The 115,343-nt window shown below is 59.0% G+C and carries 100 protein-coding genes, 1 tRNA gene and 3 pseudogenes (2 of these 104 cut by a window edge); 57 read left to right on the top strand and 47 right to left on the bottom strand.

Going from position 1 to position 115,343, the window contains the following annotated elements:
- The 9 genes from QSK43_RS14095 to QSK43_RS14055 all read left to right on the top strand — a co-directional run.
- Positions 1-255, top strand: partial view of an FAD-binding oxidoreductase gene (locus tag QSK43_RS14095; RefSeq protein WP_332303946.1) — the end only. 1,152 nt of this gene lie to the left of the window's left edge; the window shows 255 of its 1,407 coding nt (coding positions 1,153-1,407); its start codon lies off the left edge, out of view; its stop codon occupies positions 253-255.
- Between the two features lie 18 nt (positions 256-273).
- Entirely contained in the window at positions 274-2,583 is a 2,310-nt protein-coding gene (locus QSK43_RS14090; protein ID WP_332303945.1) for a molybdopterin-dependent oxidoreductase, read from the top strand.
- A 485-nt stretch (positions 2,584-3,068) separates the two neighbouring features.
- On the top strand, positions 3,069-4,718 hold the full coding sequence (locus QSK43_RS14085) for an ABC transporter substrate-binding protein (RefSeq protein WP_332303944.1): 1,650 nt from the start codon (positions 3,069-3,071) through the stop codon (positions 4,716-4,718).
- A gap of 29 nt (positions 4,719-4,747) precedes the next feature.
- Positions 4,748-5,752, top strand: a complete 1,005-nt coding sequence (locus QSK43_RS14080) for an ABC transporter permease (RefSeq protein WP_332304090.1) — start codon at positions 4,748-4,750, stop codon at positions 5,750-5,752.
- Entirely contained in the window at positions 5,749-6,597 is an 849-nt protein-coding gene (locus QSK43_RS14075; protein ID WP_332303943.1) for an ABC transporter permease, read from the top strand. Before QSK43_RS14080 ends, QSK43_RS14075 begins: the two co-directional genes overlap by 4 nt.
- Complete coding sequence (locus QSK43_RS14070; protein ID WP_332303942.1) at positions 6,576-8,306, top strand: ABC transporter ATP-binding protein; 1,731 nt, start codon at positions 6,576-6,578, stop codon at positions 8,304-8,306. Before QSK43_RS14075 ends, QSK43_RS14070 begins: the two co-directional genes overlap by 22 nt.
- Positions 8,303-9,382 (top strand): LLM class flavin-dependent oxidoreductase, encoded by a 1,080-nt coding sequence (locus QSK43_RS14065; protein WP_332303941.1) that lies wholly within the window; start codon positions 8,303-8,305, stop codon positions 9,380-9,382. The genes QSK43_RS14070 and QSK43_RS14065 overlap by 4 nt, the downstream gene beginning before the upstream one ends.
- Before the next feature lie 142 nt (positions 9,383-9,524).
- Entirely contained in the window at positions 9,525-10,628 is a 1,104-nt protein-coding gene (locus tag QSK43_RS14060) for an LLM class flavin-dependent oxidoreductase (RefSeq protein WP_332303940.1), read from the top strand.
- 113 nt (positions 10,629-10,741) lie between these two features.
- Entirely contained in the window at positions 10,742-11,923 is a 1,182-nt protein-coding gene (locus QSK43_RS14055) for an acyl-CoA dehydrogenase family protein (protein ID WP_332303939.1), read from the top strand.
- 28 nt (positions 11,924-11,951) lie between these two features.
- On the opposite strand, the gene QSK43_RS14050 is transcribed toward QSK43_RS14055, so the two are convergent.
- Positions 11,952-13,469: an MFS transporter gene (locus QSK43_RS14050; RefSeq protein WP_332303938.1), complete on the bottom strand. Its 1,518-nt coding sequence runs from the start codon at positions 13,467-13,469 to the stop codon at positions 11,952-11,954.
- Positions 13,470-13,636: 167 nt separating this feature from the next.
- Here QSK43_RS14050 and QSK43_RS14045 point away from each other — a divergent pair, with 167 nt between their 5' ends.
- Positions 13,637-14,491: a LysR family transcriptional regulator gene (locus QSK43_RS14045; protein ID WP_332303937.1), complete on the top strand. Its 855-nt coding sequence runs from the start codon at positions 13,637-13,639 to the stop codon at positions 14,489-14,491.
- A 115-nt stretch (positions 14,492-14,606) separates the two neighbouring features.
- Positions 14,607-15,389 (top strand): pyrroline-5-carboxylate reductase, encoded by a 783-nt coding sequence (locus QSK43_RS14040; protein ID WP_332303936.1) that lies wholly within the window; start codon positions 14,607-14,609, stop codon positions 15,387-15,389.
- A 46-nt stretch (positions 15,390-15,435) separates the two neighbouring features.
- On the opposite strand, the gene QSK43_RS14035 is transcribed toward QSK43_RS14040, so the two are convergent.
- On the bottom strand, positions 15,436-16,044 hold the full coding sequence (locus QSK43_RS14035; RefSeq protein ID WP_332303935.1) for a nucleotidyltransferase domain-containing protein: 609 nt from the start codon (positions 16,042-16,044) through the stop codon (positions 15,436-15,438).
- A 57-nt stretch (positions 16,045-16,101) separates the two neighbouring features.
- Positions 16,102-17,427 (bottom strand): aminotransferase-like domain-containing protein, encoded by a 1,326-nt coding sequence (locus QSK43_RS14030; RefSeq protein WP_332304089.1) that lies wholly within the window; start codon positions 17,425-17,427, stop codon positions 16,102-16,104.
- A gap of 152 nt (positions 17,428-17,579) precedes the next feature.
- Here QSK43_RS14030 and QSK43_RS14025 point away from each other — a divergent pair, with 152 nt between their 5' ends.
- From QSK43_RS14025 to QSK43_RS14015, 3 genes are read left to right on the top strand one after another with little or no spacing between them, the layout of a single operon-like run.
- Entirely contained in the window at positions 17,580-18,209 is a 630-nt protein-coding gene (locus QSK43_RS14025) for a LysE family translocator (protein ID WP_332303934.1), read from the top strand.
- Between the two features lie 49 nt (positions 18,210-18,258).
- The gene (locus QSK43_RS14020) at positions 18,259-19,104 is read left to right on the top strand and encodes a PhzF family phenazine biosynthesis protein (protein ID WP_332303933.1); all 846 of its coding nucleotides are present in this window, start codon (positions 18,259-18,261) and stop codon (positions 19,102-19,104) included.
- 27 nt (positions 19,105-19,131) lie between these two features.
- Positions 19,132-19,728 (top strand): NUDIX domain-containing protein, encoded by a 597-nt coding sequence (locus QSK43_RS14015; RefSeq protein WP_332303932.1) that lies wholly within the window; start codon positions 19,132-19,134, stop codon positions 19,726-19,728.
- A gap of 69 nt (positions 19,729-19,797) precedes the next feature.
- Here the strand turns inward: QSK43_RS14015 and QSK43_RS14010 are convergent, their stop codons facing one another.
- Both QSK43_RS14010 and QSK43_RS14005 read right to left on the bottom strand, forming a co-directional pair.
- The gene (locus tag QSK43_RS14010; protein WP_332303931.1) at positions 19,798-20,721 is read right to left on the bottom strand and encodes an SMP-30/gluconolactonase/LRE family protein; all 924 of its coding nucleotides are present in this window, start codon (positions 20,719-20,721) and stop codon (positions 19,798-19,800) included.
- A 37-nt stretch (positions 20,722-20,758) separates the two neighbouring features.
- Complete coding sequence (locus QSK43_RS14005) at positions 20,759-21,472, bottom strand: GntR family transcriptional regulator (protein ID WP_332303930.1); 714 nt, start codon at positions 21,470-21,472, stop codon at positions 20,759-20,761.
- Between the two features lie 106 nt (positions 21,473-21,578).
- Between QSK43_RS14005 and QSK43_RS14000 the strand changes: the two genes are divergently transcribed.
- From QSK43_RS14000 to QSK43_RS13945, 12 genes are all read left to right on the top strand, one after another.
- On the top strand, positions 21,579-22,631 hold the full coding sequence (locus QSK43_RS14000; protein WP_332303929.1) for a Gfo/Idh/MocA family protein: 1,053 nt from the start codon (positions 21,579-21,581) through the stop codon (positions 22,629-22,631).
- Positions 22,624-23,640, top strand: a complete 1,017-nt coding sequence (locus QSK43_RS13995; RefSeq protein WP_332303928.1) for a Gfo/Idh/MocA family protein — start codon at positions 22,624-22,626, stop codon at positions 23,638-23,640. Before QSK43_RS14000 ends, QSK43_RS13995 begins: the two co-directional genes overlap by 8 nt.
- A complete protein-coding gene (locus QSK43_RS13990) occupies positions 23,637-24,710 on the top strand; it encodes a Gfo/Idh/MocA family protein (RefSeq protein ID WP_332303927.1) in 1,074 nt (357 codons plus the stop codon). The genes QSK43_RS13995 and QSK43_RS13990 overlap by 4 nt, the downstream gene beginning before the upstream one ends.
- A gap of 22 nt (positions 24,711-24,732) precedes the next feature.
- Complete coding sequence (locus QSK43_RS13985) at positions 24,733-26,001, top strand: ABC transporter substrate-binding protein (RefSeq protein ID WP_332303926.1); 1,269 nt, start codon at positions 24,733-24,735, stop codon at positions 25,999-26,001.
- A 59-nt stretch (positions 26,002-26,060) separates the two neighbouring features.
- Entirely contained in the window at positions 26,061-27,029 is a 969-nt protein-coding gene (locus tag QSK43_RS13980; protein WP_332303925.1) for a carbohydrate ABC transporter permease, read from the top strand.
- On the top strand, positions 27,022-28,065 hold the full coding sequence (locus tag QSK43_RS13975; RefSeq protein WP_332303924.1) for a carbohydrate ABC transporter permease: 1,044 nt from the start codon (positions 27,022-27,024) through the stop codon (positions 28,063-28,065). The genes QSK43_RS13980 and QSK43_RS13975 overlap by 8 nt, the downstream gene beginning before the upstream one ends.
- A gap of 23 nt (positions 28,066-28,088) precedes the next feature.
- A complete protein-coding gene (locus tag QSK43_RS13970; RefSeq protein ID WP_332303923.1) occupies positions 28,089-29,168 on the top strand; it encodes an ABC transporter ATP-binding protein in 1,080 nt (359 codons plus the stop codon).
- A 39-nt stretch (positions 29,169-29,207) separates the two neighbouring features.
- Positions 29,208-30,932, top strand: a complete 1,725-nt coding sequence (araD, locus tag QSK43_RS13965) for an L-arabinonate dehydratase (protein WP_332303922.1) — start codon at positions 29,208-29,210, stop codon at positions 30,930-30,932.
- Between the two features lie 17 nt (positions 30,933-30,949).
- On the top strand, positions 30,950-31,747 hold the full coding sequence (locus QSK43_RS13960) for an NAD-dependent epimerase/dehydratase family protein (RefSeq protein ID WP_332303921.1): 798 nt from the start codon (positions 30,950-30,952) through the stop codon (positions 31,745-31,747).
- 34 nt (positions 31,748-31,781) lie between these two features.
- Entirely contained in the window at positions 31,782-32,510 is a 729-nt protein-coding gene (locus tag QSK43_RS13955) for a ribonuclease activity regulator RraA (RefSeq protein ID WP_332303920.1), read from the top strand.
- A 146-nt stretch (positions 32,511-32,656) separates the two neighbouring features.
- The gene (locus QSK43_RS13950) at positions 32,657-32,890 is read left to right on the top strand and encodes a hypothetical protein (RefSeq protein WP_332303919.1); all 234 of its coding nucleotides are present in this window, start codon (positions 32,657-32,659) and stop codon (positions 32,888-32,890) included.
- A gap of 5 nt (positions 32,891-32,895) precedes the next feature.
- Positions 32,896-34,209 carry an NAD(P)/FAD-dependent oxidoreductase gene (locus QSK43_RS13945; protein ID WP_332303918.1) on the top strand — a complete coding sequence of 438 codons (1,314 nt, stop codon included), beginning with the start codon at positions 32,896-32,898 and terminating at the stop codon, positions 34,207-34,209.
- Positions 34,210-34,289: 80 nt separating this feature from the next.
- On the opposite strand, the gene QSK43_RS13940 is transcribed toward QSK43_RS13945, so the two are convergent.
- The 3 genes from QSK43_RS13940 to QSK43_RS13930 form a co-directional block, all read right to left on the bottom strand.
- Positions 34,290-35,747 carry an aldehyde dehydrogenase family protein gene (locus QSK43_RS13940; RefSeq protein ID WP_332303917.1) on the bottom strand — a complete coding sequence of 486 codons (1,458 nt, stop codon included), beginning with the start codon at positions 35,745-35,747 and terminating at the stop codon, positions 34,290-34,292.
- Positions 35,748-35,833: 86 nt separating this feature from the next.
- On the bottom strand, positions 35,834-37,012 hold the full coding sequence (locus QSK43_RS13935) for an alanine racemase (RefSeq protein WP_332304088.1): 1,179 nt from the start codon (positions 37,010-37,012) through the stop codon (positions 35,834-35,836).
- Between the two features lie 12 nt (positions 37,013-37,024).
- Positions 37,025-37,894: a GNAT family N-acetyltransferase gene (locus tag QSK43_RS13930; RefSeq protein ID WP_332303916.1), complete on the bottom strand. Its 870-nt coding sequence runs from the start codon at positions 37,892-37,894 to the stop codon at positions 37,025-37,027.
- Positions 37,895-38,159: 265 nt separating this feature from the next.
- Here QSK43_RS13930 and QSK43_RS13925 point away from each other — a divergent pair, with 265 nt between their 5' ends.
- Complete coding sequence (locus QSK43_RS13925; RefSeq protein WP_332303915.1) at positions 38,160-39,095, top strand: ornithine cyclodeaminase family protein; 936 nt, start codon at positions 38,160-38,162, stop codon at positions 39,093-39,095.
- A gap of 124 nt (positions 39,096-39,219) precedes the next feature.
- Here the strand turns inward: QSK43_RS13925 and QSK43_RS13920 are convergent, their stop codons facing one another.
- Entirely contained in the window at positions 39,220-39,696 is a 477-nt protein-coding gene (locus QSK43_RS13920; protein WP_332303914.1) for an Lrp/AsnC family transcriptional regulator, read from the bottom strand.
- A gap of 461 nt (positions 39,697-40,157) precedes the next feature.
- On the opposite strand from QSK43_RS13920, the gene QSK43_RS13915 reads away from it, so the two are divergent.
- The gene (locus QSK43_RS13915; RefSeq protein ID WP_332303913.1) at positions 40,158-41,030 is read left to right on the top strand and encodes a GNAT family N-acetyltransferase; all 873 of its coding nucleotides are present in this window, start codon (positions 40,158-40,160) and stop codon (positions 41,028-41,030) included.
- Between the two features lie 454 nt (positions 41,031-41,484).
- On the opposite strand, the gene QSK43_RS13910 is transcribed toward QSK43_RS13915, so the two are convergent.
- On the bottom strand, positions 41,485-42,291 hold the full coding sequence (locus tag QSK43_RS13910) for an oxidoreductase (protein ID WP_332303912.1): 807 nt from the start codon (positions 42,289-42,291) through the stop codon (positions 41,485-41,487).
- Between the two features lie 109 nt (positions 42,292-42,400).
- Here QSK43_RS13910 and QSK43_RS13905 point away from each other — a divergent pair, with 109 nt between their 5' ends.
- Positions 42,401-42,988 carry a TetR/AcrR family transcriptional regulator gene (locus tag QSK43_RS13905; RefSeq protein WP_332303911.1) on the top strand — a complete coding sequence of 196 codons (588 nt, stop codon included), beginning with the start codon at positions 42,401-42,403 and terminating at the stop codon, positions 42,986-42,988.
- A gap of 141 nt (positions 42,989-43,129) precedes the next feature.
- On the top strand, positions 43,130-44,131 hold the full coding sequence (locus QSK43_RS13900) for an NADP-dependent oxidoreductase (protein ID WP_332303910.1): 1,002 nt from the start codon (positions 43,130-43,132) through the stop codon (positions 44,129-44,131).
- Between the two features lie 99 nt (positions 44,132-44,230).
- Here QSK43_RS13900 and QSK43_RS13895 read toward each other — a convergent pair whose 3' ends face one another.
- From QSK43_RS13895 to QSK43_RS13875, 5 genes are all read right to left on the bottom strand, one after another.
- On the bottom strand, positions 44,231-44,455 hold the full coding sequence (locus QSK43_RS13895) for a hypothetical protein (RefSeq protein WP_045016317.1): 225 nt from the start codon (positions 44,453-44,455) through the stop codon (positions 44,231-44,233).
- 131 nt (positions 44,456-44,586) lie between these two features.
- Positions 44,587-44,796, bottom strand: coding sequence for a cold-shock protein (locus QSK43_RS13890; protein WP_045016315.1), 210 nt, complete (start codon positions 44,794-44,796; stop codon positions 44,587-44,589).
- Between the two features lie 224 nt (positions 44,797-45,020).
- Positions 45,021-45,887, bottom strand: a complete 867-nt coding sequence (locus tag QSK43_RS13885) for an alpha/beta fold hydrolase (protein ID WP_332303909.1) — start codon at positions 45,885-45,887, stop codon at positions 45,021-45,023.
- 160 nt (positions 45,888-46,047) lie between these two features.
- Positions 46,048-47,382, bottom strand: a complete 1,335-nt coding sequence (locus QSK43_RS13880; RefSeq protein ID WP_332303908.1) for an MFS transporter — start codon at positions 47,380-47,382, stop codon at positions 46,048-46,050.
- Positions 47,383-47,419: 37 nt separating this feature from the next.
- A complete protein-coding gene (locus QSK43_RS13875; RefSeq protein ID WP_332303907.1) occupies positions 47,420-48,556 on the bottom strand; it encodes an iron-containing alcohol dehydrogenase in 1,137 nt (378 codons plus the stop codon).
- A gap of 155 nt (positions 48,557-48,711) precedes the next feature.
- Between QSK43_RS13875 and QSK43_RS13870 the strand changes: the two genes are divergently transcribed.
- Positions 48,712-49,674, top strand: a complete 963-nt coding sequence (locus QSK43_RS13870; protein ID WP_332303906.1) for a LysR family transcriptional regulator — start codon at positions 48,712-48,714, stop codon at positions 49,672-49,674.
- A gap of 89 nt (positions 49,675-49,763) precedes the next feature.
- Here QSK43_RS13870 and QSK43_RS13865 read toward each other — a convergent pair whose 3' ends face one another.
- Positions 49,764-50,126 carry a hypothetical protein gene (locus QSK43_RS13865; RefSeq protein WP_332304087.1) on the bottom strand — a complete coding sequence of 121 codons (363 nt, stop codon included), beginning with the start codon at positions 50,124-50,126 and terminating at the stop codon, positions 49,764-49,766.
- Positions 50,127-50,758: 632 nt separating this feature from the next.
- Positions 50,759-51,022: a hypothetical protein gene (locus QSK43_RS13860; RefSeq protein WP_332303905.1), complete on the bottom strand. Its 264-nt coding sequence runs from the start codon at positions 51,020-51,022 to the stop codon at positions 50,759-50,761.
- A 152-nt stretch (positions 51,023-51,174) separates the two neighbouring features.
- Between QSK43_RS13860 and QSK43_RS13855 the strand changes: the two genes are divergently transcribed.
- Positions 51,175-51,417, top strand: a complete 243-nt coding sequence (locus QSK43_RS13855) for a hypothetical protein (RefSeq protein WP_332303904.1) — start codon at positions 51,175-51,177, stop codon at positions 51,415-51,417.
- Between the two features lie 227 nt (positions 51,418-51,644).
- The gene (locus QSK43_RS13850; RefSeq protein ID WP_332303903.1) at positions 51,645-52,394 is read left to right on the top strand and encodes a DUF5131 family protein; all 750 of its coding nucleotides are present in this window, start codon (positions 51,645-51,647) and stop codon (positions 52,392-52,394) included.
- On the opposite strand, the gene tcmP is transcribed toward QSK43_RS13850, so the two are convergent.
- A complete protein-coding gene (gene tcmP / locus QSK43_RS13845) occupies positions 52,391-53,218 on the bottom strand; it encodes a three-Cys-motif partner protein TcmP (protein ID WP_332303902.1) in 828 nt (275 codons plus the stop codon). The two genes, QSK43_RS13850 and tcmP, sit on opposite strands and share 4 nt — an antisense overlap.
- A gap of 336 nt (positions 53,219-53,554) precedes the next feature.
- Positions 53,555-54,160: a DUF6693 family protein gene (locus tag QSK43_RS13840; protein ID WP_332303901.1), complete on the bottom strand. Its 606-nt coding sequence runs from the start codon at positions 54,158-54,160 to the stop codon at positions 53,555-53,557.
- A gap of 406 nt (positions 54,161-54,566) precedes the next feature.
- Here QSK43_RS13840 and QSK43_RS13835 point away from each other — a divergent pair, with 406 nt between their 5' ends.
- Positions 54,567-54,947 carry a hypothetical protein gene (locus QSK43_RS13835; protein ID WP_332303900.1) on the top strand — a complete coding sequence of 127 codons (381 nt, stop codon included), beginning with the start codon at positions 54,567-54,569 and terminating at the stop codon, positions 54,945-54,947.
- Between the two features lie 29 nt (positions 54,948-54,976).
- On the opposite strand, the gene QSK43_RS13830 is transcribed toward QSK43_RS13835, so the two are convergent.
- The gene (locus QSK43_RS13830) at positions 54,977-55,705 is read right to left on the bottom strand and encodes a hypothetical protein (protein ID WP_332303899.1); all 729 of its coding nucleotides are present in this window, start codon (positions 55,703-55,705) and stop codon (positions 54,977-54,979) included.
- Between the two features lie 134 nt (positions 55,706-55,839).
- Positions 55,840-56,133, bottom strand: a complete 294-nt coding sequence (locus tag QSK43_RS13825; RefSeq protein WP_332303898.1) for a hypothetical protein — start codon at positions 56,131-56,133, stop codon at positions 55,840-55,842.
- 247 nt (positions 56,134-56,380) lie between these two features.
- On the opposite strand from QSK43_RS13825, the pseudogene QSK43_RS13820 reads away from it, so the two are divergent.
- Positions 56,381-56,935: pseudogene (locus tag QSK43_RS13820) on the top strand (integrase core domain-containing protein); the annotation flags it as partial.
- A gap of 43 nt (positions 56,936-56,978) precedes the next feature.
- Here the strand turns inward: QSK43_RS13820 and QSK43_RS13815 are convergent.
- The 6 genes from QSK43_RS13815 to QSK43_RS13790 form a co-directional block, all read right to left on the bottom strand.
- Positions 56,979-57,068 (bottom strand) — tRNA-Ser (locus QSK43_RS13815).
- 206 nt (positions 57,069-57,274) lie between these two features.
- Positions 57,275-58,147, bottom strand: a complete 873-nt coding sequence (locus QSK43_RS13810; RefSeq protein WP_332303897.1) for a dihydrodipicolinate synthase family protein — start codon at positions 58,145-58,147, stop codon at positions 57,275-57,277.
- Positions 58,144-59,787 carry an ABC transporter ATP-binding protein gene (locus tag QSK43_RS13805; protein ID WP_332303896.1) on the bottom strand — a complete coding sequence of 548 codons (1,644 nt, stop codon included), beginning with the start codon at positions 59,785-59,787 and terminating at the stop codon, positions 58,144-58,146. The genes QSK43_RS13810 and QSK43_RS13805 overlap by 4 nt, the downstream gene beginning before the upstream one ends.
- Positions 59,780-60,703, bottom strand: coding sequence for an ABC transporter permease (locus QSK43_RS13800; RefSeq protein ID WP_332303895.1), 924 nt, complete (start codon positions 60,701-60,703; stop codon positions 59,780-59,782). Before QSK43_RS13800 ends, QSK43_RS13805 begins: the two co-directional genes overlap by 8 nt.
- A 15-nt stretch (positions 60,704-60,718) precedes the next feature.
- Positions 60,719-61,633, bottom strand: coding sequence for an ABC transporter permease (locus QSK43_RS13795; RefSeq protein ID WP_332303894.1), 915 nt, complete (start codon positions 61,631-61,633; stop codon positions 60,719-60,721).
- 77 nt (positions 61,634-61,710) lie between these two features.
- Entirely contained in the window at positions 61,711-63,219 is a 1,509-nt protein-coding gene (locus QSK43_RS13790; protein ID WP_332303893.1) for an ABC transporter substrate-binding protein, read from the bottom strand.
- A gap of 322 nt (positions 63,220-63,541) precedes the next feature.
- On the opposite strand from QSK43_RS13790, the gene QSK43_RS13785 reads away from it, so the two are divergent.
- Genes QSK43_RS13785 through QSK43_RS13775 form a run of 3 tightly spaced genes read left to right on the top strand, consistent with a single transcriptional unit; the run spans position 63,542 to position 66,815 of the window.
- Complete coding sequence (locus tag QSK43_RS13785) at positions 63,542-64,738, top strand: sialidase family protein (RefSeq protein WP_332303892.1); 1,197 nt, start codon at positions 63,542-63,544, stop codon at positions 64,736-64,738.
- A complete protein-coding gene (gene pdxA, locus QSK43_RS13780) occupies positions 64,735-65,691 on the top strand; it encodes a 4-hydroxythreonine-4-phosphate dehydrogenase PdxA (RefSeq protein ID WP_332303891.1) in 957 nt (318 codons plus the stop codon). The genes QSK43_RS13785 and pdxA overlap by 4 nt, the downstream gene beginning before the upstream one ends.
- Positions 65,688-66,815 carry an iron-containing alcohol dehydrogenase gene (locus tag QSK43_RS13775; RefSeq protein WP_332303890.1) on the top strand — a complete coding sequence of 376 codons (1,128 nt, stop codon included), beginning with the start codon at positions 65,688-65,690 and terminating at the stop codon, positions 66,813-66,815. The genes pdxA and QSK43_RS13775 overlap by 4 nt, the downstream gene beginning before the upstream one ends.
- A 47-nt stretch (positions 66,816-66,862) precedes the next feature.
- On the opposite strand, the gene QSK43_RS13770 is transcribed toward QSK43_RS13775, so the two are convergent.
- From QSK43_RS13770 to QSK43_RS13750, 5 genes are all read right to left on the bottom strand, one after another.
- Positions 66,863-67,570 carry a FadR/GntR family transcriptional regulator gene (locus QSK43_RS13770; RefSeq protein ID WP_332303889.1) on the bottom strand — a complete coding sequence of 236 codons (708 nt, stop codon included), beginning with the start codon at positions 67,568-67,570 and terminating at the stop codon, positions 66,863-66,865.
- 4 nt (positions 67,571-67,574) lie between these two features.
- Positions 67,575-68,615, bottom strand: coding sequence for a four-carbon acid sugar kinase family protein (locus tag QSK43_RS13765; RefSeq protein WP_332303888.1), 1,041 nt, complete (start codon positions 68,613-68,615; stop codon positions 67,575-67,577).
- A gap of 173 nt (positions 68,616-68,788) precedes the next feature.
- Positions 68,789-69,838: a polysaccharide deacetylase family protein gene (locus QSK43_RS13760; protein WP_332303887.1), complete on the bottom strand. Its 1,050-nt coding sequence runs from the start codon at positions 69,836-69,838 to the stop codon at positions 68,789-68,791.
- A 6-nt stretch (positions 69,839-69,844) separates the two neighbouring features.
- A complete protein-coding gene (locus tag QSK43_RS13755; RefSeq protein ID WP_332303886.1) occupies positions 69,845-71,032 on the bottom strand; it encodes a carboxylate--amine ligase in 1,188 nt (395 codons plus the stop codon).
- Positions 71,033-71,146: 114 nt separating this feature from the next.
- Entirely contained in the window at positions 71,147-71,536 is a 390-nt protein-coding gene (locus tag QSK43_RS13750) for an acyl-CoA thioesterase (protein ID WP_332303885.1), read from the bottom strand.
- Between the two features lie 172 nt (positions 71,537-71,708).
- Here QSK43_RS13750 and QSK43_RS13745 point away from each other — a divergent pair, with 172 nt between their 5' ends.
- Positions 71,709-71,903, top strand: a complete 195-nt coding sequence (locus tag QSK43_RS13745) for a hypothetical protein (RefSeq protein WP_332303884.1) — start codon at positions 71,709-71,711, stop codon at positions 71,901-71,903.
- Between the two features lie 42 nt (positions 71,904-71,945).
- On the opposite strand, the gene QSK43_RS13740 is transcribed toward QSK43_RS13745, so the two are convergent.
- A complete protein-coding gene (locus tag QSK43_RS13740; RefSeq protein WP_332303883.1) occupies positions 71,946-73,754 on the bottom strand; it encodes an ABC transporter ATP-binding protein/permease in 1,809 nt (602 codons plus the stop codon).
- A complete protein-coding gene (locus QSK43_RS13735; protein WP_332303882.1) occupies positions 73,739-73,975 on the bottom strand; it encodes a hypothetical protein in 237 nt (78 codons plus the stop codon). The genes QSK43_RS13740 and QSK43_RS13735 overlap by 16 nt, the downstream gene beginning before the upstream one ends.
- A 71-nt stretch (positions 73,976-74,046) precedes the next feature.
- On the opposite strand from QSK43_RS13735, the gene QSK43_RS13730 reads away from it, so the two are divergent.
- The 7 genes and pseudogenes from QSK43_RS13730 to QSK43_RS13700 all read left to right on the top strand — a co-directional run bounded on the left by QSK43_RS13730 (position 74,047) and on the right by QSK43_RS13700 (position 84,878).
- Positions 74,047-77,373, top strand: a complete 3,327-nt coding sequence (locus QSK43_RS13730; RefSeq protein WP_332303881.1) for a transglutaminase family protein — start codon at positions 74,047-74,049, stop codon at positions 77,371-77,373.
- A gap of 1 nt (position 77,374) precedes the next feature.
- On the top strand, positions 77,375-79,780 hold the full coding sequence (locus QSK43_RS13725; protein ID WP_442967834.1) for a circularly permuted type 2 ATP-grasp protein: 2,406 nt from the start codon (positions 77,375-77,377) through the stop codon (positions 79,778-79,780).
- Between the two features lie 4 nt (positions 79,781-79,784).
- On the top strand, positions 79,785-80,663 hold the full coding sequence (locus QSK43_RS13720) for a transglutaminase family protein (protein WP_332303880.1): 879 nt from the start codon (positions 79,785-79,787) through the stop codon (positions 80,661-80,663).
- Positions 80,664-80,831: 168 nt separating this feature from the next.
- Positions 80,832-82,070 carry a vWA domain-containing protein gene (locus QSK43_RS13715; RefSeq protein WP_332303879.1) on the top strand — a complete coding sequence of 413 codons (1,239 nt, stop codon included), beginning with the start codon at positions 80,832-80,834 and terminating at the stop codon, positions 82,068-82,070.
- Between the two features lie 163 nt (positions 82,071-82,233).
- Positions 82,234-83,856 carry an ABC-F family ATP-binding cassette domain-containing protein gene (locus QSK43_RS13710; protein WP_332303878.1) on the top strand — a complete coding sequence of 541 codons (1,623 nt, stop codon included), beginning with the start codon at positions 82,234-82,236 and terminating at the stop codon, positions 83,854-83,856.
- 6 nt (positions 83,857-83,862) lie between these two features.
- A pseudogene (locus tag QSK43_RS13705) lies at positions 83,863-83,997 on the top strand (LysR family transcriptional regulator); the annotation flags it as partial.
- A gap of 128 nt (positions 83,998-84,125) precedes the next feature.
- A complete protein-coding gene (locus QSK43_RS13700; RefSeq protein ID WP_332303877.1) occupies positions 84,126-84,878 on the top strand; it encodes a FadR/GntR family transcriptional regulator in 753 nt (250 codons plus the stop codon).
- A gap of 82 nt (positions 84,879-84,960) precedes the next feature.
- On the opposite strand, the gene QSK43_RS13695 is transcribed toward QSK43_RS13700, so the two are convergent.
- Positions 84,961-85,773 carry a carbohydrate-binding protein gene (locus QSK43_RS13695; RefSeq protein ID WP_332303876.1) on the bottom strand — a complete coding sequence of 271 codons (813 nt, stop codon included), beginning with the start codon at positions 85,771-85,773 and terminating at the stop codon, positions 84,961-84,963.
- Between the two features lie 10 nt (positions 85,774-85,783).
- Entirely contained in the window at positions 85,784-87,571 is a 1,788-nt protein-coding gene (locus QSK43_RS13690) for a heparinase II/III domain-containing protein (protein ID WP_332303875.1), read from the bottom strand.
- Positions 87,572-87,814: 243 nt separating this feature from the next.
- On the opposite strand from QSK43_RS13690, the gene QSK43_RS13685 reads away from it, so the two are divergent.
- From QSK43_RS13685 to QSK43_RS13645, 9 genes and pseudogenes are all read left to right on the top strand, one after another.
- Positions 87,815-88,744 (top strand): carbohydrate ABC transporter permease, encoded by a 930-nt coding sequence (locus QSK43_RS13685; RefSeq protein WP_442967838.1) that lies wholly within the window; start codon positions 87,815-87,817, stop codon positions 88,742-88,744.
- A gap of 3 nt (positions 88,745-88,747) precedes the next feature.
- The gene (locus QSK43_RS13680) at positions 88,748-89,584 is read left to right on the top strand and encodes a carbohydrate ABC transporter permease (protein WP_045016262.1); all 837 of its coding nucleotides are present in this window, start codon (positions 88,748-88,750) and stop codon (positions 89,582-89,584) included.
- A 4-nt stretch (positions 89,585-89,588) separates the two neighbouring features.
- Entirely contained in the window at positions 89,589-90,761 is a 1,173-nt protein-coding gene (locus QSK43_RS13675; RefSeq protein WP_332303873.1) for a glycoside hydrolase family 88 protein, read from the top strand.
- A gap of 13 nt (positions 90,762-90,774) precedes the next feature.
- Positions 90,775-91,884 (top strand): ABC transporter ATP-binding protein, encoded by a 1,110-nt coding sequence (locus QSK43_RS13670; protein WP_332303872.1) that lies wholly within the window; start codon positions 90,775-90,777, stop codon positions 91,882-91,884.
- A 19-nt stretch (positions 91,885-91,903) separates the two neighbouring features.
- Positions 91,904-92,608, top strand: a complete 705-nt coding sequence (locus tag QSK43_RS13665) for a DUF624 domain-containing protein (protein WP_332303871.1) — start codon at positions 91,904-91,906, stop codon at positions 92,606-92,608.
- A 48-nt stretch (positions 92,609-92,656) separates the two neighbouring features.
- The gene (locus QSK43_RS13660) at positions 92,657-93,937 is read left to right on the top strand and encodes an ABC transporter substrate-binding protein (protein WP_442967832.1); all 1,281 of its coding nucleotides are present in this window, start codon (positions 92,657-92,659) and stop codon (positions 93,935-93,937) included.
- A 69-nt stretch (positions 93,938-94,006) separates the two neighbouring features.
- On the top strand, positions 94,007-95,881 hold the full coding sequence (locus QSK43_RS13655) for a DUF2264 domain-containing protein (protein ID WP_332303870.1): 1,875 nt from the start codon (positions 94,007-94,009) through the stop codon (positions 95,879-95,881).
- A pseudogene (locus QSK43_RS13650) lies at positions 95,878-97,497 on the top strand (acyltransferase); the annotation flags it as partial. The gene QSK43_RS13655 and the pseudogene QSK43_RS13650, both read left to right, overlap by 4 nt.
- Positions 97,498-97,655: 158 nt before the next feature.
- The gene (locus QSK43_RS13645) at positions 97,656-98,804 is read left to right on the top strand and encodes an alpha-hydroxy acid oxidase (protein ID WP_332303868.1); all 1,149 of its coding nucleotides are present in this window, start codon (positions 97,656-97,658) and stop codon (positions 98,802-98,804) included.
- 42 nt (positions 98,805-98,846) lie between these two features.
- Here QSK43_RS13645 and QSK43_RS13640 read toward each other — a convergent pair whose 3' ends face one another.
- A complete protein-coding gene (locus QSK43_RS13640; protein WP_332303867.1) occupies positions 98,847-99,185 on the bottom strand; it encodes a hypothetical protein in 339 nt (112 codons plus the stop codon).
- Positions 99,186-99,417: 232 nt separating this feature from the next.
- On the opposite strand from QSK43_RS13640, the gene QSK43_RS13635 reads away from it, so the two are divergent.
- Positions 99,418-100,362, top strand: coding sequence for a bifunctional helix-turn-helix transcriptional regulator/GNAT family N-acetyltransferase (locus tag QSK43_RS13635; protein WP_332303866.1), 945 nt, complete (start codon positions 99,418-99,420; stop codon positions 100,360-100,362).
- A 37-nt stretch (positions 100,363-100,399) separates the two neighbouring features.
- Here QSK43_RS13635 and QSK43_RS13630 read toward each other — a convergent pair whose 3' ends face one another.
- The 10 genes from QSK43_RS13630 to QSK43_RS13585 form a co-directional block, all read right to left on the bottom strand.
- The gene (locus QSK43_RS13630; protein WP_332303865.1) at positions 100,400-102,604 is read right to left on the bottom strand and encodes a methyl-accepting chemotaxis protein; all 2,205 of its coding nucleotides are present in this window, start codon (positions 102,602-102,604) and stop codon (positions 100,400-100,402) included.
- Positions 102,605-102,892: 288 nt separating this feature from the next.
- Positions 102,893-104,389, bottom strand: coding sequence for an FGGY-family carbohydrate kinase (locus tag QSK43_RS13625; protein WP_332303864.1), 1,497 nt, complete (start codon positions 104,387-104,389; stop codon positions 102,893-102,895).
- Positions 104,382-105,230, bottom strand: a complete 849-nt coding sequence (locus tag QSK43_RS13620) for a class I fructose-bisphosphate aldolase (RefSeq protein ID WP_332303863.1) — start codon at positions 105,228-105,230, stop codon at positions 104,382-104,384. Before QSK43_RS13620 ends, QSK43_RS13625 begins: the two co-directional genes overlap by 8 nt.
- Entirely contained in the window at positions 105,227-106,951 is a 1,725-nt protein-coding gene (locus tag QSK43_RS13615) for a glycerol-3-phosphate dehydrogenase/oxidase (protein WP_332303862.1), read from the bottom strand. The genes QSK43_RS13620 and QSK43_RS13615 overlap by 4 nt, the downstream gene beginning before the upstream one ends.
- A gap of 122 nt (positions 106,952-107,073) precedes the next feature.
- On the bottom strand, positions 107,074-108,072 hold the full coding sequence (locus QSK43_RS13610; protein WP_332303861.1) for an aldo/keto reductase: 999 nt from the start codon (positions 108,070-108,072) through the stop codon (positions 107,074-107,076).
- Complete coding sequence (locus QSK43_RS13605; protein ID WP_332303860.1) at positions 108,069-109,043, bottom strand: sugar-binding transcriptional regulator; 975 nt, start codon at positions 109,041-109,043, stop codon at positions 108,069-108,071. Before QSK43_RS13605 ends, QSK43_RS13610 begins: the two co-directional genes overlap by 4 nt.
- 41 nt (positions 109,044-109,084) lie before the next feature.
- Positions 109,085-110,086 (bottom strand): ABC transporter permease, encoded by a 1,002-nt coding sequence (locus QSK43_RS13600; protein WP_045016236.1) that lies wholly within the window; start codon positions 110,084-110,086, stop codon positions 109,085-109,087.
- Positions 110,087-110,098: 12 nt separating this feature from the next.
- The gene (locus tag QSK43_RS13595; RefSeq protein WP_332303859.1) at positions 110,099-111,619 is read right to left on the bottom strand and encodes a sugar ABC transporter ATP-binding protein; all 1,521 of its coding nucleotides are present in this window, start codon (positions 111,617-111,619) and stop codon (positions 110,099-110,101) included.
- Between the two features lie 71 nt (positions 111,620-111,690).
- Positions 111,691-112,704: a substrate-binding domain-containing protein gene (locus QSK43_RS13590; protein ID WP_332303858.1), complete on the bottom strand. Its 1,014-nt coding sequence runs from the start codon at positions 112,702-112,704 to the stop codon at positions 111,691-111,693.
- 286 nt (positions 112,705-112,990) lie between these two features.
- Positions 112,991-113,881 (bottom strand): LysR family transcriptional regulator, encoded by an 891-nt coding sequence (locus QSK43_RS13585; RefSeq protein ID WP_332303857.1) that lies wholly within the window; start codon positions 113,879-113,881, stop codon positions 112,991-112,993.
- Between the two features lie 133 nt (positions 113,882-114,014).
- Here QSK43_RS13585 and QSK43_RS13580 point away from each other — a divergent pair, with 133 nt between their 5' ends.
- Positions 114,015-115,343, top strand: partial view of an MFS transporter gene (locus QSK43_RS13580; protein ID WP_332303856.1) — the 5' portion only. The gene runs 201 nt beyond the window's last position; the window shows 1,329 of its 1,530 coding nt (coding positions 1-1,329); its start codon is at positions 114,015-114,017; its stop codon lies off the right edge, out of view.

Below are 115,343 nucleotides of genomic sequence, written 5' to 3'. Positions count from 1 at the left end.
CCTTCGAACCAGACGGAACTCGATGAGGTGGCCGCGATCAACAAGAAGATGGTGCAGCACGCCATCTCGGTCGGCGGCACCTCCACCGGCGAGCATGGGGTCGGCACCGGCAAAATCGCTTATCTGCGACAGGAACACGGCGATGCCGTGGACCTCATGGCCGTCATTAAAAACGCCATCGATCCGGCCGGTATCATGAATCCGGGCAAAATCCTGCCGAGCCAGGACTTGCCCGGCCGCCGAGAAACACTCTGACCACACGGGATTTCGCAGATGGATGACTACAGGACCCACAGCTCCCACTGGGGTGCGTTTTCCGGCCGTTACAACAACGGTAAGCTCGATATCCGTCCGCATCCCGGCGATCCGCACCCTTCGCCCCTGCTCGGCAATCTGCCGGCGATCGCCGATAGCGCCGCCCGCATCCGCCGTCCGGCGATCCGGCGCGGCTGGCTGGAGGGAAGGCCCGGCAACGCGCAAATGCGGGGGGCGGATGAGTATGTGGAAGTCAGCTGGCCGCAGGCGGCGGATATCGTCGCGAAGGAGCTTCAGCGCGTTTATGCAAATCACGGCCCCCGGGCCGTATTCGGCGGGTCCTATGGCTGGTCGAGCGCCGGCCGTTTTCATCACGCGCAGAGCCAGGTTCACCGTTTTCTGAACGTGCTTGGCGGCTATGTGCGCTCCGTCAATACCTATAGTTCCGGCGCGGCGATGGTCATCATTCCGCACGTGCTCGGACCTTATGATCACTTCGACCGCAAGAGCGTCACCTGGGATGCGATCGAGCGCAGCAGCGAATTGATCGTCGCCTTCGGCGGCATGGCGATCAAGAACACGGACGTGCATGGCGGCGGCAACAGCGTGCATATCGTACCGCGGAAGCTGAATGGCGCGCGTGCACGCGGCGCGCGCTTCGTGTTAATCAGCCCGCTGAAAAACGACTTACCGAAGGAGCTGAATGCGGAATGGCTGCCGATCACACCCGGCACCGATGTTGCGCTGATGCTCGGCCTTGCGCATGTTCTCGTCACCGAGGGCCTGCATGATCGCGGGTTTCTCGACCGCTATACCGTTGGCTACCAGCGTTTCGAGGACTACCTGCTGGGCCGGACCGATGGCGTCGAGAAAAGCCCGGAATGGGCGTCCGGCATTTGCGGCATTGATACGGACGCGATCAAAAAACTCTCCCGCGCCATGGCGAGCGCAAGAACATTGATCACCGTCAGCCATTCGCTTCAGCGCGCCGATTATGGTGAGCAACCGGTTTGGCTGGGCATTGTGCTGGCCGCGATGCTCGGACAGATGGGCCTGGACGGTGGCGGATATTCCTATTCTCTCGGCGCTCTTGGCAATGTCGGCAAGCACCTGCTTGCCGTTCCCCTGCCGACACTTGGCCAGTTCAAAAATCCGGTCGCGGATTTCATTCCGGTCGCGCGCATCGCCGACATGCTGCTCAATCCGGGCGAGGAATATCACTACAACGGCCAGAGGATGCGCTATCCCGATATCCGGCTGGTTTACTGGGCGGGCGGCAACCCGTTTCACCACCATCAGGATATCAACAGGCTGCGGGCTGCCTTCAGAAGGCCGGAAACCATTATCGTCCATGAGACCGCCTGGACATCTTCGGCGCGGCATGCCGATATCGTGCTGCCGGCGACAACGACACTCGAGCGCGACGATATTGGCGCTGCTGACCGCGATCCCCTGATGATCGCGATGAAAAAGCTGATCGATCCGGTTGGCGAAGCGCGCGACGACTATGAAATCTTCTCCGAGATCACACGCAGCCTCGGCAAAGTCGAAGCCTTCACCGAAGGCCGCAGCAGCCGGGAATGGCTTGCCTTCCTTTATGAAACGACGCGTGGGCCGCTGGCAGCGGGCGGATATGAGGCTCCCGATTTCGAGACATTCTGGGAGCGTGGAGAAATAAGTCTGCCGCTCAAGCCGGATGATGGCGGGCCTGCGCGGGCCTTCCGGGACGACCCCTCGGCCTTCCCGCTGAAGACCCCATCCGGAAAAATCGAAATCTTCTCGCAGACGATCGAGGGTTTCGGCTATGACGATTGCGGTGGCCATCCGCAATGGTATCCCGGCAGGTCGAAATCGGAAGACGAAGCCCTCCATCCGCTGCATCTGGTGTGCAACCAGCCGCATCAGCGGCTGCACAGCCAGCTCGATTACGGCGCTTTCAGCCGCTCCACCAAAATCAGGAGCCGGGAACCGGTGCGCATCAACCCCGAAGACGCCGCCCGGCGTGGCATTGCCGATGGCGATATCGTCCGACTGTTCAACAGTCGCGGCAGCTGCCTTGCCGCAGCCGTTCTGAGCACGGATGTGCGCCACGGCGTGATGCAGCTGGCAACCGGCGCGTGGTTCGAACCGCATGACCCGCAAGCGGAACATGCCATGTGCATTCACGGCAATCCCAACATTTTGACGCGCGATATCGGCACCTCGAAACTGGCGCAGGGTTCGACCGGGCAGATCACCAGAGTCGAGGTCGAACGTTTTGCCGGGGAAGCACCGCCGGTGCGGATTTTCGAAAAGATGACATTTGCAAAAGAGACAACGGGGCGGTGATCGTCTCGCTGGGCCTACCTACGGCCACCGCGTTCCGACACCGGCCGAAAAGGCCCATCGCCGGGCGAAACGAGCGTCGGAAAAGCTGATCCTACCACCTTCGGAAACTGCGGCAAAATAATCCATTAATTCGATAGAAAAAGAACAACTGGTCTTTCTCCTTCCGGCTACCCTGCTACGCTATGCATCAAGATCCGAATTTCAAAAACAAAGGGACCGCGTCATGACCGCACGATGTATCAGCAAGCACGGCCTGCGATCGAATGAGCCGTCAAGGGCTGAACGGTAACGGCTACGCCGTAACATCGGTCTGAGCCTCCAAGAGGCAACGCAGGCACATTTATCCCGATTTCAGGACATTGGAACCACACCGACAGGACTGTCGTGTGAATGCCTTCCCGCGTGCGCAATTGGCGGGCGTGGAGCAGCGGCCGCCCCTGAAATCACAAAGACAAGACACAACGCGACCAATCAGGATTTTTTTAATGACTATAGGTTCTTCATTCTTTTCTTTCTCCCGACGGGGTCTGTTGACCACCACTCTTGCAGGCGCATTCGCGCTTCTGACGGCGGTGGGACCTGCTCCGGTTGAGGCCGCCGATAGCCCGCGCAACGGCGGTGACATCACCTTCCTTATCGATTCACTTGGCGATACCTGGATCCCGAACAATAGCGCCATTTCCAGCTTTCAGGGCCATATCTGGGGCCACGTGGCCGACAAGCTTCTTTATGTCGACGCCGACGGCAAGGTCAGCCCATGGCTTGCCGAGCGCTGGGAGCAGAACGACAAGGCCACCGAGTTCACACTTCACCTCAAAAGCGGCGTGACCTTCTCCGATGGCACGCCTCTCGATGCGTCGGCGGTCGTTGCCAATCTCGACATCTGGTATGCTGGCCGCAAGAGCGAGGGTATCAACCCGATCGGTCTTTTCCCCAAGACTTATGACCGCGCCGAGGCGGTGGACGCGACCACGGTGAAGGTCTTCTTCAAGAAGCCGACGCTCGGCTTTATCCCGACGCTTGGCTATCATGGCTCGATCCTGATTTCCCCGAAGACCATTGCACAGCCCGCAACCCAGCAGGCGGACCTCAGCAAGACCTCCGGCAGTGGCCCATATGTGGTCGAATCCTGGAAAGAAGGCGATTACGTCAAGCTGGTCAAACGCAAGGATTACAATTGGGGTCCGGCAGCCGTCGGACATACCGGCCCGGCCTTCCTGGATTCCATCACCTACAAGCTGGTGTCGGAACCCTCCCTGCGTGTCGCCTCCGTCCAGTCCGGCCAGGCCGATGTCGCCTACAATGCTTCGCCTCAGGAGCTGAAGTCGCTGCACGAGGAGGGCTTTACCGTCGCGACACCGCGTTATCTCGGCTTCGTGAATGGCTGGGCGGTCAACACCAAGCTTCCTCCCTATGATGACGTGAAGGTTCGTCAGGCGCTTCAGACCGGCATCAACCGGCAGGAAATCATCGACACCGTCTATACCCCGGACTGGAAACTCGCCACATCCTTCATCCAGAGCAACGTGCCGGGTGCGACCGATCACAGCGGTCTTCTCGCTTATGATCCCGCAAAGGCCGAAAAGCTGCTCGATGAGGCCGGCTGGGTGAAGGGCGCCGACGGCATCCGGACGAAGGACGGCAAACCACTGTCGCTGACGATCCACTCCAATCCCTATCTCGCAACCTCGAAGTCGGTCGATGAACTCATCGCCCAGCAACTCGGCAAGATCGGCTGGAAAGTCGCTATCCGCGCTTACGATGTCGTGACCTTCGGTGAGAAGGTCAAATTCGGCGGTGCGGCCGTGCCAACCTATGAGGTGACGCGCAGCTTCATCGATGCAGGCACCGTCGCCAGCATTCTCACCAACGCCAATAACGGCGAGAACTGGTTCGCCCTCGACGACCGCGACACGACGCTCAACGGACTGCGCGACAAGATCGCCGGTGCCGGTTCCGTCGATGAGCGTAGCCCGCTTCTCGACGAGTTGCAGAAATACGTCCTCGAGCAGGGCTATTTCATTCCCAGAACACAGATCGTGCAGCGGATCTACGTGCAGTCACCGAAGCTGAAGGGCGAAGTGTATAATGGCGTGGCTTATGCCAGCTACTACACCGCCTCCATCAGCGACTGACGGACACAAACGTGAAGGAGGTCACCGGCATGAGCAATGCCTACCTAACCTACGCCGCCAAGCGGCTTGGCCAGGCGGTCGTCGTCATACTGCTGGCTTATGTCTTCACCTTCGTGGTCGTCAGCATCCTGCCTGGCGACCCGATCACCAGCGTGCTGCGCAACCCTCAGAACGGGTTCACGGAGCAGGAGATCGCGGAAATCATCGCCGCGCAGGGGCTGGACAGACCGGTCATCGTGCAGCTGTGGTCGGCCCTGTCTGGTTTTCTGACAGGCGATCTGGGTCTCTCGATGCGATCCAATCGGCCCGTGGCGACCTTGATCGCCGAAGTGCTGCCCTCGACGCTCATTCTCGCATCGGCAGGCCTTGCGGTCGCGCTGATGCTGGCAATGGCGGTTGCCTATGGAACCCAGGTCGTACCCAAACGGTTCGCGCAGGGCTTGCTGAGAGGGTTTCCTTCCCTGTTCCTGTCCGTGCCCAATTTCGTGATCGGGCTGGTGCTCATCCACGTCTTCGGCTTCCAGATCGGCCTCTTCCGGGTGATCGATCCCAACAGTTTCTGGGCGACGCTCTTTGCGGCAGTCGCGCTGGGAATTCCAGTTTCAGCGCAGATTGCCGAAGTGCTCATCGCAAATCTCGATAAAGAAGCCGAGCAGGAATACGCCGCCGTCGCGCACGGTCGCGGCATCGGGCAGCTGCGCCTCTTCACGAAGCATCTGCTCAAGCCCGCCTCATTGCCCGTCGTAACGGTGGTGGCGCTGACCATAGGCGAGCTTCTCGGCGGCTCGCTGATCACCGAGACAGTGTTCGGGAGAACCGGTATCGGCAGTCTCGTGCAACGCTCGGTCAGCACGCAAGATCTGCCCGTGTTGCAGGCGATCGTCTCGCTGGGAGCGGTGGTTTTCGTGCTCATCAACCTGATTGCCGATCTGCTTTACCCCTTACTTGACCCGCGCGTGCAAATTCTCGGCGGGCAAAAGCGTCGTCCGACCACCGCCGACGAGGCTTCCACTACCAAGGCGGTGACACCATGACTTTTGCTTCAAACGCCTCTCTCCCGGGCGCCAACCATGCAAACCGGCTGGCAGCGCTGCGGATACCGCTCACCGTCGCGTTGTCCTTCACCATCATCGCGCTCGTCGTTGCCTGGTCGCTTGCACCCGGCCTGTTTACCAGCCACAGCCCCGTCGTCGGCGTGCCGGCGGACAAGTTGCTCGGTCCAAGCCTCGCACATTGGTTCGGCACCGACCACCTCGGTCGCGATGTCTATACACGCGTCGTTTATGGAACGTCCTCCTCCGTATCCAGCGCGCTCGTCGCGGTGGTCATCGGCGTTTTCGCCGGTGGTCTGATCGGGCTTCTGGCCGGCTTTCTCGGCGGCTGGGTCGACATCGTCCTTGCCCGGTTGGTCGACGTACTCCTGGCAATTCCAAAATTCCTGCTGGCGGTGATCGTCGTCACCGCCATCGGCTTCGAGACCATCAATGCTGCAATCGCCACCGGCGTCTCGGCCGTCGCCGTCTTCGCCCGCGTCACGCGTGCGGAGGTCATCAAGACCAGACAGGCGACATTCGTGGAAGCTTCGTTCCTGCTCGGCGGCTCGCGCTGGTACATTCTCCTGCGCCATGTCCTGCCGAACGCCTCACGCTCGGTGCTGCCTCTTGCCGTTCTGCAATTCGGCGAGTCGATCCTGGTGATCGCAAGCCTTGCCTTTCTCGGATACGGCGACCCGCCGCCCGCCTCCGACTGGGGCCTTCTGATCTCGATCGGCAAGGACTACCTCAAATGGCCGTGGCTGGTATACGCCCCCGCCTTCGTCACAATCGCGACCGTCCTCTCTGTAAACAGGATCAGCCGATGGCTACGCAAAACAGACTGACCAACACTATTACCCGCCCCCTGGCCATCGTGCCCAAGCCGTTGCAAGCGCGCCCGCTTCTTCAGGTCGATGATCTTTCGGTTGCATACGGGAGCCAGGAGGTCGTCAGTAACGTCTCCTTCGAACTCGGGCGCAGCAAGAGCCTTGCCCTCATCGGCGAGTCCGGCTCCGGCAAGTCGACGATCGCCCGCGCGGTCCTCCGACTTTTGCCCAGCGGAGGACATGCGACCGGCCGCGTCACCTTCGGTGATCAGGAGATACTGGGGTTACCGGAGCGCAATTTCCGGCCGTTGCGCGGACGGGCCATCGGCTTTGTCCCGCAGGATCCCGGCAATTCGCTCAACCCGGTCAGGACAATCGGCTCGCAGGCAATGGAAGCGGCGGCACTGCTTGATGAACCTGACAAGGCGATCCGCAAGGCGCTCATTCTCGAGACTTTCGCGCAGGTGGGACTCGACAATCCGAATGTCGTCTATGATTCCTACCCACACCAATTGTCGGGCGGCATGTTGCAGCGCGTGCTCATCGGCCTTGCGGTTCTGCCCCGTCCCTCGCTTCTGGTCGCGGACGAGCCGACCTCGGCGTTGGATGTGACGATCCAGAAACGTATCCTCGATCTGCTTTCGCGGTTGCAGCAGGAACTGGGTATCAGCCTGCTCCTCATCACCCACGATCTGGCGATCGCCGCCGAACGGGCGGATTCGCTGGTGGTCCTGAAGGGCGGCACCGTTCAGGAGGCCGGAAGCACCGCATCGGTCTTTTCCGCACCGGCCTCCGCCTATGCAAGGAAACTGCATGCCGACGTCCCGGCCCTCAATCCGGACCGCTACGCCCGGCTGCGCGACCCGGGTTTCCGTTTACTGAAGGCCGATGCCGCCACGAAGCCCAAGATCGCGATCAACGCCGTCACCAAGAATTTCAGGGTCGGCGACAGGGTACTGACGGCGGTCAACAACGTATCCTTCACCGTGCCTGCCGGCACCACCCATGCGCTGGTCGGCGAATCCGGTTCTGGCAAGACGACGACCATCCGGCTGCTGCTCGGCCTCGAGGAACCCGACACCGGCACGATATCGGTAGCCGGCGAAGAGTTGACCGGCCGCTCCCACGCATCGCTGCGCGCAACATGGCGTCATCTCCAGTTCGTCTACCAGAACCCGTTTACCTCGCTCGATCCGACCTGGAATGTCGAGCAGCTGGTGCGCGAGCCGCTTGACCGCTTCAAGATCGGAACCCGCACTGAACGGCTCGACACTGTCCGCGAGGCTCTGGCCAATGTAGGCTTGAGCGAACATCTGCTCACCCGCAAACCAGCGGCCCTTTCGGGCGGCCAGCGCCAGCGCGTGGCCATTGCCCGGGCGCTGGTTCTCAGGCCTGATGTGATCGTGCTCGATGAGCCGACCTCCGCGCTCGACGTCAGTGTGCAAGCCGATATCGTCGAAGTGCTGCTCTCATTGCAGGCGAAGCTCGGCCTGACCTATGTTTTCGTCTCCCATGATCTCGCGCTGGTACGCCAGCTCGCCCACACCGTCTCGGTGATGCAGCGCGGGTGTATCGTCGAACACGGAACAGTCGTCGATATCTTCGACAATCCACAGCATCCCTATACGGCGTCGCTGCTGGAATCGATTCCATCCGGCGCAGCTACCATCGCCCGTGTGCCACAGGCTTCGCCCCGGCGGGTTCTCGACAAGGAAAAGATCGCATGACCATCGCCGCGCCCGCCGATACCCAGCCTGCACCCTTCCGTCCCAAACAGCGGCTCGGCTTCAACACTCGGGTCTCCTTCAACGACGATGCCGGGCCGGCGCAGGGGCTGCGCGAAGGCATCGGACTGTTCAAGGCCGCCGAACAACTGGGCTATCAGTCCGGTTGGGCCTATCAGCGGCATTTCGACCACTATCTGTCCTCGCCGCTTCCGTTCTTCGCCGCCGCCGGCCAGCACACCCGCCATATCACGCTGGGTTCCGCAGTCATCCCGATGCGCTATCAGGATCCGATCCTGCTCGCCGAGGCGGCGGGCACGACCGACCTGCTGATCGACGGGCGGCTGGAACTTGCTATCTCGACCGGCACAAACGCCACCTTTGACGCCGTATTCGGCACGGTTGACACCGATGCCCGAACGGAGGCAAGACGCCGTCAGGCCCGCTTCCTCTCGGCAATCGCCGGCGATGTCCTGCACCGTACCGAAGGAGGAGAGGCCAATCCGGATGGCACCGAACTGCGCGTGACGCCGCACAGCCCGACCCTGCGCTCGCGTATTCGCCAAGGTGCTGCCAGCATTGGTTCGGCCGTGCAGGCGGCGGAACTCGGCATCGGCCTTATCTCGGGAACCGTGCAGCACGATCAGGCCGAAGGCGAGACTTTCGGACACTATCAGGCCCGCATCATCGAGGCTTTCCGCTCCACATGGCGCAAGACGTGGGAAACGGAACCGCCGCCAGTTGCTGTCGCCGCCTCCATTCTGGTTGGTACCACCACCGAGCTTCGGGAAAAATATGCGGCCTATGATCTGGAACGGCGCACCAAGGGTATTGCCGCGTCTCGCCCCAAAGGCGCTCTCGAACAGGCAGCCCAGCCCGCAGGTTATCAGATTTCGCCCGTCTTTCAGGGCACCCCCGATCAGGTACTGGAAGCGGTGTTCAACGATCCGGGCCTTGCAGCGGCCGATGAGGTCGTACTGTTTTTGCCGCCTGCCTTCGGCCTGGCCGAAAACATACGGCTGCTGACCGACCTTGCGGAAACGGTGGGCCCAAGCCTTGGCTGGTCGCCCGCCCGCTGACTACGCCGCAGCAGTTGCTGGTCCTATATCAGACGCCGTCGCAGGGAATATTTTCTACATATTCCATAGAAAAAGAAAGACCTGTCTTCCTCGTCAATCCGCCACGTCCTAACATGCCCGCATTGAACCTGAAGGAGCTCCCATGGCCGCGGAATTTATCAGCGTAAGCTTTCCAAATGCATCGAACGACCTCACCCCCCTGCCCGATGCGCCCGTGGATCCCGTCTTTCTGGAGCGTTATGCCCGTGTCCTCGATGATTACGGCTACAACTACACGCTGATCCCCTATTCCTCATCGTCCTTCGATCCTTTCACGCTGGGCGCCACGGTGCTGGCGCACACGAAACACATCAAGATCATCGTCGCCCTGCGGCCGAACACGGTTTATCCGACGGTTGCCGCCAAATCGCTCGCAACGCTCGACCAGTTGAGCGGAGGACGTGTCGTGGTGCACTTCATTGCCGGCGGCAGCGACGAAGAGCAGGCGCGCGAAGGTGATTTCCTCAACAAGGAGGAACGTTACGAGCGGCAAGAGGAATATATCCGTATCCTGCGTCTGGCGTGGACCTCCAAAGAGCCCTTCGACTTCGATGGAAAATATTACCAGTTCAAGCAATTCCGCAGCGCGGTGCGGCCCACCAACGGGCTTATTCCAATTTCGCTCGGTGGATCGTCTGATGCCGCCTATCGTATCGGCGGTTCGCTCTGCGATATCTTCGGGCTCTGGGGGGAACCGCTTGCCGAAACCAAGCAGCAGATCGAGCGGGTCTATGCGGAGGCCGCAAAAGCAGGCCGGACCGATCGCCCCCGCATCTGGGTCACCTTCCGGCCGATCGTCGCGGAGACGGACGAACTGGCCTGGGAAAAAGCCCACAGAACTCTGGATCGCCTGAACGAGAACCGCCAGAAAGGCATGACGCGCGCGCCGCTCAACGCGGCACGCCCGGCCAATGTCGGTTCGCAGCGGCTTCTGGAGATTGCCGCACGCGGCGACGTACATGACCGCGCCCTGTGGTACCCCACGGTCACCGCCACCAATGCCAGCGGCGCCACCACAGCACTGGTCGGCTCGCCACGCACGATTGCGGATTCCATTCTCGATTATATCGATCTTGGCGCCGACCTGATCTCGATCCGGGGCTATGACAATTACAACGATGCGGTCGATTATGGCCGGTATATCCTGCCGCTTGTTCGCGAGGGTATTCGCGAACGGGAAAATGCAAAGAAAAAGACCGCAGCCTGATGCCGCGATCCGGCCCGGTCGTCTGACCGGGCACTTTTTTGAAGTGCAGACGGAGCCGGCCACCCCTCGCCCGGGAGATGGCGTTCCACCACAGCCAGAGAGCCTCGACCCGCATGTCCCATGATACAATCGTCCTCGACGCAACCGTGCGCGTCCTTGCGCAGGCCGCACCGGATGCAGATCAGACCGGCCAGTTTCCCTGGAAGGGTATCCGAGCCGTTCACGAGAGCGGCCTTCTCGAAAGCACGGTTGCGACGCGCTATGGCGGCCAGGGCGCCACGCTTGCCGAGACCGCCCATATTCTGGCGGGACTTGGCCGGGGCGATCCTTCCGTGGCCCTCATCAGCGCCATGACGATCTTCACCCATCTCGCCCAGGCCGCAAAAAGCCACTGGCCCGAAGATCTCTACCGGCAACTTCTGGCAGATGCGAAACAACGCCCGCTGCTGCTCAATGCCGCGCGCGTCGAGCCGGAACTGGGTTCACCGGCGCGCGGCGGCCTGCCTGCAACGCTCGCCCGCCGGACAAAAAACGGCTGGTCGATCACCGGCCGCAAACGCTTCGTGACGGGCGCATATGGCCTCACGCATTTTCTTGTCTGGGCGCATACCGACGAAACGCCGGCGCGTGTCGGAACATTCGTAGTGCCGAACGGATTGCCGGGCATCAAGGTCATCGAGAACTGGCAGAGCCTCGGCATGCGCGCCACCGGATCGCATGACGTCGAATATGCCCATGTCGAAATCCCGGCGGAAAACGTCATTGATCTCGTCGATCCATCGGTGGCCCAGCAGGACAACCGGGCGCACGCCGCGATCACGCTGGCCTTGACCGCGCTTTATCTCGGCGTGGCCGAAGCCGCTCAGGCCAAATTCATCCGTTTTGCGCATGAGCGTGTGCCAGCCAATCTCGGCCATCCCATCGCCCGCACGGAACGTTTCATAACGCTTTCAGGCGAAATCGACCTTCTGGTTTCCGGTGCCCGCCAGATTATTTTCGGCACACTCGAAAACAGTAACGGCAACGCCGAAGACTTCATCAGGGCAAGGCTGCTTGCCGGCCGACAGCTGCACGAAGCCGTGCAGATCGCCGTGCGCGGCATCGGCAATCCAGGTCTTGGCACCGAGTTGGGGCTTGAACGGCATTTTCGCGACATCCAGACCGTGCTCGTCCATGCTCCGCAGGAAGATACGTCGATTGCGATTTTGGGTCGCGCCGCCTTTGGCCGCTGGAGCCGCGACGAAACTGCGGCCGCCCAGCCTCCGGCAGGGCTGCAAATCCTAAAAACCGCCTGAATAACAGTACCCGCACAAAGCCGTGTCCCTAACCATGGGCAAGCTTTCGCGCCGGGCCGAAGACCGTGAAGCTGAGGGCGGCGAGCAGCCAGACGCTGATGCCGGCATAGAGCATGACCAGACCGAAACCGTCTGCGAGTGCCTGATGGACGAGCGCATCCGAAATACCCCGTGTCGATCCGGCGGTTCCGGCGGCGATCTTCTCCGCGAGCGAACGCAGATCGAAGCTATCCGTGCCGGACGGCAGGTTCGTCCGAAGCGACGACCAGACGCCCTCAACCAGAATGAAGCCCATGATGGGGATATTGATGGCAAGCGAGATCATTCGTGCGCTCATGTCGATGCCGGAGGCCATTCCGGAACGCGCGGCCGGAACCGCACCCGTTGTGGTGTTGGTGACCGGCGTGTTGGTCAGCCCAAGCCCGATACCGGACAGGATGCAGCCGGGCAGCATGGTCAGCCAACTCGCATTTGCGGCACCGCTGCCAAGTTTCATCAGCATGAAGCCGAGACCAATGGTGAACAGCCCAGCCGGGATGACGAGACGGGGTTGATAACGCAATGACAGGCGCTCGGCCAGCGGCGGCACGACCAGCGCGGGCAGCGTGTAGGCGAGTAGGCCGAGGCCGGCGGTGACGCTGTCATAACCGAGGCCCGCCTGAAACCAGATCGGCAGATAGATCATGAACGGCCAGAAGCTGATGTTCATCGCCGCCGAGCCGACGATCGCCCCGGAAAAAGGCCGGATCTGGAATACGGAGAAGTCGAACATCGGTCTCGGAGTGAGCTTTTCCACGATGACGAAGGCGATGAAACTCGCAACCGAGATGCCGAGGATCAAAAGCGCTTTTGCACTGGCAAAGCCGAGTTCCGGCCCCTGCGTGATGAAAAAGGCGAGACAGAACACGGCAACCGAGAGCGTGGTGATACCGGCTAGATCAAGACGGGTTGCCTCCGGATCGCGTGATTCTCTGACGCCACCCACGGCAAGCAGCAATGTCACGATGCTGAGCGCCACGTGAACGAGAAACACCCATTCCCAGCTCCACAGCGCAACGATGGCGCCGCCGATGATCGGCCCGAAACCCAGCCCCACACCGGAGACTATACCCCACCAGCCGAACGCCATGCCGCGCTCACGGGCCGTGCGGAACTGGTGTGATAGGATGGCGATCTGGCACACCAGCATCGCTCCGCCGCTCAAGCCCTGAAGAAAGCGGGCGCCGATCAGCACGGCCACGCTTTCAGTCATTCCGCAGGCGAGAGAGGAAAGGGCAAAAGCGACGATGCTGGCGACGAAGACGCGTTTGCGGCCGAAACGATCAGCCAGGGCACCGGTTGCCATCAGCACCATGGTCACGCCGATCGTATAGGCGTTCATGATCCACTGAAGCTGCCGGAAATCCGCATGCAACACCTGTTCGAGCGTTGGCAGGATTGCGGGTACGCTGGAGATTTCCAGTCCGAACATCAGGGCGGAAAGACAGACGGCGGCGAGCGCGAAGGCGCTTCTGCTGCCGGGCGGGGCGGTAACGGCAAGGGTCATTCTTCAGCCTTTTTTTGGTTCGGACCCTCACGGCGACATTCGGTCATGGCGAAAGACGCGCTCGCTCCGGTCCGTGTGTTGGGAACTGAAGGCAAACTAGTGAAAGCTTGACCATAACTGAATTGGATGATTGGATATTTCAGAGATAACAAATCAGGATTATCGATATGACCACGCTGGATGTGGATGCCGTCCAGGCCTTCGTTACCATCGCCGATCTGCAGAGTTTCACCCGCGCCGCCGAAACGCTTGGAACCACACAGGGCGCCATTAGCGTCAAGCTCAAGCGGCTGGAAGACCGGCTCGGTCAACGGCTCCTCGAACGGACCCCCCGTTCGGTGCGGCTGTCTGCGCAGGGCGCCCTGTTTCTCGCCCCCGCGCGCGAATTCCTCGCCGCGCATGATCGCGCCATGACCGGCCTTTCTTCTACTCGCCGGCGCTTCGGCCTTGGCATTGCCGCCCATGTTGCAGGACCTGAAGTTCCGACCCTGCTGGCGCGGCTCAACGCACATGATCCGGGACTGACGATAGAAGTGCGGATGGACAATTCCCGTGTCTTGCTGGACGCCTTCGACCGCGGCGAAATAGACGCCGCGATCATCCGGCGCGAAGATGACAGGCGCGATGGCGAAGTGCTCGGACCGGAGCATTTCGGCTGGTTCGCAACTCCGCAATTCGAGCATCGTCAGGGCGAGCCCTTGCGGTTGGCAGCACTTTCGCCCGCCTGCGGCGTGCGCGATATCGCCACCCGCGCTCTGGATTCCGCCGCCATCGCGTGGACGGAAGTCTTTCTTGGTGGCACATCATCGATGGTAACCGCAGCCGTTTCGGCAGGACTCGCCATTTCGGCCTTCTCCTGCCGGCTGGCACCGCCCGGCACGGTCGAGGTGAGCCAGCGTTTCGGCCTGCCGCCATTACCCCCCACGGAGATCATCATGTTCTCCACCCTTACCGACGGCAGATCCCGCGAGGCGTTGCGCACGCTCGCCGCCGCGTTCCGGGAGCATCGCCCGGGATCGTGAGGGACAACCGAAAGACCTGATCAGGCCGTTCCCGGCAGCTTCAGGATTATTTTTATTGCCTTCCTGCGCAAGCACGACCCATGTATCCTTCGCTCCCCACCGCCACGGAGTCTCCATGTCCCTTCCCCAAAAAATTGGTTTTATCGGAACTGGAGCGATCACCGACGCTATGGTGCGGGGGCTGCTCAGCAAGCCTGTCGCCGTGCCGCATGTGATGGTATCCCAACGCAGTGCGGATATCTCCGCAAAGCTTGCCGCCGATTTTCCGCAGGTGATCGTTTCCGGTGACAATCAGGCGATCGTCGATGGCTGCGACACCGTGGTTCTGGCGATCCGCCCTCAGATCGCCGAGGAAGTCATCCGGCCCCTGCGGTTCCGCGACGGACAAAAGGTCATAAGCGTCGTTGCCGCAACCGACCGGCAGGCCCTTCTCGACTGGATCGGCAAGGATGTGCGTCTCACCCAGGCGATCCCGCTGCCTTTCGTCGCCCGGCGCAAGGGCGTCACCGCTGTCTACCCGTCCGATACGGATACGGCGGCGATTTTCAACGTGCTCGGCAACGCGGTGGAATGCGAGACGAAGGTGGAATATGACCTTCTCGCCGCCGCAAGCGCCCTGATGGCCACCTATTTCGGCATCATGCAGCAGACGACGGTGTGGCTTTCCGAAAACGGCCTTCCGGAAGAAAAGGGCCGCGCCTATCTCGCTCCCCTCTTCGCCGGACTCTCGGAGGTAGCGCTCCTTGCCGACAAGAATACCGACTTCACCGATCTCAGCCGCGAATTCGCCACCAAGGGCGGCCTGAACGAGCAGGTCCTGCAGGACTTCGATGGCAACGGCGGTTCGGGCGCACTTAAGCAGGCATTAAGCCGCGTATTGCAACGGATCACGCAATAGACGGCCATTTGAGGTGGCGTTTCTAGACCTATAAAGGTGTCTGCGTTTACAGCACCTTTGCCCATTCGTGGCCCGGGTGCAAGCGATCAAGACAATCCCGCAGCCATCGACGTTCAGGCGCTGGCAATTTCGGTGCTGCATTTGCGAAGTCTTCCTCGTCCTTGGGCCGACGGTGCTTTGCCTTGAACAGAAGTACGGCGGCGGGATTGAGGTAAGGGATGCCGTCGGCGGTCAATGCGACCATTTCGATCCGGGGCCGTGTAACTTGCGAATCCCTCTTATACACCCAACTGCCATTCGTTCCCGGCTCGATCATCATATCGACCCGCCAACGGCCGGCGGCGCGGTCGAAACACCAGATCTGGAAGATTTCCGTCGCCGGTTCCCGATCGGCGCTCAACAGATCGAGCACGCCGTCATTGACCGTGTAGAATTCCATACCGTTCAATTCGCGCCGGAAAATGCCCAGATCTTCACGCAGGACCGTGAATTCGAGATCGTCATGCTCGCGTGTCTTGCCTCCATGCCAGAGATCGAGAGCCCAGCCGCCAACGACGCACCACGGTCTTGCTACACCGTCCAGTCGCCGGGATAGCTCGGCAGGGCTCCAAGCTTCCCATGCATCCTCGTCGGGTACGATCGGGCGATTACTCATGGTTATAATGTCTCTTTTCCTCTGGGTGCCGTGGTGGCGATTTTAGCTCCGGTGATGTCAGGCCGCCCGCCTCAACAACCCTGCCAGAAGCGTCAGCGCGCCGGTCAAGTCGTCGAATGACGGACCGCCGAGGCAAAGACGAATACCGCTTTTCTGATCTTCCGGCTCCACCATCATGGACCCTGGAGGGGTCAACCTTATACCGCTCGCCGCGGCGATGGATACGAAGCGATTGGCGGCTTCGCGTTCCATCGGTAGCCAGACGTTGTATGCATCGGGATGCGAGACAATATCCCCGGTGCCGAAAAGGGAAACGGCAAGACCGGAGCGCCGCCGTGCCTCATGACGCAGATCCCGCTGGATCGACGAGATGACGCCGGTGGTCAGCCAGTCCTCGACCACTGCGCAGGAGAGCGCCGAAGGGGCCATCGGCACATCCTGCAAAAGCTGTTCCGCTGCATCCTTCAGTCCAGCCGGCAGCGCAAGCACGCCGATTTGCAGACCGGGACCGAGCGACTTGGACAACCCGTTCACATGCAGCGAGATATCAGGAGCCAATGCCGCCAACGGGCGCGAACCGGCGTCGGACGCCGCATAAACACCATCCTCGACGATCCAGACACCTGCCCGGCGGCAAATATCTACGATCGCCTGCCGCCGCACAGCGCCCATGGTAGCGGTTGTCGGATTGTGCAGCGTCGGCGTCAGATAAACCGCTCTGCCGCCGTGCGGTTTCGTGCCACCGAGCGCTTCAGCAAGCGCCTCCGGCACCATCCCCTCGGCATCGATCTCCACACCCTGCATCCGGCACCCTTTGCGCCGGAGAAGTGCGAGCGCGCCGGGATAGGTGATCCGTTCGGTCAGCAGCAGACCGTGCGGGCCGCAAGCGAGATCGAAGGCCAATGACAGCGCCTGACGGGCGCCGCTCGTCAACACCAGATGCGAGGGATCGGCGGGCAGCCCCAGCGTCTCGAGCCAGCGGGCCACAACGCGGCGGTGTTCCACATGTCCGGCGGGCGGCGCGTAGAGATTGAAATGATCCGCATCGATCTTGCGCGCGATGCCGGTCAGCGTCTTCGCCAGAATGCGGGGGTTGAGTGTGGCCGGCGGCGCGTTGGACGAAAGATCGATCTGCCGATCGTTGTGCGCTTCCCGCAGCGCCACGAATGTTCCCCGGCCCTTGACGCTGCGCGTCAGGCCACGCCGTTCAAGAACGGCATAGGCTTTCGTCACCGTGCCGAGCCCCACGCCCAGTTTCCACGCGAGATCGCGATGGGCGGGCAGGCGGGCACCGGCCGTCAACCGCCCCTCGATAATGTCGTCGGCAAGCGCAAACACCAGCCGTTCGGCGGCATTCGCCTCGATGTTTGCAAGGCGAGGCATCCAGGGGGATTGCAGCAGCACGAGAGCAACCTCAACAAAAGTGTCACGGTACACTATTTCAATAAACAGAAAGTGCAACATAGGTTATGACGACGCTCTTGGCGCTCCAGCAACAGCGCAGAGAAGCCCTTCGATTTCCGGAGAAAACCCGAATGATCGCCAGCCAGCTCGCCCTCGTCTACGGCACCTATCTCATCGCCACCGCCAGTCCGGGGCCCAGCAACATGGCAATCATGGCAACGGCGATGCGTGACGGCCGCCTGCCGGCCCTTGTTTTGGCGGCTGGCGTCATGACCGGCTCGCTCTTCTGGGCCATCCTGACGGCGACCGGTCTGTCCGCCGTGCTCACCACCTATGCCGAGGCGCTTTTCGTCATCAAGATCGTCGGCGGCGTCTACCTGCTTTATCTCGCCTTTCGCGCCGGCAGATCGGCCCTGAAACCGGTCTCCGATTTTGCGGGTACCAATGCCCGGCGCGCGACGCCACGCTATCGGACGCTCTATCGGCAGGGCCTTATCATGCATATCGGAAACCCGAAGGCCATCATGTCGTGGATAGCGATCATGTCGCTGGGGTTTCGCGCGGACGCGTCCGCCGTCATGCTGCCGGCAATCATCGGCGGCTGCGCCCTCCTCGGCGTCATTGTTTTCGGCAGTTATGCCCTGCTCTTTTCCACCGCCTCGATGATAATGCTCTATACGAGATTGCGACGCTGGATCGAATCCGTGCTTTCTGCGGTATTTGCCGTTGCAGGACTTAAACTGCTTGTCTGGCAGAACTGACGGCCGACCTTCCGCACTACCAACCGATCCGAACTGAAAGAGCGATGTCATGACCTTTGCTATCCATATGATCGACGTCTTCGGTTCCGGGCCGCTTTCCGGCAATCCGCTGGCGGTCATCACCGGTGCCGACAATCTGACGACGGATGAAATGCAGCGATTGACGCGGTGGTTCAACCTTTCCGAAACCACATTTTTGCTGCCCCCCACGCGTCCCCAGGCCGATTACCGGGTCAGGATATTCTCGCTCGACAGGGAGATGCCCTTCGCCGGACATCCCACACTGGGCAGTTGCCATGCCTGGCTCTCCGCCGGCGGCACACCCAAGAACGAAACGGGTATCGTTCAGGAATGCGGCGCGGGGTTGGTCACGATCCGGCGCGCGCATGGGCGGCTTTCCTTTGCCGCGCCGCCGCTTATCCGTTCCGGCGCACCGACGCCGGAAGAGCTGGACGAGGCTCGGCGGCTATTGGGGATCGAGTCCCGCGACATCGTCGATGCGGCCTGGATCGACAACGGTCCGGGTTGGCTGGGGATCAGGCTTGCATCGGCAGAGAAAGTGCTTGCCCTCGAACCGGTCCGCAGCTGGCCCGGCCGTATCGATGTCGGTGTGATTGGCCCCCATGCAAAAGGCGGCGAGGCCGCCTTCGAGGTGCGCGCCTTCTTCAGCGATCATCTGGGCGCCATCGCCGAGGACCCCGTCACCGGAAGCCTGAACGCCTCGCTGGCGCAGTGGTTGTTTGCCACCGGTGTGGTCGCCGAAGACTATGTGGCCGCTCAAGGGACGCGCCTTGGCCGTGACGGCCGCATTTACCTGACCCGCGACGATGGCGGCCAGATATGGGTTGGCGGCGAAACGCACACGCATGTCGAAGGCCGGTTACACGGCCTTTAAAAGACGAAAAGAAAACGAGGTGACTTGATGGATAACAGTGTTTACCGGCCCATTTCCCAACGCGTATTGGCAGATGATTGGGGACGGCTGACCAAATATGAATATGAACTCCAGCTGAGGGACGGAAGCTGGCAACGGCAGACCCGGGAGGCATATGACCGTGGCAACGGAGCGACATGCCTGTTGTATAATCCGGCAAACAATCATGTTTTGCTGACCCGCCAGTTCCGGTTGCCGGTCCTTTTGAACGGCGGCCTGGAATCACTGATTGAGACCCCCGCTGGACTGCTGGAGGGCGCAGACCCGGCGACGCGCATGCGTGCGGAACTGATGGAGGAAACCGGTTATGAGGTTTCCGAACTCACGCATCTGTTCGATATCTATATGAGCCCCGGATCGGTCACGGAATATCTGGCATTCTTCTATGGCGAATTTGCCGAGAACCATAAAGTGGGCGCTGGTGGCGGCTCCGCTGCCGAGGGGGAAGACATAGCTGTGCTCGAAATCGCCCTGCCTGAAGCAATGCAGATGATCGGCCGCGGCGATATTCGCGACGCCAAGACGATTATTCTGCTTCAGCACCTCACCATCCGGCTTTTGCAGGAAAAGCACGGGACACGCTGATCCCGACCTGCGGATTATTACGGATGCCGGTTGCAGCCGGGCTGCGGCATAAGCAGGACGATCTGGGTTTCAAGTGCCATCGTCAAAGCGGAATGCGGGAAAACCCTTGATATCCGACGGCATGACCCACACACCGCCCGAAAGAGGCACCCGGCCCAGCTGCTCTTCCGTCATATTGTGACGGTGCGACGTCACGAAAAGCGAGCCGAAATCAGGTCCGCCAAAACAGGGCATCGTTGGATGCGGAACCGGCATCTCTATTGTCCCGATCTGTCGGCTACCGTCCTCTGAGAAAATGTTCAAGACGCCGGCAGAGACGCCGGCGCTCCAATATCGGCCGCTTGAATCCAGACAGCCGCCATCAGGCCTTCCGGTCTCTTCCTCCATTTGTGCAACCAGCACGCCTTCATCGAATACGCCGTTGGTTTTGTCGAATTTCCGCTTGCGTATCCATTTCTGCACGGAGTCGCTTTGCCACATGACGGAACCGTCCTGCGAAAAGGCGAGACCGTTCGGACATGTCAGTCCGGTCTGGACGCGTTCGGCCGCGTTCTTCGTCACGCGCCAAAGCTCTCCATGGGGCTGCATCTGCGGGAGGGGCACATTGTGCATGGTACCAACCCAGAAAGCTCCATCCGGGCCGACTCGTCCGTCATTCAGCCGACAGGCAATGCCATCTGGCGCGGAAATGGAATGAAGGATGCCTACCTCACCGCTTTCCGGGTTGAGGATGAGTACACTCATTCCGCATGCGACAATCAGGTCACCGCTCCGACAGAGCCCGAGGCTGGAGACCGTTTCCGGGAACGCCCATTCACGATACTGGACACCGCCCAGACCGGAGGAACGCACCTTCCTGCCGAGAATGTCGCACCAGAACAGGATTTGGCGTCTTTCGTCCCAGACCGGGCTTTCCGCGAGAGTGCTGATTTCATCGCACAATAGTCTCGCCTGATCGATCGCAGGCGCGTTGTCGAAGTTTGCTGTTTTCATGTCTCTCGTCTGAACCATTGAATTGCGCAGCGTGGCGTTATTCGAAATATTCCTGATGTACCTCGAAGATTTGCGAAAGAATGCCGAGGACACGCCGGAGATGCTGGCGCAAATACTCCACCGCACTCTCCTCCTCACGCGCCTTGATTGCACTATAGACGGCCTCATGTTCCATCAGCAGTCTGGCCATGTGCGCTTCGTCGGTAATGGCAAGCGCCCGCAGACGGTCAAGTCCCGCCTTTTCCCGGATCAGCAAGGTCTCCAGCCTTTCGAGGCCGGTCGCGGCGGCAAGGGCGCTGTGAAACTGGTCGTCATGCACGCGGAAAGCCTTTTTGTCGCGAAGCTCTATCGCCGCGCGCTGGCCGGCCAGGGCATGCAGGATTTCCTGGTCCGCCTCGGCCGAAATGCCGGTCTGGCAGAGCCTGCGTGCTGCTGCGACCTCTAGCGCCTCACGAATGAACTGGGCGCTGCGGATATGTTTTTCCGAGAGTTTGGAAACATAAGTCCCACGGCTCGGCAGGGTAACGATCAGCCCATCGTCACGCAGCCGGCTCAAAGCCTCCCGCACCGGGGTGCGGCTGGAATTGAACGACTGACCGATCTCGTTTTCCGACACGGCCTGGCCCGGGAAAAGCTCCCGCGAAAGGATAGCCGATTTCAGCGCGGAATAAATCTGGTCCACGACCGGCCGGTTGAAGTCCAGTCTTTCCATCGTCGGCACTGTACCACCTGTCGTCGGGATTTTTGGCATGCGCTCTCCAAACGGCTCTTGTTACAACCGGTATACCGGAACACTGGTGTGTTGACAACCGGCATACCGGTATGCAAATGAATGGCCGTGGGAAGGAGGCTCCCGAATGCAAAATATCAAGACCTGCGTCATCGTTGGTGCCGGAATGGTAGCGAAGACGCATGTGCTCGCCTGTGCGGCAAGCCCTGAAAAAATTCGTTTGAAAGGTATCGTCGACGGTGGTTCCGGCCGCGCGAAAGCGCTGGCCGCCGAAGCTTCCAGACATACCGGTCATGATGTCGTCGTTTATTCGACGGTGGAAGAAGCTGCGGCTGACACCGATGTCGATTTCGCCATCATCGCGACGCCGCCCAATGCGCGTGCGGATATCGTCGGGCCGCTTGCAAGAGCCGGCAAACATATTCTTCTGGAGAAGCCAGTCGCCCGCAACACGCGGGAAGCGAGTGATCTCGTTGCGCTGTGTCGGAACGCGGGCGTCACGCTCGGCATCATTTTCCAGCACCGCATGCGGGCTGCATCGCAGAAAGCACGCGAGCTGGTCTCATCCGGCAGCCTCGGCGAACTTGGTCTTTGCGAGATTTCCGTGCCGTGGTGGCGTACCCAGGCCTATTATGACGAGCCAGGACGCGGAACGCTGGCGCGCGATGGCGGCGGTGTCCTGATATCGCAGGCCATCCATACGATAGACCTCGCACTCAGCCTTGCAGGCGGCGTTGCCCGCGTCCAGGCGATGGCAGCGACCACGCGGTTCCACAGGATGGAAACGGAAGATTATGTTTCCGCCGGCCTGCGTTTCAGGAACGGCGCGGTCGGTTCGCTGGTCGCCAGCACCGCAAGTTTTCCCGGTGCGCCCGAATCCATTCTTCTGCATTTTGATAATGCCACCCTGCGGCTCGCATCCGGCCTGCTGCACGTCGACTGGCGCGATGGCCGCCAGGAAACGTTCGGCGGCGCGGCATCCGGCACCGGCGGCGGTGCGGATCCCATGGCCTTTACGCATGAGTGGCATCAGGGCGTCTTCGAGGATTTCGTGGACGCCATCTCCTCAGGTCGCCCGCCGGTCGTCACCGGTGAGGCAGCCCTTTTGTCTCACAGACTGATCGACGCGATCATAAACTCGGCCGAAACCGGCAAAGAAGTGGAACTGCAGGATGAGTAAACCAATCAAGTTCGTGGCTCTCGGCATAGAGCACAGGCACATTTTCGGCATGGCGCAGAACCTGCTCGATGCCGGCGCACAATTTGCGGGCTGGTGGACGGAAGGCGAACCGGACGTGGTCGAAGGCTTTGTAAAGCGCTTCCCGGATGTGCCGCGCGCCGCTTCCAAAGAGGATTTGCTGGCTGATCAAAGCATAGATCTCGTCGTCATTGCCGATATTCCCTCCAAGCGCGCCGATCTTGCCATCGCCGCCATGGAAGCCGGCAAGGACGTGATGTCTGACAAGCCGGGCTGCACCACTTTCGACCAACTGGATCGCCTTCGCCAGACTGTCGCCAAGACCGGAAGAATCTGGACTGTTGATTTCTCGGAGCGCTTCGAAGTTCCCAGCGTCACCAAGGCAGCCGAACTGGTTGCGCAGGGCGCTATCGGCCGCGTCATTCAGACGGTCGGCGTGGGGCCGCACCGCCTTAACAGGCAGATCCGCCCGAAATGGTTCTTCGAACGCGAGGCTTACGGCGGCATTCTGACCGATATTGCCAGCCACCAGATCGACCAGTTCATGTTCTTCACGGGTTCGACCGAAGTTGAAATCGTTTCGGCCACCGTTGCAAATTACGCCAATCCCAAGGATCCAGGTCTTCAGGATTTCGGCGAAGTCTTGCTGCGCGGCGACCGCGGCCACGGCTACATTCGCGTTGACTGGTACACGCCGGATGCGCTGCCGACATGGGGTGACGGCCGCCTGACGATCCTCGGCACCGAAGGTTATATCGAACTGCGCAAATACGTCGATGTCGGCAATACCGAAGGCACCGACCGGCTGATCCTCGTGAACGGCGACCGTTGCGAATATATCGACGCATCCGACGCCGGCCTGCCTTACTTTGCCCGTGTGTGCGACGATATCCGCAACCGCACGGAAACGGCCATGACGCAGGAACATGTCTTCAAGGTATGCGACCTCTCGCTTCAGGCGCAGGCCAAAGCCGAAGGAACCACAGCATGATCGGCGTCGCCATTATCGGCGCCGGCATCGGCGCGCAGCATCTGAGCGGTTATCTGGCGCTGCCGGAACGTTTTACCGTCAAGGCCATCTGCGATCTGGATCTGGAACGCGCCCGCTCGGTTACGGGCGAAGGATCGTCCATTCATCTGACAACGGATCTCGACGAAGTTCTGGCCGATGACAGCATTTCACTCATCGATATCTGCCTGCCGCCGCACCTGCATTTCCCCGTCGCGCTGAAAGCGCACGCGGCCGGCAAGGACGTCGTCTGCGAAAAGCCGCTGGTGCGCTCGCTGGAAGAGGCAAGCGCACTGCTGGAATCCGTTAAGCAGACCGGAAGACAGGTTTTCCCGGTTTTCCAGTATCGTTTTGGCCACGCCTTGCGGCAGCTGCGCGCGCTTATCGACGCCGGACTTGCCGGCAAGGCCTATGTGGCAAGCTCGGAAGTGCACTGGAACCGTGGCGCGAGCTACTATGATATTCCATGGCGCGGCACCTGGAAGGGTGAATGCGGCGGCGCGATCCTCGGTCACGCCATTCATGCCCACGATCTTCTCTGCCATGTCCTAGGCCCGGTGGAACAGGTCTTCGCCATGGCTGATACACGGGTGAACAAGATCGAAACTGAAGACTGCGCCGCCATCAGCTTCCGCATGAAGAGCGGCGCGCTCGCCACCTCCTCGGTCACGCTTGGTGCTGCCGACGACACGTCCCGTCTGCGGTTCTGCTTCGAAGGCTTCACGGCCGAAAGCGGAACGCTGCCTTATCGTCCGGCGGAAGACAAATGGCACTTCACAGCGCGGGCACCGACCACGCAGGATCAGATCGACGCCGTTCTCGCAACGGTGGAAGATGGCGAAAACGGCTTTACCGGTTTCGTCGAGGCGATTGCCAATGCGATGGAGGGTCGCGAGGGCAAGGAAGTGACGATTACGGACGGCTTGCAGTCCATCGAACTCGTAACCGCCATCTACACATCGGTACAGGAGGGCACGGTCGTTCGCCTGCCGCTTACCGCTGAAAATGAACGGTTCAAGGGTTGGGCTCCGCGCGCGTCCGCCACGGCATAATCATCTAAAGGGAGGAAACCAGATGAGCAGAAAATACAGCCTGGCGTTTGCCTTGGCCTTGGGGACGGCTTCCTTTGCCGGCGCTGCCCAGGCACAGGAAGTTCGTTTCACCTGTGCCTATGACGGCAACGGCTGCGAGGTCCTGAAGGACATTCTTGCGCGTTACGAAAAACAGCATCCTGACGTCAAGATCGTCACGGATGTGGTGCCTTACAAGGCGCTTCTCGAAGGCCTGCCGGTGCAGCTGGCCGGCGGCAGCGGCCCGGATTTCGCAACCGTCACCGATCTTGGCGGCCTCAACCGCTATTATCTCGATCTGACGCCCTATGTGGATGCGAAATACTGGCAGGATAATTTCGGCGATGTGCTGAAATGGTATCGCAGCGGCCCCGACGACAAGGGCATCTATGGTATGCAGACGCAGCTTACCATCACCGGCGCCTTCATCAACCGCACCCTGTTCGATCAGGCGAAAGTCGCCGTTCCCGGCAAGGATGCGACCTTTGACGACTGGGCCAAGGCCGCAAACGAAGTGGCGAAGGCCACCGGTTCGCCGTATCCCATGGCGATCGATCGCTCCGGCCACCGTATCGCCGGTCCGGCTATTTCCTACGGTGCGAAACTTTTCGGCGCCGACGGCAAGCCGATCCTCGTCGACGAGGGTTTCACCACCTTCGTGAAGAAATTCGTCGAGTGGAACAAGGACGGCACCATGGCGCGTGACGTCTGGGCCGGCCAGGGCGGCAACACCTACCGCGACGCGGCGCAGGAATTCATCAACGGTCAGCTTGTCTATTACTATTCCGGCAGCTGGCAGACAGCGCGCTTCGACAGCCAGGTCGGCGATGCTTTCGACTGGGAAGTCGTGTCGCAGCCATGCGGACCGGCCGCCTGCACAGGCATGCCGGGCGGAACGGGAATCGTGGGCTTCAAACAGACCAAGAACCCGAAGATCGTCGCGGATATTCTGAACTTCCTCGCACAGGACGAAAATTACCTCGATTTCACCGTCCGTACCCGCAACGTCCCGGCTCAGAAGGCCGTTGGCGCCAAGGCTATCACCTACACCGGCGCGACACCGGCGACACAGAAGGCCATGAATGCATGGCTGGATCAGGTCCCCGGCATCAGCCCCATCGCCTACGCCTATCAGGGCTACAAGAACAACCGTGCGATGTTCAACATCTCCGTCCAGCGCGTCACGCAGGCGATTGTTGGCGAAAGTTCGGTTGACGACGCCATGGCGCGTGCGAAGACCGATCTTGAGGAAGCGTTGAAACAGGCGAAGTGATCCATCGCCTTCCGGCGCGGCCCTTGCCGCGCCGCGCCGGATCGAAGGAGGACCCATCAATGTACAGACTTCTCGCGCCCGTCATGGGCATCATCGAGCTGCCTTTCGCCTTCTTGCAGAAAATGCTTGGGCATCGGCGCATCGCCTGGGTGTTCCTGACACCCAATCTCCTGTTGTTTGCGGTCTTCGCTTTTTTGCCGATCATTCTCAACATGGCTTATTCAGTGACCGGCAGCGAACATATCCTGCTGTCAGAGCGTCCATCCGTGGGCGGCGAAAACTTCTCGGTCCTTCTGTCGTGCCAGAACTATTTCGATCCCAATTCCTGTCAGCGCGATCTTTTCTGGCGCGCCGTCTGGAACACGCTTTTCTTCGTCGTGTTGCAGGTCGGGTTCATGGTGGGCTTCTCGCTGATTACGGCGGTCGTTCTCAACCGTGACATCAGGGCACGCGGTTTCTTCCGCGCCGTCTTCTTCTTCCCTGTGCTGCTTTCACCGGTGGTCGTGGCGCTGATATGGAAGTGGATACTTCAGCGTTTCGGCGTCCTAAACGCTGCGCTCGATTCCCTCGGCATCGGTTCGGTGGACTGGCTGCTGGAGGCCAACCTCGCCTTCGGCTGGTCGGTATTCCTGTCCGTCTGGGCGCATATGGGCTTTTATACGCTCATTCTTCTCGCCGGCCTTCAGGCCATTCCGCGCGATGTCTATGAGGCAGCGCAGCTGGACAAGGCAAGCCCGTGGCGGATTTTCCGCCGGATCACGATGCCGCTTCTCGCCCCGACAATGCTCGTGGTTCTCGTCCTGTCGCTCATCAAGGGCGTGCAGACCTTCGACGAGGTCTTCGCGTTTACTGGCGGTGGTCCGGGTTCGGCGACCACCTTCATCATTCAATTCATCTATCAGACTGGTTTTGCCGGAACGCCGCGCAATTTCGGACTGGCCGCAGCCGCTTCGCTGCTGCTCGCCGTCGTTCTCGTGGTGTTGACCGCCCTGCAATTCCGGGCCAACAGGAGCAAAGTCGATGGCTAGGATTGGCGCATTTCTAACCCGCACACGCGGCAGAAACGGCAAACTGCACTGGACCGACTGGCTGTCCTACGCCTATCTCGGCGTTGCCGTCCTGATGATGTTCGGCCCCGTCGTCTGGCTCGTCCTGTCGTCCTTCAAGACGGAAGCCGACCTTCAGCGCTTTCCGCCACGCCTGCTTCCCTATGCGCAGGAAACGGTCGTCATCGACGGTCAAGCAGCACCTTTGCCGGCCTTCGTCGACAGGGAAGGCCGCAAGCTCGGCATGATCAGGCGCGTCGGGCTCATCGCCCAGGTGGTGGATCCGGCAAAACCCGGCGAAGTCATGAAGACGCCGTTCAATGAACTACGCCCGGCCGAGAAGGTGGCACTGGCGACGGAGAACTACACCGAACTCTTCCAGCGCTTCAACTTTCCGCTCTATTTCTGGAACTCTACCTTCATCACCGTGACGTCGACCGTCATCATGCTGATCGTCAACTCCATGGCAGCCTTCGCGCTGTCGAAATACAGCTTCAAAGGCAGAGGCGTGGTCCTGGCGCTTGTCGTCGGAACGTTGATGATCCCGCAGACCGTCGTGCTTGTGCCGCTTTTTCTCATCACCAGCCAGCTCGGCATGATCAACAGCCTGTGGGGCGTGATCATTCCAGGAGCGGCCACACCAACAGGGGTATTCCTGCTGCGCCAGTACATGCTGACCATTCCGGATGAAATCCTCGATGCGGCGCGCATGGACAAGGCCAGCGAATGGAAAATCTACTGGCGCATCATCCTGCCGCTTTCGGCACCGGCGCTGGCGGTGCTGGCCATTCTCGCCGTCATGTGGCGCTGGAACGACTTCCTGTGGCCGTTAATCGTGCTGACGCGCAACGACAATTTCACGCTGCAACTGGCGCTCAACTCCTTCCAGGGAGAAATGGCGACGGAATGGAGCAACCTGCTGGCCATGACGGTGCTGACGCTTTTGCCCATCGCACTGGTCTTCATGTTCCTGCAAAAATACATCGCCACCGGCATCGCATCGACCGGCGGTAAATAATCCTCAAGGGAGGGAATGAGACAATGGCAAGTATAGAGCTTCGTCAGGTCAAAAAAACATATGGCGCCCTCGACGTCATCAAGGGTATCGACCTCGACATCAAGCACGGCGAGTTCTGTGTTTTCGTCGGCCCTTCCGGTTGCGGAAAATCGACGCTGCTGCGCATGATCTCCGGTCTTGAGGAGCTGACCGGCGGCGATATCGTCATCGGCGGCGACGTGGTCAACGCGGTTCCCGCCGCAGATCGCGGGCTTGCGATGGTGTTCCAGTCCTATGCGCTCTACCCGCATATGACGGTTCGGGAAAACCTGTCCTTCGGCCTCGAAAACGTCGGAACGCCGAAAAAAGACATCGTCGAGAAGGTTTCACAGGTGGCCAAGATGCTGCAGATCGACCAGCTGCTTGAACGGCGGCCGAAGGATCTGTCGGGCGGCCAGCGCCAGCGCGTCGCGATCGGTCGCGCCGTCGTGCGCGAACCGCGGGTTTTCCTGTTCGACGAGCCGCTGTCGAACCTCGATGCGGAACTGCGTGTGGACATGCGTGGCGAGATTTCCAGCCTGCATCGCCGCCTCGGCAACACCATGATCTACGTGACCCACGATCAGGTCGAGGCCATGACGATGGCCGACAAGATCGCCGTGCTGCGTGCCGGAAAGCTCGAGCAGTTTGGCGTTCCTCTCGATCTCTATAATCGCCCGGCAAACCTCTTCGTTGCAGGCTTCATCGGTTCGCCGAAAATGAACTTCTTCGCGGGCGAAGTAGTAACGGACGGTCAGCCGTCCCTTAAAATCGCCACCGGCGAATTGATCCCGCTGCCGCAGAGCGGTTTTTCCTACGCGTCCGGCCAGAAGGTCACACTCGGCATCCGTCCCAACCATGTGCAACCCACACCTGATGGCGCGTTGACCATGTCCGTGCGCACGGCAGAGCAGCTTGGCGGGGAATCCTATCTCTATGGAAGCCTTGGTGACGGCAGCCATGTGACGCTGCATCTTTCGGGGCAGACCTCGACATCGGCCGGCGAAGTCATCCATATGTCGGCGCCGCTGCAACACATCCATCTCTTCGATACGAAAAGCGGGCTGACGCTGAAGCAGGACTAAGCCTCCGTCGCCACGCGCCCCGAAAGCAGGACCTTTGACATGACCGACAAAAAACTCCGTTCCGCCCGCTGGTTCGCGCCCGACGATCTGCGCAGTTTCGGCCACCGCTCGCGCATGATGCAGCTGGGCTATTCGGAGGAGGATTTTGGCGGCAAGCCCGTCATCGGCATTCTCAACACCTGGTCGGAGTTGAATACGTGTCACTCGCATTTTCCCGAACGCGTGAAGGATGTGAAACGTGGCGTCCTTCAGGCGGGCGGCTTCCCGGTCGAGATGCCGTCGCTTTCAGTCGATGAGAGTTTCACCAAGCCGACCTCGATGCTTTACCGCAACATGCTGGCGATGGAGGCGGAAGAAATGATCCGTTCGCATCCGCTTGACGGCGTGGTGTTGATGGGCGGTTGCGACAAGACGACGCCCGGCCTCGTCATGGGAGCGATCTCGGCCGGCGTGCCGATGATCTACCTGCCGGCCGGCCCGATGCTGCGCGGCAACTATGCCGGCAAGGTGCTGGGCTCCGGCTCGGACGCCTGGAAATACTGGGACGAGCGACGCGCCGGCAATGTCAGCGATGAGGAATGGCGCGGCGTGCAGGGCGGCATTGCCCGCTCCGCCGGTGTTTGCATGACCATGGGCACGGCATCGACCATGACGGCGATAACCGATGCGCTCGGCCTCACTTTGCCGGGCGCTTCCTCCATCCCCGCCGTGGATGCCGAACACCAGCGCATGTCGGCCGCCTGCGGCCGGCGCATCGTGGAAATGGTGGCGGAAGACCTGACGCCGGATCGCATTCTCACCGCCCCCGCGGTGCGCAATGCCGCCATCGTCGCCATGGCGACCGGCTGCTCCACCAATGCCGTCGTGCATCTGATCGCCATGGCGCGCCGCGCCGGCGTGCCGTTGACGCTCGACGAACTGGACGAACTCGGCCGCGTCACGCCGCTCATCGCCAATGTCCGCCCCTCCGGCAAAGATTATCTGATGGAGGATTTTTATTATGCGGGCGGCCTGCGGGCCCTGATGAAGCAGATCGAAAGCCGGCTGGACTGTTCCGTGCTCACCGTCACCGGCCGCAGTATGGGCGAAAACCTCGAAGGCGCGCGGGTCTATAATGACGACGTCATCCGTTCGCTGGATAATCCCGTTTACGCGGAAGGATCGCTTGCCGTCCTGCGCGGCAATCTCTGCCCGGATGGCGCGGTCATCAAACCCGCCGCCTGCGACCCGAAACTCCATGTCCATGAAGGCCCGGCACTGGTCTTCGACAGCTATCCCGAGATGAAGGCGGCAATCGACGATGAAAATCTGGATGTGACGCCCGATCACGTTCTGGTTCTGCGCAATGCCGGTCCGCTGGGTGGCCCTGGCTTTCCCGAATGGGGCATGCTGCCCATCCCCAAGGCGCTCATCAAGAAGGGCCATCGCGACATGGTCCGCATCTCCGATGCCCGCATGTCCGGCACCTCCTACGGCGCCTGCGTTCTTCATGTTGCGCCGGAAAGCTTTGTCGGCGGCCCGCTTGCGCTCCTAAAGACTGGCGATATCGTGCGGCTCGATCTGCCGCAACGTCGTCTCGACATGCTGGTCAGCGAAGAGGAAATCGCACGCCGCCGAGCCGCATGGCAGGCGCCGCCGCCGCGTTACGAGCGCGGTTATGGCTACATCTTCTCGAAACACGTTACCCAGGCGGATGCCGGATGCGATTTCGATTTCCTGCAGACCGATTTCGGCCGCACCGCCGGCGAACCAGACATATTCTGATACGAGAGCGCACAAAAATGATGAAACGTTTGCTGATAACGGGCGCCGGCGGCAAGCTGGGCAACATGTTGCGCGGCAGGCTCGGCCACCTTGCCGAAGTCATCCGTCTTTCGGATGTCGTTGATATGGGCGCGGCGGCCGCGAATGAAGAGATCGTTCGCTGCTCTCTGGAAGACGAGGCCGCTGTCCATGCGCTGGTGAAGGATTGCGACGGCATCGTCCATCTCGGCGGCATCTCCGTCGAAAAGGCTTACGACCCCATCGAGGCCGCCAATCTGCGCGGTGTCTATAATCTTTACGAGGCAGCAAGGCTCAACGGCTTGCCGCGCATCCTGTTCGCCTCCAGCAACCACACGATCGGATATTATCCGCAGGGTGAGCAGCTGTCGCCGCAAACGCCGTTTCTGCCGGATGGCCTCTACGGCGTTTCAAAGATTTTCGGCGAGGCGATGGCGAGCCTCTACCATTCCAAGTTCGGACAGGAGACGGCCATCGTGCGCATCGGCTCCTGCGAGGAGAAGCCCAGCAACTGGCGCATGTTGTCCACCTGGCTAAGCCACGACGATCTGGTGTCCCTGGTCGAGGCGGTGTTCCGCGCGCCAAAACTCGGTTGCCCGGTCATCTGGGGCGTCTCCGCCAATGACGACAGCTGGTGGGATAACTCCCATGTCGATTTTCTCGGCTGGCAGCCGCGCGACAACGCCGCAAGCTTCCGGGGCGATATCGAACGCGACGTTCCACGCCCCGGCCCCGATGCCGCAATCGCGAAATACCAGGGCGGCGTTTTCATAGACGAGCCGATCCACAAAAACTGATGTGCAGACACTTACGTCATTCGAGGAGATTATGATGAATACAGAAACCCGGGAAAAACTGATGACGGTTTCCGTCGCCACGCTCGCGACCGCACTATACAAGCGCGGCCTGCGAAACCAGGTCATTCAGGGTGTCCATCCGCTTGGCCACAAGGGCGCGAACATGGTTGGGCCTGCTTTTACCCTGCGTTACATGCCCGCCCGCGAGGACCGCAACCAACTGGTGGAATTCCGCAACCCCGCGCATCCCCAGCGCGTCGCCATCGAAACCTGCCCGCCCGGCCATGTACTGGTCATGGATAGCCGCAAAGACCCGAGTGCTGCATCTGCTGGCGATATTCTCATCACGCGCCTGATGGTGCGTGGTGCGGCCGGCGTGGTCACGGATGGCGGTTTCCGCGATGCGGCAACGATTGCGGAACTGGATATACCTGCCTATCACAACCGCCCGTCCAGCCCCACCAATCTCACGAAACACGAAGCGATTGAAATCAACGGCCCGATAGGCTGCGGGGACGCCCCGATTTTCCCCGGCGATATCATCGTCGGCGATGCGGATTGCGTCATCGTCATCCCCGCCGGAATTGCCGATGAAGTAGCGGCGGAAGCGGTGGAAATGACCGCTTACGAAGATTTCGTCGTCGAACAGGTCAAGGGCGGCGCAACCATCATCGGCCTTTACCCCTGCACAAAGGACGAGCACCAGAAGGCATTCGCCATATGGCGCGAACAGAGAGACGGTTCGGGAAAATCGAACGGTTGAGATAAGCATCCTTTGCCATCGATGATCTGATGGAGAACTCCGCATGGGTGGTATCCGCCCATGCGGGCGAGTTCGTGGGCGTCCTCCGAACTGCGCCACCCACTGCGTATTCCACGCATGCGCCGCGGCTCTTCGGATGGCCCGCCATGCAACCAGCTACATCTCTCAGATTTGATGTCCATTTGACCCGTTCAGCAACTGATGCGCTGCAACGGGCACGCAACGTCATTTTGTTCTGTGCCATGGCGATATCCAACATCAAATATTGCGATATCCGTCGTCTTCTTAAAGCATCTTGCCAGCGGTCGGTCGACGAGGTCCGGTTTGCGGCGAAATTTCGGATGCAGCGCTTTCTGCGCCACACCCCGCTTTGTGAGTGACGACGATGTCCAGTTTGAAAGCCCCCTTCTTCACCGACGATGCCGTCGCCAGTCCTTTTTGGTGGGATGAGGCCCGTCCGGATAAATCCAGCGCCGACGACATTTCCTCCTTCACTGAAGTCGCAATCATCGGCGGTGGTTTCACGGGTCTTAATGCGGCCCTTGTTCTGGCCAGGGCGGGCAAGCAGGTCACTGTTTACGACGCTGATGCGCCGGGCTGGGGCGCTTCGTCGCGAAACGGTGGCTTCCTCGGGCCGGGATGGGCATTCTTCGACCCGGCATTGACCTACGGCACAGACATGGCCCGGCGGGTCGTTGAGGAGAGTTTTGAATCGCTGCAATATGTTAAGGACGTCGTCGCAAAGGAACAGATCGCGTGCGACCTCAAAGTAGTCGGATATTTCAAGGGAGCAATGACCCCACGTATCTACGACAGCCTGGGCAGCAACATAGAGCGTATTCGCAAAGTGCTGCCGTGCGACGCCTACATGGTTCCACGTTCAGAACAGCATAGGGAAGTCGGTTCCGATCTCTATCATGGCGGGGTGGCCATGCCTGGTTATGCCGGGCTTCATCCAGCAAAATATGTCAAAGGCCTGGCGGAAGCCGCCCAACGCCTCGGCGTACGCGTCTTCAGCAATGCCCGCGTAACCGATCTTCAGCAGCAAGGCGGTGCCTTTGCATTCAAGGTCCTCGGTCGGGATGTCACGGCACGCCAAGTTCTGATAGCGACCAACGGTTATAGCGGCGGGCTGCTGCCGTATCTCAAGCGGCGCATCATCCCGGTAGGTAGCGGCTTGGTCGCGACGGAACGGCTGCCACCGAAGCTCATGAGCAAGCTGATGCCAAAACGGCAAATGCTTGCCGGCAGCCAGCGCGTCGTGACTTATTATCGCCCTTCACCAGATGGGACGCGCATCATACTGGGCGGACGCGTTCTCGACATGAGCGGGACGGTAAAAAGCAACTCGGCAAACGCAACCTATCTTCGCAGCCTCCTTGTCAGGATCTTTCCGGAATTGGAGGCGCACAAAATCAGCCACTACTGGCACGGCCAATTGGGGTTCACCTTCGATCACTTTCCGCACGTCGACACCATTGACGGAATGTTTTTCGCCGGCGGTTACAATGGCACAGGCGTGGCGCGCTCCAGCTGGCTCGGTGGAAAAATCGCCAACAAAATGCTCGGTAATGACCAGGGCAAGACGGTGTACAGCGAACTCAGCTTCGAGACCCGCCCTTACTTCAACGGTAAGCCCTGGTTTCTTCCATTAGCCGTTTGGTATTATGGAATGCGGGACCGGTGGGACCAGAGGTGATCGCCCGGGCATCCCGTCTACGAAGACACAGCTGTTGAATTGGCACGGCGGAGGAATGGGCGCAGCCAGCCTGCCGCCCATCAATCGAAGTAACCGAGCATCGATTTTACCTCCAGATATTCCGTCATCCCTTCAACGCCGTATTCGCGGCCATTGCCGGACTGCTTGAAACCACCGAAGGGTGCATGCGGATCCCAAGCAGGATAATTGAGATGAACCTGCCCCGAGCGGATGCGGGAAGCGACATGCTTGACGGCCGCGATGTCGTTGCCCTGCACGTGGGCGCCGAGACCGTAGACAGTGTTGTTGGCGATCGCGATGGCCTCATCGACACTGTCATACGGGAGGATGCAAAGGACCGGTCCGAATATTTCTTCCTCGGCGATCTTCATATCCGATCGAACGTCGGAAAAAATCGTCGGCTTCACGAAAAATCCTGATTCAAAGCCGTGGGGCCGGCCCGCTCCCCCGGCGATCAGCTTTGCACCTTCTTCGATACCTGTGCCAATCATCGTCTGAACCCGGTCGAACTGCGTCCGGTTGGCCATGGCGCCGTGGGTCGTGTCTGAAGCCAACGGATCTCCGACGACGATTTCCGCCGCAGCTCTTGCAGCGATCGCCTCGACTTTCGGCAACAGGGCGCGCGGCACGATCATGCGGGTCGGCGCACTACAGGATTGCCCCAGATTGCGAAAGGCGGCAGCGACGCCGAGTGGGACGGCTCGGTCGAGGTCAGCATCGGGTAATATGACGTTAGGAGACTTGCCACCGAGCTCTTGCGCCACACGCTTGACCGTTGGGGCCGCAGCCTGCGCGACCAAAATACCGGCCCGGGTCGAGCCGGTGATCGAAACCATATCGACGTCCGGATGGGCCGACATGCGCTGGCCAACAACGGCACCATCGCCGTTCACCAGATTAAAAACACCAGCGGGAAAACCGGCTTCCTCGACAGCTTCGGCAAAAAGCAGCGCATCCAGCGGAGCGAGTTCGCTGGGCTTCAGAACGACGGTGCAGCCCGCAGCCAGTGCCGGAGCCACCTTTGCGGTGATCTGGTAAAGCGGCCAGTTCCATGGAGTGATCAGGACGCAGACACCGATCGCCTCATGGGCGATGGCCGTATGTCCACGCTGCTTTACGAAGGGAAAGGAAAGGAGGACCTCACGGGCCGTCGCCACATGCGCGATTGCAAGCGGCACCTGCGCGCTGCGCGCATAGCCGATCGCCGCCCCCATTTCCAGTGTCAGACATTGCGCGAACATCTCGCTTCGTTTCTCGATGACCTTGCAGAGTTTCTCAAGCAAGTCAGCGCGATGTTGCGGAGTGGTAAGCGACCAGGAGGAAAATGCGCCACGGGCAGCGGCCACGGCAGCGTCGACATCCTGCGCACTCCCGAGGGCAATCTCAGCAATAACCTCCTCAGTCGCCGGGTTTGTGACGCGGCCTTTGCCGGTTCCCAAGGCAGGTTTCCATTTGCCGTCGATGAAGAAGTGGTCAAGTCTGTTGTTTCGGATCAGGTGTTGGAGAGGTGCGGTCATCGCAATAGATCCTTTATGTGGCAAATGCCGTCGAGAAGCGGCCGGAATCATGGGCGGATAGCCCCGATGGTGTTTTCGAAAACGCGCTACCAGCCGCGCAGCCGGCTCCAGCGCGCCTGGATCCACGGGCTCTCGCCTTTGACGACATTATAGAAATCATGCTGCGCAGCCGTCGCGCAGGCATGGTTGGGCAGGATACGAACCTTCGTGCCGATCGGTAATTCCGGCATGGCCTGCGCCGAACCCTGCCGCATCGCCAGAATGCCGTGTTCCTGGCTCGCCTGAACAACGATTAGATCCTCATAGACCTGACCACGCACATCGCACACGACGCCATATCCCTGATCAGCCTTCTGACCGGACGTGCCGCGGTCACGCGAAAGCGCCATCCAGCCAGCATCGATCAGAACCCAACCCTTTTCGGGCTTGGCGCCTATGACAGTAGCCAGCACAGAGATCGCCAGGTCATCAAGCGCGCACACGCCAACGCCGTGCTGGACGAGATCGAAGAACATATAGACCCCGGCCCGCACCTCTGTGACGCCATCGAGGTTCTGCGCAAAATGCGCCGTCGGCGTTGAACCGACACTGACGATCGGACAGGCATGGCCCCGAGCACGCAATATTCCGGCCGCACGCACAGTCACAGCCCTTTCGTTTTCGGCTGCGGCGATCAAGGCGTGTCGTGAATCAAGTGCGTAGGATTCGCCTGCATGGGACAGAACGCCAACCAGATCGGCGCCTGCGGCCGCAAGACGATCCGCGACCTCGATCAGCATCGGATCATCCGGCTTCAAGCCGCCACGATGGTCATCGACATCAAGCTCGATGAAAGCGGAAGGGACGATACCGGCTGCTTTTCCAGCTGCTCCGAGCGCGTCCGCCTGTTCTACCGTATCGAGCAGGAACTTTAGGTTTGCGCCGGTACGGCGGCATAATTCAAGCCCCCTTTTGGCAGCGGCTGGGGAAACGCCAATGGCGTACGTAATGTCGAGAAACCCGTGATCGGCAAAATACTCCGCCTCGGCAAGGGTCGAGACCGTAATTGCCCCAGGTTGAGCGGGATAAATCCGACGAGCGACATCGATGCTCTTGGCGGTTTTCATATGAGGGCGTAAGGAAGCGCCGAGCCCCTTCACATGTTCGGCGAGCCGCTGAGTGTTTCGCGCGAGCTTGACTTCGTCGAGCAACAGCGACGGAGTAGGCACCGCATCGATTGGCATCGTGCCATCGACCAGCGCAGCATCAGTCCAAGTCCTATCCATCATCTTTCTCTCCTAGCTGAGCGACTGGTTTGCGACCGCATACATATGAGCGGGGGAAACAGGTGCGGGTAAGCTTCCCCGAACCATGGACACGGCCTCGCCAACAGGCTGTAGACCGAAGCTGCACAGCCAGTCGCCCAGGCCATCCTCGGCATAAACGTCGATTCGAACGAACTGGCCGCCGAGCTTGGCAAGATGTGCGCGGATCAGGCGCTTTGCGTCATCTGCATTGTTGGCGGCGACCGGTCCGATGACATAACCGCGCCCGAATTTTCGCGCGATGGCATAACCGAGCAAATCGTCACCTTGAACGATTGCGAGTGTGTTTCCGACATCGGCAAGCGCTGTTACCAGCTGTTGCCTGGGCATTCCGATTGCGCGCTCGTCGAAAGCTTGAATGGCTTTCAAATCGTCGCCGGTGGCAGGACGAATGTCCTCGTGAAACTCAGTATCCGGTGCAACCGTCAAAACAGCTTGATGCTGCAGGATCTTGCCCCAAGGCGAAAACCCACGTCGTTGATAAAGCGGCAACCCCTCTTCCGTCGCATTGAGCAGGATGTCTCGATCCTGCGTCGCTTCCAGCAATGCATTAAAAAGGCGGGAGCCTTGACCGCCGCCCTGGACCCTGGCGGTCACGATGATCATTCCAGCGGTGGCATGATGTGCGCCGTAGCACCACCATAGTGCCGTACCGACAACTTCGCCGGCCTGTTCAAGTACGACCCCATCCCCCAAACTGGCGGCAAACTCCCAGTCTTCGAAACGGTACGGCCAGGAAAATTCTTGGGAGAGTTTCAATGCGCCTGCGAGATGACGAGGCTCAAGCCTGGAGAGGCTGATATCGCCGTTACGGAGGATTTTGTCATTGTCGCTGATGGGCATTTTTCAGGCGTCTCTGTTTTTCGAGAGGACTTCCAAGTCTTCGCCAGTATCTTCGAAAAAATCGAGTTTTCCTGCCGTATTGCGTGCCTAATTCAGCGATTTCATGCGTTCTGAGCCGCCAATCGGCACCTCCTGTGACAAAATCACTGCGATGAACGACACTTGTGCTTCGATCTTCGTCGAGGAGGAGCGGCAACGCCCTGCCGCTTGTCGAAAGTGTTTGCGAACGCACAAGAGCCACAGTCCGAAAGCAGGAGACAATTGCATGATCTATATCAGCGAGGAGGAGTCTGCGGCCCTTGTTACACACGAACTCGCCTATGCGGCGGTCCGGTCCGCGCTCGTGGCGGTCATCGGCGAAGAGGCCCGGATTTTTCCCGCCGTGCTTGGACGCGCCGCCACAGCGACCAATACGTTTTCGATAAAATCCGGCTCCGCGCCACATTTGACGGGTGTGAAAGTGGGATCCTTCTGGGCGAAAAATCCCGAGCGTGGCCTTCCACGTCATAATTCGACGATCTTGTTGCTGGACCAGGATATCGGCCGCCTGAGGGCCGTCGTCGAAGCCGGAACGGTCAACGCCTACAGAACGGCTGCCGCCGACGCGGTGGCGGCGGATCTTCTTGCCCGCACCGATGCTGGCACGCTTGCTATATTCGGCGCAGGAAATCAGGCTTTCTTTGAGGTAGCCGCGCTGTCACGCATCCGCCCGATCGAAAAAGTCTATATTGCTGCACGCCCTTCGGCGCGCCAGGAAGCATTCGCAGAGAAGATCGAAGCCACAGGTCTTCGCGTTGCGATTGTTTCGGCCGAGGAAGCGGTTTCGTCAGCGGATATTATCGTCACCGCGACCCCTGCACGCGAGCCACTGTTCAATGCGGACTGGGTACGCCGCGGAACCCATATTGCAAGCATGGGATCAGACGCTCCCGGCAAGCGGGAACTTCCGGCAGAGCTGTTTTTCAAAGCCGATCTCTTCTGTGATTTACCAGCGCAATCGGTGACGATAGGCGACTTCCAGCATATCCGCGAGCAGGTGTCAGCCGGTGATCTTGTCATTACGCCAATTGGCGCGGTTATCGAAAATCAGGTGGCCGGCCGCAGATCGGCCGACGCCATCACGGTGTTCGACAGTTCCGGCATAGCTCTTCAGGATCTTTTTATCGCCGATGCGCTTATCAAAGCTCGAGAACTTTTTTGACGTCCGGCTGGTGCGAGAAACGCAGACGGTTAAAAGCACCTCGGGGATAATGCGGATTGGCATAGTCTGTCGGCGGGATAAAGACCACGTATTCCGAGATCCTCTGTGGCGGACATCCGCCGGTTCAACCTCCAAACAAGTCGTTGAGAGGAAGATGATGTTTGACGAACGACGATTTCATCACGACGAAGCTGAAGTACTTGTCGATGCCGATATCTGCACCGAGCAGCCCTTCCATCAACTCCTGGTAGTCACCGATGGTAGCGGTAACGAATTTGATCAGGTAATCATAGCCGCCTGACATCAGATGGCACTCAATTGCTTCCTCGATTTTCTCAATCGCCTGCTGGAACCGGGAGAAGTCGTTTTGACGGTGGTTACTGAGCGTGACTTCGGTGAAGATCGTCACGGTCGGGCCTAGCTTTGCCAGATCTATTTGCGCCGAATAACCGGAAATATAGCCTAACTGCTGTAGCCTTTTGACGCGTACGAGGCACGGACTGGGCGACAGATGTACGAGATCCGATAGCTCTGCATTCGTGAGCCTGCCATTGTGTTGCAACTCATGCAGAATCCGGATGTCGATCCGATCAAGCTTCACGTCCGTCTTCCTTTCGCCGCCTGCATTCGGCCGGTTTCGTCAAGGGCATGCCGCTCGCACAACCTCAGCATTCCCCGTACCTTTTCGGTCAGTCAAGTGCGAAAGAACAGACCGCAGTCGCTGCCTTGAACAGTTCACAGAAGCCAGCACCGGGAAACTGCCAGGCAAAAGTTTCGCGAGATCAGCGTGCAGAAACCTATCATTACTTCTCAGCTCGTGTTTCCAGACTTGCGGATCGATTGCCCGCCTGATCGCAGAGTATGCCGTCACGGGAAAGAGTTCTCTGCCGCATAGCTTTCACTTTTGGCAAAAGATATCGAACAAGGGGTCAAATGCGGTTGATCCTGCTTGAAAATAGGCCCTACCTTTTGAAACGGCGCTATCGCATTGCATTTGTGTAGCCGGCCGGAGTTGCCCTCACAGGTTCGCCGGTCCATGTGATTGTAAAGGGGGGATGGCCAGTGGCAAAATCGGTTCGCGTGAAATCCTTTGACTTGGTGGCGCAGGACATCAGCGAGGTTGATCTGCAGTCGCTGCACGCGCTCTCCATTGGCGTCGGTTGGCCTCATCGGCCTGATGATTGGGAATTCCTGCGACGTGTAGGGCAAGGTATCGCCGCCGTTGACGGGATCGGCCGGGTCTTCGGCAGCGCCATGTGGTTTCCACATGGAGAGAATTTTGCCACTGTCGGACTGGTCATTACAACTCCCCGCGCCCAAGCTCATGGTGCCGGCCGCTGGCTGATGGAGCAGGTAATGGCGCGTTGCCATGGCCGAGATCTGAGCCTGAACTCCACCAGAGCCGCCTACCCGCTGTATATCTCGCTCGGTTTCGAAAAGGAGGCGACGGTATTCCTGCACCAAGGCATCGCATCTGTGCTTCCGACGCTGCCTGCGGGGAGCAGGACGTTGAGTGAACTCGCCGCCGACAGCATCGACGAGCTGACCGACTTCGACACTCTGGCGTTCGGGACCGAGCGCGCGCAGTTGCTCGCGGCGCTGTCCGAAGCGGCCGTGACTTGTGTTCTAAGACGAAACGGCGTTATCGCCGGCTATGCAATGCGCCGCAAATTCGGGCCGGGTCAGGTGATCGGCCCGGTTGTCGCCCTGAACGATGAGGATGCGATCCATATCACAGCCTGGCATCTGAAGTCGCTTGAAGGACAGCATGTGCGTATCGACACGCGGGAGGAAGGGCTTTTCGCGGAATTCGTGACGCGGTGCGGCCTCATTATGTCCGAAACCACGACCACCATGTCCAAGGGGCGAAGGTTCCTGAACCGGACCAAGAACGCACCATGGGTCTATGGGTTGGCTGGTCACGCTTTGAGTTGATGGAAACGAAGGCAACCCCCTCGCGTCGTTGTTGGAGAACACTTGAGTGCTGGCCACTGGGCTTGACAGCGAAATTGATCACAGCCGCAACGGCTCAATTAGTATATCCCATAAACTTTATTGACAACAACATCGATACACCCGATTAGTGTTCGCGTTTAAGGGGACCGAGCAACGTATTTCTAACTCAAACTATAGTCCTGAGTATTTTCAATCAGTATTCTATTTATTTCATCAAGCATGCCGCTTCCAGTCAGCTGGAGCGGCTTTTGATAACGTGAAGAAACGTTTTCACGGGTAGATATCTAAACTCCTACACGAAAGTATCAGTGACAGTTTAGATTATTGATGCATGCAGCCTCCGCAGACCCGTATGCCTGCCATTCTTGCAAAGGCGTGAACCCCGCCGCGAGATTGATCGCCGCAGGGCAGAGGAAAGCCTGTTGGCGTTTGATTATGTGATGCGGAACTGTTTGCGCAAAACCTTGTCGAACAACCCGGCTGTTGCGAACCGGCGCAACAGGCTCACCATGCGCGCCGCGCTGCCCGCAGTGTAGCGTCGGCGCGGAACAGGATCGTTGGCTGCCTTTATCACAACCTTCACGATGACATCCGGCAGGTCAGCCTTGGGCATGACGTCCCGCAGTAGGGCCGCGACCGCTGCGCGCGCGCCATCATATTCGGCTTTCTGCTGGTCGGGTTCCATGCCGTTCTGATCGAAAACAGTGCGCACATATGCCGGCTCGATGACGGAAACACGGACATTGAAGGCCCGGACCTCGTGATCGAGAGATTCAGAATAACCCTCGATCGCATGCTTGGCGGCGGAGTAGTGCGCCGAATACGGCGCCGGGATGACACCGAGGATAGAGCCTATGTTGAGGATGCGGCCGCCGCCCTGGCTCTTCATCACGGGCAGGACGGCGTTCGTCATCCGCATGGTGCCGAAAACATTGACGTCAAATAGGGCCTGAGACTGCGCGACCGAGGATTCCTCTGCGCCACCGAACATGCCGATGCCGGCATTGTTGACGAGAAGATCGATCTTCCCCGCCCGCGAGACCACCTCTGCGACCAGCGCCGACACGGACGCCTCATCGGTCACGTCGCATACCAGCATCGTTACCCCCTTGGGTCCGTCACTGGCGAGTTTCCGGCTTGTTCCGAAAACCCTGAACCCCGCGCCGGCGAGACCTTCGGCGGTGGCGTAGCCTATGCCGGAGGATGCCCCGGTTACAATTGCAGTTCTGACGGCGTCCATGTTTTTTCCCTTGGGTGAACGTCTCGGATTTAAGCTCCAGAGACCAGTTGCATTATGCTCACTTAATGATATTATGATCATAATTCAATAGAAAAACGGAAGCATCGTCATGCGATACGAAAAAGGCCGGAAAGACACCTCACGCCGCAAGATCATGGACGTCGCTGTCGAGCGGTTCCGGAAGGATGGAATTGCGGGCTCTGGCCTCGCGACGATCATGAAGGATGCCGGCCTGACGAACGGCGCCTTCTATCCCCACTTTCCCTCAAAGGCCGATCTCGTTCGGGAAACTATTTCGGACGCCCTGAGCACGCAGGCTGTATGGTTGCGCCAGGTGCTGGACGAAGGCGGGCTTACTCACCTGACCGACCTCTATCTTTCGCCCGGGCACCGGGACGACCCGGGACAGGGCTGCGCCTCCGCAGCACTGCTGCCTGAGCTCGCCCGGCAGCCGGTAGAGACACGCGGCATGTATGCCGAACAGTCCCGCGCGCTCGTGCTCCTGCTCGCCGATGCGCTTCCGGCAGATATGGAGGCAAAGGAAGATGTGGCATGCGCGATTTTTGCGACCCTGATCGGGACGCTCCAACTGGCGCGCGCGGTCGATAAGGACATGTCGGAACGCATTCTTCAGGCTGGGAAAGACGCGATCGACGTCCTCGCGGCTGGTGCGCGTACCGGGGCCTCTCAAGCCTGATCGATCACCTGGGCGCTTTGTCCACTTTTGGACGGCGCTAACATGGGCCCATTGCCCTCAACCATATCTGATCCTGCGCGAACCACATGGCGAAAACAATGCCTAGCCAGGCAAGGAATAACACAGACCGGAGATTTCCAAATGAAAGCCTACGTCGTTGACAAGTACAAGAAGAGGGGCGAGCTGCGCCTCGCCGAAATGCCGGATCCGCAGGTTCAGAACGACGACATCCTCGTTCGCGTTCATGCCACGGCAATAAACCTGCTAGACTCGAAAATCAGGGACGGCGAGTTCAAACTCTTCCTGCCCTACCGTCCGCCCTTCGTGCTTGGCCATGACGTTGCGGGGACTGTCGTCAAGGTCGGCCCCGGCGTCAGCCGCTTCAAAGTTGGCGACGAGATCTATGCCCGGCCGAGGGATCACCGCATCGGTACGTTTGCGGAATTCATCGCCATCCATGAAGACGACGCCGCGCTGAAGCCCCATACGCTGACGATGGAGGACTCATCGTCCATCCCGCTGGTCGCACTGACGGCGTGGCAGGCCCTCGTCGATGTGGCTAAGGTGAAGCCCGGTCAGAAGGTTTTCATTCAGGCCGGTTCGGGCGGCGTTGGAACAATCGCGATCCAGCTCGCCAAGCATCTGGGCGCAACGGTCGCAACGACCACCAGTGCGAAGAATGCGGCTCTCGTCAAAAGTCTCGGCGCGGATGTGGTGATCGACTATACAAGCCAGGATTTCGAAAAGCTTCTCTCCGGCTACGACGTTGTGCTGAACAGTCAGGATCCGAAGACACTTGCGAAATCTCTGAACATCCTCAAGTCGGGCGGCCACCTCGTCTCCATTTCAGGCCCGCCGGACCCGTCATTCGCCAGGGATATCGGGCTGAATGCGCTCCTGAAGCTCGTCGTGCGGTTGTTGAGCCGTAGCGTGCGCAGGAAGGCAAAAAGCCGTGGCGTTCATTATTCTTTCCTGTTCATGCGCGCCGACGGCCGGCAGCTGGAGCAGATCGCCGGGCTGATCGATAGCGGCGCGCTGCGCCCGGTCGTGGACAAGATATTCCCCTTCAACCAGACACCCGATGCGTTGGCCTACGTCGAAACGGGGCGTGCGAAGGGCAAGGTCGTGGTCAAGGTGCAGTAGCGGCCTTTACAATGGACAGGCGGAAATACTGCGCAGCGCATTTTCTGCGTGTAAGTCAGGGGCAAATCTTCGCTGGACGCGTTCAGGCGTCGCGATCGGTCATCGCGCGCGGGCGCGTTTGGCAAGGAGAGCGGAGGTGGCTGAGGTACGATCCGAGAGCTCCTTTGCAAGGCGCGCTTCCCGAAGCCGCAAGGTCTTGGCTTCGCGGGATTGCTCAATGGAAGAGAGCTCTTCGAGCGCGTTTTCCTTACCAAAAAATGGCGTCTGGATGTGGCTGAAGGCGATCTCCGCCTTTTGGCGAGAAATACTGTATTTTTCTGTCATGGGTGTTCCGGTGATAAGGCTCGGCAAGCGAGCGAAAAACAAAAGGCCAGGCAAATTGCCTGGCCTTGATTGGGTTGGCGTGCTTCCGGCAATGCCAGTACATCCGTGGTCAAAGGGAAGCGCAGACCCATTCAGGCAGCTTGCAGATTGCAGGCCGACATTTTACCAGACTTGTTGTCGCGCTCCAGATCAAAGCCGATTTTCTGACCTTCCACGAGTTCGCGCATGCCTGCACGCTCGACGGCTGAAATATGAACGAACGCATCGGCGCCGCCATTGTCAGGCTGAATGAAGCCGAAGCCCTTGGTGGAATTGAACCATTTAACTGTGCCAGTGGTCATGATGAACCCTTTCATAGCGATAGAGGAACCACAGCACTTGTGGCGCTGCGGAGATAAGAGCGATTTTGAAAGGAAAGGTTCGTTCAGAACGCGTTGCCAGTCGCGCGATAAGCAAAGCTAAGCAAGCAAATTCGACTGCCCCTTATATCCTGCCTATGCGGTGGCGTCAACTATTAGTTATGAGTTACGGCTGCCCTCATCAAAAGGTTGTGCTACGCAGGCAGCTACACGCCAAGACTCGCCAAGAAGGCCCTTACACGCGGGACGACTTCTTCGAGGTTCATCTCCAATAGCCAGTGCCCGCCGTCCAGTAGATGAAGTTCGGCATCGGGCAGATCTCGGAGATAGGCCCGGGCCGACTCTTCCGGCATGTAATGATCTTGGGGTCCCCAAAGAATGAGGGTCGGCGGCTGATATGTTTGCAGATAGCGCCGGTGGATCGGAAACCAGGCCCGGTTCCTCTTCAAATCGGAAAGAAGCTCCGCAGCGATATCCTTCCTCCGTTCTGTCATCAGGCGCCAATGCAGCTGCCAAAGGTCCGGTGGAATGAGCGCGACTAGTTCCGGGCGAACATTGTTCAGAAACTCGTCCCGGAAGTTTTCCTCGGTCACGGCGTCGCGAAGTTCCGCGCGCATGCTGTCCTCAGACAAGGACCAGGTTTTTTCAATGTCGGCGTATTTCGGCCCCAACGCGTCCTCGTAAGGAATGTCGCCGTTCTGGATGATTTGCCCAACAATCCGCTCAGGCTTCATGATGGCCAGCCTCGCTCCGATGGGAGAGCCGAAATCATGCAGGTAGAGAACAAATCGATCGAGATCCAGTTTCTCGACAAACGCATTGAGCCACTCGGCGTAGCCGTCGAACGTGTAGGAAAAGCCCTCGGGAGTGTCGCTATACCCGAAGCCGGGATAATCCGGTGCGATCAACCGCCATCTGTCCGCCAGTTCCGGCATCAGGTTTCGAAATTCGAAGGATGAGCAGGGATAGCCGTGCGGCAATAAGATGACCGGCGCATCCGGCGGACCGGCCTCTCGATAGAAGGTTTCAATCCCGGCTACAGGGGTTAAGCGATGCCTGATACGCCTGTCCATTGCGTTGCTCCTTTCGAGATAGGAGCGTAACGCGTGGCAATAGCTCGGGTTGCACAACACATATACGAACGCCATTCGCTGCTATCCGCGAACTGGTTTCCGCCAAAACGGCCTGCACCGGGCGGCATTGGAGCCGCCCGGTGGTAGCGGACACAATCAACTATGCGTCGAGGTCGGCTCCGGTCCGATCCTCGGTATATGCCATGGCAACCAGCGATACGACCGCGCAACCGATGATAAAGAGCGCAACGGGAATGTAGCTGCCGCTATAGGCAGTGAGCAGAGCAGTGGCGATGAGTGGCATCGGTCCTCCCACCAGAGCAGCCCCTACCTGATAACCGAGTGACATGCCGGTGTAGCGGATATCGGCGGGGAAAGCCTCGGCCAGCACGGTTCCGATCATCGCGCCATAAGTGGGCCAGATGATGCCGAGCCCGACGAAGATTGCAACACCGACAAGCACCAGCGAACCCTGATTGAGCATCCAGAAGTAGGGGAACGCCCAGAGCATCAAGGCGATAGTACCTCCGACAAAAACCTTCTTTCTTCCAATCCTGTCGGACAGGCGGCCAAATACCAGCATCATCGGAAATGCGAACAGCGATGCCAGCAGGACAAGGTTCAGGATCGTGACCTTATTGTAGCCAAGACCGACCAGATAGGAGATCGTGAACGTCGCGTAGAGGAAGAAAGTGGAGGTCTCCACGAACTTTGCCCCGATAGCGACGAACACTTCCCGCTTGTGCGTCCGGAAGGTTTCGAACAGGGGAACCTTTTGAGCTTTCTGAGTGTGCAGGACCTTGCGGAACGACGGCGTTTCGTCGACGCGGTTTCGAATATACATGCCGACGAATACGAGGACGATCGACAGAACGAACGGGATGCGCCAGCCCCATGAGAGGAACGCCTCATCGCCGAGTTGGTAGCCAAAGAGCGACGTTACCGCGTTGCCGAGCGCAAGGCCCAGAACCGCGCCGGTCTGGGGAACGGCTCCGAAGAACCCCCGCTTCTTGCGCGGAGAATATTCGACGGCCAGCAGGACCGCGCCTCCCCACTCACCGCCAAGCGCCACGCCCTGCAGCAAGCGAAGGATCGTCAGGAGGATCGGAGCGGCGATTCCGATTGTCTCGTATGTCGGAAGCAGCCCCATCGCCACGGTCGAAAAGCCCATCAGACTCAACGTGACGGCAAGCGTTTTCTTGCGCCCGATCCTGTCGCCGATATGCGAGAAGATGATGCCGCCCAGCGGCCGCACCAGAAAGGCCAGAGCAAAGGTCGTGAGGGCGAGCAGCTGACTGACCACGGGATCGGCCGACGGGAAAAACAGTTTTCCAAACACGAACGCCGACATCGTTCCGTAGAGGAAGTAGTCGTACCACTCAATCGTCGATCCGACCGCTGATCCCATCAGGGCGCGTTGACGGTCGGCATCCGTCACCTGATCTTCTTTCCTTGTACCTGCATATGCCGTTTCATCTGCCACGGTTATCGTCATCCATTCCTCCCTTTAGTCGTGTTTAAGTCGTCGAGCCTCAGAACGAGGCTTCCAGCATTGTTGTGTAGTCATCGGATGTAGCGTCGCGCGGATTGGTTTTATGGCTGTGATCCGCCAGCGCTCCGATAATGATCCGCTCGAACAGGTCTCTGGTCACGCCGATCTCGGAGAGGCTCGTCGGCAAGCCGATGATCTTCGTCATGGCCTTGATCGCGCTTCCGATTTCGTCGCCCGAATTCAATCCCATTGCCTGAGCGATGTGCCGGTACTTGTCTTCGCTGACCGATGTCGGCGCCGAGCGGTTGAAGTCGATCACGGCCGGCATGAAGATCGCGTTCAGCGTTCCGTGATGCAGTGTGGGGTTGATGCCCCCCAGCGAGTGGCTCAGACTGTGGACGCAACCGAGCCCCTTTTGGAAAGCCATCGCGCCCATGGTTGCTGCTATCGCCATGTTCGACCTGGCGTCCCGGTCATCCGGCTGCTGGGTGGCGCGAAGTATGTTTGCCCATCCGCGCCGGAGTCCTTCGAGTGCGATCCCATCCGCGGGCGGGTTGAACGAGGGGGCTAGGTAGGTTTCGATGCAATGGGAGATGGCGTCCATGCCTGTCGCCGCCGTCAGTTTCGCTGGCAGGGTCAACGTCAGCTCTGGGTCCACGATTGCGGCCTTCGGAACGAGGTAAGCCGACAGAAGGCCCACCTTGCGGCCGTCATCGAGAATGATGATCGCACCGCGGCCGACTTCGCTGCCCGTTCCCGCCGTCGTCGGGATAGCGATCGTGGGGAAGGTTTTCGCGGTGATCCGCTCGACGCCGCCTTCGATCGCCGCGTAGGCTTTCAACGAGCCACCATGCGCGGCAAGGATCGCCACCGCCTTCGCCAGATCAAGCGCAGAACCGCCACCGATAGCAATAATGCCATCTGCTCTTGCCGCCTGGAACAGCTCAGTGGCCGCCCTGACCGCCGCCTCGTTTGGATTGCCAGGGGTGTCGTCAAACACTCCAGCCGGGCTTTCCCCCAGGATTGCCTCAATCTTCGCCAGGACGCCAAGCTGGCGGACGCCCTTGTCGGTTACCACGAACGGACGCGAGATGCCGGCGACGGAGAGTTCGGATTTGAGAGATGACAGCTCGCCATAGCCGAACTGTACGCGAGTGACGTAGTTGATTAGGCCCATATGCCTCTCCCTTCGGTATTTTAAATTGGAAACTCGAATTTCCGCACCGCAATGCGCAGCGATCAAATTCCGGTCAATAGAGCTAAATATTAGGCTGTACGGCACTGTAAATGTACTATATTCGGATACTGATATAACCAAAGGAGAATTTGGTAGTGCGGACATCACGTAGCTCGCCGCTTTCGCGGCTTGCCCTCCGACAGATTTCACTGATCGCCGCGATCGATGACAACGGGTCTCTGAAGCGGGCAGCCGAGATGATCGGAATGAGTCAGCCTCGAGCGACGAAGTCCCTTCAGGAGGCCGAGGAACTTGTGGAACGAAAGCTCTTTCATCGCACCAACAGGGGGCTGCTGCCGACTGCAGCGGGCGAGTGCGTGATCCGGAACGCGAAAACCATGCTTGCCCAGCTTGGCAAGATGGAGCAGGAACTGGATGGAATGGCGGGAGGCAACTGGAGCCGGCTTCGCGTCGGAACGATCATGGGCGCCGTTCCATTCGTGACCGAAGTCATCCAGCGGCACCTTCAGCGTTTTCCCCAAACGTCCTTCGAGATCATCGAGGATACGAGTGCGGAACTTCTCAGGCAGTTGGATCGTGGGCTGCTGGACCTCGCGATCGGCCGAAGTTCGGTAAGCTCAACGCCGCAGCTCTACAACGTCACGACCTTCCATGACGAACTCCTGACGGTTGTCGCAAACCCGGCCCATCCTCTTGTCGGGCGCAAGCGGGTTCAGCTCGAAGAGCTCTCGGATTCGCGCTGGATCGTCTACACGGCGTCGATGCCGATGCGCATCTCCCTTGAGCATGAATATCGCAATGCCGGGCTACCCTTCCCGTCAGCGCTGCTGGAAACCCGCTCCGCGCTGGCAACGATGTCTCTCATCCAGGGCAATCCGAACACGGTAGCCCTGCTGTCGAGCGATGTGGCGGCATTCTTCGTAAATTTCGGAATGGCCTGCACGCTGCCCATGCATCTCCGGTCGAAAAGCGATCCGTACGAAGTGATCACCCGCCGCTCATACGATCTCCCTGAGGATGCAGCACTTTTCATCGAAGAGCTGGTGGCTGGAGTGGCGCGCTCGAGCCTAAGCCAGTCGGCGGCGAAGTTAGTGTAGGAGACAACCCCGAAGGAGCCCCTGCAAACGAGGTCAATCTCCTTCGAGGCCACTCAACCAATCGCTGGCAAAACCCGACTTTGCGGGCTTCAGGCTTCGACAGGTTCGCGAACATCATCAACGAGAAAGTGCACGATCACATAGCGCGTCGTGTATTTCTGCCCGCTATCGGACACGCTCTCGACGCTGCCACCGTCGGAGGGATGCCATTTCTGGTAATGAGGGTTGTTGGCGATCAGCGTAATAGCCTTGCCCGAAAACCTCCCGTTCAGCCGATAGCGAGACTCTGCCAGAGGCCAGATCTTCTCAAAATCCTGCTGACTGATGCGGGCTTTCAAGGCCTTCTTGGATATCGCTTCTCCGGGCGAACTATCGTCGTGCGCCACCGCTGGAATATGCAGGTCAACCTCTTCCGCACCATCAAGCAGAAAGGCAAATTCGTCTGGCCACATCCGTCTCACGTATCGCTCCTCCCAAAGCTCCTACAACACAATTATGATAGCGCCTCTGCCGCGAGAGGCAATGGGGGATATGAACCTGCACTTCCCGACATCCCAATTTTCGGGATCGTCGCCATCCTGATCTCCGATGAATATCGGTTCCGCTACAAGCTCAGAGCTGGGCGAAGCCACAGCGAAAGCAACTGTGGGCGTCGGCGCTATTTATGTAGCGTGGACCGCAAAAGTCGTAGTGACGTAAATCAAGTTGCAAATCGCTCTTCTTCATACGTCCATCTCAGTTTGGTGGCGTATGGAATAATTTATCGGCAAGGAAGCCCGATTTTTAGGTTCGACACTACGGCTGCGCCGCGAGATGAATCCGGTTGAACGCCGTCAGAATTGCTTGGCAACCAGGGTAAACTATGGCGGAGAGGGTGGAGGAAAGCACGATGAGCATTCCCGAGATTGCATGCAGCCTGTCCATCATATTCCTGTCGGCGTTCGTGCTATTTGCGTGAGTGACCGGCGCAAGCCAGCCGATTTCGCTCAGAAAAAGCCCGCCAGCACGTTCGACGGCCTTTTCCCCTCCTGACGCTGATTATTAATGTCGCCGTGTGCTGGGTCGATTTTGCGTCTTGCTTAACTCACATTTTGGTAAGCGCGGCAAACTTTTCACATTCGCTGACCTGCATCGGCTGAATATAGTTTGCGTTGCTTTTCCGCGAAGATTCGACCTCTTGGACCTTTGCACACGCGACGCGGAGGAAGTCGTAAGTTTCGACCTTCGGACCATTTGCCATCGCCGTTGAAATGCCACCGAGCATCTTGACGTATTCGTCCTGTGGCATGTCATTTGCGACCGCGACCATAGGAACAAGAGCGAGAAGAATTGTGAAAAAATTACGCATTGAGATACCCCCTGTAACGCGGAGGGTGGTAGACTAGACAGGCAAATAATTCCTTACATGGATAGTTAAAATGTTCGGCTGCACGGGTCATCAAAACCAACAGGCATTTCCGATGCCGGATCGGGGCCAGCCTCACAGGAGACGAACTGAAAATGACTGAAGTGGCACTAGGGCCTAACGAGTTGGCCATGCTGCTGGAGAAGGCTCTTGTTGGCGGCTTCGATACGACCAAGCTGTCACGCGTAGCTTACGGGATTTATCAGCAGTATGGCTTGGATTTCACGCCAGAGATGGACCGGATAATCCTCATGTTGATGGCCATGGAAGAGGGCGCGGAGTTTGAGCTAAACGAGAGCGAGATTCGAGGCCTTATTGCGGATCTTGCGTCCATGTAGTGGAGCCTGAACAATTGACTGGATGCTTCACCCAAAAAAGTTGAAATACCCGAGCTGCCGAGCAAAAAGAAACCCGCCGGAGCGGGTGCGCAGATATGCCAGAGCAATGCTCAAAGCGCATAGCTAAGAGGTTGAAATAGAAAAGTATTTCGATTTTTGATGGCGATTTTTATCGAAAAATTAACGATGTTTGGTACAATGGCGGGTATCTTCAAGAGGGTTTGCCAATGGCCGAAACTTCAATCGAATGGACTGACGCGACATGGAATCCGGTTGCGGGATGCACCATAATGAGCGCCGGCTGCACCAATTGTTACGCAATGAGAATGGCTGCGCGTCTCGAAGCTATGGGTGTCGAAAAATACAAGGGCCTCACACGCAAGAGCGGTGGTCGAGCAAAATGGACAGGTGCTATTTCGCTTGATGAAAAGGCGCTGTCGATACCGTCGACGTGGTCGAAACCTCGTAACGTTTTTGTCAACTCAATGTCTGACCTATTTCATCCTGATGTGCCTGTTGATTTCGTTCGCAAAGTTTGGCGCGCGATGAAGGACACACGTCGGCACACCTATCAAATTTTGACCAAGCGGCCTGACCGCATGGCAGAAATCCTGGGCGATGGCTTCGATATACTGCCAAACGTCTGGCTCGGGACCAGCGTGGAAGACGGACGCGTTCTTAATCGTCTTGACGATTTGCGTAATGTACCGGCGGCGGTTCGCTTTGTATCCTACGAACCGCTCATCGGTTCAGTGAAGGGCGGAAAGCTCAACGGGATTCATTGGGCCATCGTTGGTGGTGAGTCAGGCCCAAATGCTCGTCCAATGAACCCAGTATGGATCGATGAAATATTCGATGAATGCATGGATGCTGGCGCGGCCTTCTTCTTCAAGCAGTGGGGCGGAAAAAACAAGAAGGCAACGGGTCGATCTTATCGGGGCAAGACTTGGGATGAAATGCCGCGGCTCGCGGCTTAAAAATCCAGAGTGCCTTGGGCGCTCTTACTGGATGTTTTCCAAAACGCATGGGCCAGTTCGTGCTTTGCCGCAAGCAAGAGCCAATAGAGGTGCTGGCCGCGCGTTCCGGTAATTAACTTCGTGTCCTTGGAGGTATCTATCCCGGTTTTTGCAACCTCTCCCTTCCAATACTCAAAGACCTCTCGCCTGACACGGGGATGCGGCTGGTTGAGATTAACGGCTTCACGCCAGCCGGGCGCAAAATTCTCGAACTCATCTTGTTCTTCGGAAATGTTGCCTGGCAAATTGCGTTGAAAATCCATTTTGCTGATATGAGCAAGGATATCTATTCGAGTTAGTCGCGACAGAGTTCGAAACATTTCGAAGTCTAGCGCACCGATACTGTAAGGATCTAGAAAAGCGAAGTTCAGCCCATAAACAGCAGCGGATTGGAGTGCCCGGAACGCTGTGTCCTTCGCCGCACCGTGTATCTTAACAACCGGTGCGCCTAGTTTAGTAAGGCGATCTGCCGCCGCGTCGAGGCGAACGGTATCGATATCTGCAATGATGACTTTTGAGAATGGGGCACCGCCCTCAACGCTTTTCTTCCAGGCGGCAACAGGGCTACCATCTATCCACTCCCCGGTGTCTCTTATTCGGGACCGTCCCGGACCGCAGAATAGGTCTATATACGTTGCACCACCTGGTCCTAATGGCGGCAAATACTTCTTTCGGGCTCCGCGTGATATATCCACGTAACGACAGAGGTATTCTTGTTTCTCCTTCGCCCATGGGCCAACCTCTTCGGCCGGCAAGCCATCATCGCCCGCAATTAATTCACCCATTCAAGCCCCCCAGCTCGCTCGCTGCTTCTTCACGTCATCACGTTTAATCATCCGTTAAAGCTTCTAGCGCTTTTTTACGTTCAGATGCCGAGCCTGAACGTCTTCCCAGAACTTGTTAAACTTATGCATCTGGCGCTGGTAACATGCCGAATAAAGCGCTGTGTCTTTCTTGTCGCGACAGGCTCGTTCGGAACTGTGTTCGAACGATTTTCGCAGTTTCCATTCCATCGGCGTTTCCGTCTGGCAGGCGGTCAGCGCAAACGCTGAAATAAAGATAAATAAGTACTTCATGAAATTCCTCTGTGGCGTTTGCCACCATTTTCGGCATGACGGTTGTCAGTAATATTCGATCCTCGTCTCGTTCAGTACGACGCGCAGCACCCGATAGACGTACAGGAAACTTGCGAGGCCGAGGGTGATGATGATCAAGACGCCCCAGACGATAACATGGCCGATCGAATGACCGATGTTAAAGGTGCAGTTCAGCCGCCCGATTGTCTTGCCGGAGGCGTCGAGAATTTCCGTTTTGTTGAGCACGGCTTTGTTGAGGTAGTAAGGAAACACCAAGAGTGCCAACCCCAGCGTGACGACGGTAAGGATAACCCAAAGCACCACCGTTCCGATCGCTTCGATCGTGCTGAAGGAGCACTTCAGCCGTGCGATCCGGGTGTGCGTGATTGACGTCATATCGTTCATTCGAATGTTCCTTTTTATCCAGTGCTGCCATTTGCCCGGTAGCGTAATTGAAGAGTTACCAGCCACCTGGCCGAGACATCGCGCTTCGAGCGCCACATAGACTGCCATCTGCCGCCCGGTCGTAGTAGGAGTAGCAATTCCCCGGATAGCTTCTTGTCGGGTAGCCGCCCCCGCAATTGTTGTTGGCGCAAACAGCGACTGCCGCGCCGACCAACGCGACAGCAACCAAGGCCGCTGCCGCAGCATCCTGATTCCTCACCATTTCCGGACATTGATAGAACTGCACGCCCCGCCGGCTGAGTTCTTTGGCGAGGTCTTGCTGGAATGCTGGATCTTGGCTCTGCAAGTACGTTCGACAGAGCGTCGGTTTATCAATCGACTTTGGATTAGCGTTGAATGCTTCGCGCGAAGTTGTGCATGCGCTCAAGGCGCACGAGATGAGCAGGGCGCCGAGCACCCTCAAATAAACAATTGTCAAAAAAAAAGCCCCCAGTAACGTCCCCGTGATTACAAAAACACGCAGAGAGATTGGAGTCGAGTCAACTCAACTAGAATTTTCATTAGGGAGGCCAAAAAGAAGTTTGGGCGCTTGCGGTTTGAAGTGACTTCTGAAGATATCCTGATTTTGGGGAAACGCAGGGGCAATTAACAGATGATCCAGAATCTTTGGCAGCTTATCACATACCACCGTCATCGATGTGAACTGTGGGCGCTGCGTTTCAGTCGGAGCCTATCAGCTATCATTCGGCCTCCACCGATCATGCTGATGATAATGGTTCTGTATATTTCGGCTTGTTTGCCGGTCGGCCTGACATACGCACTGTTGTTAGCCCTGGGGGTGAGCGAGACAGTCGCCTACCTGATTATGGTCATCCCTGCCGTGGCGTTTCTGTTCATGGTCGCACCTTGGGTTTTTCGATGGTTTTGGATTGCACTGAGCATGCAGTTCGGAAACTTCAAAAGCGCCGATGCAAAAGAAAAGCAGCTAGCGGCGTGGACAGAAGCATTCGAAGCCCGTCGTCCGGATACCTAACCGATGCAGCGCGGCTCGGATCGGCAAAGTCAGTCTCCTACTTCCTTACGGACACAGACCTCGAAACCGGCAGTTTCAACGGAAAGTCGGCACTTCTCTCTAATCTGAAATGCTTTCAGTTGCGCTTCATCTATCGGCTTGCCTGTAATCGCTTTGTCATAAAGGGGGTTCGCGTCAAGGAAGAGTGCAAGAGAAAAATGAAAGCCGAAAAGCCTTACGAAAGATTCTAGGAGGCATTCGCGTGTATCACCACCCATGCTTGGGTCGATCAAAATTGATGCTTCACGGTAAATGTCCTCAGAATTATTTTCATTTATTGCGCCGACATAACAGTAGTCGTTACTAGTATTTACAACATTGAAACTGGATCCAAAACCTGTGATTTTACCAGATTTCGCCTCTTTCAAAACGTCTTTTCCAATGAGTATTGCAATATTGCTTCTGCTTTCTTCCTGCGTAAAAGAAAAGAATTCAGCATAAAACTTGTACCACTCAGTTATATATTCAAACAGTGGTTCACTGCCAGTTCCCGCTCTTACGTTGATAAAAGTTGGCGACCTGTAGTCAAAAGAACCTTTTTTGGCCGCACGCAGGATGTACGACTCGAGGACCGCGTTGATTGAGGCATCCTTGTCGGAGTCAGATGCATATGTGCGGGTGGTTACGAGGCAGCAGAAAACCACGCTGACAAACCAAGTTAGAAATATCCTGGCCGCAACGGAGAGGTCGCAAAAGCATAACCGCTTGTACCAACGCATACGCGCCTCCGATGAATTTTGTCCCTGCGCCCGTCTCTACCAGCCGAAGCCACCCCATTTACGACCGCCCGGATGCTCACACCAGTGATTCTCGTGAATGCCGTCGTCGGTCTTGTTGGCCTAGTTGCACATGCTTACCTCGGCATCTTGGCTATGGTGATTTTCACATCGCTCTTCACGCTGCATCGTTTGCATTTCAGTCGCTTGGCAATCTCGTTCACGGTCGTGTCGATCTTCGCCACGCGGTTCAGTTGCCAGTGCGGGATATTCGAAACGTGACCGCAGTAGTTGCACTTGGCAACGACAATCTCCCAGTTTCGAATTTCCTTCACTCTAACGGCCAGCGGCTTCGCTTGTTTCAATGCTTCGATCTGGCTGCCGGAGCGTGCGTGGTAATGAAGCATACAGCGCCCCGAAAAGCCTTCCATTGGCTTTGCGCATTTGATTACTTCCTGCGAAATGTGCCGCAGCATCGGTGGCGTCGATAGGTCGATAGGTCGCCAAACTCAATCATGAGCTCGCCTGAGCTTATGAATTTCAGCAGCTCGCATTCTTCGCATATGACACCGACTGGCTCGCCGCCGTAGTCCGAAAGCAGATACGCTCCTTCACCCGGCATTTCGGTCAGCGTCCGGCTTCCATCCCCTCGTAAAACCGGTTCCCATGGCGGCAGTCGGGCTGCCTTTTGCCTCACCCAACGGGCTTTACAATCTGTCGAAGCTGTCGGTCTTCTGGTTGAGGCTCGGCATCGCGATCGAACGTATCAAGCCAGGCCACCCTCAACAGAACGGCCGGCATGAGCGTATGCATCTGACATTGAAGAAGGAGGCAACCCGACCGCCTGGACGAAACCTTCTCCAGCAACAGGCGCGCTTCGATGCATTCGTCAGCGAATTCAATGGTGAGAGACCGCATGAAGCGATCGGTATGAAAGTGCCTGCCGATCTCTACAGCGCCTCTTTGCGCCCCTGCATCGGCTTGCCAGAGATCGATTATCCCTTCCACGATCGCGACATCATCGTCACCAATTGTGGGCGTGCCTGCCTCTATCGAAAGAAGATCAACATATCGACCGTTCTGGCCGGACAAAAACTGGGACTAAAAGAGGTGGAAGACGGCATTTGGCTCGTCAGCTTCATGCAGTATGATCTAGGCTATATCGATCTGGAACAGCGAACGCTGCAAACCATCGACAATCCGTTCGGCACGAGATTGTCACCTATGTCTTAGGGACAAACTGTTACCTATGTCTTCGGTCCGGACAAGAAACTGATGGCGGAGAGGGTGGGATTCGAACCCACGATACCCTTGCAGGTATGCCGCATTTCGAGTGCGGTGCATTCGACCACTCTGCCACCTCTCCGCATGCGCGAACGCTTGCGTTGCGCGCTCCTCATAAACATCAATAGCGGGGCTGACAAGGGGAATTTCGTGTTTGTGTCACAAATTGTTCGTCGTAACCGGGGCTGGAGAGGAGCTTCGCCTTTTGGCCATTTTTTCGAATATTTTTCAGGTGGCGGACAGGCGCGGTCACCCGCGCGCGCCACATCGGCCATGGTGTGCCGGACGTTAATAACGCCGTAAGATTTCCAGGATCTGTTTATCCTGTTCCTGATCCGGCAGCAGGGCGGGTTGCCGGCTGGCGCCAACGGACGGGTCCTGAAGGTAGAGCGAACGCTTGACCATGGCAGGTGCAAAACCGAGTGCGTAGAGATCGGTGCGAAACGCGGTGTAAATCGCCTGCTGGCGTTCCGCCTCAGCGATATCGCCCGTGTTGAAGGCACTGAGAATGCCCGCGAGCACATCCGGTAGCGCATTGCCCAGGCCGGAAATGCAGCCTGCGGCACCGTTCTGCAACGACCAGAGAACGAGATGATCCGGACCGGAATAGACCTCGAAACCTGGCATTTCCTTTGCCACCTGAAGATAGGCCTCCAGCGTCTGCTGTGCGCCGCCGGAATCCTTGATGCCGGCGATATTGCCATGGGCCGCGAGTTTGCGCGCGGTCTCCGGCTCTATGTGGTTCTGGGTTCTGGCCGGAATATCGTAGAGATAGACCGGTGTTTCGACGGCGTCGGCCACCGTTGAGAAATGGCGGATCAGCCCGTCCTGCGTGCAGGCGATGAAGAAAGGCGTGATGACGGCAATACCGTCGACACCGATACGGTCGAAGGCCTTGGCGAGTTGCAGGGTTTCGAAAGTGGCGGGCATGCCGGCATTGACGATGACCCTGGCGCGGCCCGCCACCTCATCCACCACCTCTTCGGTCAGCCGGACCTTCTCCTCATGCGTCAGCGCGGTGAAATCGCCATTGGTACCGGCGCACATGATATTGTTGCCGGCCGCCACCTGGCGGCGCACCTGCGCGCGGGTTGCTTCGTAATTGATTGTTTCGTCCTCGTTGAAACAGGTGACGAGCGCGACGAAGGCTTGTTTGTTCATGAAAGAACTCCGCTTGGATTTCCAATAGTGTGGCCGACGTCGGCCAGACGATGCGTGGACTGCATATTGGGGTCCGGATCGAGGCTGGCCGAAAGAAGCGCACGGGTATAGGCCTCGCGTGGCGCCTCGAAAACCTGCCGGACCGTACCGAATTCCACCACTTCGCCCCGCTGCATCACCATGACGCGATCGGCAAAATCCCGAACCACCGGCAGGTCATGCGCGATGAAGATGAAAGAAAGACCCATTTCGCGACGCAGCTTGTCCAGAAGCGCTATGACCTGCGCCTGAACCGAGACATCGAGCGCCGAGACCGCCTCGTCGCAGATGATGAGCTTCGGCTCCAGCGCCAAAGCGCGGGCGATGGCGATCCGCTGCCGCTGGCCGCCGGAGAACTGATGCGGATAACGGCGCATATGTTCAGGCGAAAGGCCGACCTGATGCAGCAATTCCGTAACCCGCTCGCGCCATCTTGCCTTGGGCAATATGTCCGGATGGATGACCCAGGCTTCGGAGATCAGCTGAAACACGCTCATGCGGGGATTGAGCGACTGGGTTGGATCCTGAAACACCATCTGCAGATCGCGCCTGAGCGCAAAGAGTTCCGCAGGTGAAAGCTTGAAAAGGTCACGCCCCTTCCATTCGGCGCTGCCCGCATCCGGCTCGTCAAGCCGCAGCAGAATGCGCGCGAGCGTCGATTTGCCGGAACCGCTTTCGCCGACGACGGCGATGGTTTCGCCGGCCATGAGATCGAAAGAAACACCCTTCAGCGCCTCGAACGCGCCGTAGCGTTTACGCACATCACGCACGCGAAGAAGCGGTTCGCCGGCAGCCTGCGGCTCATGCATTTCGCCCCTGCCGGGCGCGGCACTGATGAGCTTGCGGGTATAGGGATGCTGCGGATTGCGGTAAACCTCGCGAACCGTGCCGGTCTCCACCAGCACACCCTTTTCCATCACCACGACCCGGTCGGCGATTTCGGCGACGACGCCGAGATCGTGGGTAATGATGAGCACAGCCATGCCGGTTTCGCGCTGCAATTCCTTGAGCAACGACAGCACCTCGGCCTGCACCGTCACGTCAAGCGCTGTGGTGGGCTCGTCGGCGATCAACAGATCGGGTCTGAGCGCCAGAGCCATGGCAATCATCACACGCTGGCGCTGGCCACCGGAAAATTCGTGCGGATATTTCTTCAAGGCCCCGTCCGGATCGGGAATACCAACGCGCGCGACGAGCCGTCTCGCCTCCGTTTCAGCCTTTGCCTTGTCCATTCCATGGGTGGTCATCGCCTCGCGGATTTGCCAACCAACAGTATAGACGGGGTTGAGGTGGCTGAGCGGATCCTGAAAAATCATGGCGACGCGCCGGCCGTTGATCTCGCGGCGCGCCTCGGCTGGCATTGTCAGAAGGTCTTTGCCCTCAAGCAATATCTGGCCGCCGCTGATACGCCCGGGCGGCATGTCGATGAGGTTCATGATGGCCGAGGCCGACACCGATTTGCCCGAGCCGCTTTCGCCGAGGATCGCCAGCGTTTCACCGCGATCAATGTGGTAGGAAACCTCCTTCACCGCATGAACGACACCGCTTGCGGTGTGAAACTCCACGGAAAGGTTGCGCACGTCGAGAAGATGGTCAGCCATTCTTGCGGCCTTTCATTTCCAGCCGCCAGCGCTGCACGGGGTCGAGCGCGATGCGCAGCCAGTTGGAAAGCAGGTTGAGCGACAGGGTGGTGAGGATGATGGCAAGACCCGGCCAGAAGGACAGCCACCAGGCATTGGTGAGGTATTGCCGCCCCTGCGAGATCATCAGGCCCCAGGTGATTTCCGGCGGCTGAATGCCGATGCCGAGGAAAGACAGCGCACTTTCCGCCAGCATCACATAGGCGAAATCAAGCGTTGCAAGCGTCGTCAGCGTCGGCAGCACGACGGGCAGGATGTGCCGGAACAGGATGCGTTTTCCCGATGCGCCCATCACACGTGCCGCCTGCACGAACATGCGTTCCCGCACCTCCAGCACCTCCGCCCTTGTGGTGCGGATGTAAACCGGGATGCGGGTGATCGCCAGCACCAGCATCAGGTTGAGGATGGAGGAACCAAGCAGATAAAGCACGATGACCGCGATCAACAACGACGGAAACGACATGATCACATCCGCGAGCCGCATGATGATCTGTCCGGTGCGGGCGGAGGAAAAACCCGCGATCAGGCCGAGCACGGTGCCGGTTACGGCGGAGAGAAGAACGGCACCGGCGGCGATCATCATCGTGTTTTGCGTGGCGGCGATGATACGCGCGAAGAGCGAGCGGCCGAGCGCATCCGCCCCCAGCCAGAAATACCACTCGCGCTGCCAGTCGAACGGAGCAAGGTTGCGCCCGCGCAGGTTCTGTTTCGTCGCCAGATCGCCGAGCCATGCCGGCCCGACAAAGGCAAGGATGACGATGACGAGAAGGAAGATCGCGGCGCAGAGCGCAAATTTATCGGCCCACAACATGCGCAGCATGCGTGTTGCAAAGGGCGGTTCGTCCACGATTTCGGTGTCGGCGTTCAAAAGGCTCATGGCTGAACGGTCTCCTCAGTGCCGGATACGCGGATCGAGGAGCGCATAGGCGATATCGATCAGAAGGTTCATCAGGAAGATCGCAAGCGCCGTGATAAGAATGGCGGCCAGCACGACGTTGAAATCACGCTGAAGAATGGAGTCGATCATCAACTTGCCGACACCGGGAAATCCGAAAATGGTTTCGACGATAACTGCACCGTTAAGGAGGCTTGCCGCCTGATCGCCGATGACGGTGATGACCGGCAGCATGGCGTTGCGCAAGGCATGCACGAAGATGACCGGGCCCGATTTCACCCCCTTGGCGCGCGCCGTTTTGACATAGGCCGACGACAGCGCGCCGATCATCGAGCCGCGCACCACCTGCACGATGATGCCGAAGGGGCGCACGAACAGGACCGAGATCGGCAAGATCCAGTGCAGCACCGAGCCGGTGCCTGATGTGGGCAGCCAGGCGAGATTGACGGAAAATACCACGATCGCCACGATCGCCAGCCAGAAATCCGGTACAGAGGCGCCGATGAGCGAGACGGTTGAGGCCATGCGGTCGAAAAAGCCACCGGACCGGAAAGCCGCAAGCGAACCGACGACGATGGCCGCGCTGGTGACCAGCGACATGGTGATCACCGCAAGCCACAATGTCCAGACGAAAGCCTCAAGCACCACATCCAGCGCCGGGCGGGCTTTTCGAAGCGATTCGCCCAGATCCCCAGTCATCACATCGCCTGCATAGCGCAGAAACTGCACCATCAGCGGATCGTTCAGCCCATGCAGCGCGCGAAACTGCTGCTTCAACTCCTCCGAAGCCTCCACCGGCAAAAACAGTGCGGCCGGGTCTCCCGTCAGGCGGGACAGGAAAAAAACCATCACGATAAGGCCGATCAGGGAGATCAGGCTCGCAACGGAACGTTTTCGGATGAAGCTCAGCATGGGTTGCCTCCGGTTTTTCAACGAGGGCGGCGAAGCTCAAGCTCCGCCGCCGCTCTTTGGCTGATAGGACAAAGGCTTTACTTGATGCCGATTTCCGAAAGCTGCAGCATCGAGTTGGTGGCGATGGTGGGCTTGAAGTCCAGCCGCTCGGAGACACGCGAGAAGCCGACCATGTGGAACAGCAGCACATCCGCCACCACGTCGTCGTGCAGGTAGGCGATGAGTTCGGACCAGAGCTTGGCGCGCTCGTCACCGACGGCTGCGGATGCACGTTCGATCAGGTCGTCCACCTTGGGGTCCGAAAAGCCGGACTGCGTGCCCTTGGTGGCATATTTGAAGAACATGGTGAAGGACGGGTCACCCTTGGAATTATCGTGCATGGCGGCGACGATCTGCGGTCCCCGGCCTTCCTTGAATGGCTTGGAATAGTAGCTTTCGTGTTCGGCCACTTCCACGAATTTCAGATCGATCTTGAAGCCGACTTCCTGCAATTGTTGTTGGATCGCTTCCATGATCTCGGTGACGTTCGGAAAGTTCGCCGTGCGTGCGATGACCGTGATCGGCGTATCCACCTTCACGCCGGCAGCCTTGGCTTCCTCAAGCAGCTTCTTTGCGCCCTCTGGATCATAGGGGAACACCTTGACGTCGGGGTTCCAGCCAAGCGTAGTCGGCGGAACGAGCGCTGTCGCCAGCACAGCACCTTCGGGAACCAGCGTACCGAGGAAGGCTTGCCGATCGATGGCGAGATTGAGAGCGCGGCGCACCCGAACATCGTTCAGCGGCGCGATGTTGTGATCGAGGCGCATATAGACCGTCTCGCTGTCGAGATAGGAAAAGTCGGTCTTTGCATTTGTGGCGTCAAGCTGGGAAATGGAAGGTGAAAGATCGGCCTCGCCGGTCTGCACCATGGCGGCGCGCACCGAAGGATCGGCGCGGAAAAGATAGGTCGCTTCCGTCACCTGCGGCTTGGTGCCCCAATAATCGTCGCGCGCGGTCAGAACGATCTGCTGGCCTGGCGTCCAGTTGGTCAGCTTGTAAGGTCCGGTGCCGACAGGCTCGCGGATGAATTCCATCTTGGTTTCTTCGGGAACGATGGTGACGAGCGACATCAACAGCGGAAGAATCGGCTGGGCCGGTTCGGTTTTGAAGTCGATCGTGTGGTCGTCGACGATCGTCGGGGTAACGCTCATACCGCCGAAATAACGGCGGGATTCGCAGGCGTTCTTGTCGCTCATGATGCGCTCGAAGCTATGCTTGACATCCTTGGCGTCGAAGGCTGTGCCGTCGGAAAACTTCACACCCTCACGCAGATGGAAACGCCAGCTTCCGTCCGCATTCTGTTCCCATTTTTCAGCGAGGCGCGGCTGCACGCCGTTCTTGCCGCGCACATCAAGCTCCGTCAGCGTCTCGCTGACGTTCTCCATGATGATACGGCCGATGTTGGAGCGGGTCGCCATACAAGGCTCGAGCAGGTCCGCCTCTTCCGCCAGCACGATCTTGATCGGCCCCGACGCCGAAAACGCCGGCGATACGACGGCGCTGAGGCAACCCATGGCCAGGGCGCCCGCAATCAATGACTTCTTCATTCCGTTCTCCTCCCAGATCAGAAATTCAGCAACATGGCGGCGCGCCGCAAGGGGTATCTAAAAAATAACCCGTCCCCTTCATTCAGGAGCATGGCGTGCGGATGATTGTCTCCTCCACCCGTAAGCAGAGCATTGACGTTCAAACGTTTTTTGTCAATTTATTTTTCATCCTCATTTTTTATCTGAAAAGATATTCCTTGTTTTATCAATAAAAAACAATTTGGTAGACGCATAAACTGAAAAATTTCCACGCAAATTTTTCATCAAATAAACTTGACAACTTTTCGAATATGTCATTTCCATCAGGCAAGAGGAGACCACGATGACCCCTGATGACATCGCTCACGCCATGACCGGAGCCATCCATGCCGTTTCAGAAAACCGGCACGAAGCGTTCCTGCCGTCACCGATGATCCAGAACCACGCGAGCTTCCTGCACCTGCTGGATGACGGCACCCTATTGTGTGCATGGTTCGGCGGCACGCTGGAGGGAAAATCAGATATCTCGATCTTCGCGTCGGTGTTGACATCAGGTGCAACCCGCTGGGGCACACCGCAACGCCTGAGCCAAGACCCTGCCCATTCCGAGCAAAACCCGGTTCTTTTCAACGCTCCGGACGGCGTTCTCTGGCTGTTTCATACCTCCCAGCCCTCCGGCAATCAGGACGAATGCCGCATCCGCATGGCGCGGGTCGTCCGCGACCCGGCTGCACCGGAAAAACTGTCCTCCGATGAAGGCCGTTTTCTCGACCTTCCGAAAGGCTGTTTCGTGCGCGCACCGCTCCGCATCCGCGATGACGGCGCCTGGTTGCTGCCGATCTTCCGCTGCGTCCAGCGCCCCGGCCAGAAATGGAACGGCAGCCACGATACGGCAGCGCTCGGCATATCCAAGGACAATGGCGCGACATGGCAATTGCAGGAGCTGGCGGGCTCGACCGGCTGCGTGCATATGAGCCCGGTTGCGGGCGCGGATACGCAATACTCCGCTTTTTTCCGCCGCCGCCAGGCCGATTTCGTTTACCGCACGGAAAGCGCCGATGGTGGCCGCTCCTGGTCACAGCCGCAGCCGACCGATGTGCCTAACAATAATTCCTCCATCGCCGCTATCAGGCTCGGTGACGGCAGGCTGGCAATGATCTGCAACCCCGTTAACGCCGCGCAATCGAGTGACAGGCGCGCCTCGCTTTATGACGAACTGGGGGAAGAAGACGACAGGCCGGATGCCGATCCGAGCGGCGGATGTGTGCCCGTCTGGGGAGTGCCGCGCGCGCCGGTCTCCATCTGCCTGTCTGATGACGACGGCCGCAGCTTTCCCGCCCGAATCCTGATCGAGGACGGGCCGGGCACCTGCCTGTCGAACGATTCGACGGACGGCCGCAATCTGGAAATGTCCTATCCATGGCTTCTGGAGGCACCGGACGGTACGCTGCACGCAAGCTACACCTATCATCGCCGCGCAATCAAATATGTCCGGCTGGCGCCCGGCTGGGCAGACGCCGAGGACAGGAGAGAAAGATGAGCAACATCATTGGCATCACCATGGGTGACCCCTGCGGCGTCGGCCCGGAAATCACCGTCCGCGCACTCGCCGAAATGTCCGCCACAGATCGCGCAGCGACGCGGATTTACGGCAACCTCGCCACACTGGAAGCGGCGCGGCAGGCACTTGGCGTCGACATCGATCTCACCGGCCATGTTGTCAACCTGCCTGTGGAAGGCGCGCCGCTGCCCTGGGGCACGCTATCACCCGTGGCCGGTAACGCCGCCTTCCGTTTCATTGAGAAGGCCGTTCGCGATGCCGAAGCAGGTGCAATCGGCTGCATCGTCACCGCGCCGATCAACAAGGAAGCCTTAAACCTCGCAGGCCACCATTATGACGGGCACACCGGCATGCTGCGCAGCCTGACCGGCTCTTCGGCGGCCTATATGCTGCTTGCCTCCGAACGACTGAAGGTCATTCACGTCTCGACCCATGTTTCCCTGCAGGAAGCCATTCGCCGCGCCACCACGGAACGGGTGCTGGCGACGATCCGCGCCGGCGATGCCCATCTGAAGCGCATCGGTTACGAGCGTCCGCGTATCGCAGTTGCCGGCATCAATCCGCATTGCGGCGAAAACGGCCTGTTCGGCACCGAGGACGACGACCAGATTGCGCCGGCTGTTGCAGCTGCGCGCGCCGAAGGCATCGAGGTGCAGGGGCCGATTTCTGCCGATACCGTGTTCCACCGGGCCTACTCGGGCGCTTTCGATCTCGTCGTTGCGCAATATCACGATCAGGGCCACATCCCCATCAAGCTCGTGGCCTTCGATACCGCCGTCAACGTTTCTGTCGATCTGCCGATAGATCGTACCTCCGTCGATCACGGCACCGCCTTCGACATTGCCGGCAAAGGCATCGCCAATCACGGCAACATGAAAGAGGCCATCGCCTATGCGCGCAAGCTCGTGGCGGGCAAGAGCGCGAAAGGATGAGCACCATGTCCACAGCTTCCATTCTCATCCACCAGCCGCGCAGGCTCGCAATTGGCGCTGGCACCATTTCACAGGTCGGCGTCTGGGCCGGCGAAACCGCATCGACCCTGGTGATCGCCACGCCGCTGACTGCGAAATTCGCTGAGCGGCTGCAATTGCAGGGCGCTTTCACCGTTTTCGACGCCATTCCCGGCGAGCCGGACACGGCAACGCTTGATGCCGCACTGGCGGCGGCGCGCGCTGCCAAACCCGATCTCATCATCGGCCTCGGCGGCGGTTCGGTGATGGATGTGGCAAAGCTGGTCGCCGCACTCTGGAGTTCCACTCAGACGCTGGAGGATGTGGCTGGACCCAACCGGGTTGCCGGGCGCAACACAAGGCTCGTGCAGATCGCCACCACCGCCGGAACCGGGTCGGAAGCCGGCATCCGATCGCTCATCACCGATCCCATCAAGGGCAGTAAGATCGCGGTCGAAAGCCCTTATCTGATCGCGGATTTCGCCATTCTCGATCCGGAACTCACCTATTCCGTGCCACCAGCCGTTACGGCGGCAACGGGGGTGGACGCTATGGCCCATTGTGTGGAGGCTTTTACCAACCGCAAGGCCCATCCGATGATCGACGGTTTCGCTCGCATGGGTTTTGCGCTGGTGGGCAAATATCTGGCGCGCGCCGTTCGTGATGGCGGCGATACCGAAGCGCGGGAAGGAATGATGCTGGCCTCCTATTATGGCGGCATCTGCCTTGGCCCGGTCAATACGGCGGCCGGTCACGCCATCGCTTATCCGCTGGGCACGCTTCTCAACCTGCCGCACGGATTGGCGAACGCCATCGTCTTCCCGCATGTTCTGGCCTTCAATCAGCCTGCGGTTTCGGCAAAGACAGCGGAAGTGGCCGGAGCGCTCGGGCTTCGCGAGCATCTTTCACCTGATGACCTTCGCAAGGCGGCGACGGATTTCTGCGCCGGCCTCGGCATTGAAATGTCACTCGCCAGGCACGGAGCAAGCGAAAGCGATCTTTCCCGTTATGCCGAAGACGCGCACGCAATCCGCCGACTGATGGACAACAATCCCATCGATATGAGCCTCGAGGACGTGCTCGGCATTTACCGCCGCGCCTTCTGAGGGAAAATCCGATGCGCAGTCGCGCGCATCGGTTTGCCGTCACTTTATCAATCCGTATGCGAGGATTCGAACAGGCGATCGCGCGATCCCGTCAGATGCTCCAGCATCAACCGCCGCGCGCCCTCCGCATCGCCATCAGCAATCGCATTCGCAATCGCCTCATGCTCGGCAAACACGCGCGTGAGGCCGGATGCCTCGCGCTTCACCGACATGCCGTGAAACTTCATTCCAACCGCGATGTGGTCTTTCAGAGCCTCCATGGCGGTCGAGAAATAACTGTTCCTTGCCGCCCGCGCGATGGCGAGGTGGAACTGGTAGTCGGCATCTTCGCGGTGAGACTGGCGATTGGTGGCGTCCCGCATCAACTCCAGCGCCTTTTTGATCGCCGACAGCCTTTCACCATCATGCCGCAGGGCGGCCGCAGCCGCCGCTGCCGGCTCCAGCGTCAGCCGGAATTCATAACAGTTCAGAAGATCGGCGACATTTTCCAGCTGACCGAAGCCCAGCGGTTCGCGCAGGCCGAATGCCCGCACATAGCTGCCCGAGCCTCTTCGGGAATAGATGAACCCCTGCTCGCGCAACCGCCGCAGGGCCTCGCGGACAACCGGCCTCGACACTTCGAACTCCATGGCCAGTTCATGTTCGGTCGGCAGCCGCTCATCTGGCTTATAGGCGCCGGATTTGATCGCCCGGTGCATTCGCTCGAAAATAATGTCCGGAAGTGCCTTGCGCGCCGTTTCTTTCATCAGCCCCATCTGGTCAGCTCTCTCCGGCGTCATTTTCGCCAAGCATCATTTTCGCAATTCGTTTCAACGTGTCAGCTTGCCCAAAACCGCCGGACTTCGCAATAAAGCATTGGCCGCCGGACCAGCCGACACCGAGACCGGGCAGGCATTCGCCGGCAAGGCGAAGACGCGAGATATTCATGCCGCGCAGTACGGCTTCGGCCGTGGCCCCGCCGGACAACAACAACGTGGTCGCCCTGTCCGTGAAGTGAGGCACGACTCCTTGCGCCAGCCGGTCGGCAACCTCGAGCGGCGAAACATCTTCAGTCCCTTGTGTCGCCTGAACGAGTGTCAGGCCAGAGCCATCACCTGCCTTAGAAGGCACGACACCATTGGATGCATCGATGACAGACGCAAAGCCGGTACCCTTGAGGACTTCAATTTGTTCCACGGTGATCGGGTCACGCGAACCGATGACGAAAAGCCCCTTGCCCACGGGAATGGTCGCCGGTTCAGGCGCAGTCCGTGCCGCCATCATTTCGGCCAGCGCCTCGGCAAGGCCCCGCGCACCCACCAGGAGATCGACCCCGTTTGCCCGTCCGGCGACGAGAGCCTCGCTGATGTCCGCCTGGGATCGGGTATCGGGTATCGTGCAGCGGCTGGTGTGCCCGCCCAGTCTTTCATCAACCGGAATGGCGTCATCGACGCCAAAACCGGACACGGCCCCGCCAACGACGATACGCCCGAAATCCGGAATAGCGGGGACGACAAGCGCATGGCGATAGGAAATCGCGTCCATTTCCGCAGCGATATGCCCTTTCAGGCGGGAATCGATCTTCTTGAACAGAACTGTGCCGGTCGGAACCAGCGCCAGAAGTTCCTCCGTCCGACGGCGGGCTTCATCCGCCTCGCCATCCCGGCACCCCAGATTGACGCTGAGAACGGCCGGCGCATCCGCCAGTGCCGCACCGACGCCGTCAATACCGATCGCAACCTCGGTCGAAAGCCCACGCCCCGCAAAGGGGGCGGCCGCATCAAGCGCGCCGGTCAGGTCGTCGGCAAAAATCAACAGCACGGGCGAAAACCTTAGAAAAAAGTTGTCATGTTTTCCTTCGATAAATTGATTTATAATCAATACATAAATGGAAGTGAATAACAAAAATAATTGGGCCACTGGATTAGCCAAGCCGGCCGTCATCCGTCAAACGGCAAGATCAGGAACGAAAGACGACGAACGGCTTTTCGTCGCTAGATGAAGCGGAAAGGCAAGCCTGAGATAAGCGCTTTGACAAAGCGCTTTTTCTGAAAACGCCCGTTCAGCGACACGCGCGGCAGAAGCATCGGCGTTTCGAGGCTGTGGGGTCCGAGAACACCCGCCTGCGTGGTGACCGCCACGGGAAATCCCGCTGAGAATATCGCATTCGCTTCGCGTTCTCCCACCGCCTTTGTCGAGCCATAGGGATAGGAAAAGGATTGTGGCCGATGCGCGACATAGGCCTCTATCCGGCGCGTCGATTCCTCGATCTCGTAGGCCAGACGCGCCGCATCGATCTTGCGCATGTTCACATGCGTCATGGTATGCGCGCCGAGATGAACCAGGGGATCATCCGACAACGCCTTGAGTTCGGCCGCATCCATGACGAGTTCGTCTACGATGGCGATCGGATCGATACCATATTGCCTCGCCGTACGGTCGATCCTCTCCACCGCCTCATCCTCCGCGAAGCCCTGGACGAAGTTTTCCAGACGCGCGAATGCGTCAGCTTTTTGCCAAGGGCTGGAGGATTTCACCTGTTCCGGCCCTGCCCCGAAATCAAAGTCGAAGGACGCCGCCTTTTGCATCAGCGCGGCGGCGGTTTCCCACCACATGCTGCGCGTCCGCTCGACAAAACCCGGCGTGATGAAAATCGTGTAGGGAACGGCGTATTTGCGGAAGACCGGAGCGGCATATTCGGAATTGTTGCGATAACCGTCGTCCAGCGTGAAGGCGCAAAACGCCCGCCCCTCGGAGTTATCGGCGAGCAAACCCGGCAGATCATGCAGATGAACGGGCACAAGACCGCATTCGAGCGCGGCCACTATCGCCTCTTCAAGAAACTGCGGCGTGATCGACAAGTGCACATTCGGCGCAAAAGCCGAAACATCCGCATCCGGGCGAACATGATGGAGCGTGAAGATCATGCCGCGCCCGGCAAAGAATGGGATAGCCGCGCGAACCGCCGGCAGGGAAGCAACCTCCAGCCCCGTCCTTATGGCCCCATATTTCAGCGAGCGTTTTACCGACTGCAAGAACACCATCGCCGACTACCGTGACTTCAGACCGGGCAGAACCCGTTTTTTGATAACTCTCCAGACCGTGAGCGGCAGGTCGATCAGGCCCGGCAAGGGATCGTTCGGTGCAAAAGCGGCCCAGCTGCGGATTTTGCGCAGAGAGGCGAAATAATTGCCGATGTCCCCCTGCCCCCGCCGGTTCAATGTGAACGCAGCAATGGCATCGCGGACAAGATAGGACCAGGAAACGCCTTGCCGTGCATCGAAGGTCTGACCGGTCGGCATGTCATTGGCAACCTGCCACAGCAGCGCACCGAGATCGATGCCGGCGGCCGAACACAGGCCGAACCATGACCATGGGCGTGGATTGACATCGAGAAGTTTCAGCGATCCATCCCTGCCATCGCGCTTGAATTCCACCTCGACAAGCCCGCTGTGGCCAACGGATTTCAATATTTTCCGGGCCGCATCGATCGCTTGCCGGTTGTCGACCACCTCGACACAGGTGCTGGTATAACCGAAATCGACAGGATATTGGCGTGCACGCCGGGCGGTGAATTCGGCAACCGGTTCGCCGTTCCGCCAGAGCGCCGCATAGGAAAACTGGCTTTCTCCTCCGCCGGGAATGAGTTCCTGTACCACGACATTGCCCGCACCGATCTCGCCGCTCGCCTCGGCAAAGGCCGCTTTCAGCGTCTGCCTGTCATCGGCGCGGATAACCTTCGCCCGGGAGATCACGGTGTCGCCGCCACCCATATTCGGCTTGAGGATAACGGGAAACCTCACCTCCAGCCCATCGATGTCAGCGGTCGATGTCAGCGCATATGTCCGGGGAAAACTGACGCCAAGCTCCGCGGCGCGTTTGTAAAGCAGCGGTTTCTCGCAGATCCATTGCAGAGAGGCCCAATCCGGCAGGACGATCTCGTAAAGGGCGGAAAGCTCATCGCGATGTTGCGAAACAAGTTGAACCTCACCATCCCCCGATGGCACCAGAAGGCAACCTTTCAGATGATGTTTCCCCGCCATCTCGCGCAAAAACGCCAAAGCCCCGGCATCATGCGGCCCCGGCCAGCGGATCGTTTCCCGAACGAAACGCGACCAGCCCGGCAAGGGTGAATCATGGGTGAGATAGCGCACAGGCACATCAAGGGCGCCAAGGCTGCGGGCAAGGGCAAGCGTGCCGTGAGCGCCACCAACAATAACAACACCTGGAATGGTCACAGCCTGATCCCCGCCCTATTCCATACCTTGATCGCAAAAATTGATAAATAAATTGGATATTTCTCAATTATTGGGCGTCTGGCGATCAATGAACGGAACGGCGGGAGTGTTGCTTCACACTTCTTTGCGAACAGGACGCGGCTCACCCTTGTCGTCCACAGCGACCATGATGAAGACGGCCTCCGTGACCTTTTCCCGGGAATCCTGATAATGCCTGCGGGTCCAGGCCTCAATCTTGAGCGTGACGGAGGTGCGGCCGACCTTTTCGATCCTGGTGTAGACGCACAATGTATCGCCGATCTTGACCGGTTTCTTGAAGACGATCTCATGAACCGCCACGGTAACGGTACGCCCGCCCGCCACATCATTGGCGCGGACGAAGGCCGCAAGGTCCATCTGCGACATGACCCAACCGCCGAAAATATCACCGGCCGGATTGGCGTCCGCCGGCATGGCAAGCGTTCTGAGCGTGAGTTCCATATTGGTGGGCGGTTGCTGATCCATGTCTCAAATTCCTTTCAAGAACCTCCCGCCGCCGGATTTAAACAACCACGTCCCATCAGCCAATAGCTGATTTTTCGCGGCAGCCTTTCCAAAACAGCAAGGAATCACGACGTCACCGTAAGCTTCGGTTAACCATGATGGGGCACGATTCCAAAAAACGCGGGGCGCGCAAATGGCTTATGACTGGAGTGGAAACAACACGATACAGCAGCGCTATGACCGTATCGTTGTCGCGGTCGCCAGCGTCGTCGCCATCAGTCTGGCAACAGGCACCCTTGCCCTTCGTTCGCAGGAAGGACCGGGCGGCACCGTAAGCCTTGCCAAACAGCAGCGGCTCAACTCGGAACAATGGCATTTGCGGCTTTGATCCGCACGATAGGGCCAACGGGCCGCACAGCCCGGCGGCCGCTTATTGCCGAGCGATATCCGGCTTCGCTGCATTTTCCTTCGTAAAGGCGAGATCCAGATGGGCCACAGCCGGGGAAAGAACCGACAGAAATGTCTCTGACCTGCCTATATAGATGATGGCCACGTCTTCGATCCCCCGCAGAACCTCGGCCAGCGTATCCTGCGTCTGTTTTTCCAGCCCTTCCAGCAAATCGTCGATGACGATGAATTTCGGCTTCAGCAACAATGCATTGGCGATCCTGAGGCTGGCCTGCTCATCCGAATCCAGCTTCTTGTCCCAGCGGATGTTTTCATCAAGCCGGGATGCCATCTCACCGAGCCCGCATGCGGTAAGCGCCGCAACGTAGTCCTCCTCCGCGAACCGCTGGGGTGCGCGCGGATAGGCCAGAACTTCGCGTAGCGTCCCCGTCGGCAGATAGCCGTGCTGGGCGATGAAAAGCGTATCGGACTGTTCGGGCATTTCTATTCGGCCCTGCCCCCAGGGCCACAGGCCCGCCATGGCAGCAAAGAGCAGCCGCCGGTTCACGCCCTGCTCACCATTGACCATGAGACGATCGCCGGGTCCGATTTCAACATCGGTCTCGCGCAACCGGAAACCCCGTTCCAGATCCTGCCCACCGGCATCACGGCAGATCGTCACCGACTGGAGGCGGATTTTATCATTCTGCGTGCTTCGTTGAAGATCGATCGCCAGACCATGCTGTTCGACACTGTCCATCTGGATCAGGGCGTTGCGGAACACCGAAACACGCTGCAACGTCGCCTTCCAGCTGGCGATCGGCCCGAAATTGTCGATATACCAGCGCAGCGCCGTATTGACCTGGTTGAAAGCCCCGACAGCCATCATCAGCCCGCCGAAGGTGAGGTTGCCGGAAAAATAAACCGGCGCGGCAATCAGAATGGGCGCGACGACCGCCAGCCACCCGTAGCCCGACGAAACCCACGTCAGATGCGTCATCGCCATGGCAAGGCCGCGGATCACACCGAGCACCGCATCGATATCGACGCCGATCCGCCGCCTCTCGTTTTTTTCACCACGCGCGAGCGCAATCGCCGCCAGATTTTCGCTGGCGCGCATCAGGGAAAAGCGCAGTTCAGCCTCTTTCGAATAACGTTCTGCATTCAGCCCGACCAGACGGTAGCCGACAAGGTTACTGAGCAGCGATGCCGAGCCTGCATAAAAGATCGCCGCCCAGACCATGTATCCCGGAATGGGCACGGGATCGCCGTTGATCGTAATGGAAAAGCCCGCCGACAGGCTCCAGAGAACGCCGATGAAGCTGATGAGCAGGATCGTCGCATTTACAAGGCCAATGGAAAGCGCCGTGCTGCTTTCCGCAAGATTGCGAACATCATCGTGCAAACGTTGGTCCGGGTTGATCGCGATGGTGCCGAAACCGGCAAGACGGGCGGCGCGGCCCGGTTTCAGCCACTGGTCCACCATATCCTTGGCAAGACCCTCGCGCATGTTCAGCGCCGTCATCTGGTTCAGCCATGTCTGGATGACGTTGAGAAGAAGTAACAGCCCGGCAATGATCGCGAAGACCTCAAGCTGATGGAGGAAGGCGCCAAGGTCGCGCCGTTCCAGCGCGTTGTAAAACGGCGCGTTCCATTCGTTGAGCCTGATCTGGCCATAGGCGGTGAGCAATATCACGGCGAGCAGGGCGATCGACAGCAATATCAGCCGGTTGCGCACCGGTGACGTCCAGAAGGCATTGCCCATCATGCGCAGCTGCGCACGAAAATCGAGATCGAAGCCCGAAAGGTTAGCCGCGCTCTTGCGCTGATCGTCGGTCACCGTTGTTGCCATTCAGTCCATTCCGAAACGTCAGTCGGCAAAGAAAGCGGTTCGCGATCCTGCGCTTTGCGATGCCAAGCAATAACACGCCGTTCGACCTTGTCCACAACCCCGGCGAAATCCTGACGGCGGCGATTTAAAAGCCCCGGCGATTCTTCCTGCGGGCAAACATCGCGGCCTCTACCAACAATGCGATTGCCCCGGGAAATGATCCTTGCTTTCTTTTCCTGCATTGCACAAAATCCGAATAATTTCAGAGGGGCGGACAAACCGCATAAACCGGAAAACCGGGCAAGGCAGATTAATGGCGATCAAAGCGAGCATCTATCATCTGACGCATTATAAATACGACAATCCGGTTCGCCTTGGACCGCAAATCATAAGATTGAAGCCCGCCTCCCACTCCAGAACCCACGTCATCAGCCATTCGCTCAAGGTTTCCCCTTCCAATCATTTCGTGAACCTTCAACAGGATCCTTACGGCAATTACCTCGCCCGTTTCGTTTTTCCCGAGCCGGCTACGGAATTTAAGATCGAGGTCGATCTTGTCGCCGATATGACGGTTTACAATCCGTTCGATTTCTTCGTGGAGGAAGAAGCGACCAAATGGCCGTTCGACTATCCGCAGGAGTTACAGGAAGATCTGTCCATCTACATGAAACCGGAACCGACCGGCCCCCTGCTTTCCGCCTTCATGGCCACGGTCGACCACACGCCCGGACAGCCGACGGTCGATATGGTCGTGGGGCTCAACGCCCGTCTGCAACAGGAAATCGGTTACGTCATCCGCATGGAGCCGGGGGTTCAGACCCCGGAAGAAACGCTGGCTTCCGGCAGGGGATCGTGCCGTGACAGCAGCTGGCTGTTCGTCCAGATCCTCAGACATCTCGGCCTTGCCGCGCGTTTCGTATCGGGATACCTGATCCAGCTGACGCCCGATCTCAAGGCGCTGGACGGCCCGTCAGGAACGGAGGTGGATTTCACCGATCTGCATGCCTGGGCCGAGGTCTACATGCCGGGCGCGGGCTGGATCGGTCTCGATCCTACTTCGGGGCTTTTGACCGGCGAGAGCCATATTCCGCTGGCGGCAACGCCGCATTTCCGCAATGCCGCACCGATTTCCGGCGGTTATTTCGGCGAGGCCAATACGGAATTCGCTTTCGACATGCAGGTCCGGCGCGTTGCCGAAACTCCGCGCATCACCAAGCCCTTTTCCGATGAGAGCTGGGAGAGCCTCAACACGCTCGGCAAACAGGTCGATCAGGTCCTGAACGCCCATGACGTGCGGCTGACCATGGGCGGCGAGCCGACATTCGTTTCCATTGACGATTTCGAGTCTGAAGAATGGAATACCGACGCGGTTGGACCGACGAAACGTGAAAAGGCGGATGCTTTGATCCGCCGACTGCGCGAACGTTTCGCCCCTGGCGGCTTTTTGCATTACGGACAGGGAAAATGGTATCCGGGCGAGAGCCTGCCGCGCTGGACCTTTTCGCTTTACTGGCGCAAAGACGGACTGCCGATCTGGCAAAACCCGGCGCTGATCGCCGAAGAAGACGCAAATACCGGCGTCGAGGCGCAGGACGCGCAGAAACTGCTGAGCGGCATCGCCACTCATCTTGGCGTGGAACCGGATCTGGTACTTCCGGCCTATGAGGATCCGGCCGAATGGATCATCAAGGAAGGTAGCCTTCCCGACAATGTCGATCCGTCCAATTCGAAACTGAAAGACCCCGAAGAGCGAAACCGTATTGCCCGCGTGTTCGAACGCGGATTGACGACCCCGACGGGCTATATTCTTCCGGTGCAGGCGTGGAACGCCAAGGCCGATGGCAAAGGCTGGGTCAGCGAGAAATGGAATACGCGGCGCGGCAAGATCTTCCTCGTCCCGGGCGACAGCCCGGTCGGTTACCGCCTGCCGCTCGGCACCCTGCCCCACGTGCCGCCATCCGCCTATCCCTATATTCACGAGGCCGACCCTTCGATCCCGAGGGGGCCGCTTCCCGACAATTTCAAGCCCTCTGGGCGCACCATGCCGGAAGCTTCTTTCCACGTCGATGAGGCCTCCGGGCAGGAACGCATCGAACAGACGCTGGGAGAAATCGGCGGCGCGGTGCGCACCGCAATGTCGGTGGAACCGCGCGACGGACGGCTCTGCGTTTTCATGCCGCCGGTCGAGCGCATTGAGGACTATCTCGAACTGATCGCGGCGGCGGAAGCGGCGGCAGCCGATCTAGGGCTGCCCGTCCATATCGAAGGCTATGGCCCGCCGCATGACGAGCGCATCAATGTCATCCGCGTCGCACCCGACCCCGGGGTCATCGAGGTCAATATCCACCCGGCCGCAAGCTGGAAGGATTGCGTCGATATCACCTCGGCCGTCTATGAAGAAGCGCGCCAGACGCGCCTCGGCGCCGACAAGTTCATGATCGACGGCCGCCACACCGGCACCGGCGGCGGCAACCATGTGGTCGTGGGTGGCGCCAACCCCAATGACAGCCCTTTCCTGCGCCGGCCCGATCTTCTGAAAAGCCTTGTCTTGCACTGGCAGCGGCACCCGTCGCTCTCCTACCTGTTCTCCGGCCTGTTCATCGGCCCGACAAGTCAGGCGCCACGCATCGACGAAGCCCGCCACGACAGTCTCTATGAGCTGGAAATCGCGCTCGCGCAGGTTCCTACCCCCGGTGAAGGCGTGCCGCCGCTGCCTTGGTTGGTCGACCGCCTGTTCCGCAACCTGCTTACGGATGTGACGGGCAATACCCACCGCGCCGAAATCTGCATCGACAAGCTGTTTTCGCCGGATGGGCCGACAGGCCGCCTTGGCCTCGTGGAGTTCCGCGGTTTTGAGATGCCGCCGAATGCCCGCATGTCGCTCGCCCAGCAATTACTGGTGCGCGCCCTCATCGCCCGTTTCTGGAAAAGCCCTGCCGCCGGAAAATTCGTGCGCTGGGGTACGGCGCTTGCAGACCGTTTCATGCTGCCGCACTATATCTGGGCCGACTTCATGGACGTGCTTGGGGACCTCAAAGAAAACGGCTTCGACGTGAAGCCGGAGTGGTTCACCGCCCAGCAGGAGTTCCGGTTCCCGTTCTTTGGTGAGGTGGAGTATGAGGGTGCGAAGCTGGAGTTGCGGCAGGCGCTGGAACCCTGGCACGTAATGGGTGAACAGGGTGCCATCGGCGGAACCGTGCGTTATGTCGATAGCTCCGTCGAGCGCATGCAGGTGCGCCTCGAGACCTCCAACCCTTCCCGTTACGCCGTGACGTGCAATGGGCGTGCGGTTCCGCTGACCGCGACGGAAAACCGCAGCGTTGCGGTTGCGGGGGTTCGCTTCAAGGCATGGCAGCCTTCCGCCGGCCTGCATCCCGTGCTGCCGGTCAACTCACCCTTGACCTTTGACATTTATGATACATGGTCGGGACGATCGATCGGCGGATGCATCTACCATGTTGCTCATCCGGGCGGGCGCAATTACGAGACATTTCCCGTCAACGGCAACGAAGCCGAGGCACGCCGCCTCGCCCGTTTCGAACCATGGGGACATACGGCCGGGCAATATCCGCTGATGGCGGAAACCGTGTCGCCAGAATTTCCGCTGACGCTCGATCTGCGCCGGCCACACGGAGTGTAAATTGTCCAAAGCCCCGGCAACGGAACGCAAGAGGGAAACGGGCGCGCAACCGCGCGGGCTTGATTATTCCCCCTTGCCTGGCGTCGCCGACGAAATGCTCGACACCAACGGCAAGGTAAGACCAGTCTGGAAACACCTGCTCGGTGCTCTTTCGCGCATGTCGGAACGCGAATTACACGAACGCTTTGCCCGCACCGACCGCTATCTGCGCGATGCGGGCGTGTTCTATCGCGATTACGCCAAGGGCAGCAGCGAAAGAAACTGGCCGATCTCCCATATTCCCGTGCTGATCGACGACAAGGAGTGGGCGGTTCTTTCCGAGGGGCTGAAACAGCGCGCCAATCTTCTGGAAGCCATGGTCGCCGATTTTTACGGTGAAAACCGGCTGGTGAAGGAAGGCTATGTTCCACCAGCGCTGATCGCCTCCAATCCCGAATATTTGCGGCCGATGGTCGGGGTAAAACCGGCAAGCGGTCATTATCTGCATTTCTGCTCTTTCGAGATCGGACGTGGACCTGATGGTAACTGGTGGGTGCTGGCCGACAGGACGCAGGCGCCTTCCGGCGCGGGTTTTGCCCTCGAAAACCGGGTGGCGACCACGCGCGCGCTTTCCGACATCTATGCGGAAACCCATGTTCACCGTCTCGCTTCGTTTTTTGGCGCTTTCCGCGACACGTTACAGGCGCACAGAAAGCACCCGGATGACCGCATCGCGGTGCTGACGCCAGGGCCTGCCAACGAAACCTATTTCGAACACGCCTATATCGCCCGTTATCTCGGCTTCATGCTGCTCGAGGGCGAGGATCTGACCGTCCTCAACGGCCGCGTGATGGTGAGAACCGTGGCCGGGCTGAAGCCGATCGGCGTGCTCTGGCGCCGTCTCGACGCCTCCTATTCCGATCCGCTGGAACTGAATCAGCAATCCCACATCGGCACGCCCGGCATGGTGCAGGCGCTGCGCAACGAAGCACTGACAATCGTCAACGCGCTCGGCACCGGCATTCTCGAGACGCGGGCCTTGCTTTCCTTCATGCCGCGCGTCTGCCGTCACCTGCTTGGCGAAGATTTGAAACTGCCGTCGATCGCGACCTGGTGGTGCGGGCAGGAATCGGAACGCCGCCATGTCGCCAGCAATATCGAAGGCATGGTTATCGGCCCGGCCTATTCCCGGCTTCCTTTCTTCGAAGACAACGGTCAGTCCGTGCTCGGATCGTCCCTGCGCGAAACAGCGAAGGAATCGATCAGCGACTGGCTTGCCTCCGATGGCTACAGGCTGGTGGGCCAGGAGGTGGTAACACTCTCCACAACCCCGGCCTATATCGACAACAAGCTCGTGCCGCGCCCGATGAGCCTTCGCGTTTTTGCCGCACGCACACAGGATGGCTGGCAGATCATGCCCGGCGGCTTTGCGCGGATCGGCAGCAGCAACGATGTCTCCGCCATCGCTATGCAATCAGGCGGCAGCGCTGCGGATGTCTGGATCGTCAGCGACAAGCCGGTGGAACGCACCACGCTTTTGCCGGCGGAAGAAAGCTTCACCCGCAATATGCCGGGCAGCCTGCCCAGCCGGGCTGCGGATAACCTCTTTTGGCTCGGCCGTTATATCGAACGTTCGGAAGGCGCATTGCGCATCCTGCGCGCCTGGCACGGGCGTTATGCCGAATCCGCCGACCCACGCCAGCCCCTGCTTGCGCATGTGACGCGTTATCTCGAAGCGCTGGATGTGGAGATGAACGATGCCGTGCCGGAAAGCCTGCTGAACAATATCAACAGCGCGCTTTATTCCGCCAGCAACATACGCGACCGCTTTTCGCCGGATGGATGGCTGGCGCTGAACGATCTTGCCAAGACCGCCCGCCGGTTCCACGCAAAGGTCTCGCCCGGCGACGACGCAACCCATGCCATGACGATCCTCCTGCGCAAGCTTGCGGGCTTTGCCGGTCTCGTGCACGAAAACATGTACCGGTTCACCGGCTGGCGTTTCCTGTCGATCGGTCGCTATCTCGAACGCGGCCTGCATATGACGCGGCTTCTCGGCCATATGACGGGACCGGATGCACCGGATGGCTCCTATGATATGCTGCTGGAAATCGGCGACAGCGTCATGACCCATCGCCGCCGTTACAATGTCAGCACGGCCGGTCTGACCGTCACCGATCTTCTGGCGCTCGATCCGCTCAATCCACGGTCGATCCTGTTCCAGTTGAACGAGATCCGCACCGAGGTGGAGCAGCTTCCGAACGCCTTTGTGAACGGCCAGATGTCGCCCTTTTACCGCGAGGCGATGCGGCTGCATTCCGGTCTTGCCGTCATGACGCCAGAGAACATGAACGGCGCGATATATCGCCAGCTCGAAACGGACATGGAGCATCTTTCCGATGTTCTGGCCCGGACTTATCTCGGATAACCTGATGCTTTATGATCTTTCCCTGCATATGGGTTATACCTACGACACGCTGGCCCACGGCGCACGCCACATTATCCGTGTCCTGCCCCTGTCGATCCCTGGCCGGCAGCGGCTCGTTGCCGGTTCCATCGATGTTTCGCCGGTGCCGGAAGAACGTGCCGTCTTTACGGATTTCTTTCATCAATCGGCCACATCAGTGCATCTGCGCGCGCCGCACGAAAAGCTGGATATCCGCATGCAGGCGCGTGTGATGGTGGAGGCGCCGGCGCTGACGGCTGATTTTTCACCGGAACTTTCACGCCTGCCACAGGGCCTTGCCGACGTCTGGTCGATCGATTTCCAGTCGCCGCACCACTTCATCGGCACCAGTCCGAGACTAGGGACGGATGCGGCAATCTCGGCCTACGCGCGGGAAGTATTGAAACCCGGAATGACCATTCGTGAAATCGCGCTCTCGATATGCAAACGCATCCACAGGGACTTCACCTATGACGGTGAGGCAACGACCGTGGATACGACGCCATCGGAAGCCTTCAAGCTGAAACGCGGCGTGTGTCAGGATTTTTCGCATATCATGATCATGGCGTTGCGTAGCCTCGGCATCCCCGCCGGTTACGTCAGCGGCTTCCTGCGCACCATTCCTCCACCGGGCAAGGAGCGTCTGGAAGGTGCCGATGCGATGCATGCCTGGGTTCGCATCTGGTGTGGCGAGGCGGCCGGTTATCTGGAGCTCGACCCCACCAATGATATTGCGGCTGGAAGCGACCATATCGTCGTTGGTTATGGCCGGGATTATTCCGATGTCGCGCCGGTGATCGGCGTTTTGAAGAGCTACGGTAACCAGCAGATAAAACAGGCTGTCGACGTCATCCCCGTCCAATAATGACACGCGATGTATTATTCCGACCCCATCCGAAATAATTCTTGAAAATACTTGGAAAACTGCGCCAATTTGAACGCCATATAAAATTTAACCGTTTGTATTAGCGGATTTTACATCGTTTGTAGGTTTCCTGCGCTCAACCGAATATTCTAATTGTTGAGCACCCCTATGACTGCCTCCGCACCCCAAAAACTGAAGCGCCGTTTCCTTGCCGACACGAGCGGCAATTTCGGCATGATGACTGCAATCCTGTTGCCGGTATTATTGGGTGTCGCAGGCGCCGGCATAGAACTGGCCAATGTGATGCAGGTGAAAGCAGACCTGCAGAATACGGCAGATTCTGCAGCCCTTGCGGCGGCGACCGAAGCCCGTTTGAAAAAAGGCGAGCTGACCGACGAACAGATCAAGGAGACCGCCAAAGCCTTCATCGTCAGCCAGATGGAAAAGAACCTGACGGAGGAAGAGAAGAAGGAACTCGAGAAAAACTCCCCAATCAATATTGGCTCGACGGAAAATGCACGCGGCAAGACTTACACTATTGAGACGACGATCAACTATCAGATGAAGCTCAATCCGCTGCTGGGGTTCATCGGACCAAAAACACTCGACATCGCGGCGACCGGTACCGCAGTGAGCACCGTCAACAAGGGCGCGCCGATCTCCATGTATCTGGTGCTCGACCGCTCGGGCTCGATGTCCTTCAAAACAGATACAGTCGATACCAAAAAAACGTCGTGTCAGAACTATACGGCAAACAACTGGAGTAGCTATCCCAGTCTCAAACAGACATCGCCCTGTTACGTCAACAAGGCCATATCGCTCAAAACCGCAGTCGGATTTCTCGTCGCCACATTGAACAAGGCCGACCCGACCTATACCGCCAGCGGCGGTTCCGAACTGGTTCGAACAGGTGCCTCGGTCTACACGCATGAGGCCTATCCGGCTCAGGCCATCAATTGGGGAACGAGCGGCGTTGTCAGCTATGTCGATAAACAGATTCCGGAGTTTCCCTCTGGTGGCACCGACGCCACCAGCGGCCTGAACGCCGCCTATAACGCCCTCAAAAAGACGAATCCCGCTGAAGCAAAGGCCCATAAGGACAAGGAAAGCGAATCTTTCGAGCGCTACATCGTTCTCATGACGGACGGCGAGATGACGGGGAATAGCGCCTCCTGGAATTACAACATCGACCAGACGGTGCGCAATACCTGCGATGCGGCCAAGAAAGACGGTATCAAGATTTTCAGCGTCGCCTTCATGGCGCCGGACAAGGGTAAGTCGCTGCTGCAACATTGCGCATCCAGCGTCGACAATTATTACGCGCCTGAAAACATGGAGCAGATCGTCACCGCCTTCGGCGAAATCGCCCGCAAGGCCGCCGGCAGCATAGCAACACTGACCAATTGACGGAAAATCAGGCAAGCGCGCCCCACGGAAACGACCGCGCTTCCGGGGCGCGATGTTTCCGGAGCGACCTTGCCCCGTTGCATGGCTGACAAGGCGTGCGCGGCAGGTGACAGCGGCGGCGGCCCGTGGCATAGGAGGGCCGCTCCCATTCACAGGCCCCGTCATGATCCGTATTGAAAATATCAGCAAGTCGAACAGTCACCGCATTCTCTACATCGAGGCCTCCGCCGCGCTCAATCGCGGCGAGAAGATCGGTCTTGTCGGCCCGAACGGCTCCGGCAAGACCACGCTGTTCCGGATGATCACCGGCGAGGAGCAACCCGATGAGGGACAGGTCGTCGTCGAAAAGGGCATGACGGTCGGTTACTTCAATCAGGATGTCGGCGAGATGTCCGGCCGCTCCGCCGTGGCCGAAGTCATGGAAGGTGCTGGCCCGGTCAGCGAGGTGGCAGCCGAACTGCGGCAGCTGGAAGCCGCCATGTCCGATCCCGACCGGATGGACGAAATGGATGCCATCATCGAGCGTTATGGCGAAGTACAGGCGCGTTATGAAGAGCTGGACGGCTACGCGCTTGAGGGCCGCGCGCGCGAAGTTCTGGCCGGACTGAGCTTCAGCCAGGAAATGATGGACGGCGACGTCGCCAAACTTTCCGGCGGCTGGAAAATGCGCGTGGCGCTCGCCCGTATTCTTTTGATGCGCCCGGACGTGATGCTGCTCGACGAACCATCGAACCATCTCGATCTCGAAAGCCTGATCTGGCTCGAGGATTTTCTGAAGACCTATGACGGCGCGCTTTTAATGACCGCGCATGACCGGGAATTCATGAACCGCATCGTGACGAAGATCATCGAAATCGATGGCGGCAGCCTCAACACCTACTCCGGCGACTACGGCTTTTACGAACAGCAGCGGGCGCAGAATGAAAAGCAGCAGCAGGCGCAATTCGAGCGCCAGCAGGCGATGCTCGCCAAGGAAATCAAATTCATCGAACGCTTCAAGGCGCGCGCATCGCACGCTTCGCAGGTGCAGAGCCGCGTCAAGAAACTCGAGAAGATCGACCGCGTCGAGCCGCCCAAGCGGCGCCAGACCGTTGCTTTCGAATTCGCGCCGGCGCCCAGATCGGGCGAGGATGTCGTTGCGCTGAAGAAAGTGAACAAGGCCTATGGCAGCCGCACGATCTACGGTGAGCTGGATTTCATGGTGCGGCGCAAGGAACGCTGGTGCATCATGGGCGTCAACGGTGCTGGAAAATCGACATTGCTGAAACTGGTGACCGGCACAACCACGCCGGACTCCGGCAACGTGACGCTCGGCGCCAGCGTCAAGCTCGGTTATTTCGCCCAGCACGCCATGGATGTTCTGGATGGTGACAGCACCATTCTCGAATGGCTGGAGGAGCGTTTTCCGAAAGCCGGCCAGGCGCCGCTGCGTGCCCTTTCCGGCTGTTTCGGTTTTTCCGGCGACGATGTGGAAAAACGCTGCCGCGTTCTTTCCGGCGGTGAAAAAGCCCGTCTCGTCATGGCCGCCATGCTGTTCGACCCGCCGAATTTCCTGGTTCTGGACGAGCCGACGAACCATCTCGACCTCGACACCAAGGAAATGCTGATCAAGGCCCTGTCGGAATATGAAGGCACGATGCTGTTCGTTTCCCACGATCGCCATTTTCTGGCCGCCCTTTCAAACCGGGTGCTGGAACTGACACCGGATGGCATCCACCAATTTGGCGGCGGATACACGGAATATGTGGAAAGCACCGGACAGGAAGCACCCGGCCTGCGCAGCTAACACGACGCGCGCACCGAAAGCCTGCGCATCAGGGAACTTGCTGACGAGCCGTTGATCGTTTCGGAACGCCACTCGAGACCGCACAGCCATGACCTGACGATCAAGTTTTTCAGCGAAGCCGGGCTTCGGGCGCGTATCGCTTGGCAAAGAGTGCGCGCGATCCGGCAAGAGATGCGATCACCAAAGGTAAAATTGGTATGATCATTGAGTTTCGTTGAAATTCATCATACATATTTCATGGGCATCGCGCCCTGCCTCGATTTTAATGCATGGTGACCCACGTGCCTGAACAGCAAAAGCAGCGCAATAAATCTTCCGGTTCTCTGGTCAGCCAGGTCAGTCTGAGTCTGAGAAACGCGATTGCCTCAGGGCAATACGGACCCGGCGACCGGCTGCCGAGCGAAATCGAGATGACGGAAACGCATGGCGTCAGCCGCACGGTCGTGCGCGAGGCGGTCACGGGTCTGCGCTGCGACGGGCTGGTGGAGGTTCGCCAGGGGGCGGGTATCTTCGTGCTGAGGCGCGAGAAGGAAATCTCGTCCGCTCCCGGTATCGATCGCGCCCGGCTATCTTCCGATCTGGAAGTTCTGGAAATCAGAACACCGCTTGAGATCGAGGCGGCTGGCCTCGCCGCTCTTCGCCGCTCGCCATCGCAAGAAGAGGCGATTTTCGACTGTCATGCCCGGCTTCTCGAATGTATTGAGCAGAACCGGTCCATTCGCGAGGCTGATCTGGCTCTTCATCTCGCCGTAGCGGCCGCGACCAACAATCCGCTTTTTACGCAATTCCTCGAGTTGCACGGCCAGGCCGTCATCCCGCAATCCCGCGTGGTTTCCGAAACCGCGGAAAACGACCAGACGGCCTACAGACGGCTGATCCACAAGGAGCATGAAGCGATCGTCATCGCCATATCTGACAGAAATGAACAGGACGCCAAACTGGCGATGCAGGCGCATTTGCGCGGCAGCCAGCACCGCTACCGCGACATGATGCGCGACCTGCGGGGCATCGCGCACAGCTAGAGCATGCCCAGTGGAATTGCGTAGCGGTTTTACGTCCGGAAAATGCGAAAACCAGGATATGGAGTGCGTCCGGCGTTTCCGTTTAACCGGACGTGCTCTGAAGAGTTTCGCGCAAATCCGCGCCCCATACCTCGATTTGTGTCAGCGCGGGAAAGGGCGAGGGATCGTCTGCTTTTTTAAGATCATGCAAGCGGATCCATTCCACCTGGCGCGGCGCGACAGGGAAGGTCTGGGCAGCCCCGGTCTTTCGCAAGGCGAAGCTTGCGCTTTCACCGTCGGAAAAGGTGACGCTCGCCTGCTCCCACCATGCATCATGGGGGAAATCCGCTCGCAGATAAAATGTCAGCTGGTCGATCAGCACTTTACGGCCGAAAACAAGCGTCAATGAAGCTTCGGGATCGCGATTGATGCCCCAGCTGGTATAGGGCCAGAAACCGTGGCCGGCGCTGGCCTTTTCACCATCGATGACATTGCGGGCCGCAAAGGCGGCCTCTCCGCGCGTTTCGGTGCTCGCATAGACGTGCGGAAACAGCGAGCTGTTTTCATGGTCGTCAAACGGGTTCAGGGCTAGGTTTCTACGGACCCCAACCTCCCCGGCGAACGCACGGCGCACCGCGATCCGGTGAATGGCGCCGCTGAACGCCTGCGGCGGATAGGATTTTCGCCTTGAGGCGGAAGGAACCGGCAGGACAAATTCTGTCTTTCGCAAAAAAACCAGTGTCGGCGGCATTCCGGCGTCGAGGGCAAGCCAGATATGATCAGGTTGCGAAATCTCGACCACAAGCCGATCACCCTCGCAATATTCGGCCCGATAAACGAGAAAAACCTCGTCCTCCGCTCCGGCCTGCGCCAAAATCGCACCAGCCGCGTTGACGACCTTGAGTGTTAGCTTCATCGGCACTTCCTTAACTGATCGTCAGGCACAGACGTTTGGCTTCAAAGGGAATGAGAACGCGGTAGATCGTCTCCGGCCAGGATTGGCGAAGGCGGGCATCTTTGATCGGTATTGCTTCGACAACAGGCAGCCCGGCGCCTTCGCAGATGATGTCTCCTAAATCCGCAAAGTTCAGACTATCCGGTGTCACGACAGGCTTTTCGGCGACCATGAGCGACAGAATTGCCGCCTCACTGCCTTCATATTCGTCGCCGATTTCGACATGGCTGCCGCGCAACAGCCGAACGCGGCGGCGATAAAACCTCACACCCACAACGGCGGGGTACGCGCCGGCTATATCGAAGGAAATTTCCGCCTGTTTTTCCGAAAACCCGGCCGCAAAATCCTGCGCAGCAAACTCAGGCCCGGCGGCCTGCGTGACGCCGCCGAAGGTCGGTAAATTGTGAAAGGCCGACTGCATCGTCCAGATTTCGTAGCGTTGCGGCGAAAAGGTTTTTGCGGTGTAGGTTTCCACCCCGACATCAATGATGAACGGCCGGCCGTTTTTATAGAGCATGAAACTGCCGACGTCGTTGTGGTTGTGGCTTTCGCCATTGTTGCCCGCCTTTACGGCAAGATCGAAAACCCCGTCGCGGGCAATCGCCAGTCCAATGCCGGGATAGGTCATGTCGGTCTTTGCGGGCTCTGCGGGAACAAACGCGGACAATTCCGGTGTGACGAGAACGGCCTGAACACGATACCAGAGGTTCCACTCTTTCCGCATCAGCCGGTCCGGTGAGCGGTTCCAGCAAGCGGCGGCGAAGGCCTGAAGCGGCAACGACGAGACGGCTTTGCCGAATAGATATTCCCGTACCCCCGATGTTTCGACCTTCGCCGGCGCATCGGCGAAGTTGAAGAATCTGTCTTCCTGCACATGCATGTTGAGGATGAACTCGGCCATGTTGCGCAGTTTCAGCGCATTAAAAAGCGGTGCCATGGAGCCGGGGGCGGAAGCCTCGATAATGCTCATCGCCCCGAACATGCAAAGCGCGGCATGGCCGTAATAAAGAACGCCCTCCTCGCAGGCCCCGTCTTCCGCATAATCCTTCTGAAACGCATCGAGGCTTTTGAGCGCCTTTTCCACCACCAAACGTCTCGTCGGCTGGTCAGTAGGCAACAGCAGGGTCGAGAGCAGGACGTTCTGGCTTATCCAGGCCGTCCAGTTGTTCATCCGCTCGTCACCATTGCCCATCCACCAGAAATGCCGGGCAAGATAAGGCCGCGTGATACGCCGCGCGATCTCGGCGCGAACACGCGAAACGAGATTTATATTTACCCGTTCCAGCTCCGTTGCAAGCAGACGCAGGCACAGCGCCAGATTGGCGCCGGTTTCGGCCGCGAAAAGGTCGATCACCGGATTTGCCGGATCGGGCAGAGGATCTTGTGGGCCACCGCGAATATGGGAATTATGGGCGGGCAATTGCCAGCCGCTTTCCTCGCATATCAGCCACAAACCGTCGATGATGGCATCCAGAAAACGGCCCTGCCCCTCGACGCATTCGCCGAGAACGAGCGCATTCAGTTTCAGGCGCCGGGAAAAATAAAGCCCCTCGAAACGATCGCGATTGCCGCTCCGGCTATATTCACGGTAATCGCCCGCCAGAATGAGCGGCCAGGGTTCGCTAAGGGCCTGCTCCGCCGCCTCAATGAGACTGCGGGAAACCGCGTCCGGCGCTGAAGACCGTATTTTCTGTGCCGTCAGCTCCGCACCGAAATCGGCGAGCCGATCGGGCAGGAACCGCATCATTTCGACAAACACGCCCTGAACCTCCCGCGCGTTCTGCAATCCGATATTCGGCTCCTATCATACGTATTTTCAAAAAACCAGAAAATTTGTCTGACTTTATGCAAAGTTGTTTGACCAATATCGATATTGTGTTATCCAGAGCGCGGGAGGCGGCAAGGTGAAGACCCCTAGCCGCGATGGAAAACGCAGCTGGCACCGATGATGCGGTGGAACGGCAGCAATGGGAGGTAGGCTGTGGCAATCGCAACCGCGACCATGTCCGACAAGCAGGCAGCACCGTATCGGAAGAAAAAAGTCCGCATCGTCTCCAAACGGCGGCGCAGAATCGAAAATGCGCTCGTTGCCTATTCCTTCATTGCGCCCAATTTCCTCGGCTTCGCGATTTTTACGCTCGGCCCCATTATCTTCGCCTTCGCTTTGGCCTTCATGCATTGGGACGGCTCCAATGCGATGCGTTTTGCCGGGCTCGACAATTTCTGGCGGCTTTTCGAAGACAGGGCCTTTATCGCGGCCTTCTGGAACACAGTCATCTATACGGTCGCATCCGTGCCGGCCACGCTTGCCTGCGCGCTAGGACTTGCGATCCTGCTCAACCAGAAAATCCTCGGCCGTAATTTCTTCCGCACGGCGATGTTCTTTCCCTATGTCGCGTCGCTGGTCGCAGTCGCCGTCGTCTGGAACATGATTTTCAATCCGGAAATGGGTCCGGTCAACATGCTGCTCTATACGTTCGGCCTTGATCCCGCCGATATGCCGGGATGGGCGGCGGACCGGCATTGGGCCATGGTAACGGTCATTCTCTTCGGCGTGTGGAAGAGCATGGGTTATTACATGGTCATCTATCTCGCCGGTCTTCAGGGCATCAATTCGGAACTTTACGAAGCGGCGGGGCTGGACGGCGCCAATGCGTGGCAGAAATTTATCCATGTGACCCTGCCGCAGCTTGCACCGACCACCTTTTTCGTCACCGTCATGCTGACCATCCAGTCCTTCAAGGTCTTCGATCAGGTCTACATGATCACGCAGGGCGGGCCGGGTACCTCGACGCTGGTTCTCGTCTACCACATCTACAACGAAGCCTTCATTTCCTGGGATCTCGGCTATTCCAGCATGATCGCCCTCGTCCTGTTCTTCCTCGTCCTCGTCGTCACCATCATTCAGTTCAAACGGCAGCGGGAGGATTGATCGATGCGCATCATGGACCGCAAAATCCCCACCGCCACGATCGGCATCTATCTGACCGTGATCATCGTCACCATCATCATGCTGCTGCCCTTCGCATGGATGCTGTCGGCGTCGCTGAAGCTCAGCCGCGACGTTTTCGCCTTTCCGATCGAGTGGATTCCTTCTCAGCCACGCTGGGAAAACTACGTTGAAATCTGGACGAAAATCCCGCTAGCGCTCTTCATCTACAATACGTCGAAGCTGACAATCATCGTCACGCTGCTGCAATTGTTGACATCGAGCTTTGCGGCCTATGCCTTCGCCAAGCTGCATTTTCCCTACAAGAACACGCTATTTCTCGGCTATATCGCCACCATCGCCATGCCCTGGCAGGTCTACATGGTGCCGCAATTCCTGCTGATGCGCGAGTTCGGGCTCAACAACACCCATCTCGCCCTGATTTTCCTGCAGGCCTTCACCGCCTTCGGCGTCTTTCTGATGCGACAGTTTTACATGTCGATCCCGAACGAGCTTTGCGAGGCGGCCCGCATCGACGGCATGAACGAGTACCAGATATGGGCGAAGATCATGCTGCCGCTCTCCAAGCCGGCGCTTTCCACATTGACGATCTTTACCTTCGTCACGACCTGGAACGATTTCCTCGGGCCGATGATCTATCTCACCAAGACCGAACTCAAGACCATTCAGATCGGCCTGCGTATGTTCATTTCGCAATATTCGGCGGAATACGGGTTGATCATGGCCGCCTCGGTCGTCGCCCTCATTCCCGTTCTCGTCGTTTTTCTCGCATTGCAGCGCTTCTTTGTCGAAGGCGTCGCCTCCACTGGCATCAAGGGTTGATTTCATGCTCGACTTGACCACGACCGCTCCGAACCCCATCACCGCTGCGGAAATCGACGCCGCACTCACGGCCGCCGTCGCGCAGGTCAGGCGCAACCTGCCGCAGTTCACCTATGCGGCGCAGAACCATTCGAGCGTGAAAAATTTCTACCCCGCAGTGGCCAACGACCAATGGACCGCCGGTTTCTGGCCGGGCCAGATATGGCTCGCCTTCGAACACACCGGCGACAGGACTTTTCAGCATGCGGCGCAAATCCAGGTACAGAGTTTCCTGCACCGGATCGAAAACCGCATCGAGACCGATCACCACGATATGGGGTTCCTCTATTCACCCTCCTGCATCGCCGCATGGAAACTGGTGGGCGACGAGGATGGCAGGCGCGCGGCGCTGATGGCCGCCGATCAGCTGATGGAACGGTTCCAGCCGGTCGGGCAATTCATTCAGGCCTGGGGCCGCAGGGACAATCCCAATGAATATCGCTACATCATCGACTGCCTTTTGAACCTACCGCTGCTTTATTGGGCGAGCAGGGAAACGGGCCGGGAAGACTACCGCACCGTCGCACTTGCCCATGCCCGCACCACGCTTGCCCATTCCGTCCGGCCGGACGATTCCACCTATCATACATTCTACATGGACCCGGAGACGGGCGCGCCGGTGCGCGGAGTGACGAAGCAGGGTTACAGCGACGAGAGCTACTGGGCGCGCGGACAGGCCTGGGGCATCGCCGGCATGGCCATTTCCTATCGCTACGAGCGCTTGTCCGCCTATCGCAACACGTTCGAGCGGCTTCTCTCCTTTTACCTGAAACGCCTGCCCGATGATCTCGTACCCTATTGGGACCTGATCTTTACGGATGGCGACGGTGAACCGCGCGACAGTTCGGCGGCCGCCATCGTTGCCTGCGGCTTGCTGGAAATGGCTGAACTGGAGACGCCGGAAAAGGCGGACGAGTACCGAAATCTGGCAGGACGCATGGTGAAGAGCCTGGCGGATATTTACTCGGTGCGGGATCCGTCGATCTCCAACGGACAGCTTCTGCACGGCACCTATTCCAAGAAAACCGCCCATAACACCTGCCGGGGCGAGGGCGTCGATGAGTGCGTCTCATGGGGCGATTATTATTATCTGGAAGCGCTGATCCGACTTTCGCGCAACTGGTCTTCCTATTGGTGAGCGCGAGGAACAGATGGCAAGCATTTCCCTGAAAAAACTCAACAAGACCTTCGGCGCCCTCAAGGTCGTTCACGATATCGATCTCGATATCGCCGACAAGGAATTCATCATTCTGGTTGGCCCTTCCGGATGCGGCAAATCCACGACCCTGCGGATGATCGCCGGGCTGGAGGAAATTTCCGGCGGCGAACTCCGCATCGGCGAGGACGTGATGAATGACGTGCCCTCCAAGGATCGCGACATCGCCATGGTGTTCCAGAATTATGCGCTTTATCCCCATATGACCGTCTACAAGAACATGGCCTTCGGTCTCGAACTCAGAAGGGCGCCGCGAGAGATCATCGATACGAAGGTGAAGGAAGCGGCGAAAATTCTCGACATTACCCATCTGCTGAACCGCAAACCTAAGGCGCTGTCCGGCGGGCAGCGTCAGCGTGTCGCGCTCGGCCGGGCGATGGTGCGCAATCCGGAAGTCTTCCTTCTCGATGAGCCGCTTTCCAATCTGGACGCCAAGCTGCGCGGCACGATGCGGTCGGAAATTTCCAAACTGCACAAGCGGCTGGACGCCACCTTCATTTACGTCACCCACGATCAGGTCGAAGCCATGACGATGGCGGACCGCATCGTGGTGATGAAGGACGGCCATATTCAGCAGGTGGATACGCCGCAAAATCTCTACGACCGGCCGATCAACATGTTCGTTGCGGGTTTCATCGGCGCGCCGCAGATGAACATGCTTCCTGTGACCCTCCATCGGAACGGCGAGCGCCTCGTCGCCACCTTCGACGGCAATTCCCTGCCCTTGCCGGCCGGTATCGCTGCCGGGCGTCTGCTGCCCTACGAAGGCAAGGACCTCATTCTGGGCATTCGCCCGGAAAATTTCCACGAATTCGCCCCGGCCGATATCGATGCCGCCAATGTATCCCCCTTCAAGGCGACGGTGGAACTGGCGGAGCCAATGGGATCGGAAGTGCATCTCAATCTTTTATCCGGCGGCAAGCACCTCGTTGCGCGGGTGTCGCCGCGCTTCAAGGCGAAGATCGGCGACCCGGTCGAGCTGGTGGCGGATCTGACGAATGCGCAGTTTTTCGATCCTGCCACCGAACGATCGATCCTCTACTGAGGCTGCGGGGAGAAACGCGATGCAATGGCTGGAACGGTTATGGACCAGGGAAGGAGCCGGGATCGACAAGAACGCCCCGCCTCTCACCGGCCTTACGCTGTTCCTAGATATCCTCAAACGCGAGTGGTGGGAGATGGTGAAGCTCAATATCCTGTTCCTCATCGCCAGCCTGCCGCTGGTGACGATGCCGGCGGCGATGTTTGCCATGACCCGCGTCTGCGTCTCCTTTTCAAATGACGAGAACACCTATCTGTTGCGCGATTTTCTCGAGGCCTTGCGGAAATTTGCCTTTCGCGGAACCGCTCTTGCTGTTCTCGGCGCACTGCTGATAAGCGCCGGCGCCTATACGACCGTCAGCTATGCCGGAGCCGCCCGGCTTCAGCTCGTCTACAGCCTGCCTTTTGCGATCAGCCTGGCGGTGACGCTGTTTCTCGTTCTTCTGTGCGCCTACGCCACCGTTCTCACGGTCAGGCAGGATTTGCAGCTTTTGGCAGCGGTGCGGCAGGCGGCGCTTCTTGCGCTGGTAAGGCCATTGCCAATGCTTTCGGCGCTCGGTTTCGTCGCGGCACTCTGGTTCGCGCATATCCTGCTTTATCCGGTGTCCGTGTTCATGCCGGCAACCATCAATTTTTCCCTCGGCATGTTCACCCTGTGTTTCGCGGCCAGAAATATTGTCGCGAAAAAACACGGGCGAATGCCCGAGCCGGTGGGGAGCGGCCTTTAGAAAATACCGAGAAGACAACGACATCAGTCAGGGAAGGAGAAACGGGCTATGGAGTTTAGAACAACCAGACGTGCATTTGCTCTCGCAACCGCCGGTCTCGGCATTGCCATGGGCATGGGAGGAACGGCTTTTGCCGCAGGCGATGCGCCAGTCACGCTGAAATGGGCGCTGTGGGATCTGGATAAGGGCGCTTACTTCAAGCCCTTGATGGAGGCCTATAAACAGAAGCATCCGAATGTGACGTTCGAGGTGGTGGACCTCGGCTCGCAAGATTACACGCAGATGATATCCACGCAGTTGACCGGCGGCTCCAAGGATATTGACGTCGTCACCATCAAGGACGTTCCCGGCTACGCCAATCTGGTGCGCGCCGGCAACATCACCGATCTCAGCGGCTTCATCAAGGATCAGAAGATCGAGACGTCACCCTATGGCGGCCTGATCGAAGAACTGACCATCGACGGCAAGATTTACGCCCTGCCGTTCCGCTCGGATTTCTGGGTGGTCTATTACAACAAGGATATTTTCGACAAGGCGGGCGTGCCCTACCCCACCAACGATATGAGCTGGGCGCAGTTCGATGAAATCGCCGGCAAGCTGAAAGGCGGCATGGGCGCAAACCGCATCTACGGCGCGCTTTTGCATACATGGCGCTCGACAGTGCAACTGCCCGGCATCCAGGATGGCAAACACACGCTGGTGGACGGCAATTATGAATTCCTGAAACCTTGGTATGAGCGTGCGCTTGCCCTACAAAAGAGCGGCGCGATACCGTCCTATGCCTCGCTGAAGACATCCAACACCCATTATTCCGCGTTGTTCTTCAACGGAACGATCGGCATGTTGCCGATGGGAACATGGTTCGTTGGAACCCAGATCGCCAAGGTGAAGTCGGGCGAGTCGAAAAGCGCCAACTGGGGCATCGTGAAATTCCCCCACCCCGACGGCGTGGCGGCAGGCGCGACGGCGGCGCAGATTGCCGGACTATCGGTCAACAAGAATTCCGGCCACAAGGAAGCAGCACTGGACTTCATCCAGTTCGTGACCGGGCCTGAAGGCGCGGCCATCATCGCCTCCACCGGCACGTTCCCGGCACTCAGAACCGACGACGTGGCGCAAAAAATCGCGTCGCTGCCGGGCTTCCCGCAGGATCAGGGCAGCAAGGACGCGCTTCAGGCGGGCAAGGCCTATCTGGAAATGGCGGTCAATCCGAATGCGGCCAAGATCGAGGTCGTTCTGAACCGCGTCCATGACGCGCTGATGACCGACAATATTTCGATCGATGACGGCATCAAGGACATGAACGAGGGCGTCAAGACCATCAAATAATAGCCAAAGGGCCGCAGGCTTTTCCGCCTGCGGCCCTCTCCTTGAACAGGAATCCGGAAATTCATCACCGTGACTTACGATAGCGCCCGAGCCAATCCGCTCTTTGACAATTCCCTCCTGACCAGAGACGACCTCGCAAGGGCCGTGATCGATCTTTTCAATCCACTGCTTGCGTGTTTTTCCTCAGGTGGCGCCCGCGTCCGACTGGGCGCGACGGGCGCGATTTTCGATTATCCCGCAGCGGAGCTGGAAGGATTTGCCCGGCCTTTGTGGGGCATCGTTCCGCTTGCTGCGGGCGGGTATACCTTTCCGCACTGGGACCTCTACAGGCGCGGACTGGCCAACGGGACCGATCCGGCTCACCCCGAATATTGGGGCGATACGTCCGACCGGAACCAGCGGCTTGTTGAACTGGCGGCCATTGGGTTTGCGCTTGCCATGGTTCCCGAACACATCTGGGAACCGCTTGCCGAAGCGGAGAAGCAAAATGTCGCCAGCTATCTTCTGGCGGCGCGCGAACGGGAATTCGTCGACAATAACTGGAAATTCTTCCGTGTCCTGATCGATCTCGGGCTGGAACGGGCTGGTGTGAATTTCGACAGCGCCAAGACCCGGACCTATCTTGACGAGCTGGAAGCTTTCGATATCGGAAACGGCTGGTATCGGGACGGGCCGGTCCGCCGGGTCGATCATTACATTCCTTTCGCCATGCATTTTTACGGCCTGATCTACACCGTTCTTGCAAAAGGTGACGATACGCGAAAAACACGGTTCCTCGAACGGTCCCGCATTTTCGCCAGCGATATGCGCCACTGGTTCGGTCCGGACGGGTCCTCGCTCGCTTTCGGGCGCAGCCAGACGTATCGTTTTGCGGCGGGTGGTTTCTGGGGCGCTCTGGCGTTTTCCGGTCTGGAAGCGCTGCCCTGGCCGCAGATCAAGGGTTATTACATGCGCCACATCCGCTGGTGGTCGAAGCGACCGATCGCGGATCGCGATGGCGTCCTCTCAGTTGGATACGGCTATCCGAACCTGCTGATGAGCGAGAGCTACAACTCCCCCTGCTCGCCCTACTGGGCGCTCAAATTTTTCCTGCCGCTCGCGTTGCCGGCCGATCATCCGTTCTGGACGGCCGAGGAGGCGGAACCGCAAGAGTTCGCCGAACCAGTTCCATTGCCGGAGCCAGGCATGGTGGCGTTCCACACACCGGGCAATGTCGTCGTTTTATCCTCCGGGCAGCAGCATGACAAAATGCGCGGCGCGCAGGAAAAATATGCGAAATTCGTCTATTCCACCCGTTATGCCTTTAATGTCGAGGCGGACGACCGGCATTTTGCCGCCGCGAGTTTCGATGGCATACTTGGCCTTTCCGACGACGGCGTTCATTTCCGCACGCGTGAAACGATGGAGGAGGCATTGATCGCGCAAGACTGCCTCTATTCGCGCTGGCGACCGTGGGCGGACGTCGAAATCGAAACGTGGCTCGTTCCGCGCAACCCTTGGCATCTCAGGTTTCACCGGCTCCGGACCCCTCGCGCACTGCACACGTCCGAAGGCGGATTTGCCATCGTTCGCGCAGATTTCAACCGCGATCTAACCGAAGCTGGGCAGGGTCTCGCGATCTGTTACGGACAAGGCGACACCAGCGCCATAGTTGATCTCTCAGTCGGCATCCGGCGCGACGGCGTGTGCCATCAGGCGATCGCCAACACCAATCTCCTTCACGCAAGAACCCTTGTCCCGCAATTGCGCGGCACAGTTCTATCAGGCGAGACGCTTCTGGTGACGGCGTCCATGGCGCTGCCCGCCGGCGAGGCGGCGGAAGCGGGGTTGGCGGCATTGCCCGATGTTCCCGATCTCGCCAGTCTGGAAGACATGTTCAAGCGGGAGGGGCGCCGGGTACCGGCCCATGCTCTCGAGGAAAACCATGTGGGCCGGCTGCGATGAAAGGCAACACGCCGATTACCTCCGAAAACTCTGGTCGACTAAACATCCTGACCTGGGAGAGGAAGCAGGAGGATATCGACAGTCCCGACCATCAGGCGCGACTGCGCGGCCTCGAGAGCTCGGCCAACGCCACTTTCGCGCAGGGTATCTATATTGCCGCTAAAGCCGAGGTGCATACCGACAGGCTGCTCATGGGTGCGCAGTCATGGATTGCCGGTTACGCAATCGTGCGGGGCGACATCGAGCTTGGCGACAACGTCTCGATCAACCCCTATGCCTGCCTTTCCGGCAAGGTGAAGATCGGAAACGGTGCGCGCATCGCATCGCATGTCAGCATTGTCGGCTTCAACCACGGTTTCGATGATACCGAGACCCCCATCCATCGCCAGCCATTGACGTCGCTCGGCATAGAAATCGGCGACGATGTGTGGATCGGCGCCAATGCCGCCGTGCTGGACGGCGTTAAAATAGGGCGCGGAGCCATCATTGCGGCAGGTGCCGTGGTGACGAAGAACATTCCCCCCATGGCCGTTGCCGGCGGCGTTCCTGCGCGGGTCCTGCGATACCGCACAGATAAGACAAAGGCGCATTCCCCACTAGAGATCGACGACCTGCTGCTGGAACTCGGCAAGGAAATCACCGAAGGCTGGCTTTCCGCAATCGACTCCTGCCGCGTGGACGGTCTCTACCGTTCGCCCGACGCCTCTGGGCAAATTGTTGAAAGCACCCGGCATCTATGCGACGCCATCGAGATCGCAGCGGCTTTCGGTCAGGAACGAACGGTTTTCGACGTTCAAACAACCGTCGCCGGCCTTCAGCGCATGCAAGACGAACGGACAGGACTTTTTTTCGCCGCCGGCCATCCCCGCTCCTTGCCTCCCGAACAGGATCCCGAAATCCTCTACAATATTCTGGCCGTTGGATACGCCCTCGAATGTTTCGATGCCGCACCGCAACGACCGATCGCTTTCGTGGAGGATATAAACGCGGATGCGCTTACCCTTCTGCTGGAGGGCCTGCCCTGGCAAAACCGCGCATGGCATTGCGGCGCGACCGTCGATGCCGTCGCCACGGCGCTTTACTTCAACGGCCGCTATTTCACATCGGGCAGTAACCGCCACACTCTTTTCGGCTGGCTGGCAGTGCATGCGGATAAAACCACCGGTCTCTGGGGCATGCCGACATCAGGACAGGGCCTGCTTCAACCCGTCAACGGCTTTTACCGGCTTACGCGCGGTTCATATGCCCAGTTCGACCTGCCTCTTCCCTATCCGGAAGCGGCGATAGACTCCGTCATCGCCAACTATCGCGCCCATGCCGGTTTTCATGGCGAGGATTTTAATGCCTGCAACCTTCTCGATACGATCCACCCCCTTCTGCTGTGCCTGAAACAGACGGATCACCGACGGGACGAGGCGAAAAAGATCGCCCGCGAAATTCTCACGAGAAACAGTGGGCGGTGGAAAAAAGACAGGGGATTTGCCTTCGCTGAAGGACATCCGCCCGGACTTCAGGGCACTGAAATGTGGATGTCGGTCATCTGGCTGGCGGCGAAGCTCCTCGATGCCGAACAGCTCCTGCCGTTCAGGCCACGGGGCGTCCATCGTTTTTCGCCATGAATGCCGTCAGGTGCACATCCGCACTCCGCTTTACCCTCGGACCGCCTCTCGGACAGTGCGGAAATCGTCGAAGGCACGATTGCCCGCCCGAAATCCCCGGTATAGGTTTCGGACCATCTTTCGAGAGCTTTCAAACCGGACCGGTCGAGTAACAGATGCAACTTAAAGACTGCTACAATTTCCACGATTTTCGCCGCATGGCAAAACAGCGTCTTCCCGGACCGATCTTCAACTACATAGATGGCGCTGCCGACGACGAGGTGACGTACCGGCGAAACACGGTCGCCTTTGAGAATTGCGATCTCGTTCCCGATGTCCTGCGGGGCGTAGCCGATGTGGACATGTCTGTCACCGTCATGGGGCAGAAGCTGTCGATGCCGGTCTATTGTTCCCCGACGGCCCTTCAACGTCTCTTCCACCATCAGGGGGAACGGGCGGTGGCTGCGGCGGCCGGAAAATACGGCACGATGTTCGGCGTCTCCTCCCTCGGCACCACCAGCCTGGAGGAAGCGCGCCGGATCAGCGGCGGCCCACAGGTCTATCAGTTCTATTTTCACAAGGATCGCGGCCTCAACCGCGATATGATGGCGCGCGCCAAGAGCGCCGGTGTGCAGACGATGATGCTGACGGTGGACAGCATCACGGGCGGAAATCGGGAGCGCGACAAACGCACCGGCTTTGCCATTCCGTTCAAACTCAATCTTTCCGGCCTCGCCCAATTCGCCATCAAGCCGGCCTGGGGGATCAACTATCTGCGGCATGAGCGCTTCAGTCTGCCACAGCTCGACGGCCACATTAAAATGGACGGCGGTGCGCTTTCCATCAGCCGCTATTTTACCGAAATGCTCGACCCTTCCATGAACTGGGACGATGTGGCGCAGATGGTGCGCGAATGGGGCGGGCCGTTCTGCGTGAAGGGTATCATGTCCGTGGACGACGCCAGACGCGCCGTCGAGATCGGTTGCAGTGGCATCGTGCTCTCCAATCATGGCGGTCGCCAGCTAGACGGTTCGCGCAGCGCCTTCGATCAACTGGCCGAGATCGTCGATGCGGTCGGTGACCGGATCGACGTGATGATGGATGGTGGCGTGCAACGTGGAACGCACGTCCTCAAGGCCCTGTCTCTGGGAGCGAAAGCCGTTGGTCTCGGCCGTTATTACCTTTTCCCACTCGCGGCGGCCGGACAGGCCGGTGTTGAGCGGGCGCTCGAGCAGATGCGCATCGAAATCGAGCGCGGCATGAAACTGATGGGCTGCACCACCGTAGACCAGCTGACACGCCGGAACCTGCGGTTCCGCGACTAATCCGTCCGAAATCTCGCTCCAGACCTGCGATTCAAGGCATCGTCACAATCGGGAATCACAGGTCATTTCAGCCGTATTTCTCCGCTGTTCCTGCAGTGCCGCGCCAATGCTCCAGACAAGTGCCAGACAAATCAGCCCGCAAACGCCGCCTGAAATCAGGGAACGGCCGCGTTTGCCCCCGGAAAGAAACGTCCAGCCAACAAGCGCATAGACCACAAGTGCCGGCACGGCGGCGATCAGAACGGACATTGGCCCGTCACAATCAACGGCCTCGATGCCGATAGCGCGATATTCGTTCGGTGTTCCCACGATACCGAGGGCTGCGACCGGGAACATCGCGGCTAAAATGGCATAGCGGAAAAATCGGGGCGTATCGCGCATATCCATCCTATAGCCGACTAATCATCTGCGGCAAATGATCCTGCAATCACCGCAAGAGCGAGTTTAAAGGGTTGTCCCATTATCGGCGGTATCGACTTTAGCCATCATATTCCGTTGCTCCATAATAGATGCCGCAGCTTTCGCGTTGAAAACCGACTTTTTTCGCGCCGGCAATCTTGGCAAGCTCCATTGACATGATTATGGTTGTAAGATGCAACCATATGGATTTGGCATGTCTGAACAACCTTTTCCCATAAACGATATCCGCTCCACCTCCCGCCGGCTTGTCCGCGAACTCGGTTTTATGGGCGGAGATTTCGCCGGCACCGATTTGCCGCCCTCCGCTGTGCATGCCCTGATCGAGATCGAGACGCTTCCGGGCATCACAGCGCGTGACCTTGGGAAGCTGCTTCGGCTTGAAAAATCGAGCATCAGCCGCATGCTTCGCAAACTCGTCCTGTCGGGCGACGTTCTGGAAGAGACGGACGAAGAGGATAGCCGCATCAAGCGGCTACGGCTGGCCGGGCGAGGGCAGGAGCGGGTTGGCGCCATTCACGCCTTTGCAAACCGGCAGGTATCGAACGCTCTGACGCGGCTCGCGCCTGCGGACGGCCGAACAATCCTCGAAGGACTTCGCCTTTACACTGACGCGCTGGGAGACAGACCCAATGCCGCGGCTCCCGCAATCGAGATCACCGAAGGTTACAGGCCGGGCCTCATTGCCCGCATCACACAGATGCATGCGCTGTATTACGCCCGGACATCAGGTTTCGGCCAGCGTTTCGAATCCGTTGTTGCCGAAGGTCTCGCCTCCTTTTGCAATCGGCTCGAAAACCCGCAAAATGCGATCTGGGTCGCGATGCGGGGTGAGGACATCATCGGCTCGGTGGCAATCGACGGTGAGGACCTTGGACCGGGAGCTGCGCATCTACGCTGGTTCATCGTCGATGATGGCGTGCGCGGAGGAGGCGTTGGTCGCAGGCTGTTGACGACCGCCCTCGCCTTCGCGGATGAGAAGGCCTTTACCGAAACCCATCTGTGGACGTTCAACGGCCTTGCAGCGGCACGGCATCTTTACGAGACCCATGGTTTCGCATGCGTCGAGCAACGTCCGGGCAGTCAGTGGGGAAGCGAGGTTCTGGAACAGCGCTTCGTCAGGCGCCTCCCGATGGGCTGAACCCATCAGAAGGCGAACTGGACTTCGGGGCGGCCGATCAGGCCGCCTCGAGAACCCCGCGATGAGCGCCGGTGCCCGAGCCCAGCTCAAACTGGCCGAGCAGCCGGTTCAGCGCATCGACCTCCCCTGCCAGATTGTGGCTTGCGGCGGTCATTTGCTCGACCATCGCGGCGTTTTTCTGCGTGTCCTGATCCATCTGGTTGACGGCCATGTTGATCTGCTGGAGGCCGGATGACTGCTCCTGGGCGGATTCCACGATCGCGGCGACGTGCTGGTTGATCTCCTGCACTTCGGCAACGATCACATCGAGCGCCTTGCCGGTATCGCCAACCAGATGCACGCCCTCTTCGACCTGCTGGTTGGATTTGGTGATCAGCGACTTGATTTCCTTCGCCGCACCGGCGGAGCGTTGCGCAAGTTCGCGCACCTCCTGCGCCACCACGGCGAAACCCTTGCCAGCCTCACCGGCACGCGCCGCTTCCACGCCGGCATTGAGCGCCAGCAAATTCGTCTGGAAAGCGATCTCGTCGATCACGCCGATGATGTTGAAAATCTCGCTCGACGATTTTTCGATCCGCTCCATCGCGATCACCGCCTGACGCACGACCTCGCCAGATCGTTCCGCGCCGATGCGTGTACGCGAGACAAGCCGGCCCGCCTCATGCGCCCGGTTCGCGGCGTCTTTCACCGTTATCGTGATCTCTTCAAGGGCTGCGGCGGTTTCCTCCACGGCAGCGGCCTGTTGCTCCGTTCGCCTTGCCAGATCATCCGACGCCGACTTGATTTCATTGGCACCGGCATCGATGCCGGAGGCGTTGTCCGATACCCGCAAAAGAGCGCGCTGCAATTTCCCGGCCGATCCGTTGAAATCGTTGCGTACGGCATCGAACTGCTCGACAAAAGGATCCTCGATACGGCAGGACACATCGCCATCCGCAAGCCTGGCCAGCGCATAGGCCAGACTGTCGACGGCGAACCGGGTGCCGCTCGCCTCATCGGCAGCCTTGCGTTCGCGGGCCACACGCTCCTCTTCGCCAAGAGTGCGGTTGGCCTCCGCTTCCCGCTCCAGCGAGGCCTTTTCACGATTGCTTTCGCGCAGAACGTCAAGCGAGCGGGCAAGATCACCGATCTCATCCCTGGTCTCTATATCCTTCAGCGTCAGTTCCAGATTTCCCTGAGCGATCTGGGCGGTTTCATCGATGACGTTGGCGATGCGGTTGATGAACCGCCGCGCAATAAACCAGCCGGCCAGCGCCAGCAGCACGGCCGCCGTCACGATTGTCAAGGCGGCGTCGCGCATCATCGCATGCAGCTGCGCAAAGACGGTGTCTTCCGGCACCGAGACGATTGCATACCATTTCATGTCGCCGGTGAGCATGACCGGCAAGGCGATGACAAGGGAAACCGTTCCGTCCTGCGCCGTCATTTCCCGCTCTGTACCGGGATTGGCGATCAGTTGATCCCAGCCCGAGGTCTGCGTGCCGCCATCTGCGAGATTTTTCCCCATTATCGACGCATCGGGATGACTGATGATCTTGCCGCCTCCACTGATGAGGCTCACGAAGCCCGTTCCCATCGGCCGGACGGTCGACAGCGCCCTGTTCGTTTCCGCCAGCGACAGATCGAGGCCGGCGACCCCCAGCGTTTTGCCATCGACGACAACCGGCTTGGCGACCGAGGTTATGAGAACCTCCTTGCCATCGATCGCATAGGAATAGGGTTCGATGACAACTGTTTTCTTCAGTGTGAAGGGCAATTGATAATAGTCGCCCGGACCTGCGGTGGTATAATCCGTCAACGCGGTGTTGCTTATTTTGTCACCGCTGCGCACCCAATAGGGCACGTAACGACCGGTCGCATCATTTCCCTCCCTGTTGGCGAAGTCCGCATCCTTGCCGTCGAACGCGTTTGGCTCCCATCCAGTCCAAAGGCCAAGCACATCGGGATTGTTTACCAGCATGTGCCGGATAAGCTGATCGGCCTTGCCCCGATCGGCGTCGCCTGTCTGCTTCATCGATTCCAGAACCGAAGCGAGACTATTTACGATATGGATCGTGCCGCCGATATTCTTCTCAGTCGTCAAGGCTTCGGCCTGGGCGATCTGCCGCATACGCTCAATGCTGCTGACCCTCGTATCCTCAAAGGACCGATAAAACAGCACGGCCGAAGCCGCGATCGTTGCAACGACACCGCACGCGGCAACTGCAAAGATATTCCGGCCCGTAGTCGATTTAAATAGCATGTCCACCCCCCAAAAAATCCTGCCGCGACGGCTGAGGCCGTTGCGGATGCCCCGAAACTGTCAGCGACCGGCCAGGTAGACAATATTATGAAGCTATACTTAAAAATTACTTTAGATCATATATTTAACTAGACAAATTAAACAGCAATTCATTATAGAACCTTAATATTTCATCATATACAGTATATTATGCGATATTCGGATAAAACCATTCATATTATAGGCAACCCACCGTCGATGCGATGCGCATGATTGCGCACCGCTGAACCGCAAAATGGGAAGCCTTTATTACTGTAGACGCAGAGCGTTCCAGAAGCCGCGCAACTGGTCCGTCAATTGTGTGTAGAGGCCGTAACGCCGCCGATAATGCGGGATTTGCCCTGGATCCGGTGTGTAGGCGCTTGCCACACGCGTCATCGCCGCGACCGCCTCTTCATAGCCGGGATAGAGACCGATCGCCACGGCAGCGCCGATGGCCGCACCGAGCGCGCCGGTCTCCCGGGCCTCCGCGACACGCAGGGGAATTTCCAGAACATCCGCCATGATCTGCGGCCAGTGCTGGCTGCGGGAACCGCCACCGGACATCACGGCGCCGTCGACCGGCAGCCCCGCTTCACGCAGGACGCCGATATGGCGGCGGTGTTCGAAACACACACCCTCGAACAGGGCTCTCAGCATATGACCTTCGCCATGCCATCCGGCCAGACCGTAAAAACCACCACGAAATTCCGCACCCAGCCGTGAGCCGAAAATAAACGGGTGGAAGAACGGATCGTCGGCGCGTTGTGTGACGGAGCCGACCAGTTCGTTGCAACGCTCGAAGGCATGGTCACCATGGTCGCCGCGAACGCGATGCACGTACCATTCGAGATTGGCGGCGGAGGTGGCGCTGGATTCTATATTGACATAGCGGTTACGGCCGAAGGTGGTGACCATGAAGACATCGGGGCTGACGACCGGCTTGTCCGCAAAAACCTGATTGATGCTCCAGGTACCCGCGATGATGGATGCCTCCCCGGCATTGATGACGCCCGATCCCATGGCACTGGAGACGACATCGAAGAAACCGCCGATGACGGGCGTACCTTCGGAAAGCCCCGTCGGACCCGAAGCCTCGGCTGTGACGCGGCCGACGATATCCGCCGATTCCACCAAGCGCGGGAAAAAGGCAATTGCATCTTCAAGTCCATAGAGCGACAGGAGTTCCCGGTCGAGCAGCGCTTCCGGGAAGGCAAGCAGCCCCGCGCCGCTGAGGTCGGAGATGTCATTTGCAAGACTACCCGTCAGGCGGAAATTGACGAAATCCTTGCAGAACAGGACGGTTCCGATCTGAGCGTACATATCGGGTGCATGTCGTTTAACCCAGGCCAGCAGGCTCGGCGTCTGTGCAGGCCATGGCCTTTGCAGGCAACGGTTCTGCAATTGCGCTCCGCTTTTCCTGTCAAGCTCCGCCGCCACATCGGCCGCGCGGCTGTCGAGCGACTGGATGCCGATCAGGGGCTGCTGCTCCTTGTCGAGAAGGTAAAGGCCGTTGCCATGACCCGCACAGCCCACCGCCAAAATGCTCCGGGGATCGACCGACGATTTTACCAGAAGCTGGCGGATCGCCTCGCATCCGTTCCGCCACAATTCCTCGAGATCGCGCTCGACGTAACCCGGCTGGGGAAATGTCGAATGACCGTCAATGGCATGTTGCGCGACCTGCCGGCCCGCCGTGTCGAACAGCACGGCCTTGATCACCGTGTTGCCAACATCCAGACCCAATATGTGATTTTTATCAGCCACGATTATAGATATCCCATGCTTCCTCGCCACCCGCACCCTGATGGATGATGGCCATCAAAGCCGCGACAACGGCCTTGGGGTTGTCATGCTGGTAGATGTTGCGCCCATAAACCATCCCGTTCGCGCCCTCGGCCACCAGAGCCGCCGATTTCGCCAGCACGTTGCGCAAGTCCTCACGCCCCCCGCCCCTCACCAGCACCGGGCACCGCGCGGCCTCGACCACCTTGTGAAAATCATGCGGATCGCTGGTGGGATCGGCCTTGATGATATCGGCTCCCATTTCCGAGGCAAGACGTACCAGCGTGACGATCTTTTCGGCGTCGCCATCGACCTGATAACCGCCGCGCACGTCATTGGGCAGCATCACCAGCGGCTCGATCATCAGCGGCATGCCGTAACGATGGCAATCGGCGCGCACGCGGCTGATATTCTCGACGCATTGACGAAACAGGTCCGGCTCGTCCGGCAGCATGAACAGATTGACGACGACGCAGGCCGCGTCCATCTCCAGCGCGCCGATGATCGGATCGTCATAGTTCTGAAGCTGCGACCACATGGTTCTGTGGCGTGTGGAATTATAGGGATTGCCCATATCGATACGCATGACCAGCGCCGGCTTGTCGCGGTCAGGTCTTTGCTGCAACAGGTCGGCCTGCCCATAGGCCATCTGGATGGCGTCGGGACCTGCTTCTACCAATCTGTCGACAATTTGCGCCATATCCTCCAGCCCGACGAGGAAGCTCGGCTCGTTGCAAACCCCGTGATCGATGGCCACATCCAGGCATCCGCCATTGCGGAACAGCCGGTTCATGCGCGCCTTTTTCGAAACTCGGATCATCATGCATTCTCCTTGCATCTGTGTTGAAGCATTGCCGCCGTGACCCCATAAAAGGTCTCGAGTTCATCCATGAGCCGCTGCCGCTCCTCTGCCGCCCTCTGTGACGCCCAGCCCAGCTCGCGCGCCGTGACATCGAGGATCGCGTGAATCAACTCGGCATCGATCACGCCGGTGATGGCGAGCGTCGTGCGTCGCAGGATGAGATCGGTCAGGTGCCGCACATGTTCGGCCCGGATCAGCCAGACCACCTCTGCGGCCGTGATCGGCAGCTTTTCGCAAAGCGGCGTGTCATCCGCGCGGCCCCGGCAAAAGCTCATCAATTCGAGCGCGCGTGAACCGTAGGCCGATGCCAGATGTTCCGCCCGGTCTTTGCTGAGTGAAAACTCCTCCGACAGCAGGGCCGGCAGGCGTCCGGCACCGGTGGGGAAATTCCTGCCGCCGCCGATCGGGCGGTTCATGGTGCCGGTCAGCCGTTTGCGTCCGAGAAAGGCCAGAACCTCGTCAGTCACCTGTTCGCCAAAAGCTCTGAACGTCGTCCACTTGCCGCCGATCATGCAGAGCTGCGGCGGGTTGCCCTCGACGCGATGGATGAAATGACTGCGGGATATTCTTCCGGTGAAGGCGGCATCGCTGCGCGGCAGGGGGCGTATGCCGCTGAAACTGAAGACAATGTCAGACTGGCCGATCGCAATCTGCGGAAAGACCTGGCGGATGGCCTCAAGGATATAGTCACGCTCCCCCGGCTCGCACCGCACCCGTTCGGGACGATCCACCTTGATATCTGTCGAGCCCGCAAGAACGCGGCCGAGATAAGGAAAAAGGATGCAGACGCGGTTGTCGGCATTCTCGAAAAAAATCATATGGCCGTCCAGAGCCTTGAGGAGCGCCGCGTTGGCGAGGATCAGATGCGATCCCTTGGTGCCGGAAACGGTCGGCTTTGCTTTGTCCGCAGCCGGGGCAGCAGTCAGCGTGCCGATCGTCTCATCGATCCAGGCGCCCGTCGCATTGACGATGATGCGTGGCTGGATGGGGAAGGTTTCGTCCGTACCCTCGACCTTAAGATGATAGTGGTCGCCAAGGCGGATAAGTTCGGCATAGTTCAGCGCAATACTTTGCGGCGCATCGGACCGGGTGTCGATCAGAAGCTCCAGCGCAAGCCGTTCGGGCTGGCTTATCCACGCATCGTAATAGGTTGCCGAATATCTGATGTCAGGCGTCAGGCCCGGCCAGCGCTGCAAGGTCTTGCGCGCGCTGCGGAATTCGTGGCGGGGCAGGATGCGGTTTCTGCGGGTGACGAAGTCATAGAGCATCAGACCCGCCTTGATGGCGAGCGCACCTCGGCTGGCGGGTTTACCGCCGGACCCGACAAAGGTGGCCGCCGCATTGAACAGGCCGCTGAACGTCGAAAAAATAGGGATCGTCGTCGGCAGCGGATGAACCATATGCGGCGCGAGTGTCAGAAGCGCATCGCGCTCCCGCAATGATTCCGCCACGAGGCCGAATTCACCGTTTTCGAGATAACGCAGGCCGCCATGGATCATGCGCGAGGGCGCGGCGCTGCAGCCGGAGGAGAAATCGTTGCGCTCGACCAGAAGCACCCGCAGCCCCTGCAGGGCAAGATCGCGGTAGGCGGCGATGCCATTGATGCCGCCGCCGATGACGACGGCGTCGAAATCACCATCTTGCCGGATGCGGCGGAGAGCGTCCTCGCGAAAACTGGGCATAGAAATACCGTTCGCTGGCTAAATACCAACGTCCCAATGTTGTTGACCATTTAAAGCGACATAAGAGAGGGGTGGCGAAAACTACCCGCTATTCGCCGGAAGCCCCGTCTCAGCTACATGTTTTACGCATCGAGCCCCACGAGATGCCCGGCAACGCCGGCGCTAATGAGAGCCAATTCGCTTTCCGTAAGGCGCAGGCGGGCGGCCGCGGCATTTTCAACCGCCTGAGCCGGATCGCGTGCTCCGCAAAGCGAGAATGTTATACCGGGCTGGACTATCGTCCAGGCAATCACCGCCTGCGCGACAGAGGCGCCATGAGCCGCTGCCACCGGTTCCAGTGCCTGCATCAGCCGCGCGATCTTCTCGCGGTTCGCCAGGCTGAAACGCGGATTGCCGTGGCGCTGATCGTCCTCTGCAAAAACCCGTTCAGGCCCGACCTTGCCGGATAGAAGACCGAGCGCCAGCGAAGAGTAGCTGAGGACCGAAACGGCGTTCTGTCGGCAAAGTGGCAGGAGCGTCGTCTCGATATCACGCTTCACCATGGAATATTCTTCCTGAATGGCATCCAGCGCACCGGTTTCGATATAGGCCGCAAGATCGCCCGGTGAGAGGTTGCTGGCACCGATCGAGCGGAGCTTGCCCTCATCCTTCAGACGCACAAGCGCCTCCACCGTCTCGGCGACTGGCGTCGTGGCGTCCTGCCAATGGGTAACGTAGTGGTCGATGTAGTCGGTTCCGAGCCGCTTCAGGCTCTCTTCGACCTCATGCCGGATCGAAGCGGCGCCGAGATAACGGTGAACGGGCTTGCCGTCCTGATGGAAGAAATAGGCACCTTCGTTCACATGCCAGACAAGCCCGCATTTGCTGACCAGCACTACCTTGTCGCGCCTGCCGGCAATCGCCTTACCGACGATGGTTTCCGCAAGTCCCATGCCATAGGCTGGCGCGGTGTCGATCAGGGAAATGCCGGCATCGAGAGAGGCCTGAATGGCGGCGATGGATTGCCGCTCGTCGGTGCCGCCCCACATCCACCCGCCGATGGCCCAGGTCCCTAACCCTACGGCCGATGCGCTAATACCGCTGCCGCCGATCGTCCGGGTCAATATAGCGTTGTCCGTCACGAAGTTTTCCCTTCTTCTTGATCCAGTAAATAACCGGCGATCACCTCGTCCACGACGAGCGAGGTCAGATAGCGGCCTGCGAGCGTAGCCGCTACCGGTCCGGCCTTGATGGCCCCGGCCGCCACGCCGATGATGTTCGGGCACCGGGCAAGCTGCCTAGGGTCCAGCGCCACCACACGCGAGTTGAGATCGATCCGCGCCAGCTGCCCATCCGCCGTGGTGAGATGGGCGAGAAATTCGCCGGCGATGCCCGCATCCACCAGCGCCTGCCCGCCCCGCGCCGCATCCGGCAGGAGATCGTAATATCCGGAGCCGGGCGCCTCCACGGAACCGATGCCGACCAGCGCCACCTGTGCCTGCCGGGCCAGATCGAACACTTCGCGGATCGACGCGACGTTCATCAGGAGGTCGCGTTGTTCCTCGTCCTCGGCAAACAGCGGCGCGTGAATAAGTGACGCACTGCCGCCGAGCTTTTCCGCGAGCTGGGTGGCGAGATGGTTCACATCCGTATAGTGCTTGCCCTGCACGCCGCCGGTCAGCGGCACCACCCGCACATCGAAGCGGCGCTCCGCCTCCAGATTGTCGACGACCGCGCTTACCGCCTTGCCGCCCGTAATCGCAATCACGTCGCCGTCGCGAATGGTTTCCAGCAAGTGGTTGGCGGCCACCCGCCCGACCATCTGCAACGCGGTTTCCGGATTGTCGGAGACCGTTGGCGTCACCACCGACTGCCTGAGGCCAAAGCGGCGAGTGATCTCGTTTTCGAGATCCACCAGCCTTTGATAGGGACTGGCGATGGTGATCTTCACCATGCCCGCCTTGCGGCCCGCCGCAATCATGCGGTTCACCTTGGTGTGGGAAAGATTGAGCCGCTCGGCGATCTCCGACTGCTTCACGCCCTCGATAAAATGCAACACCAGGACGGAGTACATCTGTCTCTGTTGATCGAAGTCGTCCTTGGTATCCAGCATGATCGTATCTCTCCACTTGCCCATGGGCGCTCGACGGGCGCTCAGCGGCGACGCCTGACCAGATAGTGGTCGAACAGAACCGCAGTCAGCAATATGCTTCCCCTGATAATGTCCTGCCAGTAGACAGACACGTTGAGCAAGGCAAGCGAACTGGAGACGACCGACAGAAGGATCGCCCCGAGGATCGCGCCAAGAATGGTGCCCGAACCGCCCGAAAGGCTGGCGCCGCCAATGACCGCCGCCGCGATGACATTAAGTTCCATGCCAACCCCGAAGCTCGGCTGGGCCGACCCGAAACGAGCCATGTAGATCACGCCCGCAACACCGCACAGCATCGAACAAAGCGTGGTGGTGGCAAACATCACCCGGCCGACGCGGATACCGGAATAGGCCGCCGCCTTCGGATTGCTGCCGGTATAGAATACCTTACGGAATGCGGTCGTGCGCCGCAGCAGCAGATCGAAGCAAACGACCACCACCGCGAATATGATCAGCACCAGCGGAATGCCGCCAAGCGCGCCCTGCCCGATGAATTTGAACTCCGGCGGCAGGGAGTACAGACCGAGCGGCCGGCCGCCCGTTGCCAGAAGGCAAACACCGCGCGCAATCACCATGACGCCCAGCGACACGATGAAATGGTGCAGGCCGATGACTGTAGTCAGGAATCCCATGGCCATGCCGACCAATGTCGTAAGGCAGATCGCCAATCCGGCCGCGACCCAGGGATCGACGCCATTGAGGAACAGCCAGCCGGCCGCCACCATCGCAAGCGCCGTGACGGAACCGACAGAAAGATCGATGCCGCCGGAGATCAGGAGGATCGTCATGCCGACCACGACAATGCTTTCGATGGCGAAGACCATGGCCATCGCCCGCAGATTGTCTACGGTCAGAAAATACGGGGATATGAAGGACATCACCGCAAAAAGCGCGAGGATGATGACGATAAGCCCGGTTTCCCGTGCCTTGAGCGCCGGTTCCCACCAGCCGGTGCGGCGAACCGCCACTTCTGCGACGCTTGAAGGTGTTTCCGATGTTGCCATTTTTCCGCTCCCTCAGGCCCCCGCCGGGCTCTCTACAATATTGATCGATGCAAGCTGCATGATCTTTTCTTCCGTCATATCCTCACCCTCGACCTCGCCGGTAATGCGCCCTTCGCGCACGACCAGCACACGGTCGCTGACGCCGATGAGTTCCGGCAGCTCCGAGGATATGACGACCACGCCGACACCCTCGCGCGCCAGTTCCCGGATCTGACGGTGGATTTCGGCCTTCGCGCCCACATCCACCCCGCGTGTCGGCTCGTCGAGAAAGACGACTTCGGGTTCCACTGACAGCATCTTCGCCAGCGCCACCTTCTGCTGGTTGCCGCCGCTTAAGGTCGAGACAGTGTCGCCTACGCTGTTCGCCCGCAATTTCAACCGGCGTCCCAACTCGTCGGCGCGCTTCATTTCCTTGCGCCGCTCGATGAAGCCCATGCCGTTCGATATTCTGCCGACATCGAGCGCGGATACGTTCGCGGCGATGGACATGTTGAGAAACAGCCCGTCTCCCTTCCGGTCCTCCGACAGATAGACCAGCCCCTCGCGGATGCTGTCGCGATAATCTCTGAGCCGCAGCGGCCTGCCACGCAGCGCGATCTCGCCCCTTGGTTTTCCCTCCAGCCGGCAGATAGCCCGCGCGATCTCGCTTCGCCCCGCGCCGATCAGACCGGCAAGCCCAAGGATTTCACCCCGGCGCAAATCGAAATCGACGTCGAAAACACGCTTTCCTTCATTCAGTCCGCGAACCGAGAGAATGACCTCATCCGATTTTTCGTCTTCCGCAAGTTTCGGCGGGTAGAGCTTGTCGAGCACCCGGCCCACCATGCTGTTGACGACCTCCTCCGGAGAAATCTCCGCAATATTCGCTGTCCTGATGTGGCAGCCGTCGCGCATCACCGTGATGCGGTCGCAATGTTCGAAAATCTCCGCCATGCGGTGCGAGATATAGATGATCGCAATCCCGCGTTCCGCCAGCCGGTGCATGATCCGGAAAAGGATCTGGGCCTCGGTCTCGGTTAAAGCCGCTGTCGGCTCATCCAGGATCAGAATACGGCAATCGAGCGTCAGCGCCTTGGCTATCTCAACGATCTGCTGCTGCGAAATCGACAGATCGCCGGCACGGCTGGCAGGATCGATATCGCCGATTTCCCGCAGGATGGTTGCTGCCCGCTTGCCAAGATCGCGATAATTCATGAACCAGGATCGGCTCCGGCCGGTCTCCGACATGAACATGTTTTCGGCAACCGAAATTTCCGGGCAAAGCGCGATCTCCTGATGAACGAAACCGATACCGAGCCGATTTGCCGCATTGGGCGAGGAAATCCGCACCGGCTTGCCGTCCAACAGGATTTCCCCGCCATCAGGCTGCAGAATACCATCGATAATATGCATCAGCGTTGACTTGCCGGCGCCGTTTTCACCCGCCAGCGCGTGGATTTCGCCACGCCGCAACTCAAAAGCAGCACTGCGCAACGCCTGCACGGGGCCGAACGCCTTGTGAATATTCGTCATGCTGAGGATGACCTCGTCCATAACGCCTCCTCCCGAACCTGCTTTCCCTTTATCCGGCGAGGCGTAAACCTCGCCGGTTTCAGGGCGGCGCGTTAGCGCCCCTTCATATATTCGTTGAGATCAAAGGAAGCGGCGTTCGCCTTGGTGATCACCGCGAAACCATTGTCCATCGAAGGGACCTGCATCGGGTTGAAGCCGGACACCTTGTAGTCGTTGAACGGGTCGATCAAATCCGAATGGGCACCCAGAAAGGTATTCATGAAACCCATGAAGCCCTGAACACCCTGATTGGGATTGACGGACATGTAGATATTGCCCTGCTTGATATGTTCCAGCGTGGCCGGGGTGATATCCGCATGCAGGATCAGGACCTTCTTTTTCGCCTCGAGAACAGCTGTCGTCGCGCCTTCAGCTGAGCCGGCTTCCGGGATCCACAATGCGCCGAGATTGGGGTTGGCCTGCAGCATCGCCCCGACTGCCTGATAGGCGACGTTCGCATCCTGGTTGGTCGCCTGGCGGCCGACCAGTTTCATCTCCGGATAGGTGCGCCCCATATAATCGATGAGCGCGGTGACACGCAGATCATGGTTGCTCTGGCCCGGATTTTCGAGAACGGCATATTCACCCTTCTCGCCCAGCTTCTTGACGATCTCGTCAGCCGCAAATTTCGCCTCCGCCACGTTGTCCGAGGTGATGTAGGCAGTGCGTTTCGACTTCGGCGAATCCGCTGCAAAAGTCGTTACCGAAACGCCGGAGCCGATCGCCTTGTTGATCGGCTCGATAAAGGGATCGGCCTGCATCGGATGGAGAAGTATGCCTTTCGGCTTCTTCACCAGCTCCTGCTCGAAGGAAGCGATCTGCTTGGTGATGTCATATTCAGGCGTGCCTGTGAAAACGGCCTCGCAGCCGAGCGCCTTTGCGGCCTGCTTGAAACCTTCGAAGACCGGCACCCAATAGGGGTGGCTGGAAACCATCACGTTCATCACATAGGTCTCGCCCGGTTCGCAGGCGAATTTGCCCGCAGCAGCGGCCTGAGAGCCAGCGCCAGCGGAAACAGCCACGGCTAAAACACCCGCAGCAACGGTCGATTTCAGAAAAGCCAGCATATTCCCCTCCCAAGGATAATGACTTAGGCGCAATAAATTTTATTCGGTGTAATTTATTGCATGACGTTTGAGATACCGGCAAACAGAACGCACGTCAATGCGTTTTGCATTTTATTTTTCATGGTGAAATTTATTGCGGATATTTGCGTGACAGTCCGATAAGCTGTGGCATCAGCGGTCATTGCGGTTGCTTAAGACAGATGAACGAGAGATGCGTGTCCCGCATGAACGCGATGACACCAGGTCTCGCAGGTGACGGGCGGCGCTTAACGAACGACCTCGTTCGTCAGGTTTCGACGAACAGCTTTTCGGCCGCAAAATCGACGAAAGCGCGCAGCCGTGGCGTCATGAAGCGCGCTGACGGCCAAAGTATCGAGAACTGCCCCGGTGCGGCAAGATGTTCGTTCAGCACTGTCTTGAGCAAACCGTCACGGACAGCGTCCGTCGCCAGAAAATCGGGCATATAAGCAAGACCCAACCCGTCGATCGCCGCCGCCCGTATCGCCTCCATATTGCCGCAGGTCAGAGCGACGCGCATGTTCGACAAGGGATTGTCGCCATTTTCCAGCAGCCAGTCCTGAAACCTGCCGGAGGTGGGGAAGCGGAAGCGCAATGCTTCATGCTTTGGCAACTGGTCGGGGTGCAGGGGCGTGCCCATTCGTTGAAAATAGTCTGGCGACGCGCACAAAACGAACCGAAACGGCCCGAGACGTCGCGCCATCAGGCTGGAATCGTCGAGTTCGCCGCTGCGGATCGCCGCATCAAAACCACCTTCGATCAGATCGACGCGTCTGTCGTTGAAGTCGAGTTCCAGATCGATGTCAGGATAACGTCGTCGAAATTCGGGCAGGATCGGCAGCAGAAAGCGGTATCCGATTGTTGGAAGCGTCACGCGCAGACTGCCGCGCGGCAAAGCCAGATTATCCGTGACCGCCTCATGGGCATCGCGCAGATCGGTCAGTATGGCCCGATAGCGCTCAAACAGCATTGCCCCTTCATTGGTCAATGAGACCTGTCGTGTAGTGCGGTTGAACAGCCGCACACCCAGAGACATCTCCAGCCGGGCGACACTTTTCCCAACGGCGGAAGGTGAAAGTCCCAGGCTCTGCCCGGCCTTGGCAAAATTCAGCCTTTCGGCAACCCGGACAAAGGCAGCGATCTCGCTCAGCTTATCCATGACCAATGATTAGAGAATTATGATCCGCAATGAAAGGCCCATGAGGCCGATTATCGAATTCAGATCGGTTGATGAGAATGCAGCCAGATGCGCGACCTGAGTGTCGCGGCACGTCGTCACCATTGGAGCTTTCATGATCGACACCCCTCAAAGGCCAGTCGCCAGCCGAAATTCGGTATTGGCGGCGGTATGTCTTGCCGCCTTGACCCTTCCTTTAAACTTCTCCGCCGGCGCGGTTGCCACACCGGCGATTGGCCAGGACCTTGGCGGATCGCCGGAATCTCTCACCTGGATCACCAATGCCTTCATGCTGGCTTTCGGAAGCCTTCTGATGGCGGCCGGCGCATTGGCCGATCGATATGGCAGAAGACGTGTGTTTTTGATTGGCCTTGCACTGTTTTCCGGATTTTCCTTCGCCCTTGGGTTGGCGCCTTCGGTCTGGGTCATTGATCTGTTGCGTGCCGGCCAGGGCGTGGGCGCCGCCGCCGCCCTAGCCGGAGGAACGGCCGCGCTTGCGCAGGAATTTGACGGCCATGCAAGGACGCGAGCGTTCGGATTGCTCGGAACCACCTTCGGCATCGGCCTTGCATCCGGCCCGTTGCTGACGGGCTTGGTGCTCGAAACAGTCGGATGGCGGGCGATATTCCTCGCTGGCGGTCTGATTGGCCTCCTCGCCTTGATCCTCGGCCCGCCACGGATGCGCGAAACGAAGGATCCCGATGCGGCGGAACTCGACTGGCTGGGCGCCGCAAGCTTTACCCTCACACTTACCCTCTTCACCGTCGCGATGATCGAACTGCCGGTTCTCGGCCCCGCTAGCATCATCGCTTTCAGCGCAGGGTTCGTGATTTCACTCGCAGCCTTCATTGTGATCGAAATGCGGGCCATCCGACCGATGCTGGATCTCTCGCTGTTTCGCTATCCGCGCTTCGTGGGCGTGCAATTATTACCGATCGCCACCTGCGCCTGCTTCGTCGTTCTTCTGGTCGTCATTCCGTTGCGCCTGATCGGCATCGAGCAACATGGGCCGATTGGAGCAGGGTTCATCATGTTGGGGCTGTCGGCTCCCATGCTTGTGGTGCCTATAGTGACGACAATGCTGGCGCGTCATGTTTCACCGGGCACGCTCTCCGGTATTGGCCTATTGATCGCCGCCGCTGGCCTCGTCTGGCTTTCCGGCTTCACCGCGGAAGATGGCAGCATGATCGTTCTGCCCATGCTCGTCATCGGTATAGGAGCAGGCTTGCCCTGGGGCCTGATGGACGGCCTGTCTGTCAGCGTCGTGCCGGTGGAACGTGCGGGAATGGCAACCGGCATATTCAGCACCGTCCGGGTCGCCGGTGAAGGCATCGCGCTTGCAATCGTCAGCGCTGCTCTGTCAACATTGATCTCGGCATCGCTCGGTCGGCTCGCTCCTCTTTCTACATCTCTTTTGAACCAGACAGGGCAGCGTCTGGCAGTC

Origin of the sequence: Rhizobium sp. GR12 (assembly GCF_036596185.1) — a bacterium.
In the GTDB taxonomy this organism is placed as follows: domain Bacteria; phylum Pseudomonadota; class Alphaproteobacteria; order Rhizobiales; family Rhizobiaceae; genus Agrobacterium; species Agrobacterium nepotum.
The sequence above is the reverse complement of the archived record's forward strand: the minus strand, read 5'-3'. Positions and strand labels throughout refer to the sequence as shown.

Excerpts from the sequence above, each read along its gene's own strand:
- QSK43_RS13995 (WP_332303928.1), top strand. The coding sequence starts at position 22,624 with ATGAGTAAACCAATCAAGTTCGTGGCTCTCGGCATAGAGCACAGGCAC.
- QSK43_RS14000 (WP_332303929.1), top strand. The coding sequence starts at position 21,579 with ATGCAAAATATCAAGACCTGCGTCATCGTTGGTGCCGGAATGGTAGCG.
- QSK43_RS13715 (WP_332303879.1), top strand. The coding sequence starts at position 80,832 with ATGACTGCCTCCGCACCCCAAAAACTGAAGCGCCGTTTCCTTGCCGAC.
- QSK43_RS13645 (WP_332303868.1), top strand. The coding sequence starts at position 97,656 with ATGCAACTTAAAGACTGCTACAATTTCCACGATTTTCGCCGCATGGCA.
- QSK43_RS13585 (WP_332303857.1), bottom strand. The coding sequence starts at position 113,881 with ATGGATAAGCTGAGCGAGATCGCTGCCTTTGTCCGGGTTGCCGAAAGG.
- QSK43_RS13795 (WP_332303894.1), bottom strand. The coding sequence starts at position 61,633 with ATGCTGAGCTTCATCCGAAAACGTTCCGTTGCGAGCCTGATCTCCCTG.
- QSK43_RS13955 (WP_332303920.1), top strand. The coding sequence starts at position 31,782 with ATGAATACAGAAACCCGGGAAAAACTGATGACGGTTTCCGTCGCCACG.
- QSK43_RS13735 (WP_332303882.1), bottom strand. The coding sequence starts at position 73,975 with ATGCAGGAAAAGAAAGCAAGGATCATTTCCCGGGGCAATCGCATTGTT.
- QSK43_RS13980 (WP_332303925.1), top strand. The coding sequence starts at position 26,061 with ATGTACAGACTTCTCGCGCCCGTCATGGGCATCATCGAGCTGCCTTTC.
- QSK43_RS13605 (WP_332303860.1), bottom strand. The coding sequence starts at position 109,043 with ATGCTGGATACCAAGGACGACTTCGATCAACAGAGACAGATGTACTCC.
- QSK43_RS13970 (WP_332303923.1), top strand. The coding sequence starts at position 28,089 with ATGGCAAGTATAGAGCTTCGTCAGGTCAAAAAAACATATGGCGCCCTC.
- QSK43_RS13890 (WP_045016315.1), bottom strand. The coding sequence starts at position 44,796 with ATGACCACTGGCACAGTTAAATGGTTCAATTCCACCAAGGGCTTCGGC.
- QSK43_RS13745 (WP_332303884.1), top strand. The coding sequence starts at position 71,709 with ATGGCTTATGACTGGAGTGGAAACAACACGATACAGCAGCGCTATGAC.
- QSK43_RS13830 (WP_332303899.1), bottom strand. The coding sequence starts at position 55,705 with ATGCGTTGGTACAAGCGGTTATGCTTTTGCGACCTCTCCGTTGCGGCC.
- QSK43_RS13925 (WP_332303915.1), top strand. The coding sequence starts at position 38,160 with ATGATCTATATCAGCGAGGAGGAGTCTGCGGCCCTTGTTACACACGAA.
- QSK43_RS13620 (WP_332303863.1), bottom strand. The coding sequence starts at position 105,230 with ATGATGATCCGAGTTTCGAAAAAGGCGCGCATGAACCGGCTGTTCCGC.
- QSK43_RS13665 (WP_332303871.1), top strand. The coding sequence starts at position 91,904 with ATGCAATGGCTGGAACGGTTATGGACCAGGGAAGGAGCCGGGATCGAC.
- QSK43_RS14045 (WP_332303937.1), top strand. The coding sequence starts at position 13,637 with ATGACCACGCTGGATGTGGATGCCGTCCAGGCCTTCGTTACCATCGCC.
- QSK43_RS13680 (WP_045016262.1), top strand. The coding sequence starts at position 88,748 with ATGCGCATCATGGACCGCAAAATCCCCACCGCCACGATCGGCATCTAT.
- QSK43_RS14090 (WP_332303945.1), top strand. The coding sequence starts at position 274 with ATGGATGACTACAGGACCCACAGCTCCCACTGGGGTGCGTTTTCCGGC.
- araD (WP_332303922.1), top strand. The coding sequence starts at position 29,208 with ATGACCGACAAAAAACTCCGTTCCGCCCGCTGGTTCGCGCCCGACGAT.
- QSK43_RS13885 (WP_332303909.1), bottom strand. The coding sequence starts at position 45,887 with ATGGACAGGCGTATCAGGCATCGCTTAACCCCTGTAGCCGGGATTGAA.
- QSK43_RS13685 (WP_442967838.1), top strand. The coding sequence starts at position 87,815 with ATGTCCGACAAGCAGGCAGCACCGTATCGGAAGAAAAAAGTCCGCATC.
- QSK43_RS13850 (WP_332303903.1), top strand. The coding sequence starts at position 51,645 with ATGGCCGAAACTTCAATCGAATGGACTGACGCGACATGGAATCCGGTT.
- QSK43_RS13790 (WP_332303893.1), bottom strand. The coding sequence starts at position 63,219 with ATGAAGAAGTCATTGATTGCGGGCGCCCTGGCCATGGGTTGCCTCAGC.
- QSK43_RS13840 (WP_332303901.1), bottom strand. The coding sequence starts at position 54,160 with ATGCTGCGGCAGCGGCCTTGGTTGCTGTCGCGTTGGTCGGCGCGGCAG.
- QSK43_RS13950 (WP_332303919.1), top strand. The coding sequence starts at position 32,657 with ATGCAACCAGCTACATCTCTCAGATTTGATGTCCATTTGACCCGTTCA.
- QSK43_RS13985 (WP_332303926.1), top strand. The coding sequence starts at position 24,733 with ATGAGCAGAAAATACAGCCTGGCGTTTGCCTTGGCCTTGGGGACGGCT.
- QSK43_RS14055 (WP_332303939.1), top strand. The coding sequence starts at position 10,742 with ATGTCCCATGATACAATCGTCCTCGACGCAACCGTGCGCGTCCTTGCG.
- QSK43_RS14085 (WP_332303944.1), top strand. The coding sequence starts at position 3,069 with ATGACTATAGGTTCTTCATTCTTTTCTTTCTCCCGACGGGGTCTGTTG.
- QSK43_RS13895 (WP_045016317.1), bottom strand. The coding sequence starts at position 44,455 with ATGACAGAAAAATACAGTATTTCTCGCCAAAAGGCGGAGATCGCCTTC.
- QSK43_RS13740 (WP_332303883.1), bottom strand. The coding sequence starts at position 73,754 with ATGGCAACAACGGTGACCGACGATCAGCGCAAGAGCGCGGCTAACCTT.
- QSK43_RS14075 (WP_332303943.1), top strand. The coding sequence starts at position 5,749 with ATGACTTTTGCTTCAAACGCCTCTCTCCCGGGCGCCAACCATGCAAAC.
- QSK43_RS13805 (WP_332303896.1), bottom strand. The coding sequence starts at position 59,787 with ATGGCTGACCATCTTCTCGACGTGCGCAACCTTTCCGTGGAGTTTCAC.
- QSK43_RS13630 (WP_332303865.1), bottom strand. The coding sequence starts at position 102,604 with ATGCTATTTAAATCGACTACGGGCCGGAATATCTTTGCAGTTGCCGCG.
- QSK43_RS14070 (WP_332303942.1), top strand. The coding sequence starts at position 6,576 with ATGGCTACGCAAAACAGACTGACCAACACTATTACCCGCCCCCTGGCC.
- QSK43_RS13750 (WP_332303885.1), bottom strand. The coding sequence starts at position 71,536 with ATGGATCAGCAACCGCCCACCAATATGGAACTCACGCTCAGAACGCTT.
- QSK43_RS13730 (WP_332303881.1), top strand. The coding sequence starts at position 74,047 with ATGGCGATCAAAGCGAGCATCTATCATCTGACGCATTATAAATACGAC.
- QSK43_RS13960 (WP_332303921.1), top strand. The coding sequence starts at position 30,950 with ATGATGAAACGTTTGCTGATAACGGGCGCCGGCGGCAAGCTGGGCAAC.
- QSK43_RS13595 (WP_332303859.1), bottom strand. The coding sequence starts at position 111,619 with ATGGACGAGGTCATCCTCAGCATGACGAATATTCACAAGGCGTTCGGC.
- QSK43_RS13720 (WP_332303880.1), top strand. The coding sequence starts at position 79,785 with ATGCTTTATGATCTTTCCCTGCATATGGGTTATACCTACGACACGCTG.
- QSK43_RS13775 (WP_332303890.1), top strand. The coding sequence starts at position 65,688 with ATGAGCACCATGTCCACAGCTTCCATTCTCATCCACCAGCCGCGCAGG.
- QSK43_RS13990 (WP_332303927.1), top strand. The coding sequence starts at position 23,637 with ATGATCGGCGTCGCCATTATCGGCGCCGGCATCGGCGCGCAGCATCTG.
- QSK43_RS13635 (WP_332303866.1), top strand. The coding sequence starts at position 99,418 with ATGTCTGAACAACCTTTTCCCATAAACGATATCCGCTCCACCTCCCGC.
- QSK43_RS14005 (WP_332303930.1), bottom strand. The coding sequence starts at position 21,472 with ATGCCAAAAATCCCGACGACAGGTGGTACAGTGCCGACGATGGAAAGA.
- QSK43_RS13710 (WP_332303878.1), top strand. The coding sequence starts at position 82,234 with ATGATCCGTATTGAAAATATCAGCAAGTCGAACAGTCACCGCATTCTC.
- QSK43_RS13945 (WP_332303918.1), top strand. The coding sequence starts at position 32,896 with ATGTCCAGTTTGAAAGCCCCCTTCTTCACCGACGATGCCGTCGCCAGT.
- QSK43_RS13660 (WP_442967832.1), top strand. The coding sequence starts at position 92,657 with ATGGAGTTTAGAACAACCAGACGTGCATTTGCTCTCGCAACCGCCGGT.
- QSK43_RS13600 (WP_045016236.1), bottom strand. The coding sequence starts at position 110,086 with ATGGCAACATCGGAAACACCTTCAAGCGTCGCAGAAGTGGCGGTTCGC.
- QSK43_RS13590 (WP_332303858.1), bottom strand. The coding sequence starts at position 112,704 with ATGCTGGCTTTTCTGAAATCGACCGTTGCTGCGGGTGTTTTAGCCGTG.
- QSK43_RS14040 (WP_332303936.1), top strand. The coding sequence starts at position 14,607 with ATGTCCCTTCCCCAAAAAATTGGTTTTATCGGAACTGGAGCGATCACC.
- QSK43_RS14010 (WP_332303931.1), bottom strand. The coding sequence starts at position 20,721 with ATGAAAACAGCAAACTTCGACAACGCGCCTGCGATCGATCAGGCGAGA.
- QSK43_RS13810 (WP_332303897.1), bottom strand. The coding sequence starts at position 58,147 with ATGAACAAACAAGCCTTCGTCGCGCTCGTCACCTGTTTCAACGAGGAC.
- QSK43_RS14060 (WP_332303940.1), top strand. The coding sequence starts at position 9,525 with ATGGCCGCGGAATTTATCAGCGTAAGCTTTCCAAATGCATCGAACGAC.
- QSK43_RS14020 (WP_332303933.1), top strand. The coding sequence starts at position 18,259 with ATGACCTTTGCTATCCATATGATCGACGTCTTCGGTTCCGGGCCGCTT.
- QSK43_RS14065 (WP_332303941.1), top strand. The coding sequence starts at position 8,303 with ATGACCATCGCCGCGCCCGCCGATACCCAGCCTGCACCCTTCCGTCCC.
- pdxA (WP_332303891.1), top strand. The coding sequence starts at position 64,735 with ATGAGCAACATCATTGGCATCACCATGGGTGACCCCTGCGGCGTCGGC.
- QSK43_RS13770 (WP_332303889.1), bottom strand. The coding sequence starts at position 67,570 with ATGGGGCTGATGAAAGAAACGGCGCGCAAGGCACTTCCGGACATTATT.
- QSK43_RS13860 (WP_332303905.1), bottom strand. The coding sequence starts at position 51,022 with ATGCGTAATTTTTTCACAATTCTTCTCGCTCTTGTTCCTATGGTCGCG.
- QSK43_RS13670 (WP_332303872.1), top strand. The coding sequence starts at position 90,775 with ATGGCAAGCATTTCCCTGAAAAAACTCAACAAGACCTTCGGCGCCCTC.
- QSK43_RS13760 (WP_332303887.1), bottom strand. The coding sequence starts at position 69,838 with ATGGTGTTCTTGCAGTCGGTAAAACGCTCGCTGAAATATGGGGCCATA.
- QSK43_RS13615 (WP_332303862.1), bottom strand. The coding sequence starts at position 106,951 with ATGCCCAGTTTTCGCGAGGACGCTCTCCGCCGCATCCGGCAAGATGGT.
- QSK43_RS13935 (WP_332304088.1), bottom strand. The coding sequence starts at position 37,012 with ATGGATAGGACTTGGACTGATGCTGCGCTGGTCGATGGCACGATGCCA.
- QSK43_RS14015 (WP_332303932.1), top strand. The coding sequence starts at position 19,132 with ATGGATAACAGTGTTTACCGGCCCATTTCCCAACGCGTATTGGCAGAT.
- QSK43_RS13905 (WP_332303911.1), top strand. The coding sequence starts at position 42,401 with ATGCGATACGAAAAAGGCCGGAAAGACACCTCACGCCGCAAGATCATG.
- QSK43_RS13835 (WP_332303900.1), top strand. The coding sequence starts at position 54,567 with ATGATCCAGAATCTTTGGCAGCTTATCACATACCACCGTCATCGATGT.
- QSK43_RS13785 (WP_332303892.1), top strand. The coding sequence starts at position 63,542 with ATGACCCCTGATGACATCGCTCACGCCATGACCGGAGCCATCCATGCC.
- QSK43_RS13640 (WP_332303867.1), bottom strand. The coding sequence starts at position 99,185 with ATGCGCGATACGCCCCGATTTTTCCGCTATGCCATTTTAGCCGCGATG.
- QSK43_RS14080 (WP_332304090.1), top strand. The coding sequence starts at position 4,748 with ATGAGCAATGCCTACCTAACCTACGCCGCCAAGCGGCTTGGCCAGGCG.
- QSK43_RS13900 (WP_332303910.1), top strand. The coding sequence starts at position 43,130 with ATGAAAGCCTACGTCGTTGACAAGTACAAGAAGAGGGGCGAGCTGCGC.
- QSK43_RS13940 (WP_332303917.1), bottom strand. The coding sequence starts at position 35,747 with ATGACCGCACCTCTCCAACACCTGATCCGAAACAACAGACTTGACCAC.
- QSK43_RS14050 (WP_332303938.1), bottom strand. The coding sequence starts at position 13,469 with ATGACCCTTGCCGTTACCGCCCCGCCCGGCAGCAGAAGCGCCTTCGCG.
- QSK43_RS14025 (WP_332303934.1), top strand. The coding sequence starts at position 17,580 with ATGATCGCCAGCCAGCTCGCCCTCGTCTACGGCACCTATCTCATCGCC.
- QSK43_RS13975 (WP_332303924.1), top strand. The coding sequence starts at position 27,022 with ATGGCTAGGATTGGCGCATTTCTAACCCGCACACGCGGCAGAAACGGC.
- tcmP (WP_332303902.1), bottom strand. The coding sequence starts at position 53,218 with ATGGGTGAATTAATTGCGGGCGATGATGGCTTGCCGGCCGAAGAGGTT.
- QSK43_RS13675 (WP_332303873.1), top strand. The coding sequence starts at position 89,589 with ATGCTCGACTTGACCACGACCGCTCCGAACCCCATCACCGCTGCGGAA.
- QSK43_RS13880 (WP_332303908.1), bottom strand. The coding sequence starts at position 47,382 with ATGACGATAACCGTGGCAGATGAAACGGCATATGCAGGTACAAGGAAA.
- QSK43_RS13930 (WP_332303916.1), bottom strand. The coding sequence starts at position 37,894 with ATGCCCATCAGCGACAATGACAAAATCCTCCGTAACGGCGATATCAGC.
- QSK43_RS13910 (WP_332303912.1), bottom strand. The coding sequence starts at position 42,291 with ATGGACGCCGTCAGAACTGCAATTGTAACCGGGGCATCCTCCGGCATA.
- QSK43_RS13700 (WP_332303877.1), top strand. The coding sequence starts at position 84,126 with ATGGTGACCCACGTGCCTGAACAGCAAAAGCAGCGCAATAAATCTTCC.
- QSK43_RS13865 (WP_332304087.1), bottom strand. The coding sequence starts at position 50,126 with ATGTGGCCAGACGAATTTGCCTTTCTGCTTGATGGTGCGGAAGAGGTT.
- QSK43_RS13875 (WP_332303907.1), bottom strand. The coding sequence starts at position 48,556 with ATGGGCCTAATCAACTACGTCACTCGCGTACAGTTCGGCTATGGCGAG.
- QSK43_RS14035 (WP_332303935.1), bottom strand. The coding sequence starts at position 16,044 with ATGAGTAATCGCCCGATCGTACCCGACGAGGATGCATGGGAAGCTTGG.
- QSK43_RS13800 (WP_332303895.1), bottom strand. The coding sequence starts at position 60,703 with ATGAGCCTTTTGAACGCCGACACCGAAATCGTGGACGAACCGCCCTTT.
- QSK43_RS14030 (WP_332304089.1), bottom strand. The coding sequence starts at position 17,427 with ATGCCTCGCCTTGCAAACATCGAGGCGAATGCCGCCGAACGGCTGGTG.
- QSK43_RS13695 (WP_332303876.1), bottom strand. The coding sequence starts at position 85,773 with ATGAAGCTAACACTCAAGGTCGTCAACGCGGCTGGTGCGATTTTGGCG.
- QSK43_RS13855 (WP_332303904.1), top strand. The coding sequence starts at position 51,175 with ATGACTGAAGTGGCACTAGGGCCTAACGAGTTGGCCATGCTGCTGGAG.
- QSK43_RS13825 (WP_332303898.1), bottom strand. The coding sequence starts at position 56,133 with ATGGAAGGCTTTTCGGGGCGCTGTATGCTTCATTACCACGCACGCTCC.